A 113711-nucleotide genomic window follows, 5' to 3' on the forward strand; every position below is an offset into this window, starting at 1 on the left:
CCCGCAAGGCAAGCCCGCCACCACGGGAAAGAAGGGCGCCGCCGGGATCGGCGTGCTCCTCGCCCTGCTCGCGACGGTCGTCTGGTCCGGCAGCTGGGCGGGGTGCCCCTTCGTCACGGTACGGAGGTGTCCGGCGGCTCAGTAGGCCTCGGTGAACAGGCGCGAGGCCTTCACGTCGGTGGCGCGGTAGTCGCCCTTGCCGCGCTCGATGAGCTGGGCGACCTTCTCCAGCTGCTTCTGCATGTGGTCGGCCTTGCCCTTGTACTTCCCCTGGAGCGCGATGTATTCGGCGTGCGCCACACCGTCCCAGGTGTCCGTGACCACCTTCAGGGCCTGGTCCATCTCCTCCAGGTCCTTGAGGATGTTGGCCGAGACGATCCGGATGCGGTCCGCCATTTCCTGGACGCTCTCGTACCGGACCCGGGTGTGCCCGTCGTTACCCGCCATGTTCTTCTCCCTTTCGTGCGGTTCACTGCGGCCAACTGGAAACAGCGAGGCGTGCCGTCAGAGGTTGTTGAGTGCCGAGCGGTTCGCACTCGGCGAATCCTCGGTGGCCGCCTTGAACGCGGCGCGCACGTCGTCGTCCTGGGCGTTGCTGAGGTTCTTGGTCCCCACCACCGCGTTGTGCAGGACCCCCAGCATCCGCCGGATCTCGTCGTGGTCCTCATTGACGACCTTCTGGGCGGTGATGAAGCCCGAGGCGCCCACACCGGTCCAGCCAGCGCTCACCGTGGCGATGATGTCGGCCAGCTCGCGGGCCTGCCGGGTGACGGCGTTGGCCGTGATCTCGATCTTGTTCTTCGCCTGGACGACCGGATCATCCGCGAGTCCGTACGTGTTGGTGCTCATCCGAAGCTCCTCATTGTCAATTCGCCGGAAGAACCGGCGGATTGCGTGGCGGAGCGGACATTCCCCTGGTACGGCTTTGAGCCACGCGCCCGGACATCCCCCTCCGCTTCACGCGATCCCCCGATCACACTCGTGAAGCCTGTTGCCACTCTAGTCAGTTCACGGCCCCCGCCCAACACAGGTATGCCGCTTCCGCCGGTGGAACGCAACTGTTCACTGCAAACGGCGTCGGCGGCTGCGGGCATCCCGTACGACGGTGGCGGTCCCGGCGATGACGGCGATGAGGACGGCGCCGGTGCCCAGGGCGTAGGAGGCGAACCGCTCCTCCCGCTCCTGCGCCGTCTCGGTCAGCCGCAGCGCCGCCGCCTGCGGGGCAGCCGCCGGGGGCGGGCCGGTGTCGGGGACGGGCGGCTTCGGGGTGTCGTGGTCCTGGGTGACCGCGCGGACCGGATCCACGACGCCCCAACCGACGTAGTCGTCACGGCCGTTGACCGAGCGCTCGGCGGTGTTCTGGATCTGCCAGACGATCTGCTGCGGGGACCACTCCGGGTGCTGGGCGCGCAGCAGCGCGGCGACGCCGGCCACGTACGGCGCGGAGAAGCTGGTGCCGTTGTCGATGCACTGGCCGAAGCCCGGGACGGTGGAGACCATGTCGACGCCGGGCGCCGCGACCCCGATGAAGTCGCCGGGCTGGGAGAAGGCCGCGCGCTCGTTGTTGCGGTCCGAGGAGGCCACGGCCAGCACCCCGGGGAAGGCGGCCGGGTAGGTCCTGCGCTTCTGGCCGGTCATGCCGTCGTTGCCCGCCGAGGCCACGATCACGATCTTGGCGTCGACGGCCTTCTGGACGGCCTTGGCGAGTGCGGAGTCCGCGGACAGCGGCACGTCGGTGTCCTGGGAGATGTTGATGACGTGGGCGCCCTTGGCCACCGCGTGGTCGATCGCCTGGCTCAGCGACAGGGCGTCGCCCTTGCCCTGCCCGTCGTTCTGCCGGATCGGGATGATCGTGGCCTCCGGGGCCAGGCCCACGAAACCGGTGCCCTGCTGCGGGCGGGCGGCGATCAGCCCCGCGACCTTGGTGCCGTGCCCGACGGTGTCGGTCGTACCGTCGCCGCCCCCGGGGTTGATCAGGTCCTTGCCCGCGCCCGCGTCGACGGCGGCGCTGAGCTGCGGGTTGGCGCGGTCCACGCCGGTGTCGATGACCGCCACCCGGACGCCCTTGCCGTCCGTGCCCCTGCCCTTGGTCTCGGCCCAGAGGGCGTCGAGGAGGAGCCGCTGGAGGGCCCAGGGGCGGTCCTCGATCTGCTTCTTCATGGGGAAGGTGCACTCCCCGGCGCCGGCGAGGCGCAGGGCGTACGGGGGCTGCGGCGCGGGCGCGGAGACGGGGGCGGCGGAGACCGCGGCGGAGACGGGGACGAGGGTGAGGGCGGCGATGAGCAGCGGCGCGCACCGCGCGTACGGGCGGCGTCGGTGGCGGCGGCTCAGCGACGTCGGCATCGGCATCGGCATCGGCATCGGCGGCATCCTCAGGAACCCTGCGGCTGGCGCGCGGAGTTGGTGTCCAGCCGGGGCCCCTTCGAGAGGAACTCCGACCACGCGATGGGCACCATGGCCGGTGCGATCCCTCCGTAGCCGAGCCGGATCTGCGCCTGGCTGGCCTCGGGGCGGCCGTCCGCGGTGGCCTTGGCCTGCTCGTCGGGTGCGCCGATCCGCGACTGCTCGGCGTCGCTGTCACCGTTGGCCTGGACGGCGTACCGCAGACCGGTGTCGGTGACCAGGAAGAGGGCGCCGCCGGCCGTGGTCTGCTTGCCCTGCACCTGGGTGTAGAGCAGGCCCGAACCGGGTGTGACGTACGCGCTCGTGCCACTGGCGGTGATGTCGACGGGGAAGGCGGAGCCGGCCCAGGTGCTCAGCGTCTGGTTGCCCTGGCCGTCGACGGCGCGCAGGACGTTGCAGACGGTGTCGCGGTCGCCGGACCCGGCGCCGGTCGCGGCCGCCACCCCGGTGGCGGGAGCCGTGTGGTTGATCCGTTCCGTTTTCCTCTGCGGCCACGTGGCATCGCCCAGGAACGGGCTGGCGTCGGGAAGGAGGGACTGGAGGTCGACCTCGCGCGGCTTGCCGTGCATGTCGAGGCCGTCGGTCGCCGGGGCCGAGATCAGCAGCCAGGCGATGAAGTCGGAGACCGGGGCGACCTTCCCGGGCAGCACCACGTAGTGCTGTGTGCCGCTGCCGGTCTGGGCCTTGAGCACCATGCCGACCTTGTTGTCGGCGCCGGCCAGGCCCTGGACCCCGGCGTTGGCGCCGACCCGGCCCGGCAGATGCGGAAAGGCGAGGTCCGCGCCCGTGTCGAGGGTCGCCAGCCACTGCTCGGTGACCTGCTGGGGGAGGGCGCCGGTGCCCACGAGGGCAGTGGTCATCGTCCCGGCGGCCGGGGTGCCCTCCGGGAACTCGTACTTCCGGCCCGTCGAGTCCACCAGGTACCGCTCCTTGCCCGCGCCGGTGCTCTGGACGTACAGCGCCTGCGTGTCGGTGACCTTGCGGGTGTCGTCCATCAGGCCTGCCTCGCGGTCGGCGAGGACGAAGGTGGCGCTCTGCACTCCGCGGCCGTTGCCGCCCGGCTGCTGGCAGACCGCCCAGCGCTTGGCCTTGCCGGCATCCGCCTTGGCGGGCAGCCGGTCGGGGGCGTACGGAATGCCGATGATGGGACCGCGCGGCGGCTTTCCGGCGTCCAGGACCTTGTCGTCGACGTGGACGACCTTGAACTTCTGCGGGTCCAGCAGCAGCCGGGCGGAGGCCAGGTTCAGCACCGGGTGGAGCCGGGTCTGCTCCTTGCCGTCGGCCTTGGTCGTCAGGACCACGTACCGGGTGGTCGACTGCTTGCCGACGATGACCTGCGCACCGGGCGCCGCCCAGCCCTTGGGAGCCGTTGGCTTGAACATGCCCCAGGCGCCGAAGCCGGCGAGCACGAGCGCTCCGATGACCATGCCGGGGACGACGGCTCGCAAGGGCCGCGGCGCGCCCTCCTCGGTTCCCGTGGCGGAGGGCTGGAGGAACGCGGCCACCGTGCGCCGCTTCGCAAACGTGTACGCGTTGAGCTCATCGCGTCGTGATGCCATGACCGCCTGCTTCTCCCCGCACGGCCCGGCCGGTGAGGACGGTCCCCGGGCCTCGATTGTCGGACCGGGCACCTACTATGCCTCTTGACGGAGGGTATGCGGGGGCCGGGTAGGGTGACCTTGCCGCTCAGCGCCTTGCGGACCGGGCAATCAGGGGCATGTCGGGGTGGATTGGGGAAGTCCCGGAGCCGTGCGGCGGGTGCCGCTCAGCGCCGGGACTCACGGGGGCTGGCCCCGTGGAAGGGGAGGTGTGCGCGTGATGGCCACCGTGGCGCAGGAGCAGACGGGCGCGGCCGCATCCGCACGCGGCGGGGTGGTACCGCATCCGGAATCGAGCCCTGGCCGCTTCGGACCGTTCCGATTGCAACAACTCGTACTGCTTCAGCTCGCCGCGGCGGCCCTGCTGGTGGCCTGGGTGGTCGAACCGCTGCTGCTGGTCCCCGCCGGTGCGCTGGCACTCGCCTTGGTGGTGCTCGCGGTCGTACGCCGCCACCGGCGCTCCCTGCCCGAGTGGATCGGCGGCGCGCTGGCCCTGCGCGCACGGCGGCGCCGGGCCGCCTCCGTGACCGTGCCCGAGGACATCGAGCCGGGGCTGGCCCCGCTGGTCGAGGCCGATCCGGCCCTGCGGACCCTGACGTTCAGCGACCGCGACCGGCGGCCGGTCGGGATGATCGGCGACGGCACCTTCCTGACCGCGGTCGTCCAGGTGGACATGGGAGCCACCGCGCTGCGGCCCGACCGGGCGGCGCGGCCGCTGCCCCTGGCCGTCGTCCGGGACATCCTCGAAGTGGACGGCATCCGGCTGGAGTCCGCGCAGTTGGTGCAGCACACGCAGCCGGCGCCGGCCCCGCATCTGCCCGCCCAGTCGATGGCCACGCGCAACTACGCGCCGTTGCAGGCCCAGACGGGTTCCCCGGCCGTGCGGCTGACGTGGATCGCGCTGAAGCTCGATCCGGAACTGTGCCCGGAAGCCGTCACCGCGCGCGGCGGCGGCCTCGGGGGCGCGCAGCGGTGTGTGGTGCGAGCAGCGGACCAGCTGGCGAGCCGGCTGGCCGGCGCCGGTTTCCAGGCCGCCGTACTGACCGAGCAGGAGCTGACGGCCGCGCTGGCCACCTCCTCGTGCGCGAACCCGATGGCGATCACCCAGGCCGGGCGGACCGCCGGCACGGGGCGGCGTACGGAGGAGACGGCGCGGACCTGGCGCTGCGACGACCGCCGGCACACGACGTACTGGATAGGCCGCTGGCCGCGGTTGGGCGGCGGCGGAGCGGCCGCGCTGCCGCAGTTCGTGGCGCTGCTGACCTCGCTGCCCGCGCTCGCGACGAACTTCAGCCTGACGCTGGCCCCGGCGGGGCGCCAGGGCGTGGCGCTGGCCGGGTACGTACGGGTGACCGGGCGCAGCGATGAGGAACTGGTGACGGCTCGCCGGGAGTTGGAGCGGACGGCGCGGGGTGTGAAGGCCGGGCTGGTCCGCCTCGACCGCGAACAGGTACCGGGGCTGCTGGCTTCGCTGCCGCTCGGAGGGGCGCGATGAGAGGCGGATTCGGACTGATCGGCCCCCGGCGGGAACGGCATGTGCTGCCCGCGGCCGACTTGGACGTACTGGCGCTGCCCATCGGGGACGACGGGGTCGTCATCGGCGTGGACTCCGAGGGGCGGCCGGCGGTGCTCGGCATCAACCGGCCGACACCGTACGAGGTGACGCTCATCGGCGGTCTGTGGACGGCGCAGGTGCTGGCGCTGCGCGCGGCCGCCACCGGGGCACGGGTGGCGGTGGAGACGGGCCGCGGGCAGGTGTGGTCGGCGCTGGCCCAGGCGGCCGGCGGCGGACAGCAGTGCGTGACCCTGCACGAGGTGGGCCGGGTACCGCCGCAGGGCGCCTCGGCGGGCAGCCCGGTGCTGGTGGTCCGCGACTGCGGGATGCAGCCGCCGCGGGGGCGGGTGGTGGCCGGGCCGTGGCAGTCGGTGCTGACCCTGCTGCCGTATCTGAGCCCGAGGGCGCCGCGGCTGCTCCAGCAGTCGTCACTGGTGGGCGTGCAGCGCGTGTCCCCGGACGAGGCGGAGCGGATCGGCCGCCTGATGAACCTGCCGCGGCCGGCGGTGCACGCGCTGCCGACGCTGGGCGACGGGGTGACGCTGTGGTGCACGGCGCTGGACCGGCAGTTCGTGATGACGCGGGGGACGGAGGCGGAGACGGGCCTGCTGGGTGCGTCGCGCCGTATCGACTGAGGCTGCCGGGCGGTTGGGGGAGCCCGGCGACGACCTCATGGAGCGGGACGACGGCGCCGGCCGGCGGGGGCGCGCCCCGGGGGCGGCGGACATCGGGGCCGGGCGCGATTAGGCTGAGTGCGGGCGTGGCGTCGAGGTGGGCGCCGGACCAGTGTTCGACAAACCAGGAGGACCAGTGAGCGGCGATCGGAACGAGAGGCGCGGCGGGGCGTGGGACGTCCCGACGGACGATCAGTCCGACGCCGAACAGGAACTGACGGGCGAGTTCACCATCGACTACACCCCGCCGGCCTGGTACACCCAGGGCGCGCCCTCGGCCACGCCGGTGCCGGGGCTGCCCGAGGGCAGCGGCTTCGAACCGCACCGCCCGTCGGACGTGGCCCCGCCCCCGCCGATGCGGCTGACTCCCCCGGCCCCGCGACTTCCGTCCGAGGGCGCGGACACACCCACGCCGTCGCCCGCCCCCTACGCGGCCCCGGCGGAGGCCCCCCGGCAGCAGGCCGCCCCGCCCGCGCCGTACTCGGCACCGACCCCCGCCCCGGCGGAGGCGCCGCCGACGCCGTACCCGGCACCGGCACCGCAGGACCAGGACGCCCCGCCCGCGCCGTACACACCGCCGGCACCGACCTCCGCTCCGGCGGAGGCCCCACCGACGCCGTACTCGGCACCGGCACCGCAAGACCAGGACGCCCCTGCGGCGCCCTACACACCGCCGGCACCGACCTCGGCTCCGGCGGAGGTCCAGGCCGAGCCGGTCAGGGACCCGGAAGTCGCGGAAAGCAAGGCTTCGCCGTCCCGGGCTCCGTTCTCGATCGAGCAGGCGGTTCAGGACGCGGCAGAACGGGCCGCTCAGCCCGCGCCGTTCACACCCCCCGCGCCCGCTCCGGCGGAGGCCAAGGCCGCGCCGTACACGGAGCCGGCACCCGGCGAAAGCAAGGCTTCGTCGTCCCCGGCCCACTTCTCGGTCGAGCAAGTCGTCCAGCCCGCGCCCGCCGAGGCCCCCGCGACGCCGTACTCGGCATCGGCGCCGCAGGAACCGGACGCCCCGGCGGTGCCCGTCGAGGCGCCCACCCCCGCGGACACCCCGCCGACTTCCTACGCCACCCCGCAGGAACAGGCCACGGCACCGACCCCCGCTCCGGCGGAGGCCCAAGCCGCCCCGTACGGGGATCCGGCACCCGCCGAAAGCAAGGCTTCGCCGTCCCCGGCCCACTTCTCGGTCGAGCAGGCCGCGCAGGCCGCTCCGCCCGCGCCGTTCGCACCCCCGGCGCCCTACCCGCCGTTGGCACCGCAGGACCAGGACGCCCCGCCCGCGCCCTACACGGCACCGGCATCCGCCCCAAGCCCGGCTTCGCCGTCCCCGGCCCACTTCTCGGTCGAGCAGGCCGCTCCGCCCGCGCCGTTCGCACCCCCCGCCGCGCCGTACCCGGCATCGGCACCCGCGCCGCAGGAGCAGGACGCCCCGGCGGCGCCCGTCGAGACGTCGATCCCGACCGAGTACGCCACCCCGTCCCCGTACGCGACGCCCGCACCGGCATCCGCACCGCACGAGCAGGACGCACCCGGCCGTGCCGCCGAGGCCGCGTACGTGGGGACCGGCACCAGCCCGCGCGACACTCCGGCGGACGCCGCCCCGCAGCCCGGACCGGAGAGCCCGTTCGGCGCTCCCGGAAGCGGTGGTGAACTGCCGCCGCTGCCGCCCGCCTTCGCTGCTCAGGGCTCCTACGGCTTCCCGCCGCCCGCCCAACCGCAGGCCCAGCCGCAGCCGCAGGCCCAGCCCCCGCACCACGACCCCCGCGCCCAGACGCAGTGGCCCGTCGGCCAGCACCCGCAGCACGCCCAGCCCCAGCCGCACCACCCGCAGCCGCAGGTACAACCGCACGACCCCCGTTACGCGGCCGGCCCGGCCACCGGTGGGGCGCCGCTCGGCTACACCGCCGCCGTCGAGCTGTCCTCGGACCGTCTACTGCGCGGCAAGCAGAAGCCGAAGAACAACGGCGGCGGCGCCGCGGGAGGCAGCGGCGGAGGCCTGTTCCGCTTCGGAGGCAAGGCCGCCGACGCGGAACGCCGACGCAAGCTGGAACTGATCCGCACCCCGGTCCTGTCCTGCTACCGCATCGCCGTCATCAGCCTCAAGGGCGGCGTCGGCAAGACCACCACGACCACGGCTCTCGGCGCCACCCTCGCCACCGAGCGCCAGGACAAGATCCTGGCCATCGACGCGAACCCCGACGCCGGCACCCTCGGTCGCCGCGTCCGCCGCGAGACCGGCGCCACGATCCGGGACCTGGTCCAGGCGATCCCGTACCTGAACTCGTACATGGACATCCGGCGGTTCACCTCACAGGCCCCCTCCGGTCTGGAGATCATCGCCAACGACGTGGACCCGGCCGTCTCCACCACCTTCAACGACGAGGACTACCGCCGCGTCATAGAGACGGTGGGCCGCCAGTACCCGATCGTCCTCACCGACTCGGGCACCGGCCTCCTCTACTCCGCCATGCGCGGCGTCCTGGACCTGGCCGATCAGCTGATCATCATCTCCACGCCGTCCGTGGACGGCGCCAGCAGCGCCAGCACCACGCTCGACTGGCTGTCCGCGCACGGGTACGCCGACCTCGTCTCCCGCTCCCTCACCGTCATCTCGGGGGTGCGCGAGACGAGCAAGATGATCAAGGTCGAAGACATCGTGCAGCACTTCGAGACCCGCTGCCGCGGCGTCGTCGTGGTCCCCTTCGACGAGCACCTCGCGGCCGGCGCCGAGGTCGATCTCGACCTGATGCGGCCCAAGACCCGCGAGGCGTACTTCAACCTCTCCGCCCTCGTGGCGGAGGACTTTCTCCGGGCCCAGCAGCAGACCCCGCAGAACCACTGGGGAACGCCGCAGCAGCCCCAGCCCGGCCAGCCGCCCCAGCAGCAACACCACCAGCAGCAGCCTGCACAGCCGCAGCCTGGCCAGCCCCAGCCGTACGGGCAGCCTCAGGGCCCGTCCCCGTACGCGCAGCCCCCGCAGCCCTACGGCCAGCCCTACCCGCAGCACCCGCAGCCGGGTCAGCCCTGGCAGCAGCCGCAGGCCCCGCACCAGCAGCCCCAGCCGCCGCGCGACCCCCGTCTCGGCTGACGAAGACGGCAGCAAGAAGGGCCCGTACCGCCTCAGAATCCAAGATCCGGGCAGTACGGGCCCTCATGCGAAAAATCGCAGCGGGGGGTCAGCGCTCCGCGTCGTACGCGTCCGTCAGCACGCGCGCCCGCTTCACATCGTCCGCGATGGCCTCCAGCAGCCCGTCCAGGGAATCGAACTTCGCCATCCCGCGGACGTAGGCGAGGAAGTCGACGGCCACGTGCATGCCGTACAGGTCCAGCCCGATCCGGTCGATGGCGTACGCCTCCACCGTCCGCTCCGTGGCGTCGAACTGCACGTTCGTCCCCACCGAGATCGCCGCCGGCATGCGCTCGCCGGCGGCGGTCAGCCAGCCCGCGTACACGCCGTCCGCCGGGATCGCGGTGTGCGGCTGCGTCTCCACGTTCGCCGTCGGGTAGCCGAGCTCGCGGCCGCGCTGCGCACCGCGCACCACGACCCCCTCGACCCGGTGCGGCCGGCCCAGGACCTCGGCCGCGCCCTCCATGTCGCCCTGGGCGACCAGCTTGCGCGCGAGGGTCGAGGAGAACGGCACGCCGCCGCCCGCCTCGCCCCTCTCGACCAGGTCCACGACCTCGACCTCGTAGTCGTAGGTGGCGCCCAGCTCGCGGAGGAAGTCGACGTTTCCGGCGGCCCGGTGGCCGAAGCGGAAGTTGGGGCCCTCGATCACGGCGCGCGCGTGCAGCTTGTCCACGAGCACCTTGACGATGAAGTCGGCCGGGGACAGCTTCGAGAACTCCGCCGTGAAGGGCAGGATCAGCAGGGCGTCCACGCCCAGCCCGGCCATCAGTTGGGCACGCCGGTCGTACGTGGCCAGGATCGGCGGGTGGCTGCCGGGGCGGACCACCTCGCTGGGGTGGGGATCGAAGGTGACGACGACGGAGGGGACGCCGAGCGCGCGCGCCTTGGCCACGGCCCGTCCGATGATCAGCTGATGCCCTCGGTGCACACCGTCGTAGGAGCCGATGGTGACGACGCTGCGTCCCCAGTCCTGGGGGATGTCCTCCAAGCCACGCCAGCGCTGCACTGTGACCGCTCCTCGCCCGAACCGTGTAGTTGTACTGATTGCCTCTTGCAGGTCTAAGACTGCCATGCCGGTGGCCGGTGCCCCGCATCGGCATCTGGCTGGGACCAGCCCTGTGTCATATCGTCAGGTCCCCTCCGAAGCCGCCCGCCGAGGGGCTCCACCGTCCGCCGGGCGCTCAGCCCCGTACGCGCGACGGCCGGGAGGTGAGGATCAGCCCGCCAGCGCACGCGGGGCCAACGCGCCCCCCTTCACTCCTCCATTCACTCCGAGCGCCTGCTCGGACGGGTGAAAACGAGGGTCCGGGTGGATAGAGACCTACCCGAGGGGGGTCGTGGAGCGGCGAGCCGCTGAACATGTGCGCTCGCCGCTCCACGTCAACATCATCAGAGCCGGGGCCACGGCCGGTTCACGACCGCCCCCGACGCAGAGCCGGGCCGGTTCACGACCGGCCCGGCCCGGCCCGCGGGTCAGACGAAGACCGCGAGGGACTTCGCCTTTCCGCCCTTGCTCTCGACGAGCCCGAGCAGCTGCCCCTGCGGTCCGTAGACCGCCACCGTCTTTCCGGCCTCGTACTCCGCCGGCATCTCGATGCGCACACCGTTGGCGAGCAGCGCGGCCCGCCGGGCGTCGAGGTCCCAGCGCGGGAAGGCCGCGGCGGCCGCCTCACCGATGGGCATGACGGTCAGCTCCTCCTGGAGCTGCTCCAGGGTCCGCGCCCGGTCGATCTTGTACGGGCCCACCCGCGTGCGGCGCAGCGCCGTCAGGTGCCCGCCGACGCCGAGGTCGGCGCCGAGGTCGCGGGCCAGGGCGCGGATGTACGTACCGCTGGAGCAGACGACGGAGACGATGAGGTCGAGCACCTTGGTGCCGTCCTCGGCCTGCGCCTCGCGCAGGTCGTACACCTGGAACGACGAGATGGTCACCGGCCTGGCCGGGATCTCGAAGTCCTCGCCGTCGCGCGCCCGCTTGTAGGAGCGCACGCCCTTGATCTTGATGGCGCTGACCTTGGACGGGACCTGCATGATCTCGCCGGACAGCTTGGCGATGGCCGCGTCCACGGCCTCCCGGGTGACCCGGGAGGCGTCCGTGGACGAGGTGACCTCGCCCTCGGCGTCGTCCGTCAGGGTGTTCTGGCCCAGGCGGATCGTGCCGAGGTACTCCTTCTCCGTGAGCGCGAGGTGGCCGAGGAGCTTGGTGGCCTTCTCGATGCCCAGGACCAGCACGCCCGTCGCCATCGGGTCGAGCGTGCCGGCGTGGCCGACGCGGCGGGTCTTGGCGATCCCGCGCATCTTGGCGACCACGTCGTGCGAGGTGAAGCCGGAGGGCTTGTCGACGATGACAAGGCCTCCCCCGGCCTCCGGCCGGGAGGGACCCCCTGGAGTCTTCGGAGTCTTCCCTGCGTCGGTGCTCATTCCGCGGCTGTGTCCTCGTCGTCCTCGCCCGGCTTCTTGTACGGGTCGGGCTCTCCCGCGTAGGTGGCGCCGGAGGAGACCTCGCGCACCTGGGCGTCGGAGGCGCGCGCCTTGTCGAGGAGGTCCTCGATGGTCTTGGCGTTCTCCGGGAGGGCGTCCGCGATGAAGGTCAGGGTGGGCGTGAACTTGGTTCCCGCCGCCCGGCCGACCGCGGAGCGCAGTACGCCCTTGGCGCTCTCCAGGCCCGCTGCCGCGCTGGCCCGGTCCTCGTCGTCGCCGTACACCGTGTAGAAGACCGTGGCCTCCCGCAGGTCTCCGGTGACGCGGGTGTCCGTGATGGTCACGTGCGTCCCGAGGCGGGGGTCCTTGACACCACGCTGCAGCTTCTCGGCCACCACCTCCCGGATGAGGTCCGCCAGCTTCTTCGCCCGCGCATTGTCGGCCACTGGTCCGTCTCCTTCTTTCTTGCAGACAAGCAATCAGTCTTCATCACCGTGGATGCGCCGTCGTACGGACAGCAGCTCCACTTCCGGACGTGCCGCGACCAGCCGCTCGCAGCGGTCGAGTACGTCCGAGACAAACCCCGCGTCCCCACTGACCAGGGCTACCCCTATACGGGCCCTGCGGTGCAGGTCCTGGTCGCCCACTTCGGCCGCGCTCACAGAGAACTTGCGCTGGAGCTCGGCGACGATGGGCCGGACGACGGAGCGTTTCTCCTTCAGCGAGTGGACGTCGCCGAGGAGCAGGTCGAAGGACAGAGTCCCCACGTACATGCGGTTCCGGATGTCCCGCCGGTCCGGGTTCGGTGGCCTGCCGGCCGACGCTCGGCAGGGTCACCAGAACCGTACACGCAACGGCCGGGGCCGATCGACGGATATTCCGCCGACCGGCCCCGGTTACGACACGGTGCGTTCCGCCACGCGATTACGCGCGGGGCTTCTCGCGCATCTCGTACGTCGCGATGACGTCGTCGACCTTGATGTCGTTGAAGTTTCCGAGGTTGATACCACCCTCGAAGCCTTCGCGGATCTCGGTGACGTCGTCCTTGAAGCGGCGCAGACCGGAGATGGTGAGGTTCTCCGCGATGACCTTGCCATCGCGCAGGAGCCGCGCCTTGGTGTTGCGCTTGACCTCGCCGGACCGGATGAGGACACCGGCGATGTTGCCCAGCTTGGACGAGCGGAAGACCTCGCGGACCTCCGCGGTACCGAGCTCGACCTCTTCGTACTCCGGCTTGAGGAGACCCTTCAGGGCCGCCTCGATCTCCTCGATGGCCTGGTAGATCACCGAGTAGTACCGGACGTCGACACCCTCGCGCTCCGCCATCTGCGCGGCACGGCCGGCCGCACGGACGTTGTAGCCGATGACGATGGCGTCGGAGCCCATCGCCAGGTTGATGTCGGACTCGGTGACCGCACCCACACCGCGGTGCAGGACGCGGATGTCGACCTCTTCACCGACGTCGAGCTGGAGCAGCGAGGACTCGAGAGCCTCGACCGCACCGGACGCGTCGCCCTTGATGATGAGGTTGAGTTCCTGGACGAGACCGGCCTTGAGGACCGAGTCGAGGTCTTCCAGGGACACCCGGCGGACACGCTTGGCGAAGTTGGCGTTGCGCTCTCGCGCAGCACGCTTCTCGGCGATCTGACGGGCCGTGCGGTCCTCGTCCACGACGAGGAAGTTGTCGCCGGCGCCGGGGACGTTGGTGAGACCCAGGACCAGGACGGGGGTCGAGGGACCCGCTTCCTCGACGTTGTTGCCCTTGTCGTCGAGCATGGCGCGCACTCGGCCGTAGGCGTCGCCCACGACCATCGTGTCGCCGACGCGGAGGGTACCGCGCTGGACGAGGACGGTGGCGACGGCACCGCGGCCGCGGTCGAGGTGGGACTCGATCGCAATACCCTGAGCGTCCTGCTCCGGGTTGGCGCGCAGGTCGAGCGAGGCGTCGGCGGTGAGGACGACGGCCTCCAGCAGGGCGTCGATGTGCAGACCCTGCTTGGCGGAGATGTCGACGAACATCGTGTCGCCGCCGTACTCCTCGGCGACCAGACCGAACTCGGTGAGCTGACCGCGCACCTTGACCGGGTCGGCACCCTCGACGTCGATCTTGTTGACCGCGACCACGATCGGCACGCCGGCCGCCTGGGCGTGGTTCAGCGCCTCGATCGTCTGCGGCATGACACCGTCGTTGGCCGCCACCACGAGGATCGCGATGTCGGTCGACTTGGCACCACGGGCACGCATGGCGGTGAACGCCTCGTGACCCGGGGTGTCGATGAAGGTGATCTTGCGCTCTTCACCGTTGACCTCGGTACCGACCTGGTACGCACCGATGTGCTGCGTGATGCCGCCGGCCTCGCCCGCAACGACGTTCGTCTTGCGGATGGCGTCGAGCAGTCGGGTCTTACCGTGGTCGACGTGACCCATGACGGTCACGACCGGCGGACGCGGCATGAGGAATTCCTCGCCGCCCTCGTCCTCGCCGAACTCGATGTCGAAGCCCTCGAGGAGCTCGCGGTCCTCTTCCTCCGGGCTGACGATCTGAACGACGTAGTTCATCTCGCCGGCCAGCATTTCGAGGGTCTCGTCGGAGACGGACTGCGTGGCAGTGACCATCTCGCCGAGGTTCATCATCACGGCGACGAGCGACGCCGGGTTGGCGTTGATCTTCTCCGCGAAGTCGGTGAGGGACGCACCGCGCGACAGGCGAACGGTCTCGCCGTGGCCGCGGGGCAGCATCACGCCGCCGACGGACGGGGCCTGCATGGCCTCGTACTCCTGGCGCCTCTGACGCTTCGACTTGCGGCCACGACGGGCCGGACCGCCGGGACGGCCGAAGGCACCCTGCGTGCCACCACGGGCACCGGGACCGCCGGGACGTCCACCGAAGCCGGGACGACCGCCGCCGCCGGCACCGGCCGGACCGCCGCCGAAGCCGCCGCCACCGGGACGCGGGCCGCCGAAGCCGCCACCGCCGCCGGGACGCGAGCCCGGACCGGCCGGACGGCCGGCGAAGCCGCCGCCGCCACCACCGGGACGAGCGCCGCCGCCACCGGGACGACCGGCGCCACCGGCACCGGGACCACGGCCACCGGGGCCGCCGCCGGGACGCGGACCGGGACCACCGGCAGCGGGACGCTGCGGCATCATGCCCGGGTTCGGACGGTTACCACCGGGAGCACCACCGGGTCGCGGGGCACCGCCCTGCGGACGCGGCATGCCGCCCGGGTTCGGACGGGCGCCGCCGGGGCCCTGCGGCCGTCCGGCACCGGCGCCGCCGGGACCACCCTGCGGGCGGGGAGCACCCTGGCCGCCACCGGCGCCGGGGGCACCGGGACGGGGCGCGCCGGCCGGACGGGGCGCCTGCGGGCGCGCCATGCCGGTGGAGCCACCAGAGGTGAAGGGGTTGTTGCCCGGGCGGGGACCCGCCGGACGGGAGCCCTGCGGACGCGGGGCCTGGGAGCCAGGACCGCCGGCGGGGCGCTGGGACGGGCCGCCGGGGGCGGTGCCGGCCGGGCGCGGGGCGCCGGGACGGGCGCCGGACTGGCCGCCCTGGGCCGCGGGACGCTGCTGCGCCGGACGCGGACCGGGGGCCGCACCGGCGGGACGCTCGGTACGCGCCGGGGTGGCCGGAGCCGCCGGAGGCGCGGTGAACTCGGTCGCCACGGGAGCCGCCGGAGCGGGCTTCGGGGCGGCCGGAGCCTTGGGACCGGGACGCGGGCCGGATGCGGCCGGAGTCACCGGGGCGCTGGCGGACGGAGCCTCGGCGACGACCGGCTTGGGGGCCGGTACGCCGGGCTTCGGGGCAGCGGGACGTGCCGCGGCGGCCGGGGAGGGCGCCGCGGGCTTGGCGGGCGCGGCCTTGCGGGGCGCGCCGGGCTTCGCAGCGGACTTGCCGGCGTTGCCGCCGGGCCCCTGCAGTGCGTCAGTCAACTTGCGTACAACCGGCGCCTCGATCGTCGAGGACGCCGAACGGACGAATTCACCGAGTTCTTGGAGCTTGGCCATGACGACCTTGCTCTCCACTCCGAACTCCTTGGCGAGTTCGTATACCCGGACCTTAGCCACTTCGCTCCTTTTAGGTCCGGGTTACGCCGGACCGTCGCTACTTCATGGGCGTACTCATCGCGTACTCATCGAGTGCTCATCGCAATCTCGACCTACTTCCAACTCGCGAGGTACCTGACCGCACGGAGGCATCCGTGCGCCTTACTTCTTACGGTGTCGCCCCTGCCTCACCGGCCACGGCTTTGCGCAGTTCCGTCGTGTCGAGCGCTCCGCCGGCCCGAAGGGCCCGGGGGAACGCCCGGCGGCGGACCGCCTGGTCGAGGCAGACCACGGCGGGGTGCACGTAGGCACCCCGGCCGGGCAGCGTACCGCGTTGGTCGGGGACGCATTCGTCCCCGATCGCCACGATGCGCAGCAGATCGTTCTTGGCCGCTCGCTCCCGGCACCCGACACAGGTGCGTTCGGGGCATGCGCGGGCTTGCGTCCGGCCAGACACGCCTCAGTCTACCTCCCCGTAGCGACCTCACCCCTTCAGGCGAAAAATCGAACGGATGTTGTCGTGATCGACAGGTCCGCGACGCGCAGCCGAAAGCCCGGCCGCGCCCGGTCCTGATCCTGTCTACCGTCCGGACAGCTCCGGCCGGTACCGGTTTATTCCCCGTCGCCGTCCGAAGGCTGCTCGGTGTCGGGACGGATGTCGATGCGCCAGCCGGTGAGCCGCGCGGCGAGGCGGGCGTTCTGGCCCTCCTTGCCGATGGCCAGGGACAGCTGGTAGTCGGGCACGGTCACCCGGGCGGAGCGCGTGTCCCAGTCGACGACCTCGACCTTGCTCACCCGGGCGGGTGACAGCGCGTTCGCGACCATCTCCGCCGGGTCGTCCGACCAGTCCACGATGTCGATCTTCTCGCCGTGCAGCTCGGCCATCACATTGCGCACCCGGCTGCCCATGGGGCCGATGCAGGCGCCCTTCGGGTTCAGGCCCGAGCGGGTGGACCGTACGGCGATCTTGGTGCGGTGACCGGCCTCACGGGCGATCGCCGAGATCTCGACGCTGCCGTCGGCGATCTCCGGGACCTCCAGCGAGAAGAGCTTCTTCACGAGGTTGGGGTGGGTCCGCGACAGCGTCACGGACGGACCGCGGACACCCTTCGCCACCCGCACGACGTACGCCTTCAGGCGCAGACCGTGCGTGTACTCCTCACCGGGTACCTGCTCCTGCACCGGCAGCATGGCCTCCATCTTGCCGATGTCGACCAGGACGTTCTTGGGGTCCTTGCCCTGCTGGACGACGCCGGTGATGACATCGCCCTCACGGCCGGCGAACTCACCGAAGGTGAGGTCGTCCTCGGCGTCGCGCAGACGCTGCAGGATCACCTGCTTGGCCGTCGTCGCGGCGATGCGTCCGAAGTCCGACGGGGTGTCGTCGAACTCCTTGGGTTCCTGGCCCTCTTCGAGGTCCTTCGGGTCTTCCGTCGCCCACACGACCACGTGACCGTTGGTGCGGTCCAGCTCGACGCGTGCGCGCCGGAAACTGCCCTCGGTCCGGTGGTACGCGATGAGGAGGGCCGACTCGATCGCCTCGACGAGCAGGTCGAAGGAGATCTCCTTCTCCCGGACCAGACCCCGCAGGGCACTCATGTCGATGTCCACGGCTACGCCTCCTCTTCCTTCTTGTCCTTGCGGCTGAACTCGATCTCGACACGCGCCTTGGCGATGTCGGTGAAAGCAATACGGCGGGTGGTCGCCTTGCGGCCCTTCACACCCGGGACTTCGAGCTCCAGGCCCTCGTCGTCGGCGTCGAGAACGCGGGCGATCAGTTCCCCGCTCTCGGCCAGCTGGAACTTGACGAGGCGGCCGATCGCCCGGACGTAGTGACGGTGCTCGGTCAGCGGGCGGTCGGCGCCCGGCGAGCTCACTTCGAGGACGTACTCGTCCTCACCCATCGCGTCGGTCTCGTCGAGCTTGTCGGAGACCTCGCGGCTCAGCTCGGCACACGCGTCCAGCTCCACGCCTTCGTCGGAGTCCACGATGATGCGCAGCATCCGGCGCTTACCCGCCCGGGAGATCTCGATCTCCTCCAGGTCCAGGCCCTTGGCGGCGACGAGCGGCTCCAGCAGTCCGCGCAGCCTGTCGCTCTGGGTGGTGCTCATCCGGGTGACTCCTCGGCCGCGTGTGCTGTTGTGATGTCCGTCGTGTGTCAGGTCAAAGGGTATCCGGTCGCGGAGGGTGTTGCCGTCCGCCCTCCGGCCGGGACCCCGGGTAACGTGATCACACCCTGCCCCGCCACCACCCCCGAGGACGCCGCCGTGCCTTCCTTGACCATGCCTCCGAGACCCTCGCGCAGGAGCCTGCTCGCCGGTGCCGCGGGCGCCGCCGGTACCGCGCTGCTCACCGGGTGCACCGGCCGGGTCTCGCTCGACCACGCCTTCGGGGTGCCCCTCGAACGGCGGATGCGCGAGGCAGCCGTTCGTGACAGTGAGCGACTGCTGGAACGTTACGACGCCACCGCCGCGGCCCATCCCGCACTCGCGCGGCGGCTCGCCCCGCTGCGCGCCGCCGTCGCGGCGCACATCCCGGCCCTCGCCTTCCGCGGCGACGGCGCGGGCACCTCCCCCGCGCCGTCGCCCCCGGGCGCCGCCCCCGCCGGCGCCGGCACGGCGAGCCCGGCGCCCGCGGTGCCCCCGAAGGAGACCGACGCCCTGACCGCGCTGGCGGACGCCGAGCGGAGCCTGTCCGAGGCCCGGACCATCGACCTCGCCGCCGCCCCCGGGGAGCTGGCCCGGATGCTGGCCTCGGTGGCCGCCTGCGGCGCCGTACACGCGTACCTGCTGACCTCGACCCCGGGAGACAAGCCGTGAAGCCGGAACCCTCCTCCGCCGGCCGGGCCCTTCAGGCCGCGCAGGCGGCGCTCGCCGCCGAGCACGCGGCCGCCTACGGCTACGGGGTGATCGGCGCCCGGGCCGACGCCGCCCGTGCGGCGCAGGCCAGGGAGGCCTACGGCAGCCACCTCGCGCGACGGGACGCGCTCACCCGGACCGTACGGGAGCTGGGGGGCTCGCCCCGGGCCGCGGAGGCCGCGTACGTCCTGCCCTTCGAGGTGCGCGGGCCCGCCGACGCCGAGCGGCTGGCCGCCGACATCGAGGACCGGGTGGCGGGCGCGTACTCGGATCTGGTGCGGGCGGCGGAGGGCCCGCTGCGCCGCGAGGCGGCCGACGCGCTGCGCGCCGCGGCCGTCGGCGCGGCACGCTGGCGTGGTGTCGGCGTAGCCTTCCCTGGGCTCGCGGAAAAGCGCAGAGAGTAGCGCGACGGGCTCAGCCCAGCTGAAAGGGACCACGCACGCATGGCTTTCGAACCGCCGCAGCGGCTTGTACGGGCGCTCGGCGAGCTGCCGGAGACGGCTCAGGACGCGGACTGGCTGCGGCAGTTGCCGGGGCTCACCGAGGCCGCGCTGTCCCGGCGCGGGGTACGGGCCCAGCGGGTGCAGGCCCCCGGCGGGCGCAGCAGCCTGGTGGTCCTCGTCCGGTACGCCGACGGGACCCCGGCCGCGCTGAAGCTGGCGCCGCCGCACGCCCGCCCCGACCGGGAGCTCGCCGCGCTGGCGCACTGGGGCGGTTTTGGAGCCGTACGGGTCCTCGACACCCGCTACCACGAGGAGGACGGGGCGCTGCTGCTGGAGCGGCTCCACCCGGAGGTGTCGCTGCGCTCGCTGCCGGAGGCCAAGGCGCTCCTGGAGGCCTCGGGCACGCTGCGCAGGCTCTGGGTGGCGCCGCCGGCGGGGCACGCCTTCGAGACGGTGGCGCAGCGTACGGAGCAGCAGGCCGAAGCCCTGCGGGCGGCGCCGGAGCAGCTGCGCCCCCTCGCGGACACCGCGCTGGCCGTCCGCGAGGAGCTGGCGGCGTTCCCGCCGGAGGAAGTGCTGCTGCACGGCAACTTCCGGCAGGGCAAGGTGCTGGCCGGGGAGCGGGCTCCGTGGCTGACGGTCGGCCCGGATCCGCTGGTCGGCGAGCGGGCGTACGACCTGGCCCGGCTGGTCCGGGACCGGCTGGAGGACCAGGTCGCCACCTCCGCGGGGGCGGCCGGAGCCCGGCGCCGGCTGAACAAGCTGGCGGACGCCCTGGAGGTGGACCGGGACCGGCTGCGGGGCTGGACGCTCTTCCGGGCGGTGGAGTCGGGGAACCGGGCGCTGGCCGCCGGGCGGCGCCGGGACGCGGAACTGCTGTGGGAGTTCGCGGCCTGGTTGTAGGGCGGGCCGTGAATAAGCCCGCTCGCAGGGCATACCGTGAAATGAGGGGTATGTCGGGCAGGAGGCCGTCATGGGCGAGGATCTGCTGACAGCGGCCGTCGCCGCGGGCATCGGAGTCGCGGCCTATCTCGGAGCGGCCGCGCGGGTGGTGAAACAGTACGAGCGGGGACTGGTCTTCCGCTTCGGCCGGCTGCGGGCGGGCATCCGGCGGCCGGGCTTCACGGTGATCGTCCCCGGCATCGACCGGCTCCGGAAAGTGAACATGCAGATCGTGACGATGCCGGTGCCGGCCCAGGAGGGCATCACGCGGGACAACGTCACGGTGCGGGTGGACGCGGTCGTCTACTTCAAGGTGGTCGACCCGGCGAACGCGATCATCGAGGTGGAGGACTACCGCTTCGCCGTCTCGCAGATGGCCCAGACCTCGCTGCGCTCCATCATCGGCAAGTCCGACCTGGACGACCTGCTCTCCAACCGGGAGAAGCTCAACCAGGGCCTGGAGCTGATGATCGACAGCCCGGCGGTGGGCTGGGGCGTCCAGATCGACCGGGTCGAGATCAAGGACGTGTCCCTGCCGGAGACGATGAAGCGCTCCATGGCCCGCCAGGCGGAGGCGGACCGCGAGCGCCGGGCCCGTGTGATCAACGCGGACGCGGAGCTCCAGGCGTCGAAGAAACTGGCCGAGGCGGCCGCGGTCATGTCGGACCAGCCGGCGGCCCTGCAACTGCGGCTGCTGCAGACGGTGGTGGCGGTGGCGGCGGAGAAGAACTCCACGCTGGTGCTGCCCTTCCCCGTGGAGCTCCTGCGCTTCCTGGAGCGCGCGGCCCAAACGCCGGCGCCTGCGTCTCCGGCTGCGGGAGCGGCTCCGACTCCGGCTCCGGCTCCGGGCGAGGGGCCCGGTCCCCGGGCCGTCACCGGGGGAGCCGGGCTGTCCCCCGACGGTTCGCCGCCGCCGTCCCCGGCGGAGACCGACGAACCGCGCGGCTAGGCCCTGACCGGTACACCGAACGCCGGCGTGGCTCAGCACAGCCCGCCGGTGTTCGGGCAGGCCGGGGGCAGGGGCGCTGGCTAGGTCAGCCGGGACAGTGCCTCGGACAGCGGGAGTTCCTCCCGGCTGCCCGAGGCGCGGTGCTGGAGCTCGACCACCCCTTCGGCGGAGCGGCGCCCCGCCACCAGGATCCACGGCACGCCGATCAGCTCCGCGTCCGTGAGCTTGACGCCCGGGGAGAGCCCCGGTCGGTCGTCCAGCAGGACCCGTACGCCGGCCTCGGCCAGGGCGGCGGCCGCCGTCTCCGCCAGCGCGAACGGCACCGCCTTGCCCGCCGCCACCACGTGCACGTCGGCCGGGGCCACCGCCGCCGGCCAGCACAGGCCGCGCTCGTCCGCGCTCTGCTCGGCCAGCGCAGCCACCGCGCGGGAGACGCCGATGCCGTAGGAGCCCATCGTGACCCGGACCGGCTTGCCCCCGGGGCCCAGTACGTCGAGCCCGAAGGCGTCGGCGTACTTGCGGCCCAGCTGGAAGATGTGCCCGATCTCGATCGCGCGGTCGAGGCGCAGGCCGGCCCCGCAGGCCGGGCAGGGATCGCCCGGCTCCACGACCACCACGTCCAGGTACCGGTCCACCTCGAAGTCCCGCCCGCAGACCACGTTCCGCGTATGGGTACCGGGCCGGTTGGCCCCGGTGATCCAGGCTGTGCCGGGGGCCACCCGCGGGTCGGCCAGGTAGCGGACCTTGTCCAGACCCCGCGGCCCCACGTAGCCCCGTACGAGGTCGGGCCGGGCCTCGAAGTCCTGCGCGGTGACCAGCTCCACCAGCGCCGGTGCCAGCTGCTCCGCCAGCTTGCCGAGGTCGACCTCCCGGTCGCCGGGCACGCCCACGGCCGTGATCTCGCCGTCCACCTTCACCAGGAGGTTCTTCAGGGTCGCCGAGGCGGGGACCCCGAGCCGCGCCGCCAGCGCCTCGATGGTCGGCGTGTCCGGGGTGTCCACCTCCTGCGGCGGCGGGTGCTCCCCGCTCACCGGGGTCAGGGCGAAGGTCACGGCTTCGGTGTTCGCCGCGTAGTCGCAGGACGGGCAGTCCACGAAGGTGTCCTCGCCCGCCGGGGCCGGCGCGAGGAACTCCTCCGAGGCCGAGCCGCCCATCGCCCCCGACACCGCCGACACGATCCGGTGGTCGAGGCCGAGCCGCTCGAAGACGCGCTGGTAGGCGGCGCGGTGGAGGGCGTACGAGTGGGCCAGACCCTCGTCCGAGACGTCGAAGGAGTACGAGTCCTTCATCAGGAACTCGCGGCCGCGCAGCACTCCGGACCGGGGCCTCGCCTCATCGCGGTACTTGGTCTGGATCTGGTAGAGCATGACCGGCAGGTCCTTGTAGGACGTGCACTGGTCCTTCACGACCTGGGTGAAGATCTCCTCGTGCGTGGGGCCGAGCAGATAGTCCGCGCCCTTGCGGTCCTTGAGCCGGAACAGTTGGTCGCCGTATTGCGACCAGCGCCCGCTGACCTCGTACGGCTCCTTCGGCAGCAGCGCCGGCAGCAGCACTTCCTGGGCTCCGATCGCGTCCATCTCCTCGCGGACGACGCGCGTCACGTTGTCCAGGACGCGTTTGCCGAGGGGCAGCCAGATCCAGATCCCGGCCGAGCTGCGGCGGACGTATCCGGCGCGAACGAGGAGCCGGTGGCTGAGGGTTTCCGCGTCGGCCGGGTCCTCGCGGAGGGTCTTGGCCATGAGGCGGGACATGCGCTGCACGTGTTGCGTCGACATGCCGGGAGGCTACCGGCGGCCGGCCGCGGGCCGGTATCGGATTCAGCGCCGGCGCAGGGGCAGGGTGGCGCCCATGACGGCGTACGGGAGGCTCGCGCTCGGGAAGTGGACCTGGCGGGCGAGGTCCGTGTAGCCCAGCGCCCGGTAGAGCGCTCGGGCCGGGCTGTCGGTGTCGATGGCGGAGAGGATCGAGCGCGGCTCGGCGGCGCCGTCGGTGATGTGGGTGATCAGTGCGCGGCCGACGCCGTGGCCCTGGAAGCCGGGGTGGACGTGCAGTTCGGTGATGACGAAGGAGCCGTCGAGCCAGCCCTCGTGGCCGCCGGCGCGCAGGTAGGGCTCGACGATCGTGGACCACCAGTGCGTCCGGTCGTTCGGCATCCCGTACACGAATCCGGTGAGCGCGTCGTCCTCGGTGAACGCCCCGAAGGCGCGGGCGCCGGGGCAGGCCATGTGGCGCTGGACGATGTAGCGCCGGATGCCGACCTCTTCCTGGCTGAGCCCGAAGGCGACGGCCTGCACGCGCAGGGCCTCGTCCACGCGGGCGGCGAGGTCGAGTGGGCCGATGCGGAGGCCGGCGGGCCGGGCGGGGTCGTCGGCCCCGGGGGTAGGCAGCATGCGGCGACCTTACGTCGCGGCGGGGGCGGCCGATATGCCGGCGGTCAGAACAGCACGCTCATGAACGCGCCGACTTCGCGGAAGCCGACCCGGCGGTACGACGCGCGCGCGGCGGTGTTGAAGTCGTTGACGTAGAGGCTGACCACGGGGGCCACGTCCCGCAGCGCGTAGGCGACGACGGCGGCCATGCCGCGCTCCGAGTGGCCGCGGCCGCGGAAGGCGGGGTCCACCCATACGCCCTGGATCTGGCAGGCGCGGGAGGTGGCGGCGCCGATCTCGGCCTTGAAGACGACCTTGCCGTCCTCGACGCGGGCGAAGGAGCGGCCGGTGGAGACCAGTTCGGCGACCCGGGCCTGGTAGAGCAGCCCGCCGTCGCCGGCCATCGGCGAGATGCCGACCTCCTCGGTGAACATGGCCACGCAGGCGGGCATGATCAGCTCCACCTCGTCCTTGCGGATCCGGCGGACCAGTGGATCGGGCTCGACCGTGGTGGAGGGCTGGTCCATGATCATGAGCGGCTGGCGGGTACGGATGTCGCGGGCCGGTCCCCAGCTGGGCTCCAGGAGCCGCCACAGCAGCCGGGTGGCCTCGGCGGGGCCGACGATGGAGGAGCAGCGGCGGCCGGTGCGGCGGGCCCGGTCGGCGAAGGCGCGTACGGCGTCGGGCTCGGCGCAGACGGGGACCAGGTTGGCACCGGCGTAGCACAGGGAGCGGAGCTCTCCGTCGGCGTACCAGCCCCACATCTCGCCGCCCAGGCGCCAGGGGTCGAGGCCGGCGATCTGTACGCGGGAGGCGACGAAGGCGTTCGCGACCGGCTCGCGTCCGAGGATTTCGAGCGCGGCGTCGAGATCACTGGGCTCAAGGACCCGGGTGGTGGTCTGCGTCAACACTGGGGCCTCACCATGCAAGTCTGCTGATCTCCGCACTGTACCCGGCGTCGCTGGAGGATGCCGGGTCCCGCAGGTCACGAAAAAGCCCCCGCCCCGCCCGCGAGCTGCGGGAACGGGGCCGGGGGAGGTTCTCGGGGCCGACAGGGACGGAGCCCGGACTCGCGCCCGCGGGCGTCAGACGCCGATGGCCACGGTGGGCTCGCCGGACATCACGCCGTCCGCCTCCATCTGCGCGGCGATCTTCATCGCCTCTTCGATGAGGGTCTCCACGATCTTCGACTCGGGGACGGTCTTGATGACCTCGCCCTTCACGAAGATCTGGCCCTTGCCGTTGCCGGAGGCGACGCCGAGGTCGGCCTCGCGGGCCTCGCCGGGACCGTTGACGACGCAGCCCATGACCGCGACGCGCAGCGGGACCTCCATGCCCTCCAGGCCCGCCGTGACCTCCTCGGCCAGCTTGTACACATCGACCTGGGCGCGGCCGCAGGACGGGCAGGAGACGATCTCCAGGCGGCGCGGCTTGAGGTTCAGGGACTCCAGGATCTGGATGCCGACCTTGACCTCCTCGACCGGCGGCGCGGAGAGGGAGACGCGGATGGTGTCGCCGATGCCCTCGGACAGCAGTGCGCCGAAGGCGACGGCGGACTTGATCGTGCCCTGGAAGGCGGGGCCGGCCTCCGTGACGCCGAGGTGCAGCGGGTAGTCGCAGGCGGCGGCCAGCTGGCGGTAGGCGTTGACCATGATGACCGGGTCGTTGTGCTTGACCGAGATCTTGATGTCGCTGAAGCCGTGCTCCTCGAAGAGGGAGGCCTCCCACAGCGCGGACTCGACCAGCGCCTCGGGGGTGGCCTTGCCGTACTTCTTCAGCAGCCGGGCGTCGAGCGAGCCCGCGTTGACGCCGATCCGGATCGGGGTGCCCGCGTCCCTGGCGGCCCGCGCGATCTCCTTGACCTTGTCGTCGAACTGCTTGATGTTGCCCGGGTTGACGCGGACGGCGGCGCAGCCCGCGGCGATCGCGGCGAAGACGTACTTGGGCTGGAAGTGGATGTCGGCGATGACCGGGATCTGCGACTTCTTCGCGATGACGGCGAGTGCGTCGGCGTCGTCCTGGGTCGGGCAGGCCACGCGGACGATGTTGCAGCCGGAGGCGGTCAGCTCGGCGATCTGCTGGAGCGTGGCGCCGATGTCGGAGGTGCGGGTCGTGGTCATCGACTGGACCGACACGGGTGCGTCGCCGCCGACGGCCACGGAACCGACCTGGATCTTGCGGCTGACCCTGCGGTCGGCAAGCTTCGTCGGCACGGCCGGCATTCCGAGAGAGATGGCAGTCATCTGCTGTGCAACCCCAAGGTGTGGATCAAGGTCCCGAGATCGGCGGGCTCCGGGCTTCGAGATTACGCCAAACCCCGCCCGCCCCACGCATCCGGAGGGATGTGCCACCCGAACGTAGGGAGCCGGGCACGATCCGTGCCCGGCTCCCGTCGGCATTCTCAGGTGCACTGACCCGCTAAGTGATCTTGATCGGGTTCACCACGTCCGCCACGAGCACGAGCAGGGTGAAACAGACGAAGATTCCGGCCACCACGTACGCGGCGGGCATCAGCCTCGCCACGTCGAACGGCCCGGGATCCGGGCGCCGGAAGACCCGCGCCACATGGCGCCGGACCGACTCCCACAGGGCGCCCGCGATGTGGCCGCCGTCCAGCGGCAGCAGCGGGAGCATGTTGAAGAGGAACAGCGAGAGGTTGAAGAAGCCCACGAGCTGGAGGAAGAACACCAACCGCTGCTCGGCCGGGATGTCCAGGGTGGCGATCTCCCCGCTGATCCGGGCCGCGCCCACGATGCCCATCGGGGAGTCGGCCTCCCGCTCGGCGCCGCCGAAGGCCGCGTTCCACAGCGCCGGGACCTTGCCCGGGAGTTTGACGAGGCCTTGGACGCTGTCATGGACGACGTCGCCCATGTGGTCGACGGACTGGCCGAAGGAAAGGGCGGCGATCTCGCTCTTCGGGCTGAAGCCGAGCCAGCCGGCCGTCACGTACTCGCCTTTGACGTACCCGCCGCGGCCGTCCGTCTTGCCGACCCTGTTCTCGATCAGGGTGACCGGGAGGGCGAGCTGCTGCCCGTCCCGTACGACGGTGAGGGTGGCCGGTCCGATGGTGGAGCGGATCCGCTGCTGGAGCGTGGCCCAGTCGGTGACCTCGCGGCCGTTGAAGGCGGTGATCCGGTCCCCGGCCCGCAGGCCCGCCGCCTGGGCGGGGGCCACCGGGTCCCCGTCCTTGCAGACGTCGCGGTTCTCGCTCTGCTGGATGACGCACGGCGAGACGGAGGCGACCTGGGTGGTCGTCTGGTTGATCCCGAAGGTCATCCACACGCCGAAGAAGATCGCCAGCGCCAGTACCAGGTTCATGAAGGGGCCGGCGAACATCACGATCACGCGCTTCCACGGCTTGCGCGTGTAGAAGAGCCGCGACTCGTCGCCGGGCTGGAGCTCCTCGTACGCCGCCGAGCGCGCGTCCTCGATCATCGAGCGGAAGGGCGAGGTCGAACGGGCGGTGACCTTGCCGTCCTCACCCGGCGGGAACATCCCGATCATGCGGATGTAGCCGCCCATCGGGATGCCCTTGATCCCGTACTCGGTCTCGCCCTTCTTCCGCGACCAGAGGGTCGGGCCGAAGCCGACCATGTACTGCGGCACGCGGATGCCGAACATCTTGGCCGTGGACAGGTGTCCGAGCTCGTGCCAGGCGATGGAGAAGAGCAGGCCGAAGACGAAGACCAGTATTCCGATCACCGTCATGAGTGCTGTCATGCGCCCGCCTCCACGGCGGCCTTCGCCGCCATCTCCCGTGCCCGGGCCCGGGCCCAGGTCTCCGCTTCAAGGACGTCCTGGACGGTCAGGGAAGTTCCCGCCGCGGGCATCCGGCTGGGTCGCGCCCCGCCCCGGGCGCCGTCGGATCCCGCGGAACCGAAGCGCTCGTCGACCACGGCAGAGACCGTATCCATGATTGCCGTGAACGGCAGCCGGCCGGCGAGAAACGCCTCGACGCACTCCTCGTTCGCCGCATTGAAGACGGCCGGCGCGGTGCCTCCGAGGGCGCCCACGTGCCGGGCCAGGCCCACCGAGGGGAAGGCCTCCGTGTCCAGGGGGAAGAACTCCCAGGTGGACGCCTTCGTCCAGTCGAAGGCGGGAGCGGCGTCCGGGATCCGCTGCGGCCAGCCGAGGCCGATCGCGATGGGGCCGCGCATGTCGGGCGGGGTCGCCTGGGCCAGCGTGGAACCGTCGGTGAACTCCACCATCGAGTGCACGTAGGACTGCGGGTGGACGACGACCTCGATGCGGTCGAAGGGGATGTCGTAGAGCAGGTGCGCCTCGATGACCTCCAGCCCCTTGTTGACCAGCGTCGCCGAGTTGATGGTGATCACCGGGCCCATGGCCCACGTGGGGTGGGCGAGGGCGTCCTGGACGGTGACCCCCGCCAGCTCGGCGCGGGTGCGGCCGCGGAACGGTCCGCCGGAGGCGGTGACCACCAGTTTGCGCACATCGGCCCGGGTGCCGGCGGCGAGTGCCTGGAAGAGCGCCGCGTGCTCGGAGTCCACCGGGATGATCTGGCCGGGCTTCGCCAGGGCCTTGACCAGCGGGCCGCCGACGATCAGCGACTCCTTGTTGGCCAGCGCCAGGGTCCGCCCCGCCCGCAGCGCGGCCAGGGTGGGCGCCAGGCCGATGGAGCCGGTGATGCCGTTGAGGACGGTGTGGCAAGGGGAGGCGGCGAGTTCGGTCGCGGCCTCCGGCCCGGCCAGGATCTCGGGCAGCGGCTCCGAGGGGCCGTACTGGGCGCTCAGCGCCTCTTTCAGGGCCGGTACGGCGTCCTCGCGGGCGACGGCCACCGTCCCCACCCGCAGCTGCCGGGCCTGTTCGGCCAGCAGCCCGACGCGCCCGCCGGCGGCGGACAGCGCGGTCACCCGGAAGCGGTCCGGGTGGCGCAGGGCGAGGTCGATGGCCTGGGTGCCGATGGACCCGGTGGACCCGAGGATGACGATGTCCCGGGGGCCGGCCGCGGGGTCGAAGAGGACGTGCGGATCGGCGAGGGGGGCTGGGCGGTCGCTCATGCCCCCATTGTTGCCGCAACTCAGGGACGGCCGGACACGGAGTCCCCCTGTACGAGGGCCGCGAGGAGCTCCGGAAGCGTTCCGGCGAAGTCGGGCAGGGCGCGCGCGGCGCGCCACCACGCTTCGGGATCACCATCGAGGGCGGCGGCGAACAGCCGGTCGGCCTCCGCCCGGGCGGCGAGCACCGCCTGCGGCCGGTCGTGGCGGTCGGGGTGGCAGACGTCCCCCAGCCACTGGTCCTCGTCCAGGGCCCAGCAGGCGGGCACCTTGTACCGGATCACGTCCGCGCCGGTGAGGAGCCCGCGCGCCAGGCAGTCCCGCACCCACCGTATGTCCTCCTCGACGGTGTCCATGGGGACCGCGAGGCTCGTCAGGGCCAACTCCCGTTCCACTCCCCCGAACGGCTCCTCGGCCGTCGGCGCGAGGTGACGCAGGGCCTCGGCGAGCCCGGCCACCGGCGGCCCCGCCGCCGGCTCGGGCAGGCGGTCGCCGGCGGCCCGGGCCACCAGCTCCGGCAGGGTGCCCGGGAAGCCGGGGGCGCCGCGCAGCAGCTCGTCCCAGACGCGGGGGTCGCCCCCCAGGGGCCGCAGCGCGCGGGCGACGGCCGTCTGCATCCCCGCCTGTTCGGGCAGGGTCCAGCGCAGGCCGTCGGTTGCGGGGAGGTGGCCGAGCAGCAGGGTCCGGTGCGCGGGGGCGACGTGGGCGACGAGCTCGTCGCAGGTGAGCAGGCCCATGCGGACCGCCCGTACGGCGGGGCGGTGCCAGTGGCGCCCGTACGTTCGCTGCGCGCGGGTGTCGAGCAGTTCCTGGCCGGCCTGCCGGGGCAGCCCGCCGACCAGCAGCAGGGCCTCGACGGCGCCGGGCGGCAGCGGGGCGCGGGCGTGCTCGCGCAGCAGCGGCTCCGGGTCGAGGGGGGCGTGCGGCATCCGCAGGAGGGTCAGCGGGATCCGGGGGCGGCGGCCGTGCCGTCGCAGCAGCGCGATCAGCTCGCCATGGCCGAAGGGTCCGGGTCCGACCTCCCGCAGCAGCTCGTCCGACGGCCCCGGCCGGGCGGCGTACCGCGCGGGTCCGGGGAGTCCGGGCAGGGGCCGTCCGACGACGTGCGGGTTGCGGGCGACGTAGTGGCGGTCCGCGTCGCCGCCGTGGCGCAGCAGCAGGGTGACGGTGGAGGCGGACAGCCACTCGTCGCGGCACAGGTACTTGCGGGTGGGCGGATCGAGCCGGGCCAGCAGCTCGGCGGCGACGTGGTCCGGTGCGTGGCGCAGCAGGTGCGCCACGCACCAGGCCAGCCGTCGGCTGCCCCGGTCTTCCTCGGCCGTCGGCATCGCTCTCGTCCGCCTCGTGCTGTGTTCGTCGTGCTGCGCTCGTCGTGCTGTGCCCGTCGGACCGGGCGCTTCCGGTCGTACGCGTCACGTCGTACGCGTAACCAGTAGACGGATCCGGTCCGCGTACTCATCCTCGTACATCCGGCCGGGCTTCGCCGATGATCGCAGGTCAGCGCAGTGGCCGGTGCACGTTTTCCACGCGGGAGGGGCCGGGTGAGGCGTCGGCGATCCACGGGCCGTCCCCGGAGGGGTCGAGGACGCCCTCCTCCAGCCAGGTGTAGGTGCCGGACAGGACGCCGGCGACGACCTTGCGGTCGAGGTCGTCGGTGTTGGACCAGAGCCGGCCGAAGAGTTCCTCGACGCGGATCCGGGACTGGTGGCAGAAGGCGTCGGCGAGCTGGTAGGCCTCGCGGCCGTGTGCTCCGGTGGCGCGCAGGTGCTCGGCGCGGACGCAGGCCGCGCTCATCGCGAACAGCTCGGCGCCGATGTCGACGATCCGGCCCAGGAATCCCTGCTTGGTTTCCATGCCCCCCTGCCAGCGGGCCATGGCCAGGAAGGTCGCCCGGGCGAGTTTGCGCGAACCGCGCTCGACATAGCGCAGGTGGGTGGCGAGATCGGGATGCCCGTCGGGGTTGAAGGCCCGGTAGGTGCCCGGGACCTGGCCCGGTCCGGTGGCCAGTTTGGGCAGCCAGCGGGCATAGAACCCGGCGGCGCGGGCGCCCGCCTTCGCCTTGTCGCCGAGTGCCTTCTCGGGGTCGATGAGGTCGCCCGCCACCGACAGGTGGGCGTCGACGGCCTCGCGGGCGATCAGCAGGTGCATGATCTCCGTCGATCCCTCGAAGATCCGGTTGATGCGCAGGTCGCGGAGCATCTGCTCGGCGGGCACCGCGCGTTCGCCGCGGGCGGCGAGGGATTCGGCGGTCTCGAAGCCGCGGCCGCCGCGGATCTGGACGAGTTCATCGGCCATCAGACAGGCCATCTCGGAGCCGTACAGCTTGGCGAGGGCGGCCTCGATGCGGATGTCGTTGCAGTCCTCGTCCGCCATCTGGGAGGCGAGGTCGACCACCGCTTCCAGGGCGAAGGTGGTGGCGGCGATGAAGGAGATCTTGGCTCCGACGGCCTCGTGCCGGGCGACCGGGCGGCCCCACTGCTCGCGGACGCCGGACCACTCGCGGGCGATCTTCAGGCACCACTTCCCGGCGCCGACGCACATGGCGGGCAGCGAGAGCCGGCCGGTGTTGAGGGTGGTCAGCGCGATCTTCAGCCCGGCACCCTCGGCGCCGATGCGCTGGTCCGCGGGGACCCGTACGCGGTGGAAGCGGGTGACGCCGTTCTCCAGGCCGCGCAGGCCCATGAAGGCGTTGCGGTGCTCGACGGTGATCCCGGGCGAGTCCGCTTCCACGACGAAGGCGGTGATCCCGCCGCGGTGGTGCTCGCTCTTCGGGACCCGGGCCATCACCACGAGGAGGTCCGCCACCACCCCGTTGGTGGTCCACAGCTTCACCCCGTCGAGGATGTAGGCGTCCTCGCCGTCCGGGACCGCCGTGGTGGCCAGGCGCGCCGGGTCCGAGCCCACGTCCGGCTCCGTGAGGAGGAAGGCGCTGATGGCGGTGGTGGCGCAGCGCGGCAGGTAGGCGTCCTTCTGCTGCTGCGTGCCGAACATCTTCAGCGGCTGCGGTACGCCGATCGACTGATGGGCGGAGAGCAGGGCCCCGATCGCCGGGCTGACGGAGCCGACGAGGGCGAGGGCCTTGTTGTAGTACACCTGCGTGAGGCCGAGGCCCCCGTACTTGGGGTCGATCTTCATGCCGAGGGCGCCGAGCTCCTTGAGCCTGCGCACGGTCTCGTCGGGGATCTTGGCCTCGCGCTCGACGCGGGCGGGCAGCCCCTCGGCGAGCTCCCTCTCGCAGAACTCCCGCAGCCTGGCCAGGAAGGCCTCGCCGCGCCGGACGTCCTCGTCGGCGGGGAGCGGGTGGGGGTGGATCAGGTCGAGCCGGAACCGCCCGAGGAAGAGTTCCTTGGCGAAGCTGGGCTTGCGCCACTGCTGTTCGCGCGCTGCTTCCGCGACCTGGCGCGCCTCGCGCTCGGTCACCTTGGGCTGCGTGCCGCTGGGCTGTACGGGCTGTGTTGCGGACATGCGGGGACTCACCTCGCCGCCGGAGTCGGGGTGCTCTGGGGAATACCAGCCGGTGCTACCTGTGAGTCGTACCCATTGTGGCGGCGATGGAAAAGGGGGACGGCCGGAGCCCCCGCACAGTAGGCTCCGGCCGTCGGCTTTTTGGCCGTACGAGATCAGATGTCGAGGCCGGTCAGGACCAGGACTCGCTCGTACGTGTAGTCGTCCATCGCGTAGCGGACACCCTCGCGGCCCACACCGGACTGCTTGACGCCGCCGTACGGCATCTGGTCGGCGCGGTAGGACGGCGCGTCGCCGATGATCACACCGCCGACCTCGAGCTCGCGGTGGGCGCGGAAGGCGACCTGGACGTCGCGGGTGAAGACGCCGGTCTGAAGGCCGAACTTCGAGTCGTTGACGGCGGCGAAGGCCTCGTCGGTGTTCTCGACCCGCTGCAGCGTCAGGACCGGGCCGAAGACCTCCTCGGTGGCGAGCTTGACGCCCTGCGGCACCTCCGCGACGACGGTGGGCTCGTAGGAGGCGCCCTCGCGCTTGCCGCCGGTGAGGAGCTTGGCTCCGGCGGAGACGGCTTCGTCCACCCAGGACTCGACCCGCTTGGCGGCGTCCTCGGAGACGAGGGGGCCGACGTCGGTGGCGGAGTCGGACGGGTCGCCGGTGACCTGCGCCTGCACCTTGGCGACGACCTTCTCCACGAGGCGGTCGTAGACGGAGGCGTCGGCGATCACACGCTGCACGGAGATGCAGGACTGGCCGGCCTGGTAGTTCGAGAAGGTCGCGATACGGGTCGCGGCCCAGTCGAGGTCGGCCTCGGAGGCCCAGTCGGCGAGGACGACGGCCGCGGCGTTGCCGCCGAGCTCCAGGGTGCAGTGCTTGTGCGGCACCGACTGCTGGATGGCGTAGCCGACCGTGTCGGAGCCGGTGAAGGAGATGACGGGGAGGCGCTCGTCCTTGACCAGGGCGGGCATCTTGTCGTTGGCGACCGGCAGCACCGACCAGGAACCGGCCGGGAGGTCGGTCTCGGCGAGCAGCTCACCCAGGATCAGCCCGGAGAGCGGGGTGGCCGGGGCGGGCTTGAGGATGATCGGCGCGCCGACGGCGATGGCCGGGGCGACCTTGTGGGCGCACAGGTTCAGCGGGAAGTTGAACGGCGCGATGCCGAGGACGGGGCCCTTGACGAAGCGGCGGACCAGCGCGAGGCGGCCGACGCCGCCGGCGTCGGTGTCGAGGCGCTGGGCCTCTCCGCCGTTGAAGCGGCGCGCCTCTTCGGCGGCGAAGCGGAACACGGACACCGCACGGCCGACCTCACCGCGGGCCCACTTGACGGGCTTGCCGTTCTCGGCGGAGATCAGCTGGGCGATCTCCTCGGTCCGCTCGGTGAGACGCTTGGAGACGTGGTCCAGAGCGGCGGCCCGGACGTGGGCGGGGGTCGCGGAGAACTCAGCCGTCACGGCGTACGCCGCGGCCACGGCCTCTTCGACCTGCGCGTCGGTGGGCACGCTGACGGTGCCTACCAGACGGCCGTCCCAAGGGGAGTGGACGTCGAAGCTGTCCTCGCCGGTCGCCTGGCGGCCGGCGAGCCAGAAGGCGTGGGTGGAAGTCATGCGGATCCCGGCCCTTCGGATCTGTGCGGTGGGTCGCTGTCCCCTCCACCGTAGGACCGCTCGCGCGATTCGGCGCTTGTCCGGTGTGGAGCGACACGAAGTCGCGCTTCGACGCTTTGTCAGTGTGTGGGGCGGCGCGGCCGTGCCGGGCGCCGCCGGCCGGCAGCCGTCGCGCCGGGGGCGGGCGCCCTACGAGGGCGGCGCGGCGGTGGCCTTCAGGGCGAGCCACAGCTCCATCCGGACGTCCGGATCGTCCAGGGAGCGGCCGAGGATCTCCTCGACCCGCTTCATCCGGTAGCGCAGCGTGTGCCGGTGGACGCCGAGGTCGGCCGCGGCGGCGTCCCACTGACCGTGGCGCGACAGCCACGCCCGCAGGGAGGCCACCAGGTCCCCGCGGCCGGTCGCGTCGTGCTCCCGCAGGGCGCGCAGCGTGCCGTCCGCGAAGGCCCGTACCGCGTCGTCGGCCAGCAGCGGCAGGACCGAGCCCGCCGCCATGTCCTCGTGTTCCACCATCGGCCGTCCGCGCCGACGGGCGACGGCCAGGGCCTGGTCGGCCTGGGTGAGGGCGCCCGCCACGCCGCCAGGTCCGGCCGACGCCGACAGGCCGATCACCAGCTCGTCCGGCTCCGGCCCGGCGGCCTCGCGACCGCGCCGCGACTCCAGCGTCTCGGCGTGCTCCGCGCACGCCTGTACGGCCGAGCCCCCGTCGGCGGCCAGCACGACGAGCCGTCCCGGCTCGGGGACCACCAGCAGCGCCTCACCGGTACGGGCGGCCGCCGACTCCACCGCGTCGGCCAGCAGCGCCAGCCCCTGCGGCTGCGCCGTCCCCGGCAGCGCCGGCTCGGCCGCGATCAGCCGGAACGGCGTGTCCAGCAGGGCCCCGTACAGGTCGCCCGCCACGTCCCGGGCGTGGTCCGCCTCACCCGCCAGCAGCATCCGCAGCACCGCGGCCCCCAGCCGGGATTCGGCGTCGTGCAGCGAGCGGGAGCGCTCGGTAGTCAGGGTGAGCAGCGCCACCGCGGAGTGCACCGCGTACCGCTCGGCCGTGCCCAGCGGGGCCCCGGTGCCGACCGCGAGGGCGCCGCGCGCGCGCCGGCCGGTGCCCAGCGACTGGAGCTCGACCCGGTCCTCGGAGCCGCCGACCACGGCGCTCGCGGGCGCCGGCCGCTCGCGCAGCCGCTCGACGTCGGGGGTCAGCCGGGCGGCCCGCCGCGCCGCCCATTCGGGCGCCGCGGCGACGACCGCGCCGGAGGTGTCGTACAGCGCGGCCCAGCCGTGCACGTGCGCCGCCAGCCGCGCCAGCAGTTCGGCGGGGCCGTCCGCGGAGAGCGCGGCCCGGGTCAGCTCCCGCTGCGCCTCGAAACCGGCGGTCACCGCCCGGTACTGGTCCGCCGCGAGGGCCGCGGAGACGGCCTTGCTGATCGCGAGGAAGGGGGTCCGGCGCGGTACCTCCAGCAGCGGCAGGTCCTCGGTCCGGGCGGCCTCGACGAGCTCCGGCGGGATCGCGTCGTAGTTGACGCCGACCGCGAAGCCGATGCCGACGACCCCGGCCGCGGCGAGGCGGCGTACGTAGCGGCGCATCTCCTCCGGGTCCCGCGCGTCGAGCTTCATGGCCGTGGTCAGGAGGAGTTCGCCGCCCTCCATATAGGGGACGGGGTCGGCGAGCTCGCTGACGTGGGCCCAGCGCACGGGGGTGTCGAGGCGGCTCTCGCCCGCCCGGACGCTGAGCTTGAGCGCCGAGTGCTGGACGAGTGAGGCGAGGGTGAGCGGCATCGGTTACAGGGGCCTTAGGCGGGAGGGGCGGCGGAACGGAACAGGGCGGGAGCAGTGACGGGCAGGGCCGGGGCAGCGACGGGCGAGGGCGGGGGCAGCGACAGAAGACCAGCAGAGGGCCGCGCGCGGTTTTCGCCGTGTCGTATGAACGGCCCCTCTCGATTCTGCCACCTCGTACGGGTTCGCTCAGGCCGGTCAGGGGCCGGCTGCCCGGGCCGCGCCGCTCAGGCCGCGCGGCTCAGGCCGCGCCGCTCAGGCCTCGCCGCTCAGGCCGTCCCGCTCAGGCCGCGCCGCTCAGGCCGTCCCGGCCAGCCGGACCAGCAGCGGAGCCGCCCGTTCCCCTCGGACCGACGTGAGCGACAGCACCGCGTACCCCGGCGGCACGGCGTGCGCCAGATCGGAGGCGGACCACCGCTCCCGCTCCACCTGCCGCACGGTCACCGCGTCCGTCGTCACGGCCTTGCCGGTGACGAGCTTGCGGAAGGCGTGGAGCGCCCGGGTCAGCGGCTGGTCGGCGAAGACGGTGCGGTGGGTGACGTCCCGCGTCTCCACCCACTCGGTGCCCCAGGCCTCGGCGAAGCGCTTGCCGTCCCAGGTGGTGACCCCCGAGAAGGCCATCCGGCAGCCCACCGCGCCGAGCAGCGGCGTGCGCAGCGCCTCCGGTACGTCGTCCAGGGTGCGCAGCGTCAGCAGGACGCCCGCGTTCGCCGAGCGCAGCCGCTGCACGCCGCGGACGGTCTCGGCCGTCAGGGTGTGCGAGGCGTCGTCGAAGGCGAGGAAGGCGAAGAGGGAGCGGTCGGTGCGGGCGGCCGCGGCGGCGTTGAACTGCGCGAGCAACAGCCGGGCCAGCATGCGCGAGGCGTCGGCGTGCCCGCGTTCGGGCAGGTCCACGCGCACGCGGATCGGGTACTCCAGGGCGCGCAGCGAGAAGGGCCGACCCTGCCCGGTGGTGTCGAAGAAACCGGCGAAGGCCGGCCGGTCCAGCAGGGCGACGCGGTCGGCGAGGGCCGGGCCGGGGTCCGAGGGGCTCCCGTGCTGCCGCGTCCGGGCGTCGAGCTCGCGCAGCATCGCCGGCTGCCCGGCGTCCTCCAGGGAGCGCCGCAGCGCCGTGAGCGCGTCCGGCACCTGGTCGAGCAGCTCGCGCAGCTCCGGCACGGCGGGGAAGCGGCCGTACGCCGCGCGGAACGGCCCGAGCAGTTGGGCGAGGGCGGTCGCGGCCCGGCGTACGTCGAGCCCCGGGACGTCGCCGACGAAGGCGTCGGCGAGGAGGGTGGCGGCCTCGTCGGGGTCGGTGGTGCCGCCGTAGAGGTCGAGGTCGTAGACGGAGGCGGGGTCGCCGACGCGGACCACGACGTCGTAGGCGGCGTCCGGCCCGAGCTGGGCCCCGGCCGCGCCGACGGCGACGACGGCGGCCTGGCCGGCGAGTGCCTGGAGTGCGAGCGACTCGACCACGGGCCGGACCAGCCGGGCGGTCTTGCCGGTCCCGGACGGGCCGACGGCGAGGACGGAGGTGCCGAGGACGTCGGGGTCCAGGGCGATTCCGGTACCGCGGCGCGCGTACGGGTTGCGCGGGCCGTCCTCGACGGTGCCGAGCAGCACCTGCCGGGCCAGCAGGTCGTGCCGCGCCGCCCGCACGGGCAGGTCCCGTGCGCCGGAGGGATGCGGGCACGCCGCGGCGCCCTTGTCCCGCACGGCGTCGGCGAAGGCCCCCAGGCGGGAGGGATCGACGCGCACGGAGTCCCAGGCCCGGCGGATCCGCGCGTAGTCCACGTCGTTCATCCGCCCGGCCCCCACCTCGTCCCCGAGCCGATCGGCCACCTCCCCCAACCCGGCCCCCCGCACCTCGGGCCACCGCACTGGATCGTCCGCGGCCGCGGCGACCGGCGCCTGGACGGCCGGTCCCAGCCCGGCGGCGTGTGGCGCGCGCCAGCCGCCCAGCCGGGCGAAGTAGACGACTACGGGCCCGTAGAGCACCAGGTAGAGCAGGACCATGACCACGAGGCTGCCCACCCTGCCGAGCTCCTGGTAGGGCAGGTGCCCGAAGAAGAGGTCCTCCGCGGTCAGCGTCTTGGTCCAGATCAGCATGATCACGAACAGCCCTGCGGCCGCCGCGCCGAGGGCGCGGGCTCCGGGACCGCGTGCGGCGACGAGCCGGTCGAAGGCGGTGCCCCAGGAGCCCAGCCGGCTGAACCACACGGCGAGCAGCCCGGTCAGGACCAGCCAGTACGCCTCCAGCGCGGCCGTGCCCCTTCCGTCCACCGGCCTGCCGCGCAGGTCCCACCAGTCGCGGGGGGTGAACAGCTTGAGCGGCAGGTCGGCGTAGGGGATGTAGCCGTTGGTCAGCAGGGACCACACCAGCACGCAGGCCAGGAACGAGATCACCGCTCCGCTCAGCAGCGACCGGTCCGTGGCGGGCTCGGCCTCCTCACCGCTCCGCGGCTCGTGCCGGAAGCGCCAGACGCCCGGGTCCGCACGCGGCCGGGGGGCGCGCAGCCAGTCTTCGAACGACGGGCCGACGGTGGGCGCCTGCGCCGGCCTCGGCGGCGGCGAGCCGGGGGTGCGGGGCGTCGACGCGGCGCCGGAAGGTGGACCGGAAGGTGGACCGGAGGGGTTGGGGACGTGGCCGTGGGGGGCCTGGGTGTCCTGCGTGCCGTCGGTGTCCATGTAACCCCTGCCCCCTGACCGTTACTGCCTGCGCTGCGCGCCCAATCTAGTCGGCGGCGGGGCCCGTGGGGCCGTACCGCGTCATGATCCACAAGACACGCGCCGCGTCCCTCCTATGGCCGTCGCGGACAAGGACACGCGGGCATCACTCCCGAACGGAGCATGCCGTACCGCCTCCCGCGGGCCTAGCCTGCGGACAAAGACACAAGTGCGTCCGAAAACACCCCCCAGGAGCCCCCTATGACCGCTGTCCCGCAGGAGCGCCGCATCGTCACCGCGATCCCCGGCCCCAAGTCGCAGGAGCTTCAGGCCCGCCGCCTGGAGACCGTGGCCGGCGGCGTGGGCTCCGTGCTTCCCGTCTTCACGGCCCGCGCGGGCGGCGGCATCATCGAGGACGTCGACGGCAACCGCCTCATCGACTTCGGTTCGGGCATCGCCGTGACCTCGGTCGGCGCCTCCGCCGAGGCCGTCGTGCGCCGCGCCTCCGCGCAGCTCGCGAACTTCACGCACACCTGTTTCATGGTCACCCCGTACGAGGGCTACGTGGAGGTCTGCGAGGCCCTGGCCGAGCTGACCCCGGGCGACCACGCCAAGAAGTCCGCGCTGTTCAACTCGGGCGCCGAGGCCGTCGAGAACGCCGTCAAGATCGCCCGTTCGTACACCAAGCGCCAGGCCGTCGTCGTCTTCGACCACGGCTACCACGGCCGTACGAACCTGACCATGGCGCTGACCTCGAAGAACATGCCGTACAAGCAGGGCTTCGGACCGTTCGCCCCTGAGGTCTACCGCGTTCCGGTGGCCTACGGCTACCGCTGGCCCACCGGCGCCGAGAACTGCGGCCCCGAGGCCGCCGCCCAGGCGATCGACCAGATCACCAAGCAGATCGGCGCCGACAACGTCGCCGCGATCATCATCGAGCCGGTCCTCGGCGAGGGCGGCTTCATCGAGCCGGCCAAGGGCTTCCTGCCTGCCATCGTGAAGTTCGCCAACGACAACGGCATCGTCTTCGTCGCGGACGAGATCCAGTCGGGCTTCTGCCGCACCGGCCAGTGGTTCGCGTGCGAGGACGAGGGCATCGTCCCGGACCTGATCACCACCGCCAAGGGCATCGCGGGCGGTCTGCCGCTCGCCGCTGTGACCGGCCGCGCCGAGATCATGGACTCCGCCCACGCGGGCGGCCTGGGCGGCACCTACGGCGGCAACCCGGTGGCCTGCGCGGGCGCGCTGGGTTCCATCGAGACCATGAAGGAGCTCGACCTCAACGCCGCGGCGAAGAAGATCGAGTCGGTCATGAAGGCCCGCCTGAAGACCATGCAGGAGAAGTACGACATCATCGGCGACATCCGCGGCCGCGGCGCCATGATCGCCATCGAGCTGGTGAAGGACCCCGCCTCCAAGACCCCCTTCCCGGAGGCGGCCGGCGCGCTCGCCAAGGCCTGCCACGCCGAGGGCCTGCTCGTCCTCACCTGCGGCACCTACGGCAACGTCCTGCGCTTCCTCCCGCCGATCGTCATCGGCGAGGACCTGCTCAACGAGGGCCTGGACATCATCGAGGCGGCGTTCGCGGCCATCTGATCGCGGACATCTGATCGCGGACATCTTGTCGCGGGCAGCTGGTCGGGCATCGGAGCACAGCATCCCGCCACCGGCGACCGATGGTGACGGAGCGTGACGAGTTGTGACGGGCATGCGATCGACGTCTAGAACGTGCGAACGCCGTGCTCGACTCAATACCGGTGGTAACAGTCGGGCGCTGTGAAGAAGGTGTGGGGGGCCGATGGCGGGAAGACGATCCCGCTGTCGGTCCCCCTTTCGCTGCCGTACGGTTTCTGCAGATGAGTGAGACACCCCGCTCCCGGGAAACCGGGGGCGACACCAGTACCGGGCTTCCCCAGCGCCGCACTGGGCATGCGTTCGCGCACACTCCTCACCGATCGGACAGCCGTACGCCCCAAACCCCCCGGGGCGCACGGCGACCCGGTCCGGGCGGCCGTCCCGGAACCATCCCCCCTGTTCCGGGACGGCCGGCCATTCGGCGGGCCGGGTTCTTCCTGCCCGCCCTGTGCCTCGCGGCCCTCCCTCTCCTGGCCTTCGCGCTCATCACCTGGCAGGTCCTCGTGTCGGGCCCCCTGCTGTCCCCGGACGAGCGCCTGAGCCGCGCCCTGGTCGGCACGGTCCCCGACGCGGTCACCGAGCACCTCGCGGACCTCGGGAACATCCCGGTCGCGCTGCCCGTCCTGCTCCTGGCCGTGGCCTACACCGCCCGGCGGGGGAACCGCCGCGGCGCCCTGGCCGGGGCGCTGGCCCTGGCCCTCGTACCGGCGCTGGTCATCCCGCTGAAGGAGTGGACCGCCCGCCCCGGGCCGCTCGAACCCTGGGCGGCCGGCTACTACCCGTCCGGCCACACCGCGACCTCCCTCGTGGCGTACGGGGGAGCGGCGCTGCTCCTGGGCCGCTGCACCCGCCGCGCCTGGCCGATGGCCGCCGCCCTCGTCCTCACGTGCGCGACGGCCGCCGGGCTGATCCTGCGCGGCTACCACTGGCCGCTGGACGTGCTGGCCAGCCTCCTGCTGTGCACACCCCTCCTGCTCGGGGTGCGGTGGGCCGCGCTGTCGGGCGCGGACTCGGTGAGCCGCCGCGGTAGCCGCGGCAGCCGCCGAACCAGCCGCCGCCCTACGGGCTGACCCTCCGCGGCGGCGGCGCGGCCCCGCCCGCGCGTCAGGGCCTGCGGCCGTCCTGCCCGCCCCGCTCCCGCGCCACCGAAGCCGCCGCCTCGTGCATCGCGAGCTCCAGCACCGCCGGGTCGGTCAGCGTCCCCTTGCCGTCCGGCAGCACCAGCCAGCGCACTCCCCCGGTCGCCCGGCCGGGGTACGGGACGACGATCCATGTCCCCGGACCGGCTCCCCGTACGCCCGTACCGAGCCAGCGGGAGGCCGTACCCGGCGGCACGAAGAAGCCCAGCCGCGAGTCTCCGAAGTCGGCGAGCACCGGGCCGGGCCGGGCGAGCAGGCGGTGCAGTTCGTGGAAGGTGGCCTGCGCCAGCTCCCCCGGGAGGATCAGCACGTCCCAGTGCCGGCCGGCGGGCAGGAGGACGACCCCCAAAGGGTTGCGCTCCCGCTCCCACCGGCAGGAGTCGGGATCCGGCGCCGCCGACAGCAGCCATTCCACTGCCGTCCTGGTCTGCGAGCCACGCATCGTCGTCCGGCCTCGTTCCCTGTAGGTGATGGGTTCTCACCTGTGAGAGCGGGCCGGGCGTCGATCATGACGCGGCTTTCACCACCCCGTGGTGGTGAAACGGTCACTCGGTGGCGGAAGAGGTGCGCCGGGCGCGCGCACCTCCGACCGGCTGAGCGCCAGGCACACGGGGGACGGGGGACGGGGCGCGGTCAGCTGTCGAAGCCGAGGCCGGCCCGGTCCAGTGCCTTCAGCCACAGGTTCCGGTGCCCGCCACGGCTGTCGGCGCGCGCCAGCGACCACTTGGTCAGCGCGATCCCGGTCCACGCGAAGGGCTCCGGCGGGAAGGGCAGCGGCTTGGAGCGGACCATTTCCAGCTCCGTCCGCTCGGTCCGCTCCCCCGCCAGCAGGTCCAGCATCACGTCCGCGCCGAAGCGGGTGGCCCCCACGCCGAGTCCGGTGAAACCGGCGGCGTAGGCGACCTTCCCGGAGTACGCGGTGCCGAAGAAGGCGGAGAAGCGCGAGCAGGTGTCGATCGCCCCGCCCCACGCATGGCTGAAATTCACCCCCTCCAGCTGCGGGAAGCAGGTGAAGAAGTGCTCCGCGAGCCTGAGGTACGTCTCCGGGCGGTGGTCGTGGGCGGGGTCGAGCCTGCCGCCGTAGGGGTAGACGGCGTCGTAGCCGCCCCACAGGATCCGCCGCTGCGGGGTGATCCGGAAGTAGTGGAACTGGTGGGCGCTGTCCCCGAGCCCCTGGCGGTTGCGCCAGCCCACCGAGGCCAGCTGGGCATCGTCGAGCGGCTCGGTCATCAGGGCGTAGTCGTAGACCGGCACGGTCAGCGGGCGGACCCGCCGGACGAGCGACGGAAAGACGTTGGTGCCCAGCGCGACCCGGCGGGCGAAGACCCGGCCGTACGGGGTGCGTACGGCCATGGCGGCGCCGGAGGCGGCCAGTTCCAGCCCGCGCGTGTGCTCGTAGATCCGCACTCCCAGGCCGAGGCAGGCCCGCTTGAGGCCCCAGGCGAGCTTCGCCGGATTCAGCATGGCGACGCCCTCGCGGTCCCAGATGCCGCCGAGGAAGGTCGGGGAGTCCACTTCGGCGCGCACCTCGTCGCGCTCCAGCCACTGGGAGCCGTCCGCGAGGCCGAGGCGCCGCGCCTCCCGGTGCAGCGCGCGCAACTCCTCGACCTGGTGGGGCTCGGTGGCCACGTCGATCTCGCCGCTGCGCTCGAAGTCGCAGTCGATGCCGTAGCGGGCGACGGCCTCCTCGATGGCGTCGAGATTGCGGGCGCCCAGCTCCTCCAGTTTCGCCAGCTCAGCGGGCCAACGGGCCAGGCCGTTGGCGAGGCCGTGGGTGAGGGAGGCGGCGCAGAAGCCGCCGTTGCGGCCCGAGGCGGCCCAGCCCGCCTCGTGGCCTTCGATCAGTACGACGTCCCGCGCGGGGTCGCGCTCCTTGGCGAGCAGGGCGGTCCACAGGCCGCTGTAGCCGCCGCCGATGACGAGCAGGTCGCACCGTTCGTCGCCGGTGAGGGCGGGTCGCGGCGCGGGCTTGGCGGGGTCGTCGAGCCAGTACGAGACCGGCAGTGCTTCGGAAAGTGATCGTGCAGCGGTGCGCATGGCGACTGGGGCCATGTCTTCCAACTCCCTACGGAACTGTCGGCGCGCCGCGGTCCACGGCGCGCCTCTTCGGCTACCTGGGCCGGGCCTTCTTCCGGCGGCTGGCCGCCATCTGGCCGGCGAGGACCACCAGCACCGCGATGACGAACATCGCCGTGCCGATGACGTTGATCTGTACAGGCGTACCGCGCTGGGCCGATCCCCACACGAACATGGGGAAGGTGACGGTGTTGCCCGAGTTGAAGTTGGTGATGATGAAGTCGTCGAAGGAGAGCGCGAAGGAGAGCAGCGCACCCGCCGCGATGCCGGGGGCGGCGATCGGCAGGGTGACCCGTACGAAGGTCTGCACCGGGCCCGCGTACAGGTCGCGGGCGGCCTCCTCCAGCCTCGGGTCCATGGACAGGACACGCGCCTTGACGGCGGCGACGACGAAGCTGAGGCAGAACATGATGTGGGCGATGAGGATCGTCCAGAAGCCCAGCTGGACACCCATGTTGAGGAAGAGCGCGAGCAGCGAGGCGGCCATCACGATCTCGGGCATGGCCATGGGCAGGAAGATCAGCGAGTTGACCGCGCCGCGCCCCCGGAAGCGGTAGCGGACGAGCGCGAAGGCGATGGCGGCGCCCAGCACGGTCGCGGCGATGGTGGCCCACAGGGCGATCTGCAGGGACAGTGCGAGGGAGCCGCACATTTCGGCCACCCCGCAGGGGTCCTTCCAGGCGTCGAGCGAGAACTCCTGCCAGGCGTAGTTGAACCGTCCGGTGGGGTTGTTGAAGGAGAAGACGGTGACGACGACGTTGGGCAGGATCATGTAGGCGAGCGTGGAGAGCCCGGCGATGGTGACGAGATGGCGCCGCAGCCAGGCGAGGGGACGACGCGTGGGACGACCCGCGGGACGACGCGCCGGACGACGCGCGATGGGTTGAGACATTTAGACCAGGTCCTCCGTCCCCGCTCGGCGGATGTAGATGGTGACCACGATCAGCACGATGGCCATGAGGATGAAGGACAGCGCGGCCGCCGTCGGGTAGTCGAGGATCCGCAGGTACTGGGACTGGATGACGTTGCCGATCATGCGGGTGTCCGTGGAGCCGAGCAGTTCGGCGTTGACGTAGTCGCCGCTCGCCGGGATGAAGGTGAGCAGGGTCCCGGAGACCACACCCGGCATGGACAGCGGGAAGGTGACCTTCCGGAAGACCGTGGCGGGGCGCGCGTACAGGTCGCCGGCCGCCTCGTGCAGCCGGGTGTCGATCCGCTCCAGCGAGGCGTACAGCGGCAGGATCATGAAGGGGAGGAAGTTGTACGTCAGCCCGCAGACGACCGCGAGCGGCGTGGCCAGCACCCGGTCCCCCTGGGTCATGCCCAGCCAGTTGGTGACGTCCAGGAAGCCGATGTCGTTGAGGACGGCGACGACGGGGCCGCCGTCGGCCAGGATCGTCTTCCAGGCGAGGGTGCGGATGAGGAAGCTGGTGAAGAAGGGGGCGATGACCAGGACCAGCAGGAGGCCCCGCCAGCGTCCCGCCTTGAAGGCGATCAGGTAGGCCAGCGGGTAGCCCAGCAGCAGGCACAGCACGGTGGCGGTGCCGGCGTAGAGCAGGGAGCGCGCGAACTGCGGGAGGTACTGGGTGAGGGCGTCCCAGTAGGTCTGGAAGTGCCAGGTCACCTCGAAGCCCTCTTCGAGGGAGCCGGTCTGCACCGAGGTCGATGCCTGGTAGACCATCGGCAGGACGAAGAAGACCAGCAGCCACAGGATGCCGGGGAGCAGCAGCCAGTACGGGATCAGGCGCTTGCGCAGGGTCGCCCGGTGGACCGGGGGTCCGGCGGGCGCGGGGGCCTGGGGCGGCGCGGTGGTGGCGGTCACGCGCTCTCCTCGACCGACTCGATGCCCGCGTCGATGTCCTGCGCGGCGTCGAGGCCGAAGGTGTGCTCCGGGTTCCAGTGCAGGATCACCTGGGCGCCCGGGACGAGGCGGGTGTCGCGCTCGATGTTCTGGGCGTACACCTCAAGCCCGGGGCAGACCTGGCTGTCGATGACGTACTGGGTGGAGACGCCGATGAAGGAGGAGTCCGCGATGCGGCCGGCGACCTTGTTGCGGTCGGCCGCGATGGTGTCCTCGTCGTCGGCGTGGACCAGGGAGATCTTCTCCGGGCGCACTCCGACCAGCAGTTTTCCGCCCGTGGTGGGCGCGGTCGCGCAGCGGGCGGCGGGCAGCCGCAGCCGGGTGCCGGAGGCGGCGACGACGACCTCGCCGGACGCGCCCCCCGCGTACTCCACCGAGGCCTCGATGAGGTTCGAGGTGCCGAGGAAGTTGGCGACGAAGGTGGTGCGCGGGTTCTCGTAGAGCTCGGCGGGGGCGCCGAGCTGCTCCACGCGGCCGCCGTTCATCACGGCGACCGTGTCGGCCATGGTCATGGCCTCCTCCTGGTCGTGCGTGACGTGCACGAAGGTGATGCCGACCTCGGTCTGGATCCGCTTGAGCTCCAGCTGCATCTGGCGGCGCAGTTTGAGGTCGAGGGCGCCGAGCGGCTCGTCGAGCAGGAGCACCTGGGGATGGTTGATCAGGGCGCGGGCGACGGCGACGCGCTGCTGCTGGCCGCCGGAGAGCTGGTGCGGCTTGCGCCGGCCGAACTGGCCGAGCTCGACCAGTTCCAGCATGTCGTCGACCTGCTTCTTGACGGACTTGATGCCCCGGCGGCGCAGCCCGAAGGCGACGTTCTCGTAGATGCTCAGGTGCGGGAAGAGGGCGTAGCTCTGGAAGACCGTGTTGACCGGGCGCTTGTAGGGCGGCAGGTGGGTGACCTCGCGGTCGCCGAGGTGGACCGTGCCGGTGGAGGGCTCCTCCAGGCCGGCGATCATGCGCAGGGTGGTGGTCTTGCCGCAGCCCGAGGCGCCGAGCAGGGCGAAGAAGGAGCCCTGGGGGATGGTGAGGTCCAGCGGATGCACGGCGGTGAAGGCGCCGTAGTGCTTGCTGATCCCGGCGAGGCGGACGTCGCCGCCCGCGGTCTTGTCAGTCATGGGTCGGTCCCGGGGTTGGGTGGGAAAGGGGGGCGGGGATCGGCGGGCGCCGCCGGACGGGGGCGCCGTCCACTGCTGTGCGGACACGCCCTCAGGCGCCGATGAGCTTGGCGAACTTCTCTTCGTACGCCGTCTCTTCCTCGCCGCTGAGCGAGCGGAAGGCGTGGGACTTGGCGGTCATGGCCCGGTCCGGGACGATCAGGGTGTTGTCCGCCAGTGCGGGGTCGATCTTGGCGAGCTCCTCCTTGACGCCCTCGACCGGGCAGACGTAGCTGATGAAGGCGGCCAGCTGGGCGGCGACCGGCAGCTCGTAGTAGTAGTCGATGAGCCTCTCGGCGTTGGCCTTGTGCCGGGCCTTGGCGGGGACGAGCAGGTTGTCGCTGGAGATGATGTAGCCGGCGGCGGGGATGGCGAACTTGATGTCCGGGTTGCCGGCCTGGAGCTGGACCACGTCCCCCGCCCAGGCGAGACAGGCGGCGAGGTCGCCCTTGTCGAGGTCCGAGGTGTAGTCGTTGCCGGTGAAGCGGCGGATCTGGTTCTTGTCGACGCCCTTCTGGAGGCGGCCGATGGCCTCGTCGTAGTCCGCGGTGGTGAACTTCGCCGGGTCCTTGCCCTGGTCGAGCAGGGTCATGCCGACGGTGTCGCGCATTTCGGTGAGGAAGCCCACCCGGCCCTTGAGCGTGGGGTCGTCGAGCAGCTGGCTGACGGAGTCGACCTTCTTCCCGTCGGTGGCCTTGGAGTTGTAGGCGATGACGGTCGAGATGCCGGTCCAGGGGTAGCTGTACGCGCGGCCCGGGTCCCAGTCGGGGCTGCGGAACTGCGGGGAGAGATGGGCGAAGGCGTGCGGAAGGCGGGAGGCGTCCAGTTTCTGCGCCCAGCCCAGGCGGATCATGCGGGCGGCGAGCCAGTCGGTGACGACGATCAGATCGCGTCCGGTGTCCTGGCCGGCCGCGAGCTGCGGGCGGACCTTGCCGAAGAATTCGACGTTGTCGTTGATGTCCTCGCTGTACTTGACCTCGATCCCGGTCCGCCGGGTGAACTCCTCCAGGGTCGGACGGCTCTTCTCGTCCTCGCTGATGTCCATGTACTCGGTCCAGTTGGAGAAGTTGATCTCCTTCTCCTCCGCCGAGTGGTCCTCGGAAGCCGCTTGCGCGCCCTCGCGCCTGGCCGGCGGGATGCCGCAGGCGGCGAGGGTGGACATGCCTCCGAGCGTGAGCGCTCCCAGTCCGGACGCGCGCAGCAGTGAACGGCGGCTGAGGGCGCCGCGCCCGTGGTCAAGGCTGCGTCGCATCGCGGCGCGTTGCGCCGGTGAGAGGCGGTCGGGCTCGAACTGCTCCATGCGCGTTGCCCTTTCGGGATGGGTGCGCCGCTGGTCACGCGGCTAGGGTGCTATCGGTCCCCGAAGACGGTGCGGTGCCAGTCCTTGGCGGCGACCGCGGTGTTGTCGTACATCACATGCTTGACCTGCGTGTACTCCTCGAAGGAGTAGGCGCTCATGTCTTTTCCGAAGCCGCTCGCCTTGTAGCCGCCGTGGGGCATCTCGCTGATGATCGGGATGTGGTCGTTGACCCAGACGCAGCCCGCCTTGATCTCGCGGGTGGCGCGGTTGGCCCGGTAGAGGTCGCGGCTCCAGGCGGACGCCGCGAGGCCGTAGGGCGTGTCGTTGGCCAGTGCGATGCCCTCGTCGTCGGTGTCGAAGGGCAGTACGACCAGGACCGGCCCGAAGATCTCGGACTGGACCACCTCGCTGTCCTGGGCGGCCCCCGTGATGAGGGTGGGTCGGTAGTACGCACCGTCCGCGAGTTCGCCCCCGGGGATCTCGCCGCCGGTGACCACGGTGGCGTACGCGCGGGCGCGCTCCACGAAGCCCGCGACCCGGTCGCGCTGCGCGTGGGAGACCAGCGGGCCGAGGTCGGTGGTGGGCGCGAAGGGGTCGCCGAGGCGGACGCCCTCCATCAGTTCGGCGACGCGGGCGACGAAGGCGTCGTGGAGCGGGCGCTGGACGTAGGCCCGGGTGGCGGCGGTGCAGTCCTGGCCCGTGTTGATGAGGGAGGCGGCGACGGCTCCGTGCGCGGCCGCTTCCAGGTCGGCGTCGTCGAAGACGAGGAAGGGCGCCTTCCCGCCGAGCTCCAGGTGCAGGCGCTTGACGGTGGCGGTGGCGATCTCGGCGACCCGCTTGCCGACGGCGGTGGAGCCGGTGAAGGAGGTCATGACCACGTCCGGGTGGCCGACGAGGCGCTCTCCGGCCTCCCGGCCGGCGCCCGTGACGATGTTGATGACGCCGTCGGGCAGGCCGGCGTCCTTGGCCGCCTGCGCGAACATCAGGGAGGTCAGCGGGGTCAGCTCGGCGGGCTTGAGGACGATGGTGTTGCCCGCGGCGATCGCCGGGAGGATCTTCCAGGCCGCCATTTGGAGCGGATAGTTCCAGGGCGCGATGGAGCCGACGACCCCGATGGCCTCCCGGCGTACGCAGGACGTGTGGTCCGCGGAGTACTCGGCGGCCGCCTGCCCCTGGAGGTGGCGGGCGGCGCCGGCGAAGAAGGCGGTGTTGTCGATGGTCCCCGGTACGTCGAACTCCGTGGACAGCTTGATCGGCTTGCCGCACTGGAGGGACTCGGCGTGGGCGAAGTCCTGCGCCTGCTCGGCCAGTACGGCGGCCAGCCGGTGCAGGGCTTCGGAGCGCTCGCCGGGAGTGGCGCCGGACCAGGCCGGGAAGGCCCTTTTCGCGGCGGCGACGGCCGCGTCGACGTCCGCGGTGCTCGCGAGCTCGTAGGTGAGGACCTCCTCGCCGGTGGCGGGGTCCACGACGGTGTGCGACTGACCCGATGTACCCGGCCTGAGTCGGCCGTCGATGTACTGCGCGCCGTCTGCGAAGCGGTCCTTGACCTGGAAGCGGTTGCCCATCACGCTCTCACGCTCTCCGTAGCTACAGCTCGAATTGAGTGCCGATCCTGGCAGAGGTGTTCCCCTGCGCCAAGTGATTCCGTTGTTGCCTTTTGATTACGCGACGGAATCGGTCGACCATCTGTCGAGATGCACCCCAAAACCCGTACGCACTGTCAGTGGCGACTGCCAGAATCGCGTGCATGGAGATGAGGGACAAGCTGATCGAGCAGGTCAGGCGGGGTGAGCGGGTGAAGTTCCTGCCGTTCTGGGGGCATCGGCCGCGGCACGACGGACGGCTGGGGCCGAGCTGCCTGAGCCAGTGGTGGCCCTCCGCCTTCACCGTCGGTGACGTCCGTTATGCCACCGCCGAGCACTGGATGATGGCGGGCAAGGCTCGGCTGTTCGCGGACCCGGAGGCCGAGCGGGCCGCGCTGGAGGCCGGGACACCGGCGGCCGCGAAGAAGGCGGGCCGACTGGTGCGCGGCTTCGATGAGTCGGTGTGGGAACGCGAGCGGTACGCCCTCGTGGTCGAGGGAAGCGTGCACAAGTTCGCCTCCGACCCGGCGCTGCGCGCCTACCTGCTGTCCACCGGCGACCGGGTACTGGTGGAGGCGAGCCCCTTGGACCGCATCTGGGGCATCGGCCTCGCGGCGGACGACGAGCGCGCCCTGGACCCGGCGCGGTGGCGCGGGCTCAATCTGCTGGGCTTCGCGCTGATGGAGGCGCGCACGCGGCTGCGGACGGACCCCGCCGAGGAGACCGCTGGCACCGGCTGACGGCCAGCCACTGCCGGACGGCGCCGCGGAAGCCAGTCCGCGGGCCCGGGGTCACGCCCTCTGATGCACCTGGGAGTTGGAGTACGGGCTGTCGTAGTTCGAATCGTCATCCGGTCCGCGCAGGTCCTCCAGGATGAACCCGGTGAACACGAGCGCCGCCATCAGGGCGCCCAGGGCTATGCCGAGCGCGCCCATGATGATGCCGGCCAGGGCCGCCCCGCCGTTGTCGGCCTCGCCGCGACCGGCCTTGCCGTGGCCGAGGGCGCCGAAGACGACGGCACCGATGCCGAGCGGGACCCCCAGGACGGCTGTCACGCACCCGAAGACCGCGACCAGGGCGAGGATGCCGAGGACGAGGGCGGTGGTACCGAACCCGTTGCTCGGCTGCGCCCCGTAGGGCGGGTAGGGGGCGTGGCCCGCATACGAGGGTTGGCCCGGGTATCCCGGGTAGCCGTAGGCCTGCTGCGCGGACGGCTGCGCGGGGTAGCCGTAGCCGGCGCCCGGGTCCTGCGGGGCCGGGTAGCCGTACGCCGCCACCGCGGGCCCCGGCACCGGGGCCGGCGCGGACGGGGCTTGTGCCGGGGCCACGGCCGGGGGCTGGACCTGGGCTTGAGCCTGGGGCGGCGGGGTCTGAGCGGACGGAGGCGTGGCGCCCCCCGGCATCCCCGCGATCGTCGGCTGGTCGTGCACCGACGGCCGGCCCGGCATGCCCGGCGCCCCCTGCGGCTTGCCGAGACCCACGGCGGGGCGCTCCGGCGGCGCCCAGGGGTCTCTCGGCTCAGGGCTCTGTTCGGTCATGCGGCGCCCCCCTTTCGTACAGTCATGCTAAGCGCTGCCACCGACAGTCACCGGGCCCTGCCTACGATGAAGCCCGACCTGACCGCACGCACGCCCCCGGAGGCACCTTCATGACCGACCCGCACCCCTTCATCGCGGGGCTGCCCAAGGCCGAACTGCACGTGCACCACGTCGGCTCGGCCTCCCCGCGCATCGTGGCCGAACTCGCCTCCCGGCATCCCGACTCGAAGGTCCCCACCGATCCCGACGCGCTCGCCGAGTACTTCACCTTCACGGATTTCGCGCACTTCATCGAGGTCTACCTGTCCGTCGTGGACCTGGTCCGCACCCCCGAGGACGTCCGGCTGCTGACCTTCGAGGTCGCCCGCGACATGGCCCGGCAGAACATCCGCTACGCCGAGCTGACCATCACCCCGTACTCCTCCACCCGCCGCGGCATCGAGGAAACGGCCTTCATGGCCGCCATCGAGGACGCCCGCAAGGCCGCCGAGGCCGAGCTCGGCGTCATCCTGCGCTGGTGCTTCGACATCCCCGGCGAAGCCGGCTTGGAGGCCGCCGCCGAGACCGCCCGCCTCGCCGTCGACCTGCGCCCCGAGGGCCTGGTCTCCTTCGGCCTCGGCGGCCCCGAGATCGGTGTCCCGCGCGGGCAGTTCAAGCCGTACTTCGACCGGGCCCGGGCGGCCGGCCTGCACAGCGTGCCGCACGCCGGCGAGACGACCGGCCCGGAGACGGTCTGGGACGCCATCCGGGAGCTCGGCGCCGAGCGCATCGGCCACGGCACCAGCGCCGCCCGGGACCCGGAGCTCCTCGCCTACCTCGCCGAGCACCGCATCGCGGTGGAGGTCTGCCCGACCTCCAACATCGCCACCCGCGCCGTCACCGACCTCGACCGGCACCCCGTCAAGGAGATGGCCGCGGCGGGCGTGCTCGTCACCATCAACAGCGACGACCCGCCGATGTTCGGCTCCGACCTCAACAGCGAGTACGCGGTGGCCGCGCGCCTCCTCGACCTCGACGAACGCGGCCTCGCACAGCTGGCGAAGAACGCCGTCGAGGCCTCCTTCCTGGACCCGGCCGGCAAGGCGAGGCTGGCCGCGGAGATCGACGCCTACACCGCCGAATGGCTCGCGCGCTGAACTGCCCGGGAGAATGGGCTCCATGCGCACCTTGACTGCCGTCGGCCACCGCGGCGATCCCTACCGTGTCCGCGAGAACACCCTGCCCTCGATCCGCTCCGCCTTCGCCCACGGGGCGGACGCGGTGGAGATCGACGTACGGCTGACCCGCGACGGGGTGCCGGTCCTCCTGCACGACGAGACGCTCAAGCGGCTGTGGGGCCATGACGTGCGGATCGACGCCGTCACGGCCTCCCGGCTCGAGGAGCTGACGGGGGACGGGATTCCGTCACTGCCGCAGGCCCTGGCGGCGGCCGGCGCCGGCCGGCTGATGATCGATCTGCCGGGCGCCACGCAGGAGGCCGTACGGACCGTCGTCGGCCAGGTGCGCGAGTGCGGGGCGCGCGAGCGGACGTACTACTGCGCGGGGCCCCGCACCATGCTGGCCGTGCGCGCCGCCGATCCGGGCGCGGAGATCGCGCTGACCTGGACCACCCTGTCGCCGCCGCGCCGGGTCCTGATCGACGCGGTGGCGCCGCGGTGGCTCAACTACCGCTTCGGGCTGGTCGGCCGGGAGCTGACGGAGGCTCTGCACCGTGACGGGCTGCTGGTGTCGGCCTGGACGGCGGACACCCGGCGGACGATGCGCGCCCTGCTCAGGGCGGGGGTGGACTCGGTGACCACGAACCGCGTGGACGTGCTGGCCGCCGTACGGGCCGAGTTGGGGCGGTGACGCGCACGCCGGCCGCGCGGTCACGGACTTCGTCACCGGCCTTCAGCCGGTAGGCCGGGCACACGAGAAGGCGGGCACACGAGAGGGCAGCACACGAAAGGGCGGGCGGTGGACATGCCGTCCACCGCCCGCCCCGTCGGCTCAGCGCTGCCGCCGCTCGGCCCCGATCAGCCCGACCAGCAGCCGCATCGGCAGCCTGATCAGCCGTCGAGCGAGGTCATCACGTGCTTGATGCGCGTGTAGTCCTCGAAGCCGTAGGCCGAAAGGTCCTTGCCGTAGCCGGACTTCTTGAAGCCGCCGTGGGGCATCTCGGCGACGAGCGGGATGTGGGTGTTGATCCACACGCAGCCGAAGTCGAGGTTCTTGGACATCCGCATCGCGCGGCCGTGGTCCTTGGTCCACACGGAGGACGCGAGGGCGAACTCGACGCCGTTCGCGTACTCCAGGGCCTGCGCCTCGTCCGTGAAGGACTGGACGGTGATGACGGGGCCGAAGACCTCGTTCTGGATGATCTCGTCGTCCTGCTTGAGGCCGGAGACCACGGTCGGGGCGTAGAAGTAGCCCTTGTCGCCGACCTGGTGGCCGCCCGCCTCGACCTTGGCGTGCGCGGGGAGGCGCTCGATGAAGCCCGCGACCTGCTTGAGCTGGCTCGGGTTGTTCAGCGGGCCGTACAGCACGTCCTCGTCATCCGGCTGGCCGGTCTTGGTGTCGGCGGCGGCCTTGGCGAGCGCGGCCACGAACTCGTCGTGGATCGACCGGTGCACGAGCACGCGGGTGGCGGCGGTGCAGTCCTGGCCGGCGTTGAAGTAGCCGGCGACCGCGATGTCCTCGACGGCCTTGGCGATGTCGGCGTCCTCGAAGACCACGACCGGGGCCTTGCCGCCGAGCTCCAGGTGGACGCGCTTGACGTCCTTCGAGGCGCTCTCGGCGACCTGCATGCCCGCGCGGACCGAGCCGGTGATGGAGGCCATCGCCGGGGTGGAGTGCTCCACCATGGCCTTGCCGGTCTCGCGGTCACCGCAGATGACGTTGAAGACGCCCTTGGGCAGGACCGAGTCGATGATCTCCGCCATCAGGACGGTGGAGGCCGGGGTGGTGTCAGACGGCTTGAGCACCACGGTGTTGCCCGCGGCGATCGCCGGGGCGAACTTCCACACGGCCATCATCATCGGGTAGTTCCACGGCGCGACCTGGGCGCAGACACCGACCGGCTCACGGCGGATGATCGAGGTCATCCCCTCCATGTACTCGCCGGCCGAGCGGCCCTCCAGCAGACGGGCCGCGCCCGCGAAGAAGCGGATCTGGTCCACCATCGGCGGCAGTTCCTCGCTGGCCGTCAGGCCCAGCGGCTTACCGGTGTTCTGCGACTCCGCGGCGACGAGCTCGTCCGCACGCGCCTCGAAGGCGTCCGCGATCTTCAACAGCGCCTTCTGCCGCTCCGCGGGCGTGGTGTCGCGCCAGCCCGGGAACGCGGCCGCGGCGGCGGCCATGGCCGCGTCGACGTCGGCCTGGCCGGAGAGCGGGGCGGTGGCGTACGCCTCACCGGTGGCGGGGTTGACCACCTCGGTGGTCCGGCCGTCGGCGGCGTCCTTGAACTCTCCGCCGATGTAGTTGCGCAGACGACGCAGTTCGGTGGTCACTACAGCCACACTCCTGATCACATGTCCAATGATTGAGACGGTTCCCAAGCCTAGCCTCTCGGCGGACGTGTTCGACAGGGCCAACGGCCACGAACTACGAAATCAGTGAGATCGTCATCGTGAAACGACGGATTTCATCGATTCCGTCTTGCGGAACAGACGACTCCTCGTGCACAGTGAGGTTGTGGTCAGTCGAAGCGCAGATTCCAGGAACAGACAACCGTCCCCTTCGGTCGATGCTGTGTCCCTGGCGATCATCGAGCAACTGCAGGAGGACGGTCGCCGTCCCTACGCGGCCATCGGAAAGGCCGTCGGCCTCTCCGAGGCAGCGGTGCGCCAGCGCGTGCAGAAGTTGCTCGACCAGGGCGTCATGCAGATCGTCGCCGTCACCGACCCGCTCACCGTGGGGCTGCGGCGCCAGGCGATGGTCGGCATCAACGTCGAGGGAGACCTCGACCCCGTGGCCGACGCTCTGACCGCGATGGCCGAGTGCGAGTACGTGGTGATGACCGCAGGCTCGTTCGACCTGATGGTGGAGATCGTCTGCGAGGACGACGACCACCTGCTCGAAACGATCAACAAGAGGATCCGCACGCTCCCCGGCGTGCGATCAACCGAAAGCTTCGTATACCTGAAGCTGAAGAAGCAGACCTACATGTGGGGAACTCGATAGCCCGTGAGCCAGGACCTCTCCAAAACCGCGTACGACCACCTGTGGATGCACTTCACCCGCATGTCGTCCTACGAGAACGCACCCGTCCCCACCATCGTGCGTGGTGAGGGCACCTACATCTGGGACGACAAGGGCAAGCGCTACCTCGACGGCCTCGCCGGACTGTTCGTGGTCAACGCCGGTCACGGCCGCAAGGAACTGGCCGAGGTCGCCTACAAGCAGGCCCAGGAACTCGCCTTCTTCCCGATCTGGTCGTACGCGCACCCCAAGGCCGTGGAGCTCGCCGAGCGCCTCGCCGACTACGCCCCGGGCGACCTGAACAAGGTCTTCTTCACCACCGGTGGCGGCGAAGCCGTCGAGACCGCCTGGAAGCTCGCCAAGCAGTACTTCAAGCTCCAGGGCAAGCCCACCAAGTACAAGGTCATCTCGCGTGCGGTCGCCTACCACGGCACCCCGCAGGGCGCCCTGTCCATCACGGGCCTGCCGGCCCTGAAGGCCCCCTTCGAACCGCTGGTCCCCGGCGCGCACAAGGTGGTCAACACCAACATCTACCGCGCCCCGATCTACGGCGACGACCCGGAGGCCTACGGCCGCTGGTGCGCCGACCAGATCGAGCAGGAGATCCTCTTCGAGGGCGCCGACACCGTCGCGGCCGTCTTCCTGGAGCCGGTGCAGAACGCCGGCGGCTGCTTCCCGCCGCCGCCCGGGTATTTCCAGCGGGTCCGCGAGATCTGCGACGAGTACGACGTGCTGCTGGTCTCCGACGAGACGATCTGCGCCTTCGGCCGCCTCGGCACGATGTTCGCCTGTGACAAGTTCGGCTACGTCCCGGACATGATCACCTGCGCCAAGGGCATGACCTCGGGCTACTCCCCGATCGGCGCCTGCATCATCTCCGACCGCCTCGCGGAGCCGTTCTACAAGGGCGACAACACCTTCCTGCACGGCTACACCTTCGGCGGACACCCGGTGTCCTCCGCCGTGGCCCTCGCCAACCTCGACATCTTCGACAAGGAAGGCCTCAACCAGCACGTGCTGGACCACGAGGACGGCTTCCGCGCGACGCTGGAGAAGCTGCACGACCTGCCGATCGTCGGCGACGTCCGCGGCAACGGCTACTTCTACGGCATCGAGCTCGTCAAGGACAAGGTCACCAAGGAGTCCTTCACGGACGAGGAGACGGAGCGCGTGCTCTACGGCTTCCTCTCCAAGGCGCTCTTCGAGAACGGCCTGTACTGCCGGGCCGACGACCGCGGTGACCCGGTCATCCAGCTCGCGCCGCCGCTGATCGCGGACCAGGGCACCTTCGACGAGATCGAGGGCATCCTGCGCTCCGTGCTCACCGAGGCGTGGACCAAGCTCTAGGCTTCCGGTCCCGCCCACAGCTCCACCCGCTCCACCGGCTCCACCGGCTCCACCCATGCTCCACCGGCTCCACCACACGGCCCGGATCCTCCGTTCGAGTGAGAACGCGAGGGTCCGGGCCGTGTGCTGTCGGCCGACAAGACGTTCATCTCTTTACATCTCTTTACGGCCCCAGTGACCGATCGGCCTCCGCCTTCGTTCCCCCGGACGGGGGAGCCGGGCTGGTCCAGTCCCGATCCGCAGTCGAACCGAAGAGGTGTACGCCATGGTGGCCCCACCGGACAACGATGTGCTCTGGGCACGCTCCCTGCACTACTCCCACAGGGGGTCCCCCCGGACGAAGTCTGGGGGGGGCTCCCCCGGCCTCATCGGCGTCTCCGTCGGAGTCCGCCAGGGCGAGATCCTGGCCCTGACCGGCCCGCGCGGCAGCGGCAAGACCACACTGCTGCGCTGCCTGTCCGGGCAGTTCACGCCCGAGCAGGGCGAGGTCTGGTTCAACAGCGTGCCCGTGCACACCATGGGCGCCCTGGCCCGTGAACGGCTGCGCCGCGACCGGTTCGGGTGGATCGGCCCGGACCCCCAGCTGCTGCCCGAGCTCAAGGTCTGGGAGAACGCGGCCCTGCCGCTGCTGATCGCCGGAGCCTCGCACCGCAGCGCCAAGCACGCCGCCTGCGCGTGGCTGGACCGCCTCGACATCGGCGGCTTCGCCCGCAAGCGCCCTTCCGCCCTCACCCGGGCGGAGTCGCAGCGGGTCGCCCTGGCCCGGGCCCTGGTCAACGAGCCCGCGGTGATCTTCGCCGACGAACCCACGGCCCCGCTGCACCGCGCCGAGCGGACCCTGCTGCTGCGGACCCTGACCACGGCGGCCCGCTCCCACGAGATCACCGTGCTGCTGGCCACCGCCGACGAGGAGAGCGCGGCCGCCGCCGACCGCAGGTTCGCCCTGATCGACGGCCGCCCCGCCGGAGCCGCGGGCCCCTCCGCCGCCGCCTCCCCGGCCGTGTCCCCGGCCGCCGAGACCCCGGAGGACCAAGCCGCGTGCTCGCTCTCCGCCTAGCCAGAGGCGCCAGGCCGCTCGTCCAGGTGCGCCGGCTGCTGGTGGCCGCCGCCTCGGCCGGTACCGGGTTCCTGCTGCTCTACGTGCTCGCCGAGGCCATGGTGCGGCCCGCCGGATCGTTCCCGCGGCTGCTGTGGACCCTGATCCCCGTGGCGGCCACCGTCCAGTTCGCCGTCGCCGTGGCCAGGACCGACCCGGCGACCCGGCCGCGCCAGGGCCTGGACGCCGCCGGGCTGGGACCCGTACGCCTCGGCCTCATCGCGGCGCTGTCCACCGCCATCGCCGGCGCCCTGGGCAGCGCCCTGGCCCTGGCCTCCTTCCTCCACCTGCGCGGGGACCTGAGCGGACTGCCCTTGGACGGAGCCGGCGCCGAGCTGCTCCACGCCGGCCGGCCGCTGCCCGTGGCCGGCGCCCTCACCCTGCTCCTCCTGGTGCCGCTGGCCTCCTGCGCGGCGACGGTGATCGCACTGCGGCCCCGCCCGCCCCGGCCGCCCGCCCCGCAGGCCGGTGTGCCGTGGGGCGTCGCCCTCACGGCGTGCGGGCTCGCCGCCGAGGTCTACGCGGGCCGGGGCAGTGCCGGGATGCTCGCCGGCTGGTCACTGACCGCGATCGGGCTCGCCCTCGCCGGGCCGGGCCTGGCCTACGCCTGCGGGACGCTGGTGCAGGCCGTCCGCCCCGGCGCGCTGCGGCTGCTGGCCGGACGGGCCCTGCAGGAGGAGGCCCCCCGGCTCGGCCCGCCGCTCGGCGTGCTGTGCGCCGTCGGCGCGGGCGCCATCACCGCGCTGGCCCTGCGCGACCGCGGCGGATTCCTCCTTCCGCTGGGACCGCTGACCTCGATGGCGGCCGCGCTGGTCGCGGCCTGCGCGGCCGCGACCCTTCTCACATCCGCGGTGGAGGCACGCCAGGCCCGCCGCGCCACCCGCGAGACCCTGCTCGACCTCGGCGCTCCGGCCAAGGTCCTGCGTACGGCGGTGAGTTTGCGCGCCACCGCCCTTGCCGCCGTGTGCCTACCGCTGAGCTGGGGTGTGGCGCAGCTGACGTCGCTGGCACTGACCCGCTGAGCGGTCAGCCCTTAGGGTGGGCCGAATGGTCAACGCAGACATCGAGATCGAGACGCTCGCCGAATTCGACCAGGTCGCGGCCCGCGGCTCGCTCAGCGGTTACCGCGTCCAATCGGTCAACCTCCTGGAGCGGACTTTCGCGCTGCTGGCCGCCGACACCTCGGCGGCCGTTTTCCTGGGCTGCCCGATGGAGCCCGACGCCGCGGCGAAGGTCCGCGCGGACGGCGCACTGGTCTTCCCGCCGCTGCCCGACCTGCCGTTCAACCCGTACCGGGGCCTGCTCTACACGCCCGAGGAGCTGTACCGGGGGCTGCCCGACGGCTACGAGGCCACCGCGGACGCCCAGACGTACGCCTGGCTCCAGGAGACCGGGACCGACGGCGACATCCTCTCCTCGATGCTCCGCGCCCTGCACGACGACGCCATCGGCGACGCCCTCGACGAGCACCTCGCCGACGCCCGGGTGGTGGGTGTGATGGGCGGCCACGCGATGTCCCGCGGCGGTACGGAGTACCGCGGCGCAGCCGAGCTGGGCCGGGCACTGTCCCGGTCCGGTTTCACGGTGGCCACCGGCGGCGGCCCCGGCGCGATGGAGGCGGCCAACCTCGGCGCCTACCTCGCCCAGGCCCCGGACGCGGCACTCCCCGACGCCCTGTATCTGCTGGCCAAGGCACCGTCCTTCGTCCCGTCGGTGTCCGACTGGGCGCGGGCGGCCTTCGCCGTACGGGAGCGCTGGCCCGCCGGCGGCGACTCGGTGGGCATTCCGACCTGGTTCTACGGCCACGAGCCGCCCAACGCGTTCGCCGGGCACATCGCGAAGTACTTCGCGAACGCCACCCGTGAGGACGGGCTGCTGGCGCGGTGCACCGCGGGCGTGGTCTTCCTGCCGGGCGCGGCGGGCACGGTCCAGGAGATCTTCGACAACGCCACGCCGAACTACTACGAATCGCGCGGCGAGCCGGCGCCGATGGTCCTGGTCGACCGCACCCACTGGACCGAGCACCTCCCGGCGTGGCCCCTGCTCCAGACCCTGGCACGCGGCCGTGCGATGGAGTCCCGGATCGCACTCGTGGACTCGGTGGACGAGGTCCCGGGCGTCCTCGCGTCAATGAGTTGAGTTCCGCAGGCAACTTCCGGGCCCGTTCGGACGTCTGGCAGTGGTACGCAAAACCTGCCAGACGTGAACGGAGCCTTCGGTGCTCATAGGCCTGCTGACCGCTGTCGCGGCGTCCATCTGCTACGGCACGGGGTCCGTGCTGCAAGCCGTGGGCTCGCGCCGTGCGGCCCGGATGTCCCCGGCCGCCGCCGGGGTGACCGCCCACGGCGGCCCCAATCTGTCGTCCACCGCGAAAGCGGCGATGACCTGGGAGTTCATCGTCGGCACGATCCTGGACTTCGTGGGCTTCGGTCTCGGCGCCCTGGCCGCCCGGCTCCTGCCCCTCTTCCTCTCGCAGACCGTGATCAGCGCCAACCTGGTGATCACCGCGGTGCTGAGCGTGAAGCTGCTGGGCATCCGGCTGACCCGCAAGGAATGGACCTCGATCGGCGTCGTCTGCACGGCGCTGGTGCTGCTGGCGACGGCCGCGGGCCACGAGGGCGGCCACCACGCCCCGATGTCCACGCACTGGTGGCTGCTGGGGATCACCGTGCTGCTGATGGTGGGCGGCACGGTCGCCGTACGCCTCCTCGGCGGGCGCGCCGCAATCCTGGCGGGCCTGCTGTCGGGCCTCGGCTTCGGCGCGCTGGGCGTCGGCGTCCGGATCCTGGACGGCGTCGACCCCTTCGACCTCGGCACGTTCCTCTCCGACCCGGCCCTCTACGCCATCCTGGTGGCGGGCTTCGGCGGCATGTACCTGCACACGGTCGCGCTCCAGATCGGCTCGGTGAACGGCGCGACGGCCGCCCTGGTCGTCGGCGAGACGGTCCTGCCGGGGGCGATCGGTGTGCTGTGGCTGGGCGACGCCTCGCGCCCCGGCCTGGAATGGCTGGCGGTCCTGGGCTTCGTCCTGGCGGTCGCCGGCGCGGTGGCGGTGGCCTGGTACGGCAAGCACGACGCACCCGAAACCACCGCACCGGAACGGGCCCCGGCCCCGGTCCCCTAGTAGACCCGGTCCCCTAGTAGACCGGTCTTCCGGATCCTGCCGCGCCCCCCGCGGGGCCGTTGCACCCGGCCTCGCCCCCACCGCCGAGGCGGGGCTTCGGCTTGGCCGGCGAGCGTCATGGACCGCACCCCGCCCGGCCGCCCTCAACGACGCGCGGTGCGGGGCAGCGCCCCGGCGCCCCGCGTCTTCCGAGAGGCCGCGGCCGCTACGCCGGTGAGAGCACGACGACCTCGTGCGGAGCGAAGGCCACCGTCACCCGGTCGCCCAGCCCCGGCGCCCCCGCCAGGCAGCACTCGGCCTCCAGCTCCGGACCCGCCTCGGGGCGCAGCCGCAGCGCCACGTGCGTGCCCCGGAAGGTGCGGGCCAGCACCTCGCAGGGCAGCCCGTCGGAGACCAGCAGTACCCCCGCGGGCCGCACCAGCAGCTGCCGCTCCCCCTCCGGCGACCCCGCCGGCACCGGCACCTTCCCCCACGCGGTGGCGGCCGCGCCGCCCGACACCGTCGCCGGAACCACGTTGTCGAAGCCAAGGAACCGGGCCACGAACTCCGACGCCGGCCGCTCCCACACCTCCAGCGGCGTCCCCGCCTGCGCGATCCGCCCCTCCCGCATCACCACCACCCGGTCGGCCAGCGCGAAGGCCTCCCCCTGGTCGTGCGTGACGGCCAGCACGGTGGTGCCCAGCCGCGAGAACAGCCCGCGCAACTCGATCACGAGCCGCTCCCGCAGCCCCCGGTCCAGCTGTCCCAGCGGTTCGTCCAGCATCAGCAGCCGCGGCGACGGCGCCAGCGCCCGGGCCAGGGCGACCCGCTGCTGCTCGCCGCCCGACAGGGAGGCCACCGCCCGGCTCCCGGCCCCGGGGAGCCCGACCAGCTCCAGCAGTTGCGCGACCTGCGCCTCGTACGACCGGCGGTGGGACCGGCGGCTCCCGCCCCGCATCCGCAGTCCGAAGGCGACGTTCCCGCCGACGTCCCGGTGCGGGAAGAGCTGGTGGTCCTGGAACATCAGGCCCACCCCGCGCCGGTGCACGGGCACCCCGGCCTGGTCCGCCCCGCCCAGCAGGACCCGCCCGCCGGAGACCGGCTGGAGCCCGGCGACGACCCGCAGCAGCGTGGACTTCCCGCTCCCGCTCGGCCCCAGCACGCACACGATCTCGTGCTCGGCGACCGCCAGGTCCACGGCGTCCACGACCGCCCGCTCGCCGAAGCGGACCGACACCCCTTCCAGCTGAAGCAGTGTCATCAGAACTCTCCGGAGGTCTTGTCGGGTCGCAGTCGCTCCAGCACCAGCAGGGACACCGCGCACACCAGCATCAGAATCGTGCTCAGGGCCATCGCCTGCCCGTAGTTCAGTTCGCCGGCCCGGCCCAGCAGCCGCGCCACGGCCACGGGGAGGGTCGGCGCCTCCGGCCGCGCGATGAACACGGTCGCGCCGAACTCCCCCAGCGATACGGCGAAGGCGAAACCGGCCGCGATCAGCAGCGCCCGGCGGACCAGCGGCAGGTCCACCTCCCGCCACGCCCGCAGCGGCGACGCGCCGAGCACGGCGGCCGCCTCCCGCAGCCTGCCGTCCACGGCGCGCAGGACGGGCAGCATGGTCCGTACGACGAAGGGCACGCCCACCAGCGCCTGCGCCAGCGGCACCAGGATCCACGAGGTCCGCAGATCCAGTGGCGGCTCGTCCAGCGTGATCAGGAAGCCGAAGCCCACCGTCACGGCGGACACCCCGAGCGGCAGCATCAGCAGGGCGTCGAAGCCGCGGGCGAAGCGCCCGCCGCGCCGGGTCAGGGCCGCGGCGGCGAGCCCGCCGATCAGGAGGGCGATGGCGGTGGCGGCGAGCGCGTACCGCAGGGAGTTCCAGATGGCCTCCAGCGGCGGTACCAGGAACGTTCCGCCGCCGGCGGCGACCTGCCGCAGCGCCCGGTAGAAGCCCAGGCCGTAGCCGCCGGGGGCGTCGAACGACCGCTCCACCAGCACACCCAGCGGCAGCACGATCAGCAGCGCCACCGTCAGCAGCACCCCGCCGAGGAGGGCGCGCTGCGCCCAGCCGGCCGGCCGGTGCGTCGTACGGCCCGGATCCACCAGCCGCAGCGCGGTCTCGCGCTTGCGGAGGGTCCAGGCGTGCACGGCGAGGATGGCGCCGATGGCCGCGAACTGCACCATCGTGAGCACGGCGGCCGTCGGCAGGTCCAGGAGCTGCGCGGTCTGCCGGTAGACCTCCACCTCCAGGGTGGAGTAGGCCGGGCCGCCCAGGATGAGCACGACGCCGAAGGAGCTGAAGGTGAACAGGAACACCATCAGCGCCGCGGCGGCCACCGCCGGGGCCAGCGCGGGCAGCGTCACCCGCCGCCAGGCGGCGAAGCGTCCGGCGCCGAGCACCCGGGCGGCCTCCTCCTGGCGCGGGTCGAGCTGCGCCCACAGCCCGCCGACCGTCCGTACGACGACCGCGTAGTTGAAGAAGACGTGGGCGAGCAGGATGGCCCACACGGTGGTGTCCAGGCGGACGCCCCACACCTCGTCCAGCAGCCCGCCCCGCCCGACCAGCGCGAGGAAGGCCGTCCCGACGACCACGGTCGGGAGCACGAACGGAACCGTGACCACCGCCCGCAGCAGCTGCTTGCCGGGGAACTCGAAGCGCGCGAAGACGTACGCGCCGGGCAGTGCGATCAGCAGGGTGAGGGCGGTGGACGCCAGCGCCTGCCAGGTGGTGAACCAGAGCACGCCCGCGATGTCCGACCGGGTCAGCACCTCAGCGATCCGGCCGAGCTGCCAGCCGTCACCAGTCCTGAGCCCGCGCCCTACGATCGCGGTGACGGGATAGGCGAAGAACAGCCCGAAGAAGGCGAGGGGCACGGCCATCAGGGCGAGCCGCACCGCGGCCGCCCGACGACGGCCGGCGTCCCGTGCGGGACGAACGCCGGCGCCGGGCGCGGGGCGACCGCCGGCAGCCGGTGCGGCGCCCCCCGGCGCCGCACCCGACTCCTTCGTGACGCCTACTTCACGACGATCGAGGACCATGCCTTGACCCACTGCTCACGGTTCTGGGCGATGGTCTGCGGAGCCACGTGCTCCGGCTTCTCGACCACCACACCGTGCTTCGTGAACAGCTCCGGCAGCTTCGCGTCCTTCACGACCGGGTTCACGAACATCTGGAGCGGCATGTCCTCCTGGAACTTCTTGCTCACCAGGAAGTCGAGCAGCGCCTTGCCGCCCTCCTCGTTCTTCGCCCCCTTCAGCAGACCCGCGAACTCGATCTGGCGCAAGCAGGTGCCGGTGGCGACGCCCGTGGGTGCCTCGGCCGGCTGCGGCTCGGAGTACAGCACCTCGACCGGCGGGCTGGAGGCGTAGGAGACGACCAGCGGCCGGTCGCCCTTGGCCTTCTTGCCGCCCGCGGAGCCGGAGAAGCGCTCGTTGTAGGCCTGCTCCCAGCCGTCGACGACCTCGACGCCGTTGGCCTTGAGCTTGCTCCAGTAGTCCTTCCAGCCCTCTTCGCCGTACTTGCCGACGGAGGCGAGGAGGAAGCCGAGGCCGGGCGAGGAGGTCGCGGCGTTCTCGGTGACCAGCAGGTCCTTGTACTCCGGCTTGATCAGGTCGTCCAGCGTCTGCGGCGGGGCGAGCTTCTTGTCGGCGAAGTACTGCTTGTCGTAGTTGACGCAGATGTCACCGGAGTCGACCGGCGTGACCCGGTGCTCCTTGTCGAGCTGGAACTCCGGCTTCACCTCGCCCAGGCCCTTGGCCTCGTAGGCGGTGAAGATGCCGTTGTCGAGTGCGCGCGACAGGAGCGTGTTGTCGACGCCGAAGAAGACATCGCCGCGCGGGGAGCCCTTGGTGAGGATCTCCTGGTTCAGCGCGGCGCCCGCGTCTCCGGACTTCAGCACCTTGACCGTGTAGCCGCTCTGCTGCTCGAAGTCCTTCAGGACCGTGTCGGTCACGTTGAAGGAATCGTGGGAGACGAGGGTGACGGTCTTGGACTTCGGGGCATCGCCGGCGCCGCCGGGCTTGTCCTCGGCGGCGTCGCCGCAGGCACTGAGGGTGGTGACACCCAGTGCGGCCGCGAGCGCCGCGCCCGCGATCTTCTTGGTGGTGCTCACTGGTGAATTCCTCCTGGGATGACCAGGAGAAGACGCGGCCCCGCCCGGCGCTCTTGCGAGCGGACGCCGGGCAGGGCGCAACAGCTTGAGTGGTGACCGAACTTCCTACCCCGAATGACCGGGGCGAGGTTCAGAGGGTCTGCGGATGACGGATACCGCACTCTCAGCGCTGTGGCGCTCCCCTGTCGGAATATGAAATTGGTTCGGCCACAGGGTACCCCGTGGCCGAATACGAGCGGTCGAGGCCGTTCAGCGCTCCGACGCGGCCAGCTGGCCGCAGGCGCCGTCGATCTCCTGGCCGCGGGTGTCCCGTACGGTCACGGGTACGCCGTGCCGGGCGATGGCCTCCACGAAGGCCTTCTCGTCCTCGGGACGCGAGGCGGTCCACTTGGAGCCCGGCGTCGGGTTCAGCGGGATCAGGTTGACGTGTACGCGCTTGCCCTTGAGCAGCCGGCCGAGGAGGTCGCCGCGCCAGGCCTGGTCGTTGATGTCGCGGATCAGGGCGTACTCGATGGAGATCCGGCGGCCGGACTTCTCGGCGTACTCCCAGGCCGCGTCCAGCACCTCGCGGACGTTCCACCGCGTGTTCACCGGTACGAGCGTGTCGCGCAGCCCGTCGTCCGGCGCGTGCAGCGAGACGGCGAGACGGCACTTGAAGCCCTCGTCGGCGAAGCGCAGCATGGCCGGGACCAGCCCGACGGTGGAGACGGTGATGCCGCGCTGCGACAGGCCGAGGCCGTCGGGCTCCGGGTCGGTCAGGCGGCGGATGGCGCCGATGACGCGCTTGTAGTTGGCGAGCGGCTCCCCCATGCCCATGAAGACGATGTTCGACAGCCGGGCCGGGCCGCCGGGGACCTCGCCGTCGCGCAGGGCGCGCATGCCGTCCACGATCTGGTGCACGATCTCGGCGGTGGAGAGGTTGCGGTCCAGACCCGCCTGGCCGGTGGCGCAGAAGGGGCAGTTCATACCGCAGCCGGCCTGCGAGGAGATGCACATGGTGACCCGGTCGGGGTAGCGCATCAGCACGGACTCGACGAGCGTGCCGTCGTGCAGCTTCCACAGGGTCTTGCGGGTGGTGTCCTCGTCGCACGAGATGTGCCGGATGACATTCATCAGGTCTGGCAGGAGCTCCTGCTGGAGCTTCGCGCGGGAGCCCGCGGGGATGTCCGTCCACTCGGCCGGGTCGTGCGCGTACCGGGCGAAGTAGTGCTGCGAGAGCTGCTTGGCCCGGAAGGGCTTCTCACCTATCGCGGCGACCGCCTCGCGGCGCTCTTCGGGGGTCAGGTCGGCGAGGTGCCGGGGCGGCAGTTTCGCTCCGCGGGGAGCGACGAAAGTGAGTTCTCCGGGACGGGGGGCCATGAGCGGCTACTCCTCAGTGGAACGAGGCCCGGCGACCTCCGCGGCAGCGGAGTGACGGCAATGGCTCGACCGGAGCCAGGCGACCTCACAGGGTGACCCCCGCGGTCGGGGGCAGGAAAAGGCGCGCCGCTCGTGAGTGGCGCGCCTTCCAGGATAACCCGGGCACATCGGCCCGTGCCCACGGCAGCGGAATCAGACCGTGCCGACCCCGCTGTGCCGGTCACACCGTGCCCACCCCGCTGTGCCGGTCACACCGTGGCCGATCAGACCCTGCCGGTCAGACCGTGCCGACGAATGCCGCGAGCAGCAGCCACACCACGGGAGCCGTCGGGAGCAGCGAGTCGAGCCGGTCCATGATGCCGCCGTGGCCGGGCAGCAGGGTGCCCATGTCCTTGATGCCCAGGTCCCGCTTGATCATGGACTCGCCGAGGTCGCCCAGCGTGGCGCTGACCGCGACGGCCAGACCCAGCAGCAGGCCCTGCCACCAGTGGCCGCCGTCGATCAGGAACTCCATGCACAGCGCGCCGGCCGCCATCGCGAAGGCCACCGCGCCCAGGAGCCCCTCGCGGGTCTTGCCGGGGCTGATGCGCGGCGCGAGCTTGTGCTTGCCGAAGCGCCAGCCGACCGCGTACGCCCCGGTGTCGCTGACGACGGTGAGGACCAGGAAGGTGACCACGCGCTGCGCCCCGTCGTCGGCGGTGAGCAGCATCGCGACGAAGGTGGCGAGGAAGGGCACGTAGAACGCCGCGAAGACGCCTGCGGTGACGTCCTTGAGGTACTCCTCGGGCGGTTCGGTCATCCGCCAGACCAGGACGGCCAGGGCGGTCAGGGCCATGGCGACCCAGGCCCCCTCGGCCCCCCGGACGTATCCGGCGATGACCATGGCCGCTCCGCCGAGCGCCAGCGGCACCAGGGGCGCCTTGATGCCCTTCTTCTCCTGGAGCCGGGAGGTGAGCTCCCACAGGCCCACGACGACCGCGACGACGATGACGCCGACGAAGACCGCCTTGACGATGAAGAGCGAGGCGAAGACGACCGCGCCGAGGCCGAGGCCGACCCCTATGGCGGCGCGCAGGTCCCGCCCGGCGCGCTTCTTCGGCGGCGGGGGCGAGGCGGCCTGCGGGGCCTGCGGAGGCGGGGGGCTGGGCATGGGCTCCTGCAGCGGCGTCTCGGCGCGGAACGGGGGGCCGCCGTGAGCGGCGGCCCCCCGATCGCGTGCTTCCCGGTCGTCGAAGGCACGGCCGGCGGCATCGGGCACGATGGGCATGGGCCGAGTGTGCGGGCCCACCAGCGCATCGTATGCGGGACCCGCCGGAACCGGCTCCGTGGCCCAGGGAGAGTCGTTCATCAGACTTCGAGGAGCTCGGCTTCCTTGTGCTTGAGCAGCTCGTCCACCTGCGCGACGTACTTCGCGGTGGTGTCGTCGAGCTCCTTCTCCGCGCGGCGCACCTCGTCCTCGCCCGACTCCTTGTCCTTCACGAGCTTGTCGAGGGCGTCCTTCGCCTTGCGGCGGATGGCGCGGATCGAGACCTTGGAGTCCTCGGCCTTCGTACGGGCGACCTTGATGTACTCCTTGCGGCGGTCCTGCGTCAGCTCGGGGAAGGTCACCCGGATGATGCTGCCGTCGTTGCTCGGGTTGACGCCGAGGTCGGAGTCGCGGATGGCCTGCTCGATGTTGCGCAGGGCGCTCTTGTCGAACGGCGTCACGATCGCCATGCGCGGCTCGGGCACCGAGAAGGAGGCGAGCTGGTTGATGGGCGTGATGGCGCCGTAGTAGTCGGCCACGATCTTGTTGAACATCGCCGGGTGCGCACGGCCGGTGCGGATCGCGGCGAAGTCTTCCTTGGCGACGACGACGGCCTTTTCCATCTTCTCCTCGGCTTCGAGGAGGATCTCTTCGGTCACCACGTGCTCCTGCATGTCTTGAATGGATGGTTCAGGCGGGCGGTACGGGCCGGGTGGAGCGCGGCCCGCGGCGGACTGCTCAGACCCGGGTCCCCTGGTCGCTGACGAGCGTGCCGATCTTCTCACCCTTGACGGCGCGGGCGATATTGCCCTCGGCGAGGAGCTCGAAGACGAGGATCGGCAGCTTGTTGTCACGGCACAGCGTGATGGCGGTGGCGTCGGCGACCTTGAGGTCGCGGGAGAGGACCTCGCCGTACTCCAGTGCGTCGAACTTCACCGCGTCCGGGTTCTTCTTCGGGTCGGAGTCGTAGACGCCGTCGACACCGTTCTTGCCCATGAGCAGGGCCTCGGCGTCGATTTCCAGGGCGCGCTGGGCCGCCGTGGTGTCGGTGGAGAAGTACGGCATTCCCATGCCGGCGCCGAAGATGACGACGCGGCCCTTCTCCAGGTGCCGCACGGCGCGCAGCGGGATGTACGGCTCCGCGACCTGGCCCATGGTGATGGCCGTCTGCACGCGGGAGTCGATGCCCTCCTTCTCCAGGAAGTCCTGGAGCGCCAGGCAGTTCATGACGGTGCCGAGCATGCCCATGTAGTCGGACCGGGCCCGGTCCATGCCGCGCTGCTGGAGTTCGGCGCCGCGGAAGAAGTTGCCGCCGCCGATGACGATGGCGATCTCCGCGCCGTCGCGGACGACCGCGGCGATCTCGCGCGCGATGGCGTGGACGACGTCGGGGTCGACGCCCAGTCCTCCGCCACCGGAGAAGGCCTCACCCGACAGCTTCAGCATGAAGCGGCGGCCCTTCTTGTCCTGGTCGCTCTTGTCGTCGATTGCGGTGTGGTGGTCCACGCCCTGATTCATGGAGATCTCCTCGTGCACATACGAAGAAGGCCATTGCCGGTGGGTCCTCGCGGTTCCCTCTACGGCAATGGCCTCCTCGTCAGATCTGCGGTCGTCCTGCGCGAGCGCGGACGACTGCTTCAGACCCTACCGGGGTCCGGTGTCCGTCGCGTACGGACGGACTCAGATGCCGACCTTGATGCGGCTGAAGCGCTTCAGGGTGACACCGGCCTCGTCCAGAACCTTCTGGACGGACTTCTTGTTGTCCAGCGCGTACGGCTGGCCCAGCAGCGTGGCGTCCTTGAAGAAGCCGTTGATGCGACCCTCGACGATCTTCGGCAGGGCGGCCTCGGGCTTGCCCTCCGCGCGGGTGACCTCTTCGGCGATGCGACGCTCGGACTCGACCTTCTCGGCCGGAACGTCTTCCTTGGAGAGCCACTGCGGGGCGAACGCGGCGATGTGCTGCGCGACGCCGCGGGCGATCTCGGCGTTCTCCTTGTCGAGCTCGACGAGGACACCGATCTGGTACGGGAGGTCGGGCATCGTACGGTGCATGTACGACGCCACGTAACCGCCGGTGAACTGCGCGAAGCGGTCCAGGACGATCTTCTCGCCGAGGTTGGCGTTGGCCTCGTCCACGAACGCCTGGACGGTCTTGCCGGGCTCGATCTCGGACGCGAGCAGCGCCTCGATGTCGGCCGGGGAGGTGGCGGCCACGTGGGCGGCCAGCTGGTTGGCGACGGCCAGGAACTTCTCGCCCTTGGCGACGAAGTCCGTCTCGCACTTCAGCTCCACGAGCACACCGGAGGTGTGGTCGTCGGAGATGAGGGAGACGACGGCACCGTTCTCGGCAGAACGGCCCTCGCGCTTGGCGACGCCCTTCTGGCCCTTGATACGGAGCGCTTCCATGGCCTTGTCGACGTCGCCGTCGGAGTCGACCAGAGCGTTCTTGCAGTCCATCATGCCGGCGCCGGTGAGCTCGCGGAGCTTCTTGACGTCAGCGGCGGTGTAGTTCGCCATGAGTCTGTGATTCTCTCTCGAAGTCGTAGATCTACGGGTGAACGGCGGAGGCGCCGCGCTCAAGGCGCGGCTCCCCCGCCGTCATCGTCCGTGCTGCGAGTGCCCGGCGCGTGAAACGCCGGGCGCTCTCAGTGGGTCAGGCCTGCTCGGCGTCGGCGTCGGCGGCCGGGGCCTCGACGTCGGCCGCGGCCGGAGCCTCGGCAGCCTCGGCGGCGGGGGCCTCGACGGCGGCCTCGGCCGGAGCGGCCTCGACGTCGTCGGCCTTCTTCTCGCCCTCAAGCAGGTCGCGCTCCCACTCGGCGAGCGGCTCGGCGGCGGCCTTCTCGCCCGGCTTCGAGTCGCCGGTCGCGGCGCCGGAGCGGGCGATGAGGCCCTCGGCGACGGCGTCGGCGATCACGCGGGTGAGCAGGGTGACGGAGCGGATCGCGTCGTCGTTGCCCGGGATCTTGTAGTCGACCTCGTCGGGGTCGCAGTTGGTGTCGAGGATCGCGACGACCGGGATGTGGAGCTTGCGCGCCTCACCGACGGCGATGTGCTCCTTCTTGGTGTCGACGATCCAGACGGCGCTGGGGACCTTCGACATCTCGCGGATACCACCGAGGGTCTTCTCCAGCTTGATCTTCTCGCGGGAGAGGACCAGGAGCTCCTTCTTGGTGAGACCCGACGCGGCGACGTCGTCGAAGTCGATCGCCTCAAGCTCCTTCAGACGCTGAAGGCGCTTGTAGACGGTGGAGAAGTTGGTGAGCATGCCACCCAGCCAGCGCTGGTTGACGTACGGCATACCAACGCGCGTCGCCTGCTCGGCGATGGCCTCCTGGGCCTGCTTCTTGGTACCGACGAACATGATGGAACCGCCGTGGGCGACGGTCTCCTTGACGAACTCGTAGGCGCGGTCGATGTACGACAGCGACTGGAGCAGGTCGATGATGTAGATGCCGTTGCGCTCGGTGAAGATGAAGCGCTTCATCTTCGGGTTCCAGCGACGGGTCTGGTGACCGAAGTGGACGCCGCTTTCCAGCAGCTCCCGCATCGTGACGACGGCCATGGCCATCTCCTTGGTTTCTCGGTTTGGTTCCTGACGCCCCGACGCGCCCTGCCCCCTGAAGAGGACCGAGAGACGCTTTCACCTGGCCGTTTCCGGCTGATGCTGGGGCGTGCGAAGTCGACCCGGTGACCCGGATCGCCACAAGAAGTGTACGGGACCCGGCGGTATGCGGGTGACGCCGTTGTCCACAGTGCCGTGGCTGTCCACAGGCCCGGGCGGCGGCTGCCCCGTACGCGGGACGCTGCGGCCATGACGACACTGCTGCTCAGTCTCCTCCTGCTGCTGGCCCAGGCGGCCGTCCCGGGAGTCCGCCCGCTGCCAGCGCCGCTTTCGGTGGCCCGCTGGTGGGAGCCGCCGCCGACTCCCTACGCGGCCGGGCACCGCGGCGTGGACCTGTCCGCGCCGGTGGGCGCGCGGGTGCGCGCGGTCGCCGACGGCCGGGTGCACTTCGCGGGCCCGGTCGCCGGCCGCGGGGTCCTTTCACTCATGCTGGCGAACGGCCTGCGCACCACCTACGAGCCGGTGCGCCCGCTGGTCGCGGAGGGCGAGCACGTCACGGCGGGCCAGCCGGTGGCCGTCCTCACCGAGGGCTCGCACTGCCCGGCCCCGTGTCTGCACTGGGGCCTCCTGGCGGGCGAGGTGTACCTCAATCCGCTCACCCTCCTCCCCCGGCCCACTCCCCGCCTCCTCCCCGACCCCTCCGCCGCACCGCCGGGGGACACCTCGACGGGGGCCCTGGGGACGGAGACGCCCTAGAGGGCGTGTCCTTCGGATCTTGTCGGCCGGGCCCGCGTTATCCGGTGCCGTGCATCGCAAGGCGGAGGAGCGCCTCGTACTGGCGTACCTGGAAGCCCCGACAACGCAGGGAGGTGCGGTGCCGGGCAGCGCGGGCCCGGCAAGATCCGAAAGAGACGCCCTAGCCCCGGACGCCCCGCAGGGCCATCGCGACGGCCGCCTCGGTCACCACGGCGGGATCCTCGGCCGCGCCCAGCTCGATGCGCCGGACCGCGGCGTCCACCACCCCCTGGAGCAGCATCGCGGCCAGCCTCGGCTCCGCCTGCCCCAGAGCGCTCAACGCCTCGACGATCATCGCCACCAGTCCACCGTGGGCCGCGCGGATCTTCTCCCGCGCCCCGGCGTCCAGCTCACTGGCCGAGATCGCCACCACCGCCCGGTGCCGCCGGTCCCCCACCAGCCCGAGCTGGCTCCGTACGTACGCCTCGATCTTCGCCTCGGGCGACTGCGCCTGCTCCATCGCCGCCTCGATCTCGGCGGCCCATACGGGGAAGTCCACTGCGCACAGCTCTTCGACCACGGCCGCGCGGGACCGGAAGTACTCGTACACGGAGGACCGGGCGAGCCCGGTCCGTTCCGCGAGGGCGGGGAAGGTCAGCGCCTCCGTCCCGCCTTCGGACAGCAGGGAACGCGCGGCGTCCAAGAGGGCGCCGCGCTGCATCGACCGGTGCTCGGCCACGGAGGCCGCTCGAATCCTGGGCACGCCTCCACTCTACGGAGGCGCCGCAAGGTCACCGGCCGACATCCGCCAGCTTCGCCCGCAGTTGCAGCACCGACTTGGTGTGGATCTGGCTCACCCGGCTCTCGGTGACGCCCAGTACGTTGCCGATCTCGGCCAGCGTCAGGCCCTCGTAGTAATAGAGGGTGACCACCGTCTTCTCCCGCTCGGGGAGCGTGTTGATGGCCCGTGCCAGCAGGCGCCGCAGCTCGCGGTCCTCCGCCACCTCCACGGGGTTGTCCGCGGCGGTGTCCTCCAGGGTGTCCATGAGCGAGAGGCGGTCACCGCCCTCCCCGCCCGCGTGCAGCAGCTCCTCCAAGGCGACCACATTGGCCAGCGACAACTGGCTGAAGACCGTGTGGAGATCCTCCACCGCGATCCCCATCTCGCCCGCGACCTCGCTCTCCGTGGGGGTGCGCCGCAGCTGTGCCTCCAAGGTGGCATAGGCCCGCTCCACGGCCCGCGCCTTCTGCCTGACCGAGCGCGGGATCCAGTCCAGCGCCCGCAGTTCGTCGATCATCGCGCCGCGGATCCGGGTGATGGCGTACGTCTCGAACTTGATGGACCGTTCGATGTCGAACTTCTCGATGGCGTCGATGAGTCCGAAGACCCCGGAGGAGACGAAGTCGGCCTGCTCCACATTGGGCGGCAGGCCCACGCTGACCCGGCCGGCGACGTACTTCACCAGCGGCGAGTAGTGCAGGATCAGCTGCTCCCGCAGCCGCTCGTCACCCGAGTCCTTGTACGAGCGCCACAGCACCTCCAGGGACGAGGGCGCGGTGGAGCGCACGCCGCCGCGGGCAGCGGGGGGCACCGCAGCGCGGTCGGACCCTGAGGTGTGCTGGGGCATGCTTCGCCTTTGCCGGAGCCGGATTCCTTGGGAGCGTAGCGTGACGGAAGTGTCGCGGTGCGCGAAGAGTACGGGATGGCGCGAGGGCGCAGGCGCGCCCCGAGTCGCGCGGGCGGCCCGGGACCGGCGCTCGGCGCACGGTCCCGGCCGCTGCCACCGGGAAGACCGCGTCTCTCATCGGTTTCACTCTTTCACCGGAACTCCCCAGGTCAATGACCGCCTCGCCGGACAGTGCCGGTTTATATGCCTCCTTCAGCTGTTTGTCTGCTCAACTGCCAGCCGTCGCCCTGCCGTTCGACGAACCCCAGAGAGTGAAGTTCGTACAGTCTGCCGATGACTTCATCGGTGCCGGTGCCGCAGGCAAGTGCCACCTCCGCCAGGTCCGCGGGGCGTCCGGCCGGGAGGGCTTCCAGGACGCGGGCGGTGTCGCGGTCCAGCAGGTCCCGGGCGAGCACCGGGCCGCGCCGCTCGGGAGCCAGCTCCCCCATGCCGCCCACCAGTTCGGCCACCTCCGCCGCGTCGCCGACGAGCACGGCCTCGCCGCGCAGCAGCTCGTGCACCCCGGCGGAGAGTCCGCTCGTGGCCGGGCCGGGGACGCCCATCGTGAACCGGCCGAGCTCCTGCGCCCGCCGGGCGGTGACCAGGGAACCGCTGCGGTGGGCCGCCTCCACCACGACCGTGCCGCGGGTGAGGGCGGCGATGACCCGGTTGCGCAGGACGAACCGGCTGGGCGTCGGGTGGCTGCCGGGGGGCAGTTCTCCCACGACGAGCCCCTGGCCCGCGATCCTGCCGAGGAGTCCGGCATGCCCGCGGGGATAGGCGACATCCACCCCGCAGGCCAGCACGGCCGCCGTGGCCCCGCCCGAGGCGAGGGCGCCCCGGTGGGCGGCGCCGTCGATGCCGTACGCCGCCCCGGAGACGACGACCCACCCGCGCTCGGCGAGCCCCGCGCCCAGGGTCTGGGCCATGTGCGCCCCGTACGGGGTGCAGGCGCGGGCCCCCACCACGGCCACCGAGCGCAGCGCCCAGGTCCGCAGGTCCGGCCGGCCCCGGACCCACAGCCCGACGGGGCGGGCGTCGCCGAGGTCGTCGAGCTGGGTCGGCCACTGCGCCGACCCGGGGCAGACGAACCGGCCTCCGGACTCGGCGGCCAGCGCCAGGTCGCGCCGGGGGTCCGCCAGCGCCGCCCGCCTGCGGTATCCGGCGAGGCGTTCGGGGCGCACCCCGGCCGGCCCGCCCGGTCCCGCCTCGGGGCGGGTCAGCAGCCGTATCAGCTCCACGGCGCCGAACTCGCGCAGCCAGCGCCCCCCGTGCTCGTCCCCCGGTTCGAGCACGCGGGTCAGCGCGGCCCGCGCCAGCAGCTCCGGCTCCTCGGCGCTGGTCATGGCCGGGTCCCTTCCGGCATCGTCGCGCCCCGGGCGATCCCCGTACGCAGTTCCAGCGCGACGGCCACGTCCAGTGCCTCCGGGCGGTCCCGGCCCCGCAGGTCGGCCACGGTCCAGGCGATCCTGAGCACCCGGTCCAGCCCCCGCGCGGTCAGCAGGCCCCGCTCCAAGTCCCGCTCGGCCTGGGCCAACGCGCCCGGGGCGGCCTGCCAGCGGGTGCGCAGCTCCTGCCCGGGCACCTCGGAGTTGAGCCGCCACGGGGTGCCGGCCAGCCGGGCCGCGGCGCGGTCCCTGCCTTCCCGCACCCGGTCGGCGACGACGGCGGTGGATTCCCCCCGGCCTCCCCTCCCCAGCAGATCGGAACGGGTGACCGGCTCCACCCCTACCCGCAGGTCCACCCGGTCGAGCAACGGCCCCGACAGCCGCGCCTGGTAACGCCGGATCACGGACGCCGGGCACTCGCAGCCGGCACCCTGCACGGTGTGGCGCCCGCACGGGCACGGATTCGCCGCGAGCACCATCAGGAACCTGGCGGGCAGCCGCACCACCCCGGCGGCGCGGGCGATGACCACGTGCCCCGATTCGAGGGGCTGGCGCAAGGCGTCCAGTGCCCGGCCGTGGAACTCCGCCGCCTCGTCCAGGAAGAGGACGCCCCGGTGGGCCAGGGAGACGGCCCCCGGCCTGGGGACGCCGTTCCCGCCGCCCACCAGGGACTGCATGGTCGCCGAGTGGTGCGGGGCGCAGTAGGGCGCTCTGGTGACGAGTGGTTCGCCGGGCGGGAGGATTCCCGCGACGGAGTGGACGGCTGTGACCTCCACGGACTCCTGACGGGTGAGCGGCGGCAGGATCCAGGGCAGCCGCTCGGCCAGCATCGTCTTGCCCGCGCCGGGGGGCCCGCTGAGGAAGAGGTGGTGGCCCCCGGCTGCCGCCACCTCCAGGGCCCGGCGTGCCACGTGCTGCCCGGCGACGTCGGCGAGGTCGGGGAAGTCGGCGCCGTCGCCCCGCCCGGACCGGCCCGGCGAGATCCCCGTGCCCAGTCCCGCCCCCGGCAGGACCAGCCCGGCCAGCATCGGGTCGGGCCGTCCCGGCGGGTCGGCAGGCTCCTCGGGGACCACGCCGCCGGTCAGTACGGCGATCAGCTGGCGCAGGCTGCGCACGCCGAGCACCGAGACGTCCGGCACGAGCGCGGCCTCGGCGGCGCACTGCTGGGGAACCACCACCTGCCGGTATCCGGCCTCCGCCGCGGCGAGGACGGCCGGCAGGATCCCGCGGACGGGACGCACCCGGCCGTCCAGACCCAGCTCGCCGATGAGTACGAGGTCGGCGATCGCACCCGCGTCGACCACTTCGGCGGCGCCCAGGACCGCCGCGGCCACGGCCAGATCGAAACCGGCGCCCGATTTGGGCACGGAGGCGGGGCTGAGCCCGACCGTGAGCTTCTTCTGCGGCCAGGGCGCCCCCGAGTTCACGAGGGCCGCGCGCACCCGGTCCCGGCTCTCGACCAGCGTCTTGTCCGGCAGCCCGACCAGGGTGAAGGCCGCGACCCCGGGCTCCAGGTCGGCCTGGACCTCCACCACCACGCCGTCGACGCCCACCAGGGCCACGGAACAGGCCCGGGCGAACCCCATCAGGCCACCCCCCGGACGTGGTCCACCACGGGTGCGCCGCGCCGGGGCAGCAGGACGCCGACGAGGTCGATGCGCACCCCGCCCGGAGGTGGCCCGCCGTGATCGGCGAGCCAGCGCCCGGCGAGTCTGCGCAGCCGCTCCGCCTTGCCGGGCCGGACGGCGGCCATGGGGTGTTCGAAATCCCCCACGCGGCGGGTCTTGACCTCGCACACCACCAGGGCGGTCCCGTCCCGCGCGACGATGTCGATCTCCCCGCCCCGGCACCGCCAGTTCCGCGCGATCACGGTCATCCCGGCCTCGGTCAGCCGCCGCGCCGCGAGCTCCTCGCCGTACCGCCCCAACGCCTGCTGTGCCACGCCCTTCGCGTTCATCCGGCACCACCTCCGGTACCGACGATCCCGCGCGGCCGCCCACCTGGTGGATCTTGGTGGACAACCGGGGCGTTGTGGATAACCCAGTCACCCACACAGGGGACGGGCGGCTCAGCTCCCCGGCAGTTCGAGATCGCTCTTGTTGAGCTCCTCGATGTTCACGTCCTTGAACGTCAGCACCCGTACCTGCTTCACGAAGCGAGCCGGCCGGTACATGTCCCAGACCCACGCGTCGGCCATCGAGACCTCGAAGAAGACCTCCCCCTGGACGGAGTGCACCTGCATCTCGTAGTCGTTGGTGAGGTAGAAACGGCGTTCGGTCTCGATCACATACTTGAACAGCCCGACGACGTCGCGGTACTCCCGATAGAGCTTCAGCTCCATCTCGGTCTCGTACTTTTCGAGGTCCTCGGCACTCATGGCATGTTCCCCTTCAGCCGTGCGTCCCCCCATTGTGCGCCAGGCCCCCGCACCCCTAGACGATTTCCGGGGCCAGGACCACCGGCGCGCCCGGAGGACCGTCGTCGAGCAGCGTCCTCAGCAGCTCGGCGAGTCTGGTCGGGTACACCGTCTCACGGGCCGCGAGCAGTTCTTCGGAGGTCCACCACCTGGCTCCGGTGACGCTGCGCCGCTCCAGCTCCGTGAAGCCCCCCATCCGGGTCTCCGTCTGGGCGGTACGGGCCAGGAAGTACCACTCGTCCTGCTCCCAGCGCCGCCCGTCGAAGGGGAACGAGCAGTACCGGTGCCACAGCACCGGCCCCAGCTCGACCTCTGTGATCCCCGTCTCCTCCGCCAGTTCGCGCAGCGCGGCCTGCTCCCGGCTCTCGGCGCCCTCCAGGCCGCCGCCCGGGGTGAACCACCAGGCGTCCGCCGGATCCGCCGGCTCGAAGCCGTGCAGCAGCAGGATCCGGTCCGCGGGGTCCAGCAGGATCACCCGCGACACCTGCCGGACGGGCCCGGCGCCGCCGGCCGCGGCCGCCGCCGCGGCCGGGTCAGCGGCCGGGTCAGCGGCCACCGCCGCGCTCCCCGCGCCGTCCGCGCCCCAGAAGCCGTACGAGCGGCCCGTACGCGGCTCCCAGCACCACCAGGGCGGCCCCGACCGCCACCGCTCCCACCTGGAGCCGCAGCGGGCCGGGCATGGAGACCCCTCCCGGCAGGGCGGCGTAGGTGTGCGGCCGCTCCAGCATGGCCATCGAAGGCCACGCCACGGCGTCCACCCGGGCCCGGACGGCGGAGCGGTCCACGGTTCCCTGCCCGGCCTCCTGGAGATGCGCCCGGGAGTCCAGGGATGCGGCGCGGCTGTCGCCCAGCAGGAAGAGCTTGCCCTCGGGGACGGCCACCTCGAAGGGGGTCAGGGAGGCCGCTCCGGCCGCCGTGCCGGTCCCGTCGAGATACGGCTCGTCCAGTTCCCTGCCGTTCACCGTCAGGCGGCCGCCGGCGCCGCAGCAGGCGACGGTGTCGCCGCCGATCCCGACGACCCGCTTGACCATGGGCGCGTCGCTCCACATGGAATCAGTAAAGACGACCACGTCCCCGCGGCGCACGTCACCGCCGTCGATGCGCTGCGCCAGCACCCGGTCCCCGGGCCGGACCGTGGGCTCCATCGAGTCGGTCGGCACCGTGTAGGGCTGGTAGAGCACCGCCCCCCACACGAAGCCACCGACGAAGAGCGCAAAGCCGATGGCCACGGCCAGTCCCGACAGCACATTGCCGAGACCGCCGCGGCCATCCTCGCCACCACGCTTCGTACTCCTACCGCCTGCTTGTATTCCGCCCATGTGCAGCGCCCCCAGCACTCCGGAGATCGTCGACCTGGGCGGCACCCTACCCGGCGGTACTCCCGCGGGTCAGCCTGCGCCGGCGCCACAGGACGAGCGGCACCGCGCCCACGGACCCCAGCGCGGCCGGAGCGAGCCCGGCCGGCGCCAGCCCGGCGGCTCCGAGACCGAGCGCGGTCGCCGCGGCCTGGTTGCCGATGCCCGGCTGGTCGAAGGTGTCCGGGACGGGCAGCGTGGACCAGCGGGTGACGGGCCAGGCGACCACCACGGCCCGCCCGACGACCTTGTCGACCGGCACGAAGCCCAGGGTGGAGTCCTGCATGTGATAGCGGGAGTCCTGCGAGTTCTGCCGGTGGTCGCCCATCACCCAGATCTTGCCCTGGGGCACCTTGATCGGGCCGAAGGGGGCGTCGTCGCAGGCGCTGTTCCCGGGGTAGACATACGGCTCGTCCAGCGCCTTGCCGTTGACGACGACCGGTCCGCCCTTCTTGCACTCGACCGTGTCCCCGCCGATCGCGATGGTCCGCTTGATCAGGTCCTTCTCCTCGGCGGACGGCATCAGGCCGATCCAGCTGAGGGCCTTCTGCGCGAGATTCGGCTCCGGCGTCGGCTCGCCGTCCAGCCAGCCCGCGGGGTCGTGGAAGACCACGACCTCACCGCGCTCGGGCTCCGAGCCGAACCACGGGGTCAGCTTGTCCACCAGCACGCGGTCGCCACGCTGCAGGGTGTTCTGCATCGAGTCGGACGGGATCGAGAACGCCTGCACCAGGAAGGTCTTGATCAGCAGGGCCAGCAGCAGGGCGATACCGATGAGGAGCGGCAGCTCCTTCCAGAACGAGCGGTGCGGACGCGCCGCGGCACCCTCGCCCTCGGTCTCGCGCTCGACGGCACCGTCCGGCCGCTCCTCGCCCTCGTCGCGTCCGGATCGTGCGCCTACCGCCACATCCCCCACATCCACTCCTCACTCGCGATCGCCGCCCGCGCCGAACGGGCACGGGCCCTCCCCTCCCCTAACGAGCGGGAGTTCCCTAAGGCGCGGGAGACCCAGGACACACTATGCGAACGGCGCGCCCCCGCGGCGCCGACCGCGGCCGCGCCGCTCGCCGCGCGCCTCGTCGGGAACCATGAGGAAGGTCGCGGGCTGCTCTAGCCGGTGCCAGTGGCCGAAGGGCCAGGCGATCACCACGGCTTCCCCCACGACGTCCTTCTCGTCGATCGTGCCCTGGAACGCCTCGTCGAGGTGGTAGCGGGAATCGGCCGAATTCGCCCGGTGGTCACCCAGTACGAAGAGCCGTCCCACCGGCACCCGCACCTCGAAGCCGATCTCGGAGGGGACATTGCCGGCCTTCACGTACGGCTCATCGAGTGGCGCCCCGTTGACGCTGACCCGGCCCCTGCCGTCGCAGCACTTGACCGTGTCGCCGCCGACGGCCACGACCCGCTTGATCAGGTCCTGCTCGTCCGCCGAGGGCAGCAGGCCGATGAAGGTCATGGCCTGCTTGAGCTGCTTGACCCCGACCGGGTCCGGGGCGGGGCGGGGGGCGTCGTCTTTCAGCCAGCCGCCGGGGTCCTTGAAGACGACGACGTCGCCGCGCTCGACCTTGGAGCCGAACCACGGAGTCAGCTTGTCGACCAGCACCCGGTCGCCGATGCGCAGCGTCTGCTCCATCGAGCCCGACGGGATGAAGAAGGCCTGTACGAGGAAGGTCTTGAGGAGCAGGGCTATGCAGAGGGCCACGACCACCAGCAGCGGCAGCTCGCCCACCCGGCGGGTGCGGCGGCGGCGCCGTACGCGACGGGCCAGCCGCCGGCGCTGGGCCCGGCCGCCGCCGCCCTCCGGCGGCGCCACGTACTCCGGTTCCGGCTCGGGCTCGGGCTCGGGGTCGCGCCCGCCTCTCGGCCGCCCCCGGCTACCCATGCCCGCCCCAGCGCGAGAGCGGCCAGCCGATCCAGTCGGCCCGCCCGATCACCTTCTCCACCGGCACCATCCCCCCGCCCGGCTCGCCCAGGTGGTCCCGGGAGTCCCGGGACTGGGAACGATGGTCGCCCATGACCCACAGGGTGCCGAGGGGAACGACGATACGGAAGGGCACCTTGGAGGGCGCGTCACCGGGATACAGGTACGGCTCCTCCAGCGGGACGCCGTTGACCTCGACGCGGCCGGAGGCGTCGCAGCACACCACGTCGTCGCCGCCCACGCCCACGACCCGCTTCACGAAGTCGGTGTCGGACGGCTCCGCCAGCCCGATCGCCGAGGCGGCGCCGTGCAGGGCCGCGCCGATCGGATCGCCGCCGCCGGCCCGTTCGCGTACGAAGGAACCGGTGCCGTCGAAGACCACCAGGTCCCCGCGGCGCGGCTGGTCGCCGAAACGGTACGCCAGCTTGTTGACCAGGACCCGGTCCCCGACCCGCAATGTCGGCTCCATCGACCGGCTCGGGATCAGGAAGGGCTGGACGACGAAATTGCTGAGGAGCAGCAGGAAGACGGCGCAGACGGCCCCGAGCACTCCGGCCCGCCGCCAGGTCAGCCGCGCCTCGGCCGGCCGGTCGGCCGAGGGCCCGTCCGGCCCCGGAAACGCCGAACGCGGCCGCTCCTCCCCCTCGTCGGGGGAAGAGTGGCCGCGCTGCGGGTGAGGTGCTCCGGTGTCCATCGGGGGCGAGCCTATCCGGCCGCCCCCGGACCCCGGAGGGGACCTCACTTGTCGCGCTTCTCCTTGATCTTCGCGGCCTTGCCGCGGAGCTCACGGAGGTAGTACAGCTTCGCGCGGCGCACGTCACCGCGGGTGACGAGCTCGATCTTCTCGAAGATCGGGGAGTGCACCGGGAAGGTACGCTCCACGCCCACGCTGAAGGAGACCTTGCGAACGGTGAAGGTCTCGGAGACGCCGGAGCCCTGGCGACGGATGACGACGCCCTTGAACTGCTGGATACGGGAGCGGTTGCCCTCGATCACGCGGACGTGCACGTTGACGGTGTCACCGGGGCGGAAGGCCGGGACGTCCGTGCGGACGGTGGCGGCGTTAATGCCGTCGAGCAGGTGAGACATGTTCTTCGTCTGCTTTCTTCGCACGACGCCACAGGCCGCCGAGCGGGTTTTTGTAGAGAATTCGGGAGCCGTTCCACCCGCCGGGCGACGGTCCCCCTGTGGCAGGAGCGCTGGCGGGCGTACAGCAGCCGCCTATTCTTCCACGGCCTCGGGCCTGCGCCAAAATCGGCCGTCCCCGGACGGTTTCCAGCCCAGGGCGCCCAGGATCTCCCGGTCCTTCTTGTCGAAGGCGGCGGCCTCGCAGCGCTCGATCAGGTCGGGGCGGTTCAGGGCCGTGCGGCGGAAGGCCTCGTCGCGGCGCCAGCGGGCGATCTTCCCGTGGTGGCCGCTGAGCAGCACGTCGGGAATGCCCCGGCCGCGCCACTCGGGGGGCTTGGTGTAGACCGGCCCCTCCAGCAGGTTCGCCATCTCGCCGGGGGCGAAGGAGTCGTCGCGGTGGGACTCGGCGTTGCCGAGCACTCCGGGCAGCAGCCGGGCCACGGCCTCGGTGACGACGAGGACGGCGGCCTCGCCGCCCGCCAGCACGTAGTCGCCGATGGAGACCTCGTACACCGGTATCCGGGTGGCGTACTCCTCCACGACCCGGCGGTCGATGCCCTCGTACCGGGCCGGCGTGAAGATCAGCCACGGCCTCTCGGAGAGTTCGACGGCCAGTTCCTGGGTGAAGGGACGGCCGCTGGGCGTGGGGACGACCAGGACCGGCCCGTGCGCGCCCGACTCGTAGCCGTCGGCCAGCGCCGTGTCCAGCGCCTCGCCCCACGGCTCCGTCTTCATGACCATGCCGGGGCCGCCCCCGTACGGGGTGTCGTCGACCGTGTTGTGCCGGTCGTACGTCCAGTCCCGCAGGTCATGGACGTGTACGTCGAGCTGGCCCCGGGCGCGGGCCTTGCCGACGAGGGACACGTTCAGCGGCTCCAGGTACTCGGGGAAGATCGTGACGACGTCGAGACGCATCAGGATTCTTCCTCGGCAGCACGCGCTTCCGCCTCGGCGTCACGCGCCGACGCGACCTCCGCACGGTCGTCGATCAGTCCGGGCGGCGGCGTGATGACGCAGCGCTGCTCCAGCAGGTCGATCTCGGCGACGATCTCCTCCACGAAGGGGATCATCACCTCGGAGCCGTCCGGCCGCTCGACGATGAAGAGGTCCTGCGACGGCAGGTGGGAGATCTCGGTGATGCGGCCGACCCCGGTGCCGTCGGCGAGGACCACGTCCAGGTCCATCAACTGGTGGTCGTAGTACTCGTCGGACTCCGCCGGCATCTCCATCGGGTCCACGTCGGCGATGAGCAGGACGTTGCGCAGCGCCTCGGCGGCGGTGCGGTCCCTGACGCCCTCGAAGCGCAGCAGCAGCTTCCCGCTGTGCAGCCGGCCCGTCTCGATGGTCAGCGGTCCCGCCGACGCCGGTTCGGTCTTCAGGACGGCGCCGGGCCCGAGCCGCTGCTCGGGCTCGTCGGTCCGGACCTCGACCGTGACCTCACCCTTGATCCCGTGGGCGCGGCCGATCCGCGCGACTACCAGCTCCACTGTGTCTCCGTCGTGGTTGCTCAATCAATGGTTGCTCGTGCCCGAGGGCGAAAACGACTCGGGCCGGGGTGGGCAACCAGTGCCCTCCCCGGCCCGTGCCGGTGAATCACGCTTCTAGCGAGCCGGGTCTCAGCGGACCTGGTCCACGTCGACGAGGTCGACGCGGATCCCCCGGCCGCCGATGGCGCCCACGACGGTACGCAGAGCACGTGCGGTGCGGCCGTTGCGGCCGATCACCTTGCCGAGGTCGTCCGGGTGGACCCGGACTTCCAGCACCTGTCCGCGACGCAGGGTGCGCGAGGCGACCTGCACTTCGTCGGGGTTGTCCACAATGCCCTTCACGAGGTGCTCAAGAGCCTCCTCGAGCATGCTCAGGCCTCGGTCGACTCGGCGGTGGCCTCAGCCTCGTCCGCCTTCTTGTCGGCCTTCTTCGCCTTCTGGGTGATGGCCTCGCCCTTGGCGTCGCCACCCTCAAGGGTCTTGGCGAACTCGTCGAAGCTACGACGCTTGTCTTCCTTGGCCTCCGGCTGCAGCAGCGGCGCGGGGGCGGGGAGGCCCTTGTGGGCCTGCCAGTCACCGGTCAGCTTCAGGATGGCGAGCACGGCCTCGGTCGGCTGGGCGCCGACGGAGAGCCAGTACTGCGCACGCTCGGCGTTGACCTCGATGCGCGACGGGTTGTACGTCGGGTGGTACAGACCGATTTCCTCGATCGCACGACCGTCCCGGCGGGTGCGGGAGTCGGCGACGACGATGCGGTAGTGCGGCTGGCGAATCTTGCCGAGGCGCTTGAGCTTGATCTTGACTGCCACTGGAGTGGTGTCTCCTGAACTTGACGTGGTTGGGCACATGAGATGCCACGTGGGGTTGCGGTACTCGGATGCCCGATGGACGCGTCAGCCGGAGGAGAGAGGGGTCCTATGCGACTGTCGAGTACAGCTAGCCATTGTGCCATACGCCCGCGCCGCTGCCGAGCGGGGAGCCCCGTACCCGGGCGGTCCCGGCCGTGCCCCGCGGCTCGCCCCGCGGCGGCCTCGGGCGGGCCCGCCCGCGGAGCGCCTCAGGAGGCCACCGCGACGGCCGCCTCGGGAATGCGGAAGGGCTTCATACAGCTTCCGCACACGATCGGGGCCTGGGCCAGCACGGAGGGGACCACGCGTACGTTGCGCCCGCAGTCGCAGACCGCCTTGACGCGGACGCCGCCCCCGGAGGAGCCGTGGCGGGCGGCCGGCCCGCGGAAGCTGCGCTTGGTGTCGGCGGAGGTGGCGGCCGTGTGGGCCTTCAGGGCGCGGTGCAGCCGCTCCATCGTGGGGCGGTAGCGCTTCTTCGCCTCGGGGTTGAGGGTGACCAGCGAGAAGCCGCTGCTGGCATGCGGCTCTTCGGGGTGGTCCAGCCCCATCTCCTCGGCGATCGCGAGGAATCTGCGGTTGTGGTAGCGGCCCGCGCGCGAAGTGTCGCGGACTCCGCGGGCGGCGGCGATGCCGTGGACTGCCTCGTGCAGCAGTCGCTCGAAGGAGAGCTCGGCGCCGCAGGCGGACGAGGACTCTCCGATCAGGGACTCGGGCGCGGCAAGGTCAGGCAGCTCGGGGTGGTACCGCTGAATATCGGCCCACGCCTGCGCCAGCTCTGCGGCGAGAACAGGTGGTGTCGTGCTCACGTCGTGACAACGAGCCGGGGTGCCCCGGTGTTCCGATTCCGGGCCATTGCAAATTTTTTGCACGTACCAGTCAGTTCAGTCTCATGCGTCCCGACGAGGACGGGTGCGCAGATCTCCGCAGAAGTCGGTACGTAACGACGACTACGCCCCGGGGCGCGGCAGGGCCGCACGTCCGGGGCGTAGCGGATCGAACTGGTGTCGCTCACCCGGTCCTGTCATCCGGTCCTGTCATCCGGTCCGGTTACCGGACTAGTACGAGCGGGCGACGATCGCGAGGGTGCCAGGGGCGTCGTCCGACTCCGGAACCGACCCGTCCGCGGCGATCAGGCAGCGTACCGAGACGGCCTGCTCGGCCAGCTTCGCCTCGCCCTCCGGGCCGAGGTCCGCCCACGGGATCCGCGCCCAGCCGCCCGCGACGGCCGCCTCGGCAGCCTCCTCGATGGTGGAGACGTCGGAGGTACGGGCCTCCCGGCGCTCGCGGGACTCGCGCAGCAGCTGCGCCTGGTCCTCCTCCAGCACCTCGGGCAGCAGGTCGGCCAGCGCGTCGATCCGCACCGGCGTCTTGCCGCCCGGGATCCGGCGGGCCAGCATCGCGGTGCCGGCCTCCAGGTCGCGGGGGCCGATCTCGATGCGGACCGGTACGCCCTTGAGCTCCCAGTCCACGGCGCGGCGGCCGAAGGGGGTGTCGACGCGGTCGTCGACCTGGACGCGGATGCCGGCGGCCTTGAGCTGGGCGCCCAGCTCGCGGACCTTCGCGACGGCCTCGTCGCCCTTGATCGCCATGACGACGACCTGGACGTGCGCCAGGCGCGGCGGGACCCGCAGGCCGTTGTCGTCGCCGTGGGACATGATCAGGCCGCCGACCATGCGGGTCGAGACGCCCCACGAGGTCTGCCAGACGAGCTCCTGCTTGCCTTCCTTCGACAGGTACTGGGTGTTGAAGGCCTTGGCGAAGTTGGTGCCGAGCTCGTGGCTCGTCCCCAGCTGCAGCGCCTTGCCGTCCCCCATCATGCCTTCGAGGGTGAGGGTGTTGATGGCGCCGGCGAAGCGCTCCTTGGCGGTCTTGCGGCCGAGCACGACGTCGATGCCGAGCACGTTCGTCATGAAGTCGCCGTAGACGTCGCGGTGGATCCGGGCGGCGTAGTCGCGGGCCTCCTCGTACGTGGAGTGGGCCGTGTGGCCCTCCTGCCACAGGAACTCACTCGTACGGAGGAACACGCGCGGACGCATTTCCCAGCGGACCACATTCGCCCACTGGTTGATCAGCAGGGGCAGGTCACGGTAGCTCTGGACCCACTTGGAGAAGTAGTCGTTGATGATCGTCTCGGAGGTGGGCCGGACGACGACCGGCTCCTCCAGCTCCTTGCCGCCGCCGTGCGTGACGACCGCGAGCTCGGGGGCGAAGCCCTCGACGTGCTCGGCTTCCCTCGTCAGGTACGACTGGGGGATGAAAAGCGGGAAGTACGCGTTCTGGGCGCCCGCGTCCTTGATGCGCGCGTCCATCTCCTGCTGCATCCGCTCCCACAGGCCGTAGCCGTACGGCCGGATGACCATGGTGCCGCGCACCGGGCCGTTGTCGGCCAGCTCGGCCTTGTTGATCAGATCCTGGTACCAGCGGGGGAAATCCTCCGCCTGGGGGGTGAGAACGGGAGCCTTTGCCATGGCGCGAATGGTACGGCGCCGCGCACGCCGAGCGTGAATCGGGTGGCGCACTCCTCTGGACGCGGGGGCGAATGGGGAGTTCTCTGGCAACGGGGGCACGGGGGCGACAAGGAACAGGAGCGCTCTTTCGATGACACCGACGCCGATGGCCACGCTCGTCGCCCGCGACTGGGCGGAGATCCAGGAACGGATGCTGGTACCGCTGTACGAGGCGGTCTACGACCGGCTTGAGGTAGGGCCGGGAGACCGGTTGCTCGGCCTCGGCTGCGGGGCGGGACTGCCCCTGCTGCTGGCAGCCGGGCGGGGAGCCGTGGCCACGGGTGTGGAGGCGGATCCGCACCGCCGGGCCCTGGCCCGTGAACGGCTGCTGGAGGTGCTGGCGGATCCGCCCTCGCCGCCCTCCCCGTACGACGCCCTGCTGGCCTTCTCACCGGATCCGGCGGCCCTGGCCGCGGCCCTGCCGACGGTCCGGCGGGGCGGGGCCGTGGTGCTGGCCGACTGGGGCCCGGCGGAGCGGTGCACGGTGCCCGCGGTGCTGGGCGGCGGGCCCGCGCCCCGGGACCTGGACGCGGTGGTGGAGGGTGCGGGGCTGCGGCCGGAGGGCTCCGGGCGGGTGTTCTGCCCCTTCGGGTACGCGGATGTGGACAGCGCGGTGCGCGGGCTGCTGTCGACGGGGCTGTATCCCGTCGCGGGAACCGGCCCGGCGGGAGCGGGCCCGGGGGCGTCCGGCGGGACGGCCGATCCCGCGCTGGTGGAGAAGGAGCTGGCCGAGGCGCTTCACCCGTACGAGCGGGCCGACGGCGCCGTGTGGCTGCCGAACATCTTCCGCTACGTCATCGCCCGTTCGCAGTAACCGGCCGCGGCGGCTTCGCCGCCGCGCGCGCCCCCGGCGCCGTCCTCCTCACGGTCGGTCGGTGAGAGTCACTTGGTGAGGCGGGTGATGCCGGCGGCGGCGTAGGCGGCGGGCTCGTCCAGGGTCTCGTTGGCCATGAGGGCCTCCGCCAGGGCGTCGAGTTTCGGACGGTTCTCGCGCAGGAGCCGGCAGGCCTTCTCGTAGCACTCGTCGACGATCCGCCGCATCTCGTGGTCCACCGCGTCGAGGGTGGCCGGGGCGGCGGACAGGCCGTACGGGCTCTGGCCGTCGGAGGGGATCGCGGTGAGGCGGCCCACGCGCTCGCTCATGCCCCAGCGGCCGACCATCCCGCGGACGAGGTTGGTGACCTGTTCGAGGTCGTTCTCCGCGCCCGTGGTGATGACGTCGTAGACGATCTGCTCGGCCGCCATACCGCCCAGCGCTCCGATGATGCGGCCGCGGAGGTACTCCTCCGTGTACGCGTAGCGGTCCGCGTCCGGGGTCGAGAGGGTGACGCCGAGCGCACGGCCGCGGGGCACGATCGTGATCTTGCGGACGGGGTCGGCGCCCGGCTGGAGCATGCCCAGGAGGGCGTGACCGCTCTCGTGGTACGCCGTACGGCGGCGTTCGCCCTCCGGCATGACCAGCGACCTCTCCGCGCCCAGCTGAACCTTCTCCAGCGCGTCCGACAGGTCGGACTGGGTGACCTCCTCCTGCTGGCGTTTGACCGCCAGCAGCGCGGCCTCGTTGGCCAGGTTGGCGAGCTCCGCTCCCGTCATGCCGGGGGTCGTACGGGCCACCTGGGCCAGGTCGACGTCGCCCCCGAGCGGGATGTCGCGGGTGTGGATGCGCAGGATGGCCTCGCGCCCGCCCCGGTCGGGCGGGGAGACCTGCACGGTGCGGTCGAAGCGGCCGGGCCGGGTGAGGGCGGGGTCCAGGACGGCCGCCCGGTTGGTCGCCGCCAGGACGACCACGCCCTCCGACCCGGAGAAGCCGTCCATCTCGGTGAGGATCTGGTTCAGGGTCTGTTCGCGTTCGTCGTGGCCGCCCATGGCCGCGCCACCGCCGCGTACCCGTCCGATGGTGTCGATCTCGTCGATGAAGATGATCGAGGGAGCCACCTTGCGCGCCTCGGTGAACAGCTCGCGCACCCGGGAGGCGCCGACGCCGACGATCATCTCGATGAACTCGGATGCGGAGGCCGAGAAGAACGGCACTCCGGCCTCGCCCGCGACCGCCCGTGCGAGCAGGGTCTTGCCGGTGCCGGGCGGGCCGGCCAAGAGCACGCCGCCGGGCATGCGGGCGCCCATCCGCCGGTAGGCCTGCGGGTTCTTGAGGAAGTCGACCACGTCGTTGAGCTCCCCCGCGACCTCGTCGATGCCCGCGACGTCCTCGAAGGTCGTGCGCTTGGCGCCTTCCAGCTCCACCGGCTTGGGCGGCGCCTTGCGGCCCAGCGCGCCCATGCCGCCCCCCATCGCCCCGCCCATCCGGCGGGCGATGAAGACCCACAGGAGGACCAGCAGGAGCATCGGGGCGAGGGAGAGGAGCAGATTGGCCAGGAAGCTGCGCTGTTCGACCACCGGGGAGGCCGTCACGTTCACGTTCTGCCGGGTGAGGTCGGCCCACAGGTCGTCGTCGGCGAAGGCGGGGCGCTGGGTGACGAATTTGGTGTATTCGCCCTTGCCGCCGTCGGGCACCGGCTGTTCGGCCTTGAGCTGGCCCTGGATGGCGTCGCCCTTGGAGTAGATCTTGGAGACGTTGCCGTTGGCGACCTGCCTGCTGAATTCGGTGTACGAGATGGTCGGCTCGTCGCCGTCGTTGAAGAACGACAGCACCACGTTGGTCACCAGGTAGACGAGCAGGGCGGCGAGGATCAGCCCCCTCCAGCCGCCGGGCATCCCCTTCTTGGGGGCGGGTGTGGGCGGTGCGCCCTCCGAACGCCAGGGGGTATCGGCCCGGTCTCGGGGCGGTACGGGAGCGGGGCTGGGCACGGGCGCCTCCTTCGGCCATTCTCCCGGCCGACCATAAGGGATGAATGGGGCACCCGCCCCGGCAGAAACGCGGGAGCCCCGGCCGTGGGAACACGGCCGGGGCTCCTCTCGCGCAGCTGCGTGCGCGCTCCTGCGTCAAGAACCTCGCGTCGGGAACTTCTTCCCCGCTTCAGGAACTTCTCCGCACTTACTTCAGGACCTGCTTCATGACTTACTTCATGACTTACTTCATAAACTTCTTGAACTCGTCCGGAAGGTCGAAGTCCTGGCCGGGCTGACCGGCCGCCGGAAGGCCGAAGGGGCTGCCACCGGCCGCGGGCTCGATCGCCTGCGGGCCCTGCTCCCGGCGCAGAGCGGCCGCGGCCTCCTCTTCCCGGCGCTTCATCGGGTTGCCGCTCTTGCGCTTGCCCTTGGCCTGCTTGACCTGCTTCTTCTGCCGGCCCGGGCCGCCACCCATGCCCGGGATGCCCGGCATCCCGGGCATGCCGCCGCCCTGGGCCATGCGGGACATCATCTTGCGGGCGTCGAAGAAGCGCTCGACCAGCGACTTGACGGCGCTGACCTCGGTGCCGGAACCCTTGGCGATACGGGCACGGCGGGAGCCGTTGATGATCGTCGGGTCGTGGCGCTCGGCCGGGGTCATCGACTTGATGATCGCGGCGGTGCGGTCGACGTCGCGTTCGTCGATGTTGTTGATCTGGTCCTTGATCTGGCCCATGCCCGGCAGCATGCCGAGCAGCTTAGAGATGGAGCCCATCTTGCGGACCTGCTCCATCTGGGCCAGGAAGTCGTCGAGCGTGAACTCCTTGGGCCCCTTCGCCAGCTTGGCCGCCATCTTCTCGGCTTCGGCCTGGCTGAAGGTCTTCTCGGCCTGCTCGATGAGGGTGAGCATGTCACCCATGTCGAGGATCCGGCCCGCCATGCGGTCCGGGTGGAAGGCGTCGAACTCGTCCAGCTTCTCGCCGTTCGAGGCGAACATGATCTGCTTGCCGGTGACGTGCGCGATGGAGAGCGCGGCGCCGCCCCGGGCGTCGCCGTCGAGCTTGGAGAGCACCACGCCGTCGAAGCCCACACCGTCGCGGAATGCCTCGGCGGTGTTGACCGCGTCCTGGCCGATCATCGCGTCGACGACGAAGAGGATCTCGTCGGGGCTGACCGCGTCGCGGATGTCCGCGGCCTGCTGCATCAGCTCGGCGTCGATGCCGAGGCGGCCGGCGGTGTCCACGATGACCACGTCGTACTGCTTGGTGCGCGCGTACTCGATGGAGTCCTTGGCGACCTGGACCGGGTCGCCGACGCCGTTGCCGGGCTGGGGCGCGTAGACCGCGACGCCCGCGCGGTCGGCGACGACGGAGAGCTGGTTGACGGCGTTGGGGCGCTGGAGGTCGCACGCCACGAGGAGCGGGGCGTGGCCCTGCCCCTTGAGCCAGAGGCCGAGCTTGCCGGCGAGGGTGGTCTTACCGGCGCCCTGGAGACCGGCCAGCATGATCACGGTGGGGGCGGTCTTGGCGTAGCGCAGCCGCCGGGTCTCGCCGCCGAGGATGGTCACGAGCTCGTCGTTGACGATCTTCAGGACCTGCTGGCCGGGGTTCAGCGCCTTGCTGACCTCCTCGCCGCGGGCCCTCTCCTTGACGTTCGCGATGAAGGAGCGGACGACGGGGAGGGCGACGTCGGCCTCAAGGAGAGCGATACGGATTTCCCGGGCCGCCGCGTCGATGTCCTGCTCGCTGAGGCGCCCCTTGCCACGGAGGCCCTTGAAAGTATTCGCCAGGCGGTCGGAGAGAGTATCGAACACGGCGCTCGTTGGTCCTTGGGGTCGGGGGCGGTGGGTCGCCCTCCAGAGTATCCGGCCCGGCAAACGAATCGACCTCGCCCGCCGGATCCGGCGGGCGAGGTCACGTCCCCGCATGTGTGGGGAGCAGGCCTTGCCGATCTTCAGGACGTGTTGTCCCGGCGGATCATCCCCGCAGCAGCGGGGACCATGACGTGCTCAACGTCGATCTCGGGTGGATGGTTCCGCTCAGGCCAGGGCCGATGCCACGGACCCGGCCAGGGCGGCCGCCGCCCGGCCGTCCAGCGGTTTGCCGTCCAGGGTGGTCACGTACAGGGTGTCCACCGCGTTGGCGCCGAGCGTCGAGACGTGCGCGCTGCGCACCCGTACCCCCGCCGCCTCCAGTGCCCGTCCGATCCGGTGCAGCAGCCCGACCGCGTCGGGGGCGCGGACCTCCAGGACCGTGGCCAGGGGGGAGACGTCCGGGACGACTGTCACCTGGGGCGGCGGCGGGACCACCCCGCGCCGACTCGGGTACGCCGCCTCCCGGTCCGCGAGCTTCGCCGGGATGTCGAGCGAGCCGTCCAGCGCGCGGACCAGGTCGGTCCGCAGCCGGGCCCCCTGCGGCAGTGAGCCGTACTGCGCCGCCACCCGCCAGCGCAGGACCAGGACCTCGCCCAGCCGGTCCGGAAGCTCCATGGAGCGCAGGTCGGCCGCGCGGACGGTGAGGCGGTGCAGGGCCAGTACGCCGGCCACCGCGGGCAGGACCCCGGGCTGGTCGGGGACCGCGACGACGAGCTCCACGCCGACCGCGTCGTCCTCCTCCTCGCGGGCGTGCAGCGCCAGCACCGGTTCCCCGGTGCGCAGCGCCTCCACCGCCAGGCGCTCCTGTTCCGTCGTGGGGATGTCCGGTTCGGTCGCCGCCGGGGCCGCCCCGCGCAGGACGGCGGCGACCCGCGCGACCAGGTCCGCGACCAGGGATCCGCGCCAGGTGCTCCACGCCGCCGGTCCGGTGGCCAGGGCGTCGGCCTCGGTCAGGGCGTGCAGGATCTCCAGGGTGCCGGGGGATCCGACCGCCCGGGCGACCGATTCCACCGTGGCGGGGTCGTCCAGGTCGCGCCGGGTCGCGGTGTCGATCAGCAGGAGGTGGTGGCGTACGAGCACGGCCAGCACGGCGGCGTCCTCGGCGTCGAAGCCGACCCGTACGGCCACGTCGCGCGCGATGGTTTCGCCCGCGACCGAGTGGTCGCCGGGCCAGCCCTTGCCGATGTCGTGCAGGAGGGCCGCCATCAGCAGCAGGTCGGGGCGGCCGACCCGGCGGGTGAGGGCCGAGGCCCGGACGGCCGTCTCGATCAGGTGCCGGTCCACCGTCCAGGTGTGCACGGGGTTGCGCTGGGGGCGGCACCGCACCCGCTCCCAGTCGGGCAGCAGCCGGGTGATCAGGCCTTCCGCCTCCAGCGCCTCCCACACGGCCACCGTCGGCTCCCCCGCGCCGAGCAGCGTCAGCAGCTGCTCCCGCGCCTGCGCCGGCCAGGGCACCGGCAGCGGTTTCGACTGGGCGGCGAGCCTGCGTACGGCGTGCAGCGATGCGGGAAGACCCGCCTGGGCGGCGGCGGCCGCGAACCGCAGCGTCAGCACCGGGTCCCGGTCCGGGCGCGCGGCCAGGGCCAGTACCGCCTCGCCGTCGGACTCCACGACCCCCTCGGCCAGCGGCGCCCGGGGGGCCGCCGCGGCGCCGCGGGTCCCGAGCAGGCCGCGCAGCCGCGGCCGGGACGAACGGGCCCGCAGCACGCGCCCGACCTCCCGCCAGGTCACGTCACCGGCGTACGCGACCACCCGCGCGGCCTCGTACACCTCGCGCAGCAGCGCGTCGGCGTCCAGCAGCCCGAGCCGCGCCGCGACCTGGTCCTGTTCCTGGAGGGAGAGCCGGTCGGTGGCCCGGCCGGTCACCAGGTGCAGGGCGTCCCGGGCGTCCAGGAGCCGCCGCCGGGCTTCGGCAAGGCCTTCGCGCGGGGCGTCGGCCAGCCAGGACGCCGCCACCGCCCGCAGCGCGGTGACGTCCCGCAGTCCGCCGCGGGACTCCTTCAGGTCGGGTTCGAGCAGGAAGCGCAGCTCCCCGGCGCGCTCGGCCCGTTCACGGCACAGGGAGTGCAGCTGCGGGAGCCGTTTGGGCGCCTGGTTGCGCCAGTCGGCCAGGACGGAGGTCCGCAGGCCGGCGAGGAGTCCGGCGTCGCCCGCGACGGACCGGGCGTCCAGCAGTCCGAGGTGCGCCTTGAGGTCCTCGGCGGCGGTCTTGCGGGCCTCGCCGGGGGTCCGTACCGAGTGGTCGAGGGCGACGCCCAGGTCCCACACCGGGTACCAGATCCGGTCGGCCAGTGCGCTGAGCGCCCGCGGTTCGGCCTTGCCGTCGTGCAGCAGGACCAGGTCGAGGTCGCTGCGGGGGGAGAGTTCGGCCCGCCCGTAGCCGCCGACGGCCACGAGGGTGACGCCCCGTACGCCGGTTTCCCGTACGGCGGTCGTGAACAGCGAGTTCAGCCAGTCGTCGGTCAGCCCGGCCAGAGCGGAACGCCGCGACGGCCCGGACCGCGACTCCTCCTGGAGGAGTCGCAGCCGGGCCGCGGCGTAACCGCTGGGTCCCGAGTCGGCCGTGTGGTCCGTGGTCTCTTCGACGCTCGTCACCCAGAAGCTCCCGTGGTTGAGGACCGGTCCTACAGTGCGTCAGCGCCGCGCTCGCCGGTGCGGACCCGGATGACCGAGTCCACGGGGACGCTCCACACCTTGCCGTCACCGATCTTGCCGGTCTTGGCGGCTTCCACGACGACCCGCATCACGTCCTCGGCGTCGGCGTCGTCGACGACCACCTCGATACGGATCTTCGGCACCAGGTCCACCGTGTATTCGGCGCCGCGGTAGACCTCGGTGTGGCCGCGCTGGCGGCCGTAGCCGCTGGCCTCGGAGACGGTGAGGCCCTGGACCCCGAAGCTGTGCAGTGCCTCTTTGATCTCGTCCAGCCGGTGCGGCTTCACGATCGCGGTGATGAGCTTCATGCGTCTACCTTCTTGCTCGCGGCGGCAACGGGGGTCGGTACGGCGGTGCTCCGCGAGGTGGAGCCGCCGCCCGCTCCGCTGAAGTCGTAGGCGGTCTCGGCGTGCTCGACCTGGTCGATGCCCGAGACCTCGACGTCCTCGCTGACCCGCATCCCGATCGTCCTGTCGAGGAGGAAGGCGAGCAGCGCGGACGCCACGAGAGAGTAGGCCAGGACGGAGAAGACCCCGACCGCCTGCTTGCCGAGCTGCTCCAGGCCGCCGCCGTAGAAGAGGCCGGCCACGTCGGACTGGACGCCGCCGGTGGCGAAGAGACCGACGAGGAGGGAGCCGGCGATACCGCCGACGAGGTGGACGCCGACCACGTCGAGGGAGTCGTCGAAGCCGAACTTGTACTTCAGGCCCACCGCCATGGCGCACAGCACACCGGCGATGGCGCCGACGGCGATCGCGCCCAGCGGGCTGACCGCGCCGCCGGCGGGGGTGATGGCGACGAGACCGGCGACCGCGCCGGAGGCGGCGCCGAGGGTGGTGAAGGAGCCGTGGCGCAGCTTCTCGTACGCCAGCCAGGCGAGCATCGCGGCGGCGGTGGCGACCTGGGTGTTGAGGAACATGACGGCGCCGACGCCGTCGTCGTTGCCGAGCCAGGAGCCCGCGTTGAAGCCGAACCAGCCGAACCAGAGGAGACCGGCGCCGAGCATCACGAGCGGGAGGCTGTGCGGGCGCATCGGGTCCTTCTTGAAGCCGACGCGCTTGCCGATGACCAGGATCACGCCGAGGGCGGCGGCGCCGGCGTTGATGTGGACGGCGGTGCCGCCCGCGAAGTCGATGACGCCGAGCTCGAAGAGCCAGCCGCCGGCGCCCCACACCCAGTGGGCGACGGGGAAGTAGACGACGGTGACCCACAGGGCGGTGAACAGGGCCCAGGCGCTGAACTTGACGCGGTCGGCCAGGGCGCCGCTGATCAGGGCGGGGGTGATGACGGCGAACATCAGCTGGAAGACGGCGAAGACGTACACCGGGATGGTGTAGCCGTCCCACAGCTCGGTGATGCCGATGCCGCTGAGGCCCACGTAGTCGGAGGACCACCCGATGAGGCCGCCGGAGTCGGCGCCGAAGGCGAGGCTGAAGCCGTAGAGCACCCACAGGATCGTGACGATCCCGAGGCTGATGAAGCTCATCATCAGCATGTTGAGGCTGCTCTTGACGCGGACCATGCCCCCGTAGAAGAAGGCGAGCCCCGGGGTCATCAGCATGACCAGGGCGGAGCAGATGAGCATGAACCCGGTGTTCGCGGCAGACAGCGTCGGGGCGTCTGCCGCGAGGGTCGTGATGGCTGATGCCATCGGCGTCTCCTCGTCGTCGGTACGTTCGCGTGCGGGCGATCGTGAAAACCTGAGCGGCGTTAAGGGGGTCCGGCCGGGGTGGGGAGCCGGTCGGGACTGGCCGGTTATTGGCCTTGAGATTCGCGCAGGCCGGTTTCCGGCGGCGCCGCTGGGTGTTTCGGGCCCGTGACGAAGAGGTCGGGCGTGTTACGCCTCCATGAACGGGGGCCGGAAGAAGCCCGGCCGCGGCGGTACCCGGACGGCCTGGCTGGGGGAGCCTGATCGGGCTTCGGGGTGACTGCCGCGGCCGGGGGCCTCGGGAACGGCCGCCCGGGCCGTCAGACGGCCTCGGCGGCTTCGGGGAGCCGGGAGGCGAGGTGGTCGGTCAGCCGCACCACGTCGGCGACGTCGCCGTATTCACGGGCGGCGCTGTCGACGGTCTTGCGCAGCCGGGTGTTGACCCTTTCGGACCGCACCTTTCCCGCCACGTCGAGGGCCCGGCCGACGAGCACGGCGGCCTGCTCGGGCTCGCGCTGGAGCAGGTGGACGGTGGCCATGCCGATGAGGTTGAGGGCGTAGGAGCGCTGGTGCTCCTCGTCCTTCTCGAAGAGTTCGACGGCCCGCTCCATGAGGGGTTCGGCAAGGGAGGCGTACGTGGGGCTGCGCCCGGCGACGTAGGCCAGATCGCGGTACGAGTGGGAGTTCTCGCCGTTCAGTTCCGCCTCGGAGAAGAAGCGGATCCAGTCCGGTTCGGGCTCGCCCCCGAAGCCCACGTCGCCGAACGCGTCCTCGGCCATCCGCACGGCCCGCTTGCAGCGGCTGGGCTGCCCCATGTTGGCGTAGGCGCGGGCCTCCATCGCATACAGCATGGCCTGGGTGCGCGGGCCGGCGCAGTCGCGGCTGCCGTACTGCGCGAGGTGGACCAGTTCCAGGGCGTCCTCGGGGCGGCCCAGGTGGATCATCTGGCGGCTCATGCTGGAGAGGATGTACGAGCCGAGGGCCTTGTCGCCGCCTTCCTTGGCGGCGTGCAGGGCGAGTACGAAGTACTTCTGGGCGGTGGGGTGCATGCCGATGTCGTAGCTCATCCAGCCGGCCAGTTCGGCGAGCTCGGCGGCGACCTTGAAGAGCCGCTTGGCGACCGGCGCCGGGTGGTTCTCCTGGAGCAGGTCGGTGACCTCGTGCAGCTGGCCCACGACGGCCTTGCGGCGCAGACCGCCCCCGCACTGGGCGTCCCACTGGCGGAACATGACCGTCGTGGCGTCGAGCAGGTCCAGTTCCGGTTCGGAGAGCCGGGGCGGGCGGTGGCCGCCCAGGCGGCCCGCCGGCCCCGCCTCCCGCGGTCCCGGGTCGGCGGCCGGGGCCGGGACGAGCCAGCGCTGCATCGGCTCGATGAGGGCGGGGCCGGCGGCGAGGGCGAGCGAGGTCCCGAGGAAGCCGCGGCGGGCCAGCATCAGGTCGCTGCGGGAGAACTCGCCGAGCAGCTCGACGGTCTGCGGGCCGGCCCACGGCAGGTCGACGCCGGAGACGGAGGGTGTCTGGTGCGCGGTGCGCAGGCCCAGCTGCTCGATGGCGACGACGGAGCCGAAGCGCTCGGAGAACAGCTCGGAGAGGATGCGCGGGACGGGCTCGCGCGGCTGTTCGCCGTCGAGCCAGCGGCGGACCCGGGAGGTGTCCGTACTGATGTGGTGGGCGCCCATCTGGCGGGCTCGGCGGTTGACCTGGCGGGCGAGTTCGCCCTTGGACCAGCCGCTGCGGACGAACCACGAGGTCAGCTGGACATTCCGGTCGACGGATTCGTCATTCGTTCCGCTTGCGCCGCTGCCGCTCACTGGAACGCCCCCATCCGCTCAGCCTCTTCCTCACGAAACCCTGGCTGGTGCGGCGAGCGCCGCCTCGGACCTTCACAAGTCCTCCACGCATTGCCTCCGGCATACCCACGGACGGGTCTGCCTTCGGGGTTCGTGCACCGAAAGTAATCCTACGATCACCCCTCCGGCGAGGCCGTTCCCGGAATCGCCACCATTCGCCACCCCTTCGAATGAACCCGCCACCCCGTCAGGCGCGATTCACTTGACAGCGAGCCGAAAAGGATCGGTTGCACGGAAGTGCGTGCGGGGCGTGCGCGGCGAGGAGTGCGCCGGGCAGCCGCGAGCGGCAACCCCGCGCGGCAGCCGGCGCCAGGTCCGACAGCCGGTCTCGCCGACGTCGTAACCAGCGGCACGTCGGACCCGTTGGAGGGGGCATGGGCATGGGCTTCACGATCGGCGGCAGCCGCGGCACCAGGGAGTTCCGTTCCGGCACCCGGCGCCGCGGCCGGACCACGGAGTGCACGGCGGTGGCGGAGTACACCGGACTGTGGGGCTGGGACGTGGTCCCCGGAGCCCGCGCCGGGGGGCCCGCCCGCGACTGCTCCTGCGGGGACGCGCGGTGCGGCGCCCCCGGAGCGCACCCCCTGGCCTTCGCCCCCACGGTCCCGGCCGGAGCCACCCTCGACGAGGCCACGGCGACGTGGGGCGAGTACCCGGGCGCCGCGGTCCTGCTCGTCGCGGGCCGTGCCTTCGACGTCATCGAGGTCTCCGAGGAGGCCGGGCGGCGCGCGCTCGTCCGGCTGGAGCGGATGGGCCTGCCGCTCGGGCCGGTCATCGTGACCCCGGACGGCCGGGCCCAGTTCTTCGTGGCGCCCGGAGCGGCGGCCGAGCTGCCGCGGCTGCTCTACCGGATGGGCTGGGACGACGCCGACCTCGACCTGCGGGCCCTCGGCCAGGGCGCCTTCGTGACCGCCCCGCCGTCCGACCGGGCCGGGCTCGGCCCGGTCAGCTGGCTGCGCTCGCCCGCGCTCGACTGCGAGGGGGGCCCGCCGCAGGCACGGCTGCTGCTGGGCACCCTCGCCTACCTCTGCCACCGCTTCCGCGGATAGGCCCCGCCCACGCCGGTGCCCCCGGGTTCCGGACGGAACGCGGGGGCACAGGCCTGCGTACGGACGCGGTTCAGTCGCCGATCAGCGCGTCCACGAACGCCTCCGGCTCGAAGGGAGCCAGGTCGTCCGGGCCCTCTCCGAGTCCGATGAGCTTGACCGGGACGCCCAGCTCCCGCTGGACGGCGACGACGATGCCGCCCTTGGCGGTGCCGTCCAGCTTGGTCAGCACGATGCCGGTGATGTCCACGACCTCGGCGAAGACGCGGGCCTGGGTCAGGCCGTTCTGCCCGGTGGTGGCGTCGAGGACCAGCAGGATCTCGTCCAGCGGGCCGTGCTTCTCCACGACCCGCTTGACCTTGCCGAGCTCGTCCATGAGCCCGGTCTTCGTGTGCAGGCGGCCGGCCGTGTCGATGAGCACCACGTCGGCGCCCTCGGCGATGCCCTCCTTGACCGCGTCGTAGGCGATCGAGGCCGGGTCGCCGCCCTCGGGGCCGCGTACGGTGCGGGCGCCGACCCGCTCGCCCCAGGTCTGGAGCTGGTCGGCGGCCGCGGCGCGGAAGGTGTCCGCCGCGCCGAGGACCACGCTGCGGCCGTCCGCGACGAGCACGCGGGCCAGCTTGCCGGTGGTGGTCGTCTTGCCGGTGCCGTTGACGCCGACGACCATCACGACGGCCGGGGTGTCGACGCCGCTCTCGGTCTTCACCGCGCGGTCGAAGTCGGTGCCCAGCAGGGTCAGCAGCTCCTCCTTCAGGAGGGCGCGCAGGTCCGCCGGGGTGCGGGTGCCGAGCACCTTGACCCGCTCGCGGAGCCGGTCGACGAGCTCCTGGGTGGGCACGACGCCGACGTCGGCGATGAGGAGGGTCTCCTCGATCTCCTCCCAGGTGTCCTCGTCGAGGTGCTCGCGGGACAGCAGCGTGAGCAGTCCCTTGCCGAGCGAGTTCTGCGACCGGGCGAGGCGGGCGCGCAGCCGGACCAGGCGGCCGGCGGTGGGCTCGGGGATCTCGATCGCGGGCGCGGGCGGAGCCTCGACGACCGGGTCCTCGACCGCGACCGGGGAGTCGAGGGCGGTCTCCGCGTCGGGGAGGTCGACCTCCTCGATGGTGCGGCGCGGCTCTTCCGCCGTCGGTGCGGCGTCCTCGCCCACCTGGGGTTCGGCGGGCGGGGCAGTGATGGTCGGCGTGCTCGACGGTGCCGAGGGCGGCAGCTGCTTCTTCTTGCGGCTGCCGACCACGAGCCCGCTGATCGCACCGACCGCGACCAGGGCGATGACTACGGCAAGGATGAGGATTTCCATAACAGAGCCAGTATGCGCGACCTCGTGGACGACCCCCCGCTTCCCGGGCGGGGGTGTCCGCAGCCACTGACCGGGCGGGCGCCCGCCCGGCTGCGCCCCCCGGTCTGTCCCCCGGTCTGCCCCTCGGCTGCGCCCCCACCCGTATTCCCAGCTGCGCCCCGGCTGCCCCCACCGCCCGTGGCCGCCGCCCGGCTGCCCCTCGGCGGCCATCCCCCGTTCGGTGTGAATATACGATGATGGGCGACTTCCCCCCTTTGCCCCGCCTCCCCACGGAGTACCGCATGCCTGCCGACCCCGCCGACGGCGCGATGGAGACCGCGATGGAGACCGCGGTCGAGACCCGCGGACTGGAACCCGTCCCTGACGGCGAGCGCAGCGGCCGGGTCCGCGAGCTCGTCCCCACGTGGGTCGCCGCCAACATCAGCGTCCTGCTGCTGACCATGGGCGCCGGCCTGGTGATCTTCAACAAGCTCAACATCTGGCAGGTGCTCGTCGTCGCGGTCGCCGCGCCGGTCGTCTCGTACGGGATGGTGGGCCTGATCTCCATCGCGGGCAAGCGGGGCGGCTCCCCCGGCATGGCCCTGTCGCGGGCCGTCTTCGGGCAGCGCGGCAACCTCTTCCCCGGGGCGCTGATCTGGGTGGCCCGGTGGGGCTGGGAGACCATCAACGCGGTCAGCGGCGCCTATGCCGTCCTGACCGTCCTCGACCTGCTCTTCGGCATCAAGAGCAACACCGCTCTCATCGTCGTCACCCTGCTGTTCTTCGTGGGCTGCACCTTCGTGGTCTCGGGCCTCGGCATCAACGCGCTGCGCCTCTGCTCGACGTGGTCCACGTACCTCTTCGGCGCCTTCAGCGTGCTCGTCCTCGGGTACCTGCTGTTCACGACCGACTGGTCCGCCGTCTTCGGCAAGCCGGCCGGCTCCACCGCGATGATGATCGCGGGCATCGGCACCATCGCGGCCGGCGGCATCAGCTGGGTGCCCTCCGGTCCGGACTTCACCCGCTACCTGCCGCGCACCGCCTCCTCGCGGGGCCTGGTGGGCGCGACGATCGGCGGCGCCGGCGTCGTCGTGATCCCGATGGTCCTCATGGGCGCGGTCATGGCCGTCGGCACGCCCGACCTGGCCACCGCACAGGACCCGGTCTCCTTCATCGGCGAGCTGCTGCCGACCTGGATCGCGGTCCCGTACCTGCTCACCGCGCTGGTCGGGATGCTCCTGATCAACTCGATGTCCATGTACTCGGCCGGTTTCACGGCGCAGACCCTCGGCATCAAGGTCCCGCGCGCCTGGGCGGTCAGCGTGAACGCCGTCATCAGCCTGGTCTTCGGCTTCCTGCTGATGGTGGTCGCCACCAGCTTCTTCGGCTCCTTCATCTCCTTCCTGACCCTGCTGGCCGTCGCCTTCTCCGCGTGGATCGGCGTCTTCGGCGTGGACATGCTGCGCAGGAAGACCTACGACGGTCCCGCGCTGCTGGACACGACGCGGACCAGCGCCTACTGGTACCGGGGCGGATTCGCCTGGCAGGCGATGACCGCCTGGGCCGCCGCCCTGGCCGTGGGCCTGCTGTTCACCAAGGTGGACTGGTTCAGCGGGCCGCTCGCCACCACCTGGATCGGGCAGAACGGCCTGGGCTGGGCGGCCGGCATCGTGACCTCGGGCGCGCTCTACGCCGTACTGCCGCGCACGGCTGCCCCGGCCGCGCCCGCCGAGGCCGGTCCGGCCACGGAGCCGGCCCTCACGGGACCCCTGTCCAACTGACGGCGCGTCAGCTAACGTCCCCCTTCGCCCGCCCGTCCAGCATCCGGCGAAGGGGGACTCCTTCATGTCCATGCCCGTCACCGTGGCACGGTTCAATCTCGTCGACCCGAACGGCACCCCCGAGTCCCTCTCGGCCCGCTACCGGGCCGCCCTGGAAATGGCCAAGTACGCGGACGACCGCGGCGTCGACACCGTCCAGACGGAGGAACACCACGGCGCCGACGACAACTGGCTGCCCTCACCGCTCGCCTTCGCGGGCGCGGTCCTCGGCGCCACGCGCCGGATCGCGGTCACCGTCTCGGCGGTCATCGGCCCGCTGTACGACCCCCTGAAGCTCGCCGAGGACATCGCCGTCCTCGACCTGCTGGGCGGCGGCCGCCTCGTGACCGTCGCGGGCATCGGCTACCGGCGCGAGGAGTACGAGCAGCACGGCGTGGAGTGGGGCCGGCGCGGCAGGCTCCAGGACGAACTGCTGGAGACCCTCCTGAAGGCGTGGACCGGCGAGCCGTTCGCCTTCCGCGGCCGTACCGTACGGGTCACCCCGCGGCCCTCCACCCGGCCGCACCCGCCGCTCCTGGTCGGCGGTGGCTCCCGGGCGGCGGCCCGGCGCGCGGCCCGGCTGGGGCTGCCGTTCTTCCCGAGCGCGCACCTGCCGGAGCTGGAGGCGTACTACCACGCGCGGCGCGCCGAGTACGGCACGGAGGGCTTCTGCCTGATGCCCGCGGCCGAGACCCCCCTGCTGCACGTCGCGCAGGACCCGGACCGGGTCTGGTCCGAGTACGGCGGGTGCTTCCTGCACGAGGCCGCGGCGTACGCGGCCTGGCAGTCGAAGGACGTCCGCAGCGCCGTACGGTCGACCGCGCGCTCGGTGGCGCAGCTGCGCGCGGAGGGCGTGTACCGCGTCCTCACCCCGGACGAGGCGGTCGCCTACGGCCGGGCCGCGGGCGGGGCGGGAAACCTCGTCCTGCACCCGCTGTGCGGCGGGATGCCCGTGGACGAGGGCTGGCGCAGCCTGCACCTGCTGTGCGAACAGGTGCTGCCCCGGCTCAAGGAGTGAGCGGGGCAGCACCTGTCGAAGAGGAGAGGGGTGGCGGCGGGGGTGGTTACCCCATCTCCTCCAACGCCTTGCCCTTGGTCTCCGGCACCCACTTGAGGATGAAGGGGATCGAGAGCGCGGCGAAGACCGTGTAGATGACGTACGCACCGGAGAGGTTCCAGTCCGACAGGGACGGGAACGAGACGGTGATGACCCAGTTGGCGACCCACTGGGCCGCGGCGGCGACGCCGAGGGCCGCGGCCCTGATGCGGTTGGGGAACATCTCGCCGAGCAGCACCCAGACCACCACGCCCCAGGAGAGGGCGAAGAACAGGACGAAGGAGTGCGCGGCGACCAGCGCGACCGTGCCCTGCGTGTCGGGCATGGTGATGTTCTCGCCGGTGCCGGTCTTGTACGAGAACGCCCACGCGGCCAGGCCGAGCGAGAGGGCCATGCCCGCCGAGCCGACGAGGGCGAGCGGCTTGCGGCCGATCCGGTCGACGAAGATCATCGCGATGACCGTGCCGACGATGTTGATGATCGAGGTGGTGAAGGAGTAGAGGAACGAGCTGCTCGGGTCGATGCCGACGGACTGCCACAGCGAGGAGCTGTAGTAGAAGATCACGTTGATGCCGACGAGCTGCTGGAAGAGCGAGAGGCCGATGCCGATCCAGACGATGGGCAGCAGGCCGAAGCGGCCGCCGAGGAGGTCCTTGAAGGTGGACTTGTGCTCGGAGAGCATGGCCAGTTCGATCTCGCCCACACGTGCGTCGAGGTCGACCTTCGAGCCCTCGACCTCACGCAGCACCCGCTTGGCCTGCTCGGTGCGGCCGACGGAGATCAGGAAGCGCGGCGACTCCGGGATGACGAAGGACATCAGCCCGTAGAGCACGGCCGGGACGACCATGACGCCGAGCATCCACTGCCAGGCCTCCAGGCCGGCGATCTCGCCGCGCTGGTCGCCGTCGGCGAGGTTCAGGATGCCCCAGTTGACGAGCTGGGAGACCGCGATGCCGATGACGATGGCCGCCTGCTGGAAGGAGGCCAGCCGGCCGCGGTAGGCGGGCGGGGACACCTCGGCGATGTAGGCGGGGCCGATCACGGACGCCATGCCGATGCCGAAGCCGCCGATCACCCGCCACAGGGCGAGGTCCCACAGGGCGAAGGGCAGGGCCGAGCCGATGGCGCTCGCCGTGAAGAGGACGGCGGCGATCTGCATGCAGCGGATGCGGCCGATCCGGTCGGCGATGCGGCCGGCGGTGGCGGCGCCCAGCGCGCATCCGATCAGCGCGGCGGCGATCACCTGCGCGAGCGCCTCGGAGCCGACTTCGAACCGGTCGCGGATGGCGACGACGGCGCCGTTGATGACGGAGCTGTCGTAGCCGAAGAGGAAACCGCCCATGGCGGCGGCCGCTGTGATGAAGATGACGTGCCCGAGGTGGTCGGGCTGGGCTGCGCGTCCGCCGCCTGACGTGGACTCCTGCGCGGTGCTGGTCAAGGTCTGCTCCTGCTTGCCCGGCTGCGGTGGCGGGCGGTGGTGGGGGTGATTCCTCTCAGTGGCGCACGGTTCAAGATCGGGCACCACCCGAAAGGAGAGGGCAGCGGGAGCGAGCTTATGTCTTCATTTTCTGAAGTCAATACTTCATATGAAGTTCACTCTGCCGAAGATCGCTTCACTTCTTGAATGGAACTGCGCTCTTGCCGGACGGCTCTGCCGCCGCTCTTGCCCGTCTCGGGCGCGCTCATCCTCAGCGGAGGCGCTGGCTGATGACCTTGGAGACGCCGTCCCCCTGCATCGAGACGCCGTAGAGCGCGTCGGCGACCTCCATCGTCCGTTTCTGGTGCGTGATGACGATCAGCTGCGAGCTCTCCTGGAGCTCCTCCATGATCCGGATCAGCCGTTGCAGGTTGGTGTCGTCGAGCGCGGCCTCCACCTCGTCCATCACGTAGAACGGGCTGGGCCTGGCCTTGAAGATGGCCACCAGCAGGGCCACGGCGGTCAGGGAGCGCTCCCCTCCGGAGAGCAGTGACAGCCGTTTGACCTTCTTGCCCGGCGGCCGGGCCTCCACGTCGACGCCGGTGGCCAGCATGTCGCCGGGATCGGTCAGGACCAGCCGGCCCTCGCCGCCGGGGAACAGCCGGGAGAAGACCCCTTCGAACTCCCGGGCCGTATCCCGGTAGGCCTCGGTGAAGACCTGCTCGACCCGCTCGTCCACCTCCTTCACCACACGCAGCAGATCGGCGCGGGTCTTGCGCAGGTCCTCAAGCTGCTCGCTCAGGAACCGGTGGCGCTCCTCCAGCGCCGCGAACTCCTCCAACGCCAGCGGATTGACCTTGCCGAGCTGCTGGTAGGCACGCTCGGCCGCCTTGAGCCGCTTCTCCTGCTCGGCGCGGACGAAGGGGCCGGGGCGGTTGCGGGGGTCCTCCGGATCCTCGCTGGCCTCTTCCCCCTCGGCGAGCGGCGAAGGCGGCACCGGCTGGTCGGGGCCGTACTCGGCGACGAGCCCGCCGGCCTCCATGCCGAACTCCTCCAGCGCCTTGGTCTCCACCTGCTCGATCCGCAGCCGCTTCTCCGCGCCGAGCACCTCACCCCGGTGGACGGAGTCGGTCAGCTTGTCCAGCTCGGCCTTCAGGTCGCGACCGCGGCCGCGGGCCTCGACGAGTTCCCGCTCGCGCAGGCCCTTGGCGTACTCGGCCGCGGCACGCTCCTCCTCGGACCTGCGGAGCGAGACCTCCACGTGCGCGAGCAGCTGACGGGCCCCCTCGGCCACCGCCCGGGCCACCTGCGCCTCGTGCCGCAGCCGCGCCCGGCGCCGCTCCGCGCGGGCCCGGGCCTCACGCTCCGACCGGGCCGCGCGGTCCAGCGCGTCGGCCCGGCCGGCCAGCGCCTTGACCCGCTCCTCGTGCGTTCTGAGCTGGAGCCGGGCTTCCGTCTCGGTCTGCCGGGCGTTGGCGCCGTCCGCGGCGAGCCGGTCCCGCCGGGAGGTGTCCGGCTCCTCCTCCCCCGGCAGCTCCTCGGCGCTCGCCAGCCGCTGCGCGCACTCCTCCACTTCGGCCACCGCCCGCTCCAGCGCGTCCTGCGCCCTGGCCGCGGCGGCGGCGGCGCGCTCGGCTTCACCGGCGGCCCCCTTCGCCTGCCCGGCGAGCCTCCCGAGCTGCTGCGCGAAGCCCGCCCTCGCCTGTTCCGCGGCCCGCCGCCGCTCCCCGACCTCCTCGACCAGGGCGGCCGCATCCCGCCGCCGTGCCCCGGCTGCCTCCTGGGCCGCGCCGAGCTCCCGGCACTGCTCGTCCAGCCGGGCCAGCTCCGCCTCCGCCTCGTCCACGGCGGCCCGCACCTCGATGAGACTGGGCGCGCCCGCGGAACCGCCGTGGGCGAGGTGCGCCCCGAGTACGTCGCCCTGTGCCGTCACGGCCACCAGCTCGGGCCGCTCCGCGACCAGCGCCTCGGCTTCGTCGAGCGTCCCCACCACGACGTAGTCCCGCAGCACCCATCCGACGGCCCGCGCCACGGCGGCGTCACCCCGCACCAGCTCCCCGGCGCTCACCCACCGCCGTACACCGACACCGGTACCAGGCCCCGAACCTCTCGGCGTGGCGGCGGACGCGGGGGCGGATTCACGCGCGTCGCGCGGCCCGGCCGTGGCGCCTGCCGGGTCCTGCCCGCTGTACGGCTCGCCCGAGGCCTGCCCCGGCACCGCGGGGCCCGCACCGCCGGTGCGGCTCGGACCCGGGACCGGAAGCTGACCGGGAACGCCGGGCACACCGTCAACGCCCCCGCCGGACGCCGTCGCCCGCCCCGGTACGGGGCCGCCCGGAGCAACCGCGCAGCCCGGCAGGACGTCGCCGTGGACCGATCCACCGGCTTCGCAAGGTACGGCGGGAACCGCCCCGCCCGACGCCGTCGCCTGCCCCGGTACGGGCCCGCCCGGAGCAGCCGGGCCCGCCGGCGGGACTTCGCCCGGGAGGCGTGCGCCGAGCGGCGATGGCGGGGTGATCAGGAACGTGGCCCGCCCTCCGTCCGCATCCCGCAGGTGCCGGATCGCCCCGGCCGCCGCCCCGGGCGACGCCACGGCCAGCGCGTCCGCCGCCGCACCCAGCGCCGCCGCCACCGCCACCTCGTATCCCGGAGTCACCGACAGCCGCTCCGCCGCCGGTCCCAGCAGCCCGGCGAGCCGCCCCCGCGCCGCGAGCAGCGTCCCCGTACCGTCCTTGCGGCGCAGCCCGAGCGCCAGCGCGTCCCGCCGCGCCGAGACGGCAGCCCGCGACCGCTCCGCGGACGTCACGGCGTCCCGGGCGGCGGCGAGCCCGGCCTCGGCCGCCTCCAGCTCGGCCCGCGCCGTTCCCAGCGCGGCCTCCCGCTCCGCTTCGTCGTCCGGCGACCCGGACTCGGCGGCCAGGAGCTCGTACTCCTCCCGCGCGGCCTCGGCCCGCTCCCGCGCCTCCTCCCGCGCCGCGACCAGCCGGTCGATCTCCGCCTGCGCCGCGCCCGCCCGGGACCGGGCCGCGCCCAGCCGTCCCGTCAGGCGGGCCAGCCCCTCCCGCCGGTCGGCGATGGCCCGCGCCGCGTCCCGCAGCCGCCGTTCCTCCTCGGCCAGCGAGCGTTCCAGCTCCGCGCGGTGCGCCGCCGTGTCCTCCAGCGCGCGTGCGGCGGCCTCCAGGGCGGCCGCCAGTTCAGCCTCCTGCTCGCGGATCCGGGCGGCCTCCCGCTCCATGCTCTCGGGGTCCCTCCCGTCCCCGCCGCGCCGCTCCTCCTCCACCGGAGCCGTGGCACTCCTCACCCGCGCGTCGGCCAGGGACGCGGTGCCCCGTACGCGTTCGGCCAGCTGCGAGAGCTCGTACCAGGTCTGCTGGGCCCGCCCCAGCCGCGGCGTGAGCTCCCGTACCGCCTCCTCCAGTACGGCTTCGCGCCGCAGCGCGTCGGCGAGCCGGCTGGCGGCCTCCTCCTTGCGTTCCTTCAGCGCCGCCTCGTCCGCGATCTCCGCGTCCAGCGCCCGCCGCAGCAGGACGAGGTCGTCGGCGAGCAGCCGCAGCCGGGCGTCGCGCAGGTCCGCCTGGATGACGGCCGCCCGCCGGGCCACGGCGGCCTGCCGGCCGAGGGGCTTCAGCTGCCGTCGCAGCTCGTCGTTCAAGTCCTGTACGCGGGCGAGGTTGGCCCGCATCGCGTCCAGCTTCCGCAGCGCCTTCTCTTTCCGCTTGCGGTGCTTGAGTACGCCGGCCGCCTCCTCGATGAAGGCCCGGCGCCCCATGGGGTCGGCGTGCAGGACGGAGTCCAGCTGCCCCTGCCCGACGATGACGTGCATCTCGCGCCCGATGCCGGAGTCGGAGAGCAGTTCCTGGATGTCGAGGAGGCGGCAGGTATCACCGTTGATCTGGTACTCGCTGCTGCCGCCGCGGAACATGATCCGGGTGATGGTGACTTCGGCGTAGTCGATGGGCAGCGCGCCGTCGGAGTTGTCGATCGTCAGCGAGACCTCGGCGCGGCCGAGCGGCGGACGTCCTGTGGTCCCGGCGAAGATGACGTCTTCCATCTTCCCGCCGCGCAGGGTCTTGGCGCCCTGTTCACCCATGACCCAGGAGAGCGCGTCCACCACATTGGACTTGCCCGAACCGTTCGGTCCCACGACACAGGTGATGCCGGGCTCGAAGCGCAGGGTGGTGGCGGAAGCGAAGGATTTGAAGCCGCGCAGGGTCAGGGACTTGAGGTGCACGCCCCGGGACTCTACCTTTTCCGGGTGGTTTCACCCATGAAGGTGCAGGGCACACCAGAAGGCAACAGTCTCCCCACCCGGCCTCAGTGGTTTACGGCCGGAGCAGGCCCGAGCCGAAGAGGCCCGAGCCCCATGGAGCGAGCCCGAGAGACCCGAGTCCGGGAAGGCCCAAGAAAGAAGGGACGCCGAAGCGTCCCTTGCAGATCTGCGGGCTGGAGTGAGCGACAGGTGATCGCCGGATCAGGTGAGCGCAGGCTCCGCCTTGGGTACGTCGATGTCGATGCTGTCCAGCAACGAGTCTCCGTGCTGAGCGGCGGCCGCGTTCAACGCGTCGTTTTCGGACTGAATCCGTACGAGCTCGGACTCAAGGTCCTGGACGCGCTGCTGAAGCCGTCGCATCTCGGCGAGGAGCCGCGGATCCGAACCGCCGACGTAACCGAGAAGCGCCTTTGCCATGATGGATGGTCCTCCACACTGAGTGACCGACCGAAGCGGTGTGGGTCGTGAGGGAATCGCACCCGCGGATGTCCGGCAGCGACTGTCAGTCACTGCGCTTACTACTGCCAGCACTGCCAAACAGCTCAGGTGCGCGGGGCTTCCAGCGTCTCACCAAAAAGTTTGACGGTCAACACGATCACGCCCCGTATCGGCGGGCATCCCGGACCGCGTGGGGTGCATGGAGATCATCCTCGCCTCCGAGCCTTCCACGGATCGCCCGCGGCGGCAACGCGTCGGCGGAGAATGCGCAGATCCGACCGTGTGCGACCCACCACGGGATGTGATCAGTCCATGATCGGTCGAGCGCTCACCGGATCGCGAAACCGTCGTAACCGCCTCGCGGTGTGCCCCAGATCTCCGTCACCCCGTCGACGCGTCCGGGCGTGTCGGCGGAGCGCAGCCACTCCAGCAGTCGGTGGCAATTCTCACGTTGACCTTCCGCCACCACTTGCACCCGCCCGTCGTCGAGGTTGAGCGCGAAGCCGACGAGCCCGCCGATCTCCAGCGCATTGGCCCTGGTGAACCAACGGAAGCCCACTCCTTGGACCCGGCCGCGCACCCAGGCGGTCACACGGACGTCTTCGTTCATACGCGAACGCTAACCGGGCCGAGCCTGGACGAACACGCCGCCCCCCGGCGGCATGGCGTACAGTCGCGCTCCGATGAGCTCACCCATTCGGGTGGGTAAGGGATGATCTTCCACCTTTCAGATGATCTTGACCTTTCAAGGGAGGCCCGACGCCGATGGGACGCCACCGACTCCACGCCGCCCCGCCCCGCGGCGGCCGACGCGCCACGGTGGTGCGCACCGGCCTGCTGGGCGTCGCCGTGACCGCGGCCCTCGGCACGGCGGCCGTCACCACGGGCATGGTCCCGGTCAGCGGCTCCTTCCCCTACGTCGGCGTCAGCGGTACGAGCACCCACGCCACGGCGGAGGCGAAGGCCAAGGCCTCGCCCGGCCCCGACGGCGCGGCGCGGCAGCGGGACGGCCTCCCCGGCCTGTCCGGCCGCACCCCCGACGCCCCGTCGGCCGCTCCGTCCCCGTCCGCCTCGCCGTCCCCCTCCGCTTCGCCGTCCCCTTCCGCTTCCCCTTCCCCCTCGGCCTCGCCTTCGACGTCCCCGAGCCCGGCCGCGCCGAGCGCCTCCGCCTCGGCCACCCCGCCGCCGGCCCCTTCCGCCAACGCCCCGCGCAAGAGCCCCGCCCCCGCGCCGTCGAAGCCCGCCGCCCCGGCTCCGTCCAAGCCCGCGCCCCCGTCCAAGCCCGCGCCCCCGTCGAAGCCCGCCGTCCCGGTGCCGCCCGCTCCGCCGGCGCCGGGCGCCCTGGACGGTCACTCCGCCGAGGAGACCGCCGTGGTGACCCTGGTGAACCAGGCACGCGCTCAGGCCGGCTGCGGTCCGGTCCGGGCCAACCCGCCGCTCGCCGCGCTGGCCGGCGCCTTCAGCAAGGACATGGCCACCCGCGGCTTCTTCGGCCACACCGACCCCGACGGGGACAGCCCCTGGGACCGCGCCGCCCAGGCGGGCATCTCGGGTATGGGCGGCGAGAACATAGCCCGCGGTCAGGGTGACGCGGACGCCGTGATGAAGGCCTGGATGAACAGCCCCGGCCACAAGGCGAACATCCTCAACTGCGAATTCCGCACGCTGGGCGTCGGCGCCCACTTCGCCGCCGGCGGCCCCTGGTGGACGCAGGACTTCGGCTTCTGACACACGCCAGGTCGGTGCCGGCGCGCGCCCGCCCCTCCCGGCAGATCCTGCACGGCGTCCTACGACGGGATGCGCGGCGGCCTCTGGCAGCGCGGGCAGTAGTAGCTCGACCTGTTCATCCACGGCCTGCGCCGCATCGGCGTACCGCAGCGCCGGCAGGGCTCACCCTCGCGTCCGTAGGCGTCGAGTGAGCGGTCGAAGTACCCGGACTCCCCGTTCACGTTCACGTAGAGGCTGTCGAAGCTGGTGCCGCCGACCGCCAGCGCGGCGTTCATGACGTCCCGGACGTGGCCGAGGAGTTCCGCGCTCCGGGGGCGCGTCAGGGTCGAGACGGGGCGCTCGTAGTGAATCCGGGCGCGCCACAGGGCCTCGTCGGCGTAGATGTTGCCGACGCCGCTGATCAGGGACTGGTCCAGCAGGGCCCGCTTGACGGTGGTGCGCCGGGCACGCAGCGCGAGGTGGTAGGCGACCTCGTCGAACAGCGGGTCCAGGGGGTCCCGCGCGATGTGCGCGATGACGTCGGGCAGCCCCTCCGGAGTGTTCTCGTGCAGGGAGAGCCCGCCGAAAGTCCGCTGGTCGACGAAGCGCAGCTCCGTCCCCTGCCGGTCCCGGAAGCGCACGCGGATCCGCAGGTGCTTCTCGTCCGGTGCCTCCAGCGGCCGCACGAGCAGCTGCCCGCTCATCCCCAGGTGCCCGAGGACGGACAGGCCCAGGTCCTCCAGTGGCAGCCACAGGTACTTCCCCCGCCGCTGCGGCATCCCGATCGTCCGGCCCGCGAGCCGCGCCGCGAAGTCCGCCCCGCCCGCGAGGTGGCGCCGTACGGCCCTCGGGTGCAGCACCTCGACGGTTTCGACGGTCCGCCCGGCCACCCACCGCTCCAGCCCCCGCCGCACCACTTCCACCTCGGGCAGCTCGGGCACGGTTTCCTCCGGTGGCGGTACGGATCTGCTGGCTCCCGGCGAGCGTACCGGCCGTGTCCCGGGGCCCGGAAACGGGTCCGCCCCGCCACCTGCCGGGGCAGGTGGCGGGGCGGGGAAAACCCGGAAGGAAGGGTCAGACGCCCGGCGCCGAGTCGGCCGGCGTCGAGTCGGCCGGCGTCGGCGCGCCGTCCGTCCCGGCCGGGGCTTCGGCAGCGGCCGGCGCGTCGGCCTCGGCCGGAGCCGGTGCCACCGCCCGCACCTCTACCGCAGCCGCCTCGGCCGCGGCCTCCGCCGCTGCCGCGATCCGCTGGTCCGCGGCGGCGCGGATCCCGCGCCACGCGGACTCCGCCGCCTGCTGTTCCGCTTCCTTCTTGCTGCGGCCGGTGCCGGTGCCGTACGAGACACCACCGACGCGAGCGGCAGCTGTGAAGGTCTTCTCGTGGTCCGGACCGGTCTCGGTGACCAGGTACTCCGGTACACCAAGACCTTCGGCCGCCGTGAGCTCCTGGAGACTGGTCTTCCAGTCCAGGCCGGCCCCGAGGTTCGAGGACTTCTCGATGAGCGGGTCGAAGAGCCGGTGAACCAGCTCCGAGGCCGCGTCAAGGCCCTGATCGAGGTAGACCGCACCGATCACCGCTTCAAGGGTGTCGGCGAGGATGGAGGCCTTGTCCCGGCCACCCGTGCCTTCTTCGCCCCGGCCGAGCCGGATGAAGAGACCGAGTTCGAGGCCGCGCCCGACCTCCGCCAGCGCACGCGAGTTGACCACCGCGGCCCGCAGCTTGGCCAGCTGGCCTTCGGGCAGGTCGGGGTGGGTCGTGTACAGCGTGTCCGTGACCACCAGGCCCAGCACGGAGTCCCCGAGGAACTCCAGCCGTTCGTTGGTGGGCAGACCGCCGTTCTCGTACGCGTACGAGCGGTGCGTCAGCGCACGCACCAGAAGGGCGGACTCAAGTTTGTACCCGAGCCGCCCTTCCAGAAGCGTGTGGGACGAGGCCGCGTTGTTACTGTCTGCCTGCTTCTCAGCGTTGGACAGCTCAGACATTGCGCCTCTCACCAGCCGCTCAGACCTCGAGGACCTGGCGCTTGTTGTAGGTGCCGCAGCTCGGGCACGCGATGTGCTGGAGCTTCGGCTCCTGGCAACGCTCACACGAAACCAGGGTGGGGACCGCAGCCTTCCACTGCGACCGGCGGTGGCGCGTGTTGCTGCGCGACATCTTCCGCTTCGGAACAGCCACGGCTACTTCTCCTGCTTCTCGGCGGCGCTCTGAACGTCGTCAGATGCAGTGCCGCTCATGTTGTCCTTCTCGTCGTCCTGATCGGTCACGACGAGTTCCTGCAATGCCGCCCAACGGATGTCGACGGCGTCATGGTGATGGTCCGGGTCGTCGTTCAGGCTGAGTCCGCAATCGGGGCACAGTCCGAGACAGTCCTCCCGGCACACCGGCTGCAGCGGCAGTGCGAGCACCACCACGTCGCGCAGCACGGGTTCGAGGTCGAACAAGCCGTCCTCAAGGTGGAGCGTGTCCTCGTCGTCCTCGGCGTCGTCGGCCGGCTCCGCCTTGGAGCGGGTCCGGTCGTCGGCGTCAGGGTACGAGAACATCTCCTGGAAGTCCGCCTTGAGCTCACGCTCCACGGACTCCAGACACCTTACGCACTCCCCCACGGCCGATGCACGGACGGTGCCTGTGACAAGCACCCCTTCCATGACCGACTCCATGCGGAACTTCAACTTCATCGGGGCGCCTTCCGGCACTCCGATGACACCGGCGAGACCGAGGTCCGCCGGCGCCGCGATCTCCTGGAACAGCCGCTGCATGGCACCAGGACGCCGACCCAGCTCGTGCGTGTCGAACACGAGGGGGTTGCGGTGGTCGAGGCGGGTATTCAGGGCCGTTCCTGCTTTCACAGATCGCTGAAGATCAAAGCCGCCGCCACTTACGGGCAGCATGGATCGCGGTGCATACGCGCGACCGAAGAGCCAGGATACCCGGCGCCGGGCTCTGCGCCCAATCGGCCCCGGGTCCCTCCGTAGCGGGCGGGCACCCCTTCGGCGAGGGCGCTCAGCGGCCCTGTTCGTACTGGCGCAGCTGGTCGAGATTGATCATGCTCGTGTCGAAGAGGCTGGTCTCGTCCAGGGCGGGCTGCTGCCCCTGCTGGCCGTGCTGGGTCTGCTGGCCGTGCTGGCCCTGCGGCTGCTGTCCGTCGTAGTGCCCGGCGTAGGCGGCACCGGTGTAGGCGTCGGACGGGGCGTGCTGCTGATACGCCGCATAGGGGTCCTGCTGCTGGTAGCCCCCGTACGGGTCGGCGTAGGGCGCGGGGTAAGCCGCTCCCCCGGCGCCGGGGCCCGTACCGGGGTACGGCTCCTGCTGCTGGGCGGCGGGCTGCTGGTAGGAGTACGCGTCGTACGCCGGTTCCGGCCGGGCCTGCGGGGGGACCGGAGCCTGCGCCGGCGCGGCCTCCGGTTCGGCCAGGCCCGCCAGGAAGTCCGCGTCGCTCGCCGAGCGGGAGGAGGGTGCGCCCGCCGCGTCCTGGGCGGCCATGTGCACGCCGAGGTCGTCGGAGGGGCCCCGGCCGAGCAGTTTCTGCCGGCCGCGGCCGACCGCCTCCAGGGTCTTGGCGAGCACCGCCTCGAAGGTCGCCAGTTTGGTGTCCACGTAGGCGTCCGCCTGGAGCCGCTGCGTCTGCGGGTCGAGGCTGCGCTCGGGGGCCTCCGGGTCCGGGTAGCCGTCCTCGTCCAGGGCCGGACCGCGGCCCAGGAGCTTTTCCCGCCCCCGGTCCACGGAGCCGATGGTCTTGGTCAGCACGACCTCGAAGTTCGCGAGCTTGCTGTCGACGTAGTCGTCGGCCTCGGCCCGGATTTCCTCGGCCTCGCGGCGGGCCTCCGACAGGATCCGGTCCGCCTCGGCCTGGGAACGGCGCGCGATCTCGGTGTCGGAGATCAGCGAGCCCCGCTGGTCGTGGGCGGACTCGATGATCCGCTCCGCCTCCCGGCGGGCCTCCTCGACCAGCTGCTCCCGCCCGCCGATGAGCTCCTGCGCCTGGGCGAGTGAACCGGGGAGCGCGCTGCGCACCTCTTCGAGCTGGGCGAGCAGCTCGGCGCGGTTGATCACGCAGGAGGCCGACATGGGCATGGACCGGGCGCTGCCGACGGCCGCGACGATCTCGTCCAGCTTCTTCTGCACGTCCATGGGGGCTCGCACTCTCTCGGCCTCAGGCGGTTCCTGAGACGGACGGGACGACTGTAAGGCCACCGGGCGGAGCCCCGACACTGACTGACGGGGCGTCAGGCGGTCAGCGGTCCCGCAGCCGCGCC

At 72.1% G+C, this 113711-nt stretch carries 100 protein-coding genes (1 of these 100 running past the window's edge); 24 read left to right on the forward strand and 76 right to left on the reverse strand.

What is annotated here, in order from left to right:
• Positions 1-138: 138 nt before the first annotated feature.
• From ACWDX7_RS18090 to eccB, 4 genes are all read right to left on the reverse strand, one after another.
• Positions 139-447 (reverse strand): WXG100 family type VII secretion target, encoded by a 309-nt coding sequence (locus ACWDX7_RS18090; RefSeq protein WP_451492762.1) that lies wholly within the window; start codon positions 445-447, stop codon positions 139-141.
• A 57-nt stretch (positions 448-504) separates the two neighbouring features.
• Positions 505-849 carry a hypothetical protein gene (locus ACWDX7_RS18095; protein WP_451492763.1) on the reverse strand — a complete coding sequence of 115 codons (345 nt, stop codon included), beginning with the start codon at positions 847-849 and terminating at the stop codon, positions 505-507.
• 213 nt (positions 850-1062) lie between these two features.
• On the reverse strand, positions 1063-2355 hold the full coding sequence (gene mycP, locus ACWDX7_RS18100) for a type VII secretion-associated serine protease mycosin (RefSeq protein WP_451492789.1): 1293 nt from the start codon (positions 2353-2355) through the stop codon (positions 1063-1065).
• A gap of 17 nt (positions 2356-2372) precedes the next feature.
• Positions 2373-3962, reverse strand: coding sequence for a type VII secretion protein EccB (gene eccB / locus ACWDX7_RS18105; RefSeq protein WP_451492764.1), 1590 nt, complete (start codon positions 3960-3962; stop codon positions 2373-2375).
• 259 nt (positions 3963-4221) lie between these two features.
• Here eccB and eccE point away from each other — a divergent pair, with 259 nt between their 5' ends.
• From eccE to ACWDX7_RS18120, 3 genes are all read left to right on the forward strand, one after another.
• A complete protein-coding gene (gene eccE / locus ACWDX7_RS18110) occupies positions 4222-5496 on the forward strand; it encodes a type VII secretion protein EccE (protein ID WP_451492790.1) in 1275 nt (424 codons plus the stop codon).
• On the forward strand, positions 5493-6191 hold the full coding sequence (locus ACWDX7_RS18115; RefSeq protein ID WP_451492765.1) for a hypothetical protein: 699 nt from the start codon (positions 5493-5495) through the stop codon (positions 6189-6191). Before eccE ends, ACWDX7_RS18115 begins: the two co-directional genes overlap by 4 nt.
• Positions 6192-6366: 175 nt before the next feature.
• Positions 6367-9312, forward strand: a complete 2946-nt coding sequence (locus tag ACWDX7_RS18120; protein ID WP_451492766.1) for an SCO5717 family growth-regulating ATPase — start codon at positions 6367-6369, stop codon at positions 9310-9312.
• Positions 9313-9400: 88 nt separating this feature from the next.
• On the opposite strand, the gene ACWDX7_RS18125 is transcribed toward ACWDX7_RS18120, so the two are convergent.
• The 8 genes from ACWDX7_RS18125 to rimP all read right to left on the reverse strand — a co-directional run bounded on the left by ACWDX7_RS18125 (position 9401) and on the right by rimP (position 17927).
• Positions 9401-10357, reverse strand: a complete 957-nt coding sequence (locus ACWDX7_RS18125) for a bifunctional riboflavin kinase/FAD synthetase (protein ID WP_451492767.1) — start codon at positions 10355-10357, stop codon at positions 9401-9403.
• A gap of 467 nt (positions 10358-10824) precedes the next feature.
• Positions 10825-11769 (reverse strand): tRNA pseudouridine(55) synthase TruB, encoded by a 945-nt coding sequence (gene truB, locus ACWDX7_RS18130; protein ID WP_451492768.1) that lies wholly within the window; start codon positions 11767-11769, stop codon positions 10825-10827.
• Positions 11766-12215: a 30S ribosome-binding factor RbfA gene (gene rbfA, locus ACWDX7_RS18135; protein WP_451492769.1), complete on the reverse strand. Its 450-nt coding sequence runs from the start codon at positions 12213-12215 to the stop codon at positions 11766-11768. The genes truB and rbfA overlap by 4 nt, the downstream gene beginning before the upstream one ends.
• A 33-nt stretch (positions 12216-12248) precedes the next feature.
• Positions 12249-12542, reverse strand: a complete 294-nt coding sequence (locus ACWDX7_RS18140) for a DUF503 domain-containing protein (protein ID WP_451492770.1) — start codon at positions 12540-12542, stop codon at positions 12249-12251.
• Between the two features lie 151 nt (positions 12543-12693).
• On the reverse strand, positions 12694-15837 hold the full coding sequence (gene infB / locus ACWDX7_RS18145; RefSeq protein ID WP_451492771.1) for a translation initiation factor IF-2: 3144 nt from the start codon (positions 15835-15837) through the stop codon (positions 12694-12696).
• A 148-nt stretch (positions 15838-15985) separates the two neighbouring features.
• Positions 15986-16273 carry a YlxR family protein gene (locus ACWDX7_RS18150; RefSeq protein WP_451492772.1) on the reverse strand — a complete coding sequence of 96 codons (288 nt, stop codon included), beginning with the start codon at positions 16271-16273 and terminating at the stop codon, positions 15986-15988.
• Between the two features lie 155 nt (positions 16274-16428).
• Entirely contained in the window at positions 16429-17427 is a 999-nt protein-coding gene (gene nusA, locus ACWDX7_RS18155) for a transcription termination factor NusA (RefSeq protein ID WP_451492773.1), read from the reverse strand.
• Positions 17428-17429: 2 nt separating this feature from the next.
• Positions 17430-17927 (reverse strand): ribosome maturation factor RimP, encoded by a 498-nt coding sequence (gene rimP / locus ACWDX7_RS18160; RefSeq protein WP_451492774.1) that lies wholly within the window; start codon positions 17925-17927, stop codon positions 17430-17432.
• Positions 17928-18041: 114 nt separating this feature from the next.
• On the opposite strand from rimP, the gene ACWDX7_RS18165 reads away from it, so the two are divergent.
• From ACWDX7_RS18165 to ACWDX7_RS18180, 4 genes are all read left to right on the forward strand, one after another.
• Positions 18042-18635, forward strand: coding sequence for a hypothetical protein (locus tag ACWDX7_RS18165; RefSeq protein ID WP_451492775.1), 594 nt, complete (start codon positions 18042-18044; stop codon positions 18633-18635).
• Entirely contained in the window at positions 18632-19078 is a 447-nt protein-coding gene (locus ACWDX7_RS18170; protein ID WP_451492776.1) for a ferritin-like domain-containing protein, read from the forward strand. Before ACWDX7_RS18165 ends, ACWDX7_RS18170 begins: the two co-directional genes overlap by 4 nt.
• Before the next feature lie 39 nt (positions 19079-19117).
• Positions 19118-20020 carry an aminoglycoside phosphotransferase family protein gene (locus tag ACWDX7_RS18175; RefSeq protein WP_451492777.1) on the forward strand — a complete coding sequence of 301 codons (903 nt, stop codon included), beginning with the start codon at positions 19118-19120 and terminating at the stop codon, positions 20018-20020.
• 70 nt (positions 20021-20090) lie between these two features.
• A complete protein-coding gene (locus ACWDX7_RS18180) occupies positions 20091-21008 on the forward strand; it encodes a slipin family protein (RefSeq protein ID WP_451492778.1) in 918 nt (305 codons plus the stop codon).
• A gap of 80 nt (positions 21009-21088) precedes the next feature.
• Here ACWDX7_RS18180 and ACWDX7_RS18185 read toward each other — a convergent pair whose 3' ends face one another.
• From ACWDX7_RS18185 to ACWDX7_RS18235, 11 genes are all read right to left on the reverse strand, one after another.
• Positions 21089-22783 carry a proline--tRNA ligase gene (locus ACWDX7_RS18185; RefSeq protein ID WP_451492779.1) on the reverse strand — a complete coding sequence of 565 codons (1695 nt, stop codon included), beginning with the start codon at positions 22781-22783 and terminating at the stop codon, positions 21089-21091.
• Between the two features lie 42 nt (positions 22784-22825).
• Entirely contained in the window at positions 22826-23398 is a 573-nt protein-coding gene (locus ACWDX7_RS18190) for a GNAT family N-acetyltransferase (RefSeq protein ID WP_451492780.1), read from the reverse strand.
• A 44-nt stretch (positions 23399-23442) separates the two neighbouring features.
• A complete protein-coding gene (locus ACWDX7_RS18195) occupies positions 23443-24288 on the reverse strand; it encodes a GNAT family N-acetyltransferase (RefSeq protein WP_451492781.1) in 846 nt (281 codons plus the stop codon).
• Positions 24289-24462: 174 nt separating this feature from the next.
• Positions 24463-25620 carry a flavodoxin-dependent (E)-4-hydroxy-3-methylbut-2-enyl-diphosphate synthase gene (gene ispG / locus ACWDX7_RS18200; RefSeq protein WP_451492782.1) on the reverse strand — a complete coding sequence of 386 codons (1158 nt, stop codon included), beginning with the start codon at positions 25618-25620 and terminating at the stop codon, positions 24463-24465.
• A gap of 175 nt (positions 25621-25795) precedes the next feature.
• Entirely contained in the window at positions 25796-27097 is a 1302-nt protein-coding gene (locus tag ACWDX7_RS18205; RefSeq protein WP_451492783.1) for a M50 family metallopeptidase, read from the reverse strand.
• Positions 27094-28395, reverse strand: a complete 1302-nt coding sequence (gene dxr / locus ACWDX7_RS18210; protein WP_451492784.1) for a 1-deoxy-D-xylulose-5-phosphate reductoisomerase — start codon at positions 28393-28395, stop codon at positions 27094-27096. Before dxr ends, ACWDX7_RS18205 begins: the two co-directional genes overlap by 4 nt.
• Positions 28396-28415: 20 nt before the next feature.
• Complete coding sequence (locus ACWDX7_RS18215) at positions 28416-29720, reverse strand: hypothetical protein (RefSeq protein WP_451492785.1); 1305 nt, start codon at positions 29718-29720, stop codon at positions 28416-28418.
• Between the two features lie 169 nt (positions 29721-29889).
• Positions 29890-31857 (reverse strand): acyl-CoA dehydrogenase family protein, encoded by a 1968-nt coding sequence (locus ACWDX7_RS18220; protein ID WP_451492786.1) that lies wholly within the window; start codon positions 31855-31857, stop codon positions 29890-29892.
• A gap of 155 nt (positions 31858-32012) precedes the next feature.
• Entirely contained in the window at positions 32013-33458 is a 1446-nt protein-coding gene (locus tag ACWDX7_RS18225; protein WP_451492787.1) for an aldehyde dehydrogenase family protein, read from the reverse strand.
• A 189-nt stretch (positions 33459-33647) separates the two neighbouring features.
• Positions 33648-35231: a PucR family transcriptional regulator gene (locus tag ACWDX7_RS18230; RefSeq protein ID WP_451751006.1), complete on the reverse strand. Its 1584-nt coding sequence runs from the start codon at positions 35229-35231 to the stop codon at positions 33648-33650.
• Positions 35232-35525: 294 nt separating this feature from the next.
• A complete protein-coding gene (locus tag ACWDX7_RS18235; protein ID WP_451489876.1) occupies positions 35526-37895 on the reverse strand; it encodes an ATP/GTP-binding protein in 2370 nt (789 codons plus the stop codon).
• 240 nt (positions 37896-38135) lie between these two features.
• On the opposite strand from ACWDX7_RS18235, the gene gabT reads away from it, so the two are divergent.
• The gene (gene gabT / locus ACWDX7_RS18240) at positions 38136-39470 is read left to right on the forward strand and encodes a 4-aminobutyrate--2-oxoglutarate transaminase (protein ID WP_451489877.1); all 1335 of its coding nucleotides are present in this window, start codon (positions 38136-38138) and stop codon (positions 39468-39470) included.
• A 260-nt stretch (positions 39471-39730) separates the two neighbouring features.
• Positions 39731-40579 carry a phosphatase PAP2 family protein gene (locus ACWDX7_RS18245; protein ID WP_451489878.1) on the forward strand — a complete coding sequence of 283 codons (849 nt, stop codon included), beginning with the start codon at positions 39731-39733 and terminating at the stop codon, positions 40577-40579.
• Between the two features lie 34 nt (positions 40580-40613).
• On the opposite strand, the gene ACWDX7_RS18250 is transcribed toward ACWDX7_RS18245, so the two are convergent.
• From ACWDX7_RS18250 to ACWDX7_RS18280, 7 genes are all read right to left on the reverse strand, one after another.
• Positions 40614-41090, reverse strand: a complete 477-nt coding sequence (locus tag ACWDX7_RS18250) for a hypothetical protein (protein WP_451489879.1) — start codon at positions 41088-41090, stop codon at positions 40614-40616.
• 191 nt (positions 41091-41281) lie between these two features.
• The gene (locus tag ACWDX7_RS18255; protein ID WP_451489880.1) at positions 41282-42700 is read right to left on the reverse strand and encodes an NAD(P)/FAD-dependent oxidoreductase; all 1419 of its coding nucleotides are present in this window, start codon (positions 42698-42700) and stop codon (positions 41282-41284) included.
• 58 nt (positions 42701-42758) lie between these two features.
• Positions 42759-43496 (reverse strand): ABC transporter permease, encoded by a 738-nt coding sequence (locus ACWDX7_RS18260; RefSeq protein ID WP_451490034.1) that lies wholly within the window; start codon positions 43494-43496, stop codon positions 42759-42761.
• A gap of 120 nt (positions 43497-43616) precedes the next feature.
• Positions 43617-44546 (reverse strand): ABC transporter permease, encoded by a 930-nt coding sequence (locus tag ACWDX7_RS18265; protein WP_451489881.1) that lies wholly within the window; start codon positions 44544-44546, stop codon positions 43617-43619.
• Entirely contained in the window at positions 44543-45700 is a 1158-nt protein-coding gene (locus tag ACWDX7_RS18270; RefSeq protein WP_451489882.1) for an ABC transporter ATP-binding protein, read from the reverse strand. The genes ACWDX7_RS18265 and ACWDX7_RS18270 overlap by 4 nt, the downstream gene beginning before the upstream one ends.
• A 91-nt stretch (positions 45701-45791) precedes the next feature.
• On the reverse strand, positions 45792-47039 hold the full coding sequence (locus ACWDX7_RS18275; RefSeq protein ID WP_451489883.1) for a polyamine ABC transporter substrate-binding protein: 1248 nt from the start codon (positions 47037-47039) through the stop codon (positions 45792-45794).
• 50 nt (positions 47040-47089) lie between these two features.
• Positions 47090-48604 carry a gamma-aminobutyraldehyde dehydrogenase gene (locus ACWDX7_RS18280; RefSeq protein ID WP_451490035.1) on the reverse strand — a complete coding sequence of 505 codons (1515 nt, stop codon included), beginning with the start codon at positions 48602-48604 and terminating at the stop codon, positions 47090-47092.
• A gap of 182 nt (positions 48605-48786) precedes the next feature.
• Between ACWDX7_RS18280 and ACWDX7_RS18285 the strand changes: the two genes are divergently transcribed.
• Positions 48787-49362, forward strand: a complete 576-nt coding sequence (locus tag ACWDX7_RS18285; protein WP_451489884.1) for an NADAR family protein — start codon at positions 48787-48789, stop codon at positions 49360-49362.
• Positions 49363-49413: 51 nt separating this feature from the next.
• Here ACWDX7_RS18285 and ACWDX7_RS18290 read toward each other — a convergent pair whose 3' ends face one another.
• The gene (locus ACWDX7_RS18290; protein WP_451489885.1) at positions 49414-50160 is read right to left on the reverse strand and encodes a DUF4190 domain-containing protein; all 747 of its coding nucleotides are present in this window, start codon (positions 50158-50160) and stop codon (positions 49414-49416) included.
• A gap of 110 nt (positions 50161-50270) precedes the next feature.
• On the opposite strand from ACWDX7_RS18290, the gene ACWDX7_RS18295 reads away from it, so the two are divergent.
• Positions 50271-51296: an adenosine deaminase gene (locus ACWDX7_RS18295; RefSeq protein WP_451489886.1), complete on the forward strand. Its 1026-nt coding sequence runs from the start codon at positions 50271-50273 to the stop codon at positions 51294-51296.
• A 22-nt stretch (positions 51297-51318) separates the two neighbouring features.
• Positions 51319-52008: a glycerophosphodiester phosphodiesterase gene (locus ACWDX7_RS18300; RefSeq protein WP_451489887.1), complete on the forward strand. Its 690-nt coding sequence runs from the start codon at positions 51319-51321 to the stop codon at positions 52006-52008.
• 200 nt (positions 52009-52208) lie between these two features.
• Here the strand turns inward: ACWDX7_RS18300 and ACWDX7_RS18305 are convergent, their stop codons facing one another.
• The gene (locus ACWDX7_RS18305; protein ID WP_451489888.1) at positions 52209-53648 is read right to left on the reverse strand and encodes a gamma-aminobutyraldehyde dehydrogenase; all 1440 of its coding nucleotides are present in this window, start codon (positions 53646-53648) and stop codon (positions 52209-52211) included.
• Positions 53649-53817: 169 nt separating this feature from the next.
• On the opposite strand from ACWDX7_RS18305, the gene ACWDX7_RS18310 reads away from it, so the two are divergent.
• The 6 genes from ACWDX7_RS18310 (at position 53818) to ACWDX7_RS18335 (ending at position 59906) form a co-directional block, all read left to right on the forward strand.
• Positions 53818-54321, forward strand: coding sequence for an Lrp/AsnC family transcriptional regulator (locus tag ACWDX7_RS18310; RefSeq protein ID WP_401454370.1), 504 nt, complete (start codon positions 53818-53820; stop codon positions 54319-54321).
• A 3-nt stretch (positions 54322-54324) separates the two neighbouring features.
• Complete coding sequence (locus ACWDX7_RS18315) at positions 54325-55686, forward strand: aspartate aminotransferase family protein (protein ID WP_451489889.1); 1362 nt, start codon at positions 54325-54327, stop codon at positions 55684-55686.
• Positions 55687-55951: 265 nt separating this feature from the next.
• Positions 55952-56743 carry an ABC transporter ATP-binding protein gene (locus ACWDX7_RS18320; RefSeq protein ID WP_451489890.1) on the forward strand — a complete coding sequence of 264 codons (792 nt, stop codon included), beginning with the start codon at positions 55952-55954 and terminating at the stop codon, positions 56741-56743.
• Positions 56725-57804 carry a hypothetical protein gene (locus tag ACWDX7_RS18325; RefSeq protein WP_451489891.1) on the forward strand — a complete coding sequence of 360 codons (1080 nt, stop codon included), beginning with the start codon at positions 56725-56727 and terminating at the stop codon, positions 57802-57804. Before ACWDX7_RS18320 ends, ACWDX7_RS18325 begins: the two co-directional genes overlap by 19 nt.
• A 25-nt stretch (positions 57805-57829) precedes the next feature.
• Positions 57830-58921 carry an LOG family protein gene (locus ACWDX7_RS18330; RefSeq protein WP_451489892.1) on the forward strand — a complete coding sequence of 364 codons (1092 nt, stop codon included), beginning with the start codon at positions 57830-57832 and terminating at the stop codon, positions 58919-58921.
• 79 nt (positions 58922-59000) lie between these two features.
• On the forward strand, positions 59001-59906 hold the full coding sequence (locus ACWDX7_RS18335; RefSeq protein ID WP_451489893.1) for a hypothetical protein: 906 nt from the start codon (positions 59001-59003) through the stop codon (positions 59904-59906).
• 205 nt (positions 59907-60111) lie between these two features.
• Here the strand turns inward: ACWDX7_RS18335 and ACWDX7_RS18340 are convergent, their stop codons facing one another.
• The 9 genes from ACWDX7_RS18340 to rpsB form a co-directional block, all read right to left on the reverse strand.
• Positions 60112-61146, reverse strand: a complete 1035-nt coding sequence (locus ACWDX7_RS18340) for an ABC transporter ATP-binding protein (RefSeq protein WP_451489894.1) — start codon at positions 61144-61146, stop codon at positions 60112-60114.
• Positions 61146-62762, reverse strand: a complete 1617-nt coding sequence (locus tag ACWDX7_RS18345; RefSeq protein ID WP_451490036.1) for an ABC transporter permease — start codon at positions 62760-62762, stop codon at positions 61146-61148. Before ACWDX7_RS18345 ends, ACWDX7_RS18340 begins: the two co-directional genes overlap by 1 nt.
• 134 nt (positions 62763-62896) lie before the next feature.
• Positions 62897-63994, reverse strand: coding sequence for a thiamine ABC transporter substrate-binding protein (locus ACWDX7_RS18350; RefSeq protein WP_451489895.1), 1098 nt, complete (start codon positions 63992-63994; stop codon positions 62897-62899).
• A 249-nt stretch (positions 63995-64243) separates the two neighbouring features.
• Complete coding sequence (rlmN, locus tag ACWDX7_RS18355) at positions 64244-65353, reverse strand: 23S rRNA (adenine(2503)-C(2))-methyltransferase RlmN (RefSeq protein ID WP_451489896.1); 1110 nt, start codon at positions 65351-65353, stop codon at positions 64244-64246.
• Positions 65354-65630: 277 nt separating this feature from the next.
• Positions 65631-66701, reverse strand: coding sequence for a phosphatidate cytidylyltransferase (locus tag ACWDX7_RS18360; RefSeq protein ID WP_451489897.1), 1071 nt, complete (start codon positions 66699-66701; stop codon positions 65631-65633).
• On the reverse strand, positions 66701-67258 hold the full coding sequence (frr, locus tag ACWDX7_RS18365) for a ribosome recycling factor (protein WP_451490037.1): 558 nt from the start codon (positions 67256-67258) through the stop codon (positions 66701-66703). Before frr ends, ACWDX7_RS18360 begins: the two co-directional genes overlap by 1 nt.
• Before the next feature lie 79 nt (positions 67259-67337).
• Positions 67338-68117, reverse strand: coding sequence for a UMP kinase (pyrH, locus tag ACWDX7_RS18370; protein ID WP_451489898.1), 780 nt, complete (start codon positions 68115-68117; stop codon positions 67338-67340).
• 162 nt (positions 68118-68279) lie between these two features.
• Positions 68280-69116 (reverse strand): translation elongation factor Ts, encoded by an 837-nt coding sequence (tsf, locus tag ACWDX7_RS18375; protein ID WP_451489899.1) that lies wholly within the window; start codon positions 69114-69116, stop codon positions 68280-68282.
• Positions 69117-69252: 136 nt separating this feature from the next.
• On the reverse strand, positions 69253-70161 hold the full coding sequence (gene rpsB / locus ACWDX7_RS18380; RefSeq protein WP_451489900.1) for a 30S ribosomal protein S2: 909 nt from the start codon (positions 70159-70161) through the stop codon (positions 69253-69255).
• 249 nt (positions 70162-70410) lie between these two features.
• Here rpsB and ACWDX7_RS18385 point away from each other — a divergent pair, with 249 nt between their 5' ends.
• Complete coding sequence (locus ACWDX7_RS18385; protein ID WP_451489901.1) at positions 70411-70917, forward strand: M23 family metallopeptidase; 507 nt, start codon at positions 70411-70413, stop codon at positions 70915-70917.
• Between the two features lie 160 nt (positions 70918-71077).
• Here ACWDX7_RS18385 and ACWDX7_RS18390 read toward each other — a convergent pair whose 3' ends face one another.
• The 18 genes from ACWDX7_RS18390 to proS all read right to left on the reverse strand — a co-directional run bounded on the left by ACWDX7_RS18390 (position 71078) and on the right by proS (position 85574).
• The gene (locus ACWDX7_RS18390; RefSeq protein WP_451490038.1) at positions 71078-71635 is read right to left on the reverse strand and encodes a TetR/AcrR family transcriptional regulator; all 558 of its coding nucleotides are present in this window, start codon (positions 71633-71635) and stop codon (positions 71078-71080) included.
• A 52-nt stretch (positions 71636-71687) separates the two neighbouring features.
• On the reverse strand, positions 71688-72524 hold the full coding sequence (gene whiG, locus ACWDX7_RS18395) for an RNA polymerase sigma factor WhiG (protein ID WP_451489902.1): 837 nt from the start codon (positions 72522-72524) through the stop codon (positions 71688-71690).
• A gap of 239 nt (positions 72525-72763) precedes the next feature.
• Positions 72764-73909: a DNA-processing protein DprA gene (gene dprA / locus ACWDX7_RS18400; RefSeq protein WP_451489903.1), complete on the reverse strand. Its 1146-nt coding sequence runs from the start codon at positions 73907-73909 to the stop codon at positions 72764-72766.
• Entirely contained in the window at positions 73906-75537 is a 1632-nt protein-coding gene (locus ACWDX7_RS18405; RefSeq protein WP_451489904.1) for a YifB family Mg chelatase-like AAA ATPase, read from the reverse strand. The genes dprA and ACWDX7_RS18405 overlap by 4 nt, the downstream gene beginning before the upstream one ends.
• The gene (locus ACWDX7_RS18410) at positions 75537-75908 is read right to left on the reverse strand and encodes a YraN family protein (protein WP_451489905.1); all 372 of its coding nucleotides are present in this window, start codon (positions 75906-75908) and stop codon (positions 75537-75539) included. The genes ACWDX7_RS18405 and ACWDX7_RS18410 overlap by 1 nt, the downstream gene beginning before the upstream one ends.
• Before the next feature lie 111 nt (positions 75909-76019).
• A complete protein-coding gene (locus tag ACWDX7_RS18415; RefSeq protein ID WP_005311352.1) occupies positions 76020-76328 on the reverse strand; it encodes a DUF2469 domain-containing protein in 309 nt (102 codons plus the stop codon).
• Between the two features lie 55 nt (positions 76329-76383).
• Positions 76384-76923: an NUDIX hydrolase gene (locus ACWDX7_RS18420; protein ID WP_451489906.1), complete on the reverse strand. Its 540-nt coding sequence runs from the start codon at positions 76921-76923 to the stop codon at positions 76384-76386.
• On the reverse strand, positions 76913-77686 hold the full coding sequence (gene lepB, locus ACWDX7_RS18425) for a signal peptidase I (RefSeq protein ID WP_451490039.1): 774 nt from the start codon (positions 77684-77686) through the stop codon (positions 76913-76915). The genes ACWDX7_RS18420 and lepB (ACWDX7_RS18425) overlap by 11 nt, the downstream gene beginning before the upstream one ends.
• A gap of 46 nt (positions 77687-77732) precedes the next feature.
• Complete coding sequence (gene lepB / locus ACWDX7_RS18430; protein ID WP_451490040.1) at positions 77733-78629, reverse strand: signal peptidase I; 897 nt, start codon at positions 78627-78629, stop codon at positions 77733-77735.
• A gap of 111 nt (positions 78630-78740) precedes the next feature.
• Positions 78741-79604 carry a signal peptidase I gene (lepB, locus tag ACWDX7_RS18435; protein ID WP_451489907.1) on the reverse strand — a complete coding sequence of 288 codons (864 nt, stop codon included), beginning with the start codon at positions 79602-79604 and terminating at the stop codon, positions 78741-78743.
• Entirely contained in the window at positions 79597-80337 is a 741-nt protein-coding gene (gene lepB, locus ACWDX7_RS18440) for a signal peptidase I (RefSeq protein ID WP_451489908.1), read from the reverse strand. Before lepB (ACWDX7_RS18440) ends, lepB (ACWDX7_RS18435) begins: the two co-directional genes overlap by 8 nt.
• 44 nt (positions 80338-80381) lie before the next feature.
• On the reverse strand, positions 80382-80732 hold the full coding sequence (gene rplS / locus ACWDX7_RS18445) for a 50S ribosomal protein L19 (RefSeq protein ID WP_451489909.1): 351 nt from the start codon (positions 80730-80732) through the stop codon (positions 80382-80384).
• Positions 80733-80864: 132 nt separating this feature from the next.
• The gene (trmD, locus tag ACWDX7_RS18450) at positions 80865-81686 is read right to left on the reverse strand and encodes a tRNA (guanosine(37)-N1)-methyltransferase TrmD (protein WP_451489910.1); all 822 of its coding nucleotides are present in this window, start codon (positions 81684-81686) and stop codon (positions 80865-80867) included.
• A complete protein-coding gene (gene rimM, locus ACWDX7_RS18455) occupies positions 81686-82258 on the reverse strand; it encodes a ribosome maturation factor RimM (protein ID WP_451489911.1) in 573 nt (190 codons plus the stop codon). Before rimM ends, trmD begins: the two co-directional genes overlap by 1 nt.
• Before the next feature lie 129 nt (positions 82259-82387).
• Positions 82388-82627 carry an RNA-binding protein gene (locus ACWDX7_RS18460; protein ID WP_330332869.1) on the reverse strand — a complete coding sequence of 80 codons (240 nt, stop codon included), beginning with the start codon at positions 82625-82627 and terminating at the stop codon, positions 82388-82390.
• Between the two features lie 2 nt (positions 82628-82629).
• Positions 82630-83067, reverse strand: a complete 438-nt coding sequence (gene rpsP / locus ACWDX7_RS18465; RefSeq protein ID WP_451489912.1) for a 30S ribosomal protein S16 — start codon at positions 83065-83067, stop codon at positions 82630-82632.
• A 248-nt stretch (positions 83068-83315) separates the two neighbouring features.
• Entirely contained in the window at positions 83316-83912 is a 597-nt protein-coding gene (locus ACWDX7_RS18470; RefSeq protein ID WP_451489913.1) for a hypothetical protein, read from the reverse strand.
• A gap of 249 nt (positions 83913-84161) precedes the next feature.
• A complete protein-coding gene (gene proS, locus ACWDX7_RS18475) occupies positions 84162-85574 on the reverse strand; it encodes a proline--tRNA ligase (protein WP_451489914.1) in 1413 nt (470 codons plus the stop codon).
• 130 nt (positions 85575-85704) lie between these two features.
• Between proS and ACWDX7_RS18480 the strand changes: the two genes are divergently transcribed.
• Positions 85705-86427, forward strand: coding sequence for a methyltransferase type 11 (locus ACWDX7_RS18480; RefSeq protein ID WP_451489915.1), 723 nt, complete (start codon positions 85705-85707; stop codon positions 86425-86427).
• Between the two features lie 68 nt (positions 86428-86495).
• On the opposite strand, the gene ftsH is transcribed toward ACWDX7_RS18480, so the two are convergent.
• The 6 genes from ftsH to nsdA all read right to left on the reverse strand — a co-directional run bounded on the left by ftsH (position 86496) and on the right by nsdA (position 96387).
• Positions 86496-88325, reverse strand: a complete 1830-nt coding sequence (gene ftsH / locus ACWDX7_RS18485; protein WP_451490041.1) for an ATP-dependent zinc metalloprotease FtsH — start codon at positions 88323-88325, stop codon at positions 86496-86498.
• Between the two features lie 316 nt (positions 88326-88641).
• On the reverse strand, positions 88642-90213 hold the full coding sequence (ffh, locus tag ACWDX7_RS18490; protein WP_451489916.1) for a signal recognition particle protein: 1572 nt from the start codon (positions 90211-90213) through the stop codon (positions 88642-88644).
• A 225-nt stretch (positions 90214-90438) separates the two neighbouring features.
• Entirely contained in the window at positions 90439-92868 is a 2430-nt protein-coding gene (locus tag ACWDX7_RS18495; RefSeq protein ID WP_451489917.1) for a [protein-PII] uridylyltransferase, read from the reverse strand.
• Between the two features lie 29 nt (positions 92869-92897).
• Positions 92898-93236 (reverse strand): P-II family nitrogen regulator, encoded by a 339-nt coding sequence (locus ACWDX7_RS18500; protein WP_451489918.1) that lies wholly within the window; start codon positions 93234-93236, stop codon positions 92898-92900.
• Positions 93233-94579: an ammonium transporter gene (locus tag ACWDX7_RS18505; RefSeq protein ID WP_451489919.1), complete on the reverse strand. Its 1347-nt coding sequence runs from the start codon at positions 94577-94579 to the stop codon at positions 93233-93235. The genes ACWDX7_RS18500 and ACWDX7_RS18505 overlap by 4 nt, the downstream gene beginning before the upstream one ends.
• 317 nt (positions 94580-94896) lie before the next feature.
• Entirely contained in the window at positions 94897-96387 is a 1491-nt protein-coding gene (gene nsdA, locus ACWDX7_RS18510) for a transcriptional repressor NsdA (RefSeq protein ID WP_451489920.1), read from the reverse strand.
• Positions 96388-96806: 419 nt separating this feature from the next.
• On the opposite strand from nsdA, the gene ACWDX7_RS18515 reads away from it, so the two are divergent.
• Positions 96807-97475 carry a bifunctional DNA primase/polymerase gene (locus ACWDX7_RS18515; RefSeq protein ID WP_451490042.1) on the forward strand — a complete coding sequence of 223 codons (669 nt, stop codon included), beginning with the start codon at positions 96807-96809 and terminating at the stop codon, positions 97473-97475.
• A 70-nt stretch (positions 97476-97545) separates the two neighbouring features.
• Here ACWDX7_RS18515 and ftsY read toward each other — a convergent pair whose 3' ends face one another.
• Complete coding sequence (ftsY, locus tag ACWDX7_RS18520) at positions 97546-98769, reverse strand: signal recognition particle-docking protein FtsY (protein ID WP_451489921.1); 1224 nt, start codon at positions 98767-98769, stop codon at positions 97546-97548.
• A 281-nt stretch (positions 98770-99050) separates the two neighbouring features.
• On the opposite strand from ftsY, the gene ACWDX7_RS18525 reads away from it, so the two are divergent.
• Positions 99051-100529, forward strand: coding sequence for a cytosine permease (locus ACWDX7_RS18525; protein ID WP_451489922.1), 1479 nt, complete (start codon positions 99051-99053; stop codon positions 100527-100529).
• Positions 100530-100599: 70 nt separating this feature from the next.
• Positions 100600-101586 carry an LLM class flavin-dependent oxidoreductase gene (locus ACWDX7_RS18530; RefSeq protein ID WP_451490043.1) on the forward strand — a complete coding sequence of 329 codons (987 nt, stop codon included), beginning with the start codon at positions 100600-100602 and terminating at the stop codon, positions 101584-101586.
• Between the two features lie 46 nt (positions 101587-101632).
• On the opposite strand, the gene ACWDX7_RS18535 is transcribed toward ACWDX7_RS18530, so the two are convergent.
• From ACWDX7_RS18535 to ACWDX7_RS18550, 4 genes are all read right to left on the reverse strand, one after another.
• Complete coding sequence (locus ACWDX7_RS18535; RefSeq protein ID WP_451489923.1) at positions 101633-103063, reverse strand: sugar porter family MFS transporter; 1431 nt, start codon at positions 103061-103063, stop codon at positions 101633-101635.
• Between the two features lie 250 nt (positions 103064-103313).
• Positions 103314-107273, reverse strand: coding sequence for an AAA family ATPase (locus ACWDX7_RS18540; RefSeq protein ID WP_451489924.1), 3960 nt, complete (start codon positions 107271-107273; stop codon positions 103314-103316).
• 240 nt (positions 107274-107513) lie between these two features.
• Positions 107514-107729 (reverse strand): hypothetical protein, encoded by a 216-nt coding sequence (locus ACWDX7_RS18545; RefSeq protein ID WP_219669582.1) that lies wholly within the window; start codon positions 107727-107729, stop codon positions 107514-107516.
• 349 nt (positions 107730-108078) lie between these two features.
• Positions 108079-108360: an acylphosphatase gene (locus ACWDX7_RS18550; protein WP_451489925.1), complete on the reverse strand. Its 282-nt coding sequence runs from the start codon at positions 108358-108360 to the stop codon at positions 108079-108081.
• A 155-nt stretch (positions 108361-108515) separates the two neighbouring features.
• Here ACWDX7_RS18550 and ACWDX7_RS18555 point away from each other — a divergent pair, with 155 nt between their 5' ends.
• Entirely contained in the window at positions 108516-109478 is a 963-nt protein-coding gene (locus tag ACWDX7_RS18555; RefSeq protein WP_451489926.1) for a CAP domain-containing protein, read from the forward strand.
• 59 nt (positions 109479-109537) lie between these two features.
• Here the strand turns inward: ACWDX7_RS18555 and mutM are convergent, their stop codons facing one another.
• From mutM to coaD, 6 genes are all read right to left on the reverse strand, one after another.
• Positions 109538-110398, reverse strand: coding sequence for a bifunctional DNA-formamidopyrimidine glycosylase/DNA-(apurinic or apyrimidinic site) lyase (mutM, locus tag ACWDX7_RS18560; RefSeq protein WP_451489927.1), 861 nt, complete (start codon positions 110396-110398; stop codon positions 109538-109540).
• Between the two features lie 133 nt (positions 110399-110531).
• Positions 110532-111440, reverse strand: a complete 909-nt coding sequence (rnc, locus tag ACWDX7_RS18565; RefSeq protein ID WP_451489928.1) for a ribonuclease III — start codon at positions 111438-111440, stop codon at positions 110532-110534.
• Between the two features lie 19 nt (positions 111441-111459).
• Positions 111460-111633: a 50S ribosomal protein L32 gene (rpmF, locus tag ACWDX7_RS18570; RefSeq protein ID WP_003965982.1), complete on the reverse strand. Its 174-nt coding sequence runs from the start codon at positions 111631-111633 to the stop codon at positions 111460-111462.
• 2 nt (positions 111634-111635) lie between these two features.
• Positions 111636-112346 carry a YceD family protein gene (locus ACWDX7_RS18575; protein WP_451489929.1) on the reverse strand — a complete coding sequence of 237 codons (711 nt, stop codon included), beginning with the start codon at positions 112344-112346 and terminating at the stop codon, positions 111636-111638.
• Positions 112347-112458: 112 nt separating this feature from the next.
• Positions 112459-113586: a DivIVA domain-containing protein gene (locus ACWDX7_RS18580; protein ID WP_451489930.1), complete on the reverse strand. Its 1128-nt coding sequence runs from the start codon at positions 113584-113586 to the stop codon at positions 112459-112461.
• Between the two features lie 103 nt (positions 113587-113689).
• Positions 113690-113711: the final stretch of a pantetheine-phosphate adenylyltransferase gene (gene coaD, locus ACWDX7_RS18585; RefSeq protein WP_355416099.1), read on the reverse strand. The gene runs 458 nt beyond the window's last position; 22 of the gene's 480 nt are visible here — the last part of the coding sequence; the start codon falls outside the window, past its right edge; the stop codon is at positions 113690-113692.

The sequence above is a fragment of the Streptomyces sp. NPDC003034 genome, assembly GCF_053591375.1.

Excerpts from the sequence above, each read along its gene's own strand:
- ACWDX7_RS18290 (WP_451489885.1), bottom strand. The coding sequence starts at position 50,160 with ATGACCGAACAGAGCCCTGAGCCGAGAGACCCCTGGGCGCCGCCGGAG.
- ACWDX7_RS18235 (WP_451489876.1), bottom strand. The coding sequence starts at position 37,895 with ATGGACACCGACGGCACGCAGGACACCCAGGCCCCCCACGGCCACGTC.
- tsf (WP_451489899.1), bottom strand. The coding sequence starts at position 69,116 with ATGGCGAACTACACCGCCGCTGACGTCAAGAAGCTCCGCGAGCTCACC.
- ACWDX7_RS18285 (WP_451489884.1), top strand. The coding sequence starts at position 48,787 with ATGGAGATGAGGGACAAGCTGATCGAGCAGGTCAGGCGGGGTGAGCGG.
- ACWDX7_RS18260 (WP_451490034.1), bottom strand. The coding sequence starts at position 43,496 with ATGATCCTGCCCAACGTCGTCGTCACCGTCTTCTCCTTCAACAACCCC.
- ACWDX7_RS18245 (WP_451489878.1), top strand. The coding sequence starts at position 39,731 with ATGAGTGAGACACCCCGCTCCCGGGAAACCGGGGGCGACACCAGTACC.
- proS (WP_451489914.1), bottom strand. The coding sequence starts at position 85,574 with ATGGCAAAGGCTCCCGTTCTCACCCCCCAGGCGGAGGATTTCCCCCGC.
- ACWDX7_RS18230 (WP_451751006.1), bottom strand. The coding sequence starts at position 35,231 with ATGCCGCTCACCCTCGCCTCACTCGTCCAGCACTCGGCGCTCAAGCTC.
- rplS (WP_451489909.1), bottom strand. The coding sequence starts at position 80,732 with ATGTCTCACCTGCTCGACGGCATTAACGCCGCCACCGTCCGCACGGAC.
- ftsH (WP_451490041.1), bottom strand. The coding sequence starts at position 88,325 with ATGCCCGGCGGCTGGAGGGGGCTGATCCTCGCCGCCCTGCTCGTCTAC.
- ftsY (WP_451489921.1), bottom strand. The coding sequence starts at position 98,769 with ATGGAAATCCTCATCCTTGCCGTAGTCATCGCCCTGGTCGCGGTCGGT.
- ACWDX7_RS18415 (WP_005311352.1), bottom strand. The coding sequence starts at position 76,328 with ATGAGTGCCGAGGACCTCGAAAAGTACGAGACCGAGATGGAGCTGAAG.
- ACWDX7_RS18340 (WP_451489894.1), bottom strand. The coding sequence starts at position 61,146 with ATGACACTGCTTCAGCTGGAAGGGGTGTCGGTCCGCTTCGGCGAGCGG.
- ACWDX7_RS18555 (WP_451489926.1), top strand. The coding sequence starts at position 108,516 with ATGGGACGCCACCGACTCCACGCCGCCCCGCCCCGCGGCGGCCGACGC.
- lepB (WP_451489907.1), bottom strand. The coding sequence starts at position 79,604 with ATGGGTAGCCGGGGGCGGCCGAGAGGCGGGCGCGACCCCGAGCCCGAG.
- ACWDX7_RS18385 (WP_451489901.1), top strand. The coding sequence starts at position 70,411 with ATGACGACACTGCTGCTCAGTCTCCTCCTGCTGCTGGCCCAGGCGGCC.
- ACWDX7_RS18250 (WP_451489879.1), bottom strand. The coding sequence starts at position 41,090 with ATGCGTGGCTCGCAGACCAGGACGGCAGTGGAATGGCTGCTGTCGGCG.
- ACWDX7_RS18545 (WP_219669582.1), bottom strand. The coding sequence starts at position 107,729 with ATGGCAAAGGCGCTTCTCGGTTACGTCGGCGGTTCGGATCCGCGGCTC.
- ACWDX7_RS18505 (WP_451489919.1), bottom strand. The coding sequence starts at position 94,579 with ATGGCATCAGCCATCACGACCCTCGCGGCAGACGCCCCGACGCTGTCT.
- ACWDX7_RS18300 (WP_451489887.1), top strand. The coding sequence starts at position 51,319 with ATGCGCACCTTGACTGCCGTCGGCCACCGCGGCGATCCCTACCGTGTC.
- ACWDX7_RS18515 (WP_451490042.1), top strand. The coding sequence starts at position 96,807 with ATGGGCTTCACGATCGGCGGCAGCCGCGGCACCAGGGAGTTCCGTTCC.
- ACWDX7_RS18530 (WP_451490043.1), top strand. The coding sequence starts at position 100,600 with ATGCCCGTCACCGTGGCACGGTTCAATCTCGTCGACCCGAACGGCACC.
- ACWDX7_RS18140 (WP_451492770.1), bottom strand. The coding sequence starts at position 12,542 with ATGTACGTGGGGACTCTGTCCTTCGACCTGCTCCTCGGCGACGTCCAC.
- ACWDX7_RS18550 (WP_451489925.1), bottom strand. The coding sequence starts at position 108,360 with ATGAACGAAGACGTCCGTGTGACCGCCTGGGTGCGCGGCCGGGTCCAA.
- ACWDX7_RS18410 (WP_451489905.1), bottom strand. The coding sequence starts at position 75,908 with ATGAACGCGAAGGGCGTGGCACAGCAGGCGTTGGGGCGGTACGGCGAG.
- ACWDX7_RS18255 (WP_451489880.1), bottom strand. The coding sequence starts at position 42,700 with ATGGCCCCAGTCGCCATGCGCACCGCTGCACGATCACTTTCCGAAGCA.
- dprA (WP_451489903.1), bottom strand. The coding sequence starts at position 73,909 with ATGACCAGCGCCGAGGAGCCGGAGCTGCTGGCGCGGGCCGCGCTGACC.
- ispG (WP_451492782.1), bottom strand. The coding sequence starts at position 25,620 with ATGACTGCCATCTCTCTCGGAATGCCGGCCGTGCCGACGAAGCTTGCC.
- lepB (WP_451490039.1), bottom strand. The coding sequence starts at position 77,686 with ATGGGCGGAATACAAGCAGGCGGTAGGAGTACGAAGCGTGGTGGCGAG.
- trmD (WP_451489910.1), bottom strand. The coding sequence starts at position 81,686 with ATGCGTCTCGACGTCGTCACGATCTTCCCCGAGTACCTGGAGCCGCTG.
- ACWDX7_RS18360 (WP_451489897.1), bottom strand. The coding sequence starts at position 66,701 with ATGAACGACTCTCCCTGGGCCACGGAGCCGGTTCCGGCGGGTCCCGCA.
- rlmN (WP_451489896.1), bottom strand. The coding sequence starts at position 65,353 with ATGGCCCCCCGTCCCGGAGAACTCACTTTCGTCGCTCCCCGCGGAGCG.
- lepB (WP_451489908.1), bottom strand. The coding sequence starts at position 80,337 with ATGGACACCGGAGCACCTCACCCGCAGCGCGGCCACTCTTCCCCCGAC.
- ACWDX7_RS18525 (WP_451489922.1), top strand. The coding sequence starts at position 99,051 with ATGCCTGCCGACCCCGCCGACGGCGCGATGGAGACCGCGATGGAGACC.
- ACWDX7_RS18345 (WP_451490036.1), bottom strand. The coding sequence starts at position 62,762 with ATGGCCGTGCCCCTCGCCTTCTTCGGGCTGTTCTTCGCCTATCCCGTC.
- ACWDX7_RS18095 (WP_451492763.1), bottom strand. The coding sequence starts at position 849 with ATGAGCACCAACACGTACGGACTCGCGGATGATCCGGTCGTCCAGGCG.
- ACWDX7_RS18225 (WP_451492787.1), bottom strand. The coding sequence starts at position 33,458 with ATGACTTCCACCCACGCCTTCTGGCTCGCCGGCCGCCAGGCGACCGGC.
- ACWDX7_RS18185 (WP_451492779.1), bottom strand. The coding sequence starts at position 22,783 with ATGTCGACGCAACACGTGCAGCGCATGTCCCGCCTCATGGCCAAGACC.
- ACWDX7_RS18190 (WP_451492780.1), bottom strand. The coding sequence starts at position 23,398 with ATGCTGCCTACCCCCGGGGCCGACGACCCCGCCCGGCCCGCCGGCCTC.
- ACWDX7_RS18205 (WP_451492783.1), bottom strand. The coding sequence starts at position 27,097 with ATGACAGCACTCATGACGGTGATCGGAATACTGGTCTTCGTCTTCGGC.
- ACWDX7_RS18500 (WP_451489918.1), bottom strand. The coding sequence starts at position 93,236 with ATGAAGCTCATCACCGCGATCGTGAAGCCGCACCGGCTGGACGAGATC.
- eccE (WP_451492790.1), top strand. The coding sequence starts at position 4,222 with ATGGCCACCGTGGCGCAGGAGCAGACGGGCGCGGCCGCATCCGCACGC.
- ACWDX7_RS18220 (WP_451492786.1), bottom strand. The coding sequence starts at position 31,857 with ATGTCCGCAACACAGCCCGTACAGCCCAGCGGCACGCAGCCCAAGGTG.
- mycP (WP_451492789.1), bottom strand. The coding sequence starts at position 2,355 with ATGCCGATGCCGATGCCGACGTCGCTGAGCCGCCGCCACCGACGCCGC.
- rnc (WP_451489928.1), bottom strand. The coding sequence starts at position 111,440 with ATGTCTGAGCTGTCCAACGCTGAGAAGCAGGCAGACAGTAACAACGCG.
- ACWDX7_RS18480 (WP_451489915.1), top strand. The coding sequence starts at position 85,705 with ATGACACCGACGCCGATGGCCACGCTCGTCGCCCGCGACTGGGCGGAG.
- ACWDX7_RS18275 (WP_451489883.1), bottom strand. The coding sequence starts at position 47,039 with ATGGAGCAGTTCGAGCCCGACCGCCTCTCACCGGCGCAACGCGCCGCG.
- ACWDX7_RS18330 (WP_451489892.1), top strand. The coding sequence starts at position 57,830 with ATGGTCAACGCAGACATCGAGATCGAGACGCTCGCCGAATTCGACCAG.
- ACWDX7_RS18405 (WP_451489904.1), bottom strand. The coding sequence starts at position 75,537 with ATGGGGTTCGCCCGGGCCTGTTCCGTGGCCCTGGTGGGCGTCGACGGC.
- ACWDX7_RS18575 (WP_451489929.1), bottom strand. The coding sequence starts at position 112,346 with ATGCTGCCCGTAAGTGGCGGCGGCTTTGATCTTCAGCGATCTGTGAAA.
- eccB (WP_451492764.1), bottom strand. The coding sequence starts at position 3,962 with ATGGCATCACGACGCGATGAGCTCAACGCGTACACGTTTGCGAAGCGG.
- ACWDX7_RS18295 (WP_451489886.1), top strand. The coding sequence starts at position 50,271 with ATGACCGACCCGCACCCCTTCATCGCGGGGCTGCCCAAGGCCGAACTG.
- ACWDX7_RS18115 (WP_451492765.1), top strand. The coding sequence starts at position 5,493 with ATGAGAGGCGGATTCGGACTGATCGGCCCCCGGCGGGAACGGCATGTG.
- ACWDX7_RS18270 (WP_451489882.1), bottom strand. The coding sequence starts at position 45,700 with ATGACTGACAAGACCGCGGGCGGCGACGTCCGCCTCGCCGGGATCAGC.
- ACWDX7_RS18090 (WP_451492762.1), bottom strand. The coding sequence starts at position 447 with ATGGCGGGTAACGACGGGCACACCCGGGTCCGGTACGAGAGCGTCCAG.
- ACWDX7_RS18215 (WP_451492785.1), bottom strand. The coding sequence starts at position 29,720 with ATGCCGACGGCCGAGGAAGACCGGGGCAGCCGACGGCTGGCCTGGTGC.
- truB (WP_451492768.1), bottom strand. The coding sequence starts at position 11,769 with ATGAGCACCGACGCAGGGAAGACTCCGAAGACTCCAGGGGGTCCCTCC.
- pyrH (WP_451489898.1), bottom strand. The coding sequence starts at position 68,117 with ATGAATCAGGGCGTGGACCACCACACCGCAATCGACGACAAGAGCGAC.
- whiG (WP_451489902.1), bottom strand. The coding sequence starts at position 72,524 with ATGCCCCAGCACACCTCAGGGTCCGACCGCGCTGCGGTGCCCCCCGCT.
- dxr (WP_451492784.1), bottom strand. The coding sequence starts at position 28,395 with ATGAGCGACCGCCCAGCCCCCCTCGCCGATCCGCACGTCCTCTTCGAC.
- ACWDX7_RS18580 (WP_451489930.1), bottom strand. The coding sequence starts at position 113,586 with ATGGACGTGCAGAAGAAGCTGGACGAGATCGTCGCGGCCGTCGGCAGC.
- ACWDX7_RS18320 (WP_451489890.1), top strand. The coding sequence starts at position 55,952 with ATGGTGGCCCCACCGGACAACGATGTGCTCTGGGCACGCTCCCTGCAC.
- ACWDX7_RS18175 (WP_451492777.1), top strand. The coding sequence starts at position 19,118 with ATGGCTTTCGAACCGCCGCAGCGGCTTGTACGGGCGCTCGGCGAGCTG.
- rimP (WP_451492774.1), bottom strand. The coding sequence starts at position 17,927 with ATGAGCACCACCCAGAGCGACAGGCTGCGCGGACTGCTGGAGCCGCTC.
- ACWDX7_RS18460 (WP_330332869.1), bottom strand. The coding sequence starts at position 82,627 with ATGCTCGAGGAGGCTCTTGAGCACCTCGTGAAGGGCATTGTGGACAAC.
- ACWDX7_RS18280 (WP_451490035.1), bottom strand. The coding sequence starts at position 48,604 with ATGGGCAACCGCTTCCAGGTCAAGGACCGCTTCGCAGACGGCGCGCAG.
- gabT (WP_451489877.1), top strand. The coding sequence starts at position 38,136 with ATGACCGCTGTCCCGCAGGAGCGCCGCATCGTCACCGCGATCCCCGGC.
- ACWDX7_RS18180 (WP_451492778.1), top strand. The coding sequence starts at position 20,091 with ATGGGCGAGGATCTGCTGACAGCGGCCGTCGCCGCGGGCATCGGAGTC.
- rpsB (WP_451489900.1), bottom strand. The coding sequence starts at position 70,161 with ATGGCCGTCGTCACGATGCGGGAGCTGCTGGAAAGCGGCGTCCACTTC.